The sequence below is a fragment of the Arthrobacter sp. Soil764 genome, assembly GCF_001428075.1.
Classification (GTDB): domain Bacteria; phylum Actinomycetota; class Actinomycetes; order Actinomycetales; family Micrococcaceae; genus Arthrobacter.
Genome location: NZ_LMSI01000024.1, coordinates 169253 through 267707 on the forward strand (window position 1 = coordinate 169253; position 98455 = coordinate 267707).

The 98455-nt window shown below is 64.0% G+C and carries 89 protein-coding genes (1 of these 89 only partly in view); 66 read left to right on the top strand and 23 right to left on the bottom strand.

Annotated elements, in window-relative coordinates; genetic code table 11:
• Window positions 1-1001 carry the 3' portion of a DMT family transporter gene (locus ASG86_RS18570; protein WP_056338194.1) on the top strand. The gene continues 64 nt to the left of window position 1, outside the view, so the window shows 1001 of its 1065 coding nt (coding positions 65-1065); the start codon falls outside the window, past its left edge; its stop codon occupies window positions 999-1001.
• Here the strand turns inward: ASG86_RS18570 and ASG86_RS20345 are convergent.
• Both ASG86_RS20345 and ASG86_RS18575 read right to left on the bottom strand, forming a co-directional pair.
• Window positions 912-1208: a DUF3040 domain-containing protein gene (locus tag ASG86_RS20345; RefSeq protein WP_235565229.1), complete on the bottom strand. Its 297-nt coding sequence runs from the start codon at window positions 1206-1208 to the stop codon at window positions 912-914. The two genes, ASG86_RS18570 and ASG86_RS20345, sit on opposite strands and share 90 nt — an antisense overlap.
• A 95-nt stretch (window positions 1209-1303) precedes the next feature.
• Entirely contained in the window at window positions 1304-2350 is a 1047-nt protein-coding gene (locus ASG86_RS18575) for an aldo/keto reductase (RefSeq protein WP_056337951.1), read from the bottom strand.
• A gap of 178 nt (window positions 2351-2528) precedes the next feature.
• On the opposite strand from ASG86_RS18575, the gene ASG86_RS21145 reads away from it, so the two are divergent.
• From ASG86_RS21145 to malQ, 3 genes are all read left to right on the top strand, one after another.
• Window positions 2529-2930 carry a hypothetical protein gene (locus ASG86_RS21145; protein WP_327019837.1) on the top strand — a complete coding sequence of 134 codons (402 nt, stop codon included), beginning with the start codon at window positions 2529-2531 and terminating at the stop codon, window positions 2928-2930.
• Window positions 2927-3262 (top strand): ANTAR domain-containing protein, encoded by a 336-nt coding sequence (locus ASG86_RS21150; RefSeq protein WP_327019838.1) that lies wholly within the window; start codon window positions 2927-2929, stop codon window positions 3260-3262. The genes ASG86_RS21145 and ASG86_RS21150 overlap by 4 nt, the downstream gene beginning before the upstream one ends.
• Before the next feature lie 162 nt (window positions 3263-3424).
• Window positions 3425-5647, top strand: a complete 2223-nt coding sequence (malQ, locus tag ASG86_RS18585) for a 4-alpha-glucanotransferase (protein WP_056337952.1) — start codon at window positions 3425-3427, stop codon at window positions 5645-5647.
• Between the two features lie 86 nt (window positions 5648-5733).
• Here the strand turns inward: malQ and ASG86_RS18590 are convergent, their stop codons facing one another.
• On the bottom strand, window positions 5734-8739 hold the full coding sequence (locus ASG86_RS18590) for an alpha-amylase family glycosyl hydrolase (RefSeq protein WP_442854309.1): 3006 nt from the start codon (window positions 8737-8739) through the stop codon (window positions 5734-5736).
• A gap of 352 nt (window positions 8740-9091) precedes the next feature.
• Window positions 9092-10138 carry a lactonase family protein gene (locus tag ASG86_RS18595; RefSeq protein WP_056337955.1) on the bottom strand — a complete coding sequence of 349 codons (1047 nt, stop codon included), beginning with the start codon at window positions 10136-10138 and terminating at the stop codon, window positions 9092-9094.
• Window positions 10139-10418: 280 nt separating this feature from the next.
• Here ASG86_RS18595 and ASG86_RS18600 point away from each other — a divergent pair, with 280 nt between their 5' ends.
• The 10 genes from ASG86_RS18600 to ASG86_RS18650 all read left to right on the top strand — a co-directional run bounded on the left by ASG86_RS18600 (window position 10419) and on the right by ASG86_RS18650 (window position 20371).
• Window positions 10419-11192 carry a putative protein N(5)-glutamine methyltransferase gene (locus tag ASG86_RS18600; protein ID WP_235565230.1) on the top strand — a complete coding sequence of 258 codons (774 nt, stop codon included), beginning with the start codon at window positions 10419-10421 and terminating at the stop codon, window positions 11190-11192.
• A gap of 307 nt (window positions 11193-11499) precedes the next feature.
• Window positions 11500-12695 (top strand): IS3 family transposase gene (locus tag ASG86_RS18610; RefSeq protein ID WP_156386233.1). Its coding sequence is split into 2 segments (ribosomal slippage): window positions 11500-11767 and window positions 11767-12695, totalling 1197 coding nucleotides; the frame shifts between segments, so codons are not numbered across the junction.
• A 188-nt stretch (window positions 12696-12883) separates the two neighbouring features.
• Complete coding sequence (locus tag ASG86_RS20615) at window positions 12884-13054, top strand: hypothetical protein (RefSeq protein ID WP_156386234.1); 171 nt, start codon at window positions 12884-12886, stop codon at window positions 13052-13054.
• An 800-nt stretch (window positions 13055-13854) separates the two neighbouring features.
• Complete coding sequence (locus ASG86_RS20620) at window positions 13855-14715, top strand: hypothetical protein (protein WP_156386235.1); 861 nt, start codon at window positions 13855-13857, stop codon at window positions 14713-14715.
• On the top strand, window positions 14712-15362 hold the full coding sequence (locus ASG86_RS18625; protein ID WP_200946290.1) for an RES domain-containing protein: 651 nt from the start codon (window positions 14712-14714) through the stop codon (window positions 15360-15362). The genes ASG86_RS20620 and ASG86_RS18625 overlap by 4 nt, the downstream gene beginning before the upstream one ends.
• 1042 nt (window positions 15363-16404) lie before the next feature.
• On the top strand, window positions 16405-17583 hold the full coding sequence (locus ASG86_RS18630) for an ROK family protein (RefSeq protein WP_056337966.1): 1179 nt from the start codon (window positions 16405-16407) through the stop codon (window positions 17581-17583).
• Window positions 17584-17695: 112 nt separating this feature from the next.
• Window positions 17696-18154 carry a PTS sugar transporter subunit IIA gene (locus ASG86_RS18635; protein ID WP_056337967.1) on the top strand — a complete coding sequence of 153 codons (459 nt, stop codon included), beginning with the start codon at window positions 17696-17698 and terminating at the stop codon, window positions 18152-18154.
• A 34-nt stretch (window positions 18155-18188) separates the two neighbouring features.
• Window positions 18189-18461 (top strand): PTS sugar transporter subunit IIB, encoded by a 273-nt coding sequence (locus tag ASG86_RS18640; protein ID WP_056337968.1) that lies wholly within the window; start codon window positions 18189-18191, stop codon window positions 18459-18461.
• A 76-nt stretch (window positions 18462-18537) separates the two neighbouring features.
• On the top strand, window positions 18538-20058 hold the full coding sequence (locus ASG86_RS18645; protein ID WP_056337969.1) for a PTS ascorbate transporter subunit IIC: 1521 nt from the start codon (window positions 18538-18540) through the stop codon (window positions 20056-20058).
• 31 nt (window positions 20059-20089) lie between these two features.
• Window positions 20090-20371: an HPr family phosphocarrier protein gene (locus tag ASG86_RS18650; RefSeq protein ID WP_056337970.1), complete on the top strand. Its 282-nt coding sequence runs from the start codon at window positions 20090-20092 to the stop codon at window positions 20369-20371.
• Between the two features lie 248 nt (window positions 20372-20619).
• Here ASG86_RS18650 and ASG86_RS18655 read toward each other — a convergent pair whose 3' ends face one another.
• The gene (locus ASG86_RS18655; RefSeq protein WP_056337972.1) at window positions 20620-21819 is read right to left on the bottom strand and encodes an IS110 family transposase; all 1200 of its coding nucleotides are present in this window, start codon (window positions 21817-21819) and stop codon (window positions 20620-20622) included.
• Between the two features lie 778 nt (window positions 21820-22597).
• Window positions 22598-23377 (bottom strand): GntR family transcriptional regulator, encoded by a 780-nt coding sequence (locus ASG86_RS18660; protein WP_156386236.1) that lies wholly within the window; start codon window positions 23375-23377, stop codon window positions 22598-22600.
• A 19-nt stretch (window positions 23378-23396) separates the two neighbouring features.
• Between ASG86_RS18660 and ASG86_RS18665 the strand changes: the two genes are divergently transcribed.
• From ASG86_RS18665 to ASG86_RS21070, 11 genes are all read left to right on the top strand, one after another.
• Window positions 23397-24341: an ABC transporter permease gene (locus tag ASG86_RS18665; RefSeq protein WP_235565231.1), complete on the top strand. Its 945-nt coding sequence runs from the start codon at window positions 23397-23399 to the stop codon at window positions 24339-24341.
• A gap of 43 nt (window positions 24342-24384) precedes the next feature.
• Window positions 24385-25443, top strand: coding sequence for a taurine ABC transporter substrate-binding protein (locus tag ASG86_RS18670; protein ID WP_056337977.1), 1059 nt, complete (start codon window positions 24385-24387; stop codon window positions 25441-25443).
• Window positions 25440-26210 carry an ABC transporter ATP-binding protein gene (locus tag ASG86_RS18675; RefSeq protein ID WP_056337978.1) on the top strand — a complete coding sequence of 257 codons (771 nt, stop codon included), beginning with the start codon at window positions 25440-25442 and terminating at the stop codon, window positions 26208-26210. Before ASG86_RS18670 ends, ASG86_RS18675 begins: the two co-directional genes overlap by 4 nt.
• A 207-nt stretch (window positions 26211-26417) precedes the next feature.
• On the top strand, window positions 26418-27695 hold the full coding sequence (locus ASG86_RS18680) for a DegT/DnrJ/EryC1/StrS family aminotransferase (protein ID WP_200946291.1): 1278 nt from the start codon (window positions 26418-26420) through the stop codon (window positions 27693-27695).
• Between the two features lie 3 nt (window positions 27696-27698).
• A complete protein-coding gene (gene hisD, locus ASG86_RS18685) occupies window positions 27699-29006 on the top strand; it encodes a histidinol dehydrogenase (RefSeq protein ID WP_056337980.1) in 1308 nt (435 codons plus the stop codon).
• Between the two features lie 71 nt (window positions 29007-29077).
• Window positions 29078-30076, top strand: a complete 999-nt coding sequence (locus ASG86_RS18690; protein WP_056337982.1) for a D-cysteine desulfhydrase — start codon at window positions 29078-29080, stop codon at window positions 30074-30076.
• 3 nt (window positions 30077-30079) lie between these two features.
• A complete protein-coding gene (locus ASG86_RS18695) occupies window positions 30080-30844 on the top strand; it encodes an aspartate/glutamate racemase family protein (protein ID WP_268760624.1) in 765 nt (254 codons plus the stop codon).
• Between the two features lie 190 nt (window positions 30845-31034).
• Window positions 31035-32078, top strand: coding sequence for a YeiH family protein (locus ASG86_RS18700; RefSeq protein WP_056338199.1), 1044 nt, complete (start codon window positions 31035-31037; stop codon window positions 32076-32078).
• 157 nt (window positions 32079-32235) lie between these two features.
• On the top strand, window positions 32236-33117 hold the full coding sequence (gene pdxS / locus ASG86_RS18705) for a pyridoxal 5'-phosphate synthase lyase subunit PdxS (protein WP_056337987.1): 882 nt from the start codon (window positions 32236-32238) through the stop codon (window positions 33115-33117).
• A gap of 286 nt (window positions 33118-33403) precedes the next feature.
• Window positions 33404-33889 (top strand): RidA family protein, encoded by a 486-nt coding sequence (locus ASG86_RS18710; RefSeq protein ID WP_056337990.1) that lies wholly within the window; start codon window positions 33404-33406, stop codon window positions 33887-33889.
• Window positions 33890-34079: 190 nt separating this feature from the next.
• A complete protein-coding gene (locus ASG86_RS21070) occupies window positions 34080-34334 on the top strand; it encodes a hypothetical protein (protein WP_056337993.1) in 255 nt (84 codons plus the stop codon).
• Between the two features lie 211 nt (window positions 34335-34545).
• Here ASG86_RS21070 and ASG86_RS18720 read toward each other — a convergent pair whose 3' ends face one another.
• Window positions 34546-35283, bottom strand: a complete 738-nt coding sequence (locus ASG86_RS18720; protein WP_056337996.1) for a FadR/GntR family transcriptional regulator — start codon at window positions 35281-35283, stop codon at window positions 34546-34548.
• A 144-nt stretch (window positions 35284-35427) separates the two neighbouring features.
• Between ASG86_RS18720 and ASG86_RS18725 the strand changes: the two genes are divergently transcribed.
• The 14 genes from ASG86_RS18725 to ASG86_RS18790 all read left to right on the top strand — a co-directional run bounded on the left by ASG86_RS18725 (window position 35428) and on the right by ASG86_RS18790 (window position 53460).
• Window positions 35428-35736 carry a UxaA family hydrolase gene (locus tag ASG86_RS18725; protein ID WP_056337999.1) on the top strand — a complete coding sequence of 103 codons (309 nt, stop codon included), beginning with the start codon at window positions 35428-35430 and terminating at the stop codon, window positions 35734-35736.
• Window positions 35715-36878 carry a UxaA family hydrolase gene (locus tag ASG86_RS18730; RefSeq protein ID WP_056338003.1) on the top strand — a complete coding sequence of 388 codons (1164 nt, stop codon included), beginning with the start codon at window positions 35715-35717 and terminating at the stop codon, window positions 36876-36878. The genes ASG86_RS18725 and ASG86_RS18730 overlap by 22 nt, the downstream gene beginning before the upstream one ends.
• Window positions 36879-36960: 82 nt before the next feature.
• Window positions 36961-38385 (top strand): NAD-dependent succinate-semialdehyde dehydrogenase, encoded by a 1425-nt coding sequence (locus ASG86_RS18735; protein WP_056338006.1) that lies wholly within the window; start codon window positions 36961-36963, stop codon window positions 38383-38385.
• Between the two features lie 29 nt (window positions 38386-38414).
• Complete coding sequence (locus tag ASG86_RS18740) at window positions 38415-39878, top strand: MFS transporter (protein ID WP_200946292.1); 1464 nt, start codon at window positions 38415-38417, stop codon at window positions 39876-39878.
• Window positions 39875-40750, top strand: a complete 876-nt coding sequence (locus ASG86_RS18745; protein ID WP_056338011.1) for an NAD(P)-dependent oxidoreductase — start codon at window positions 39875-39877, stop codon at window positions 40748-40750. The genes ASG86_RS18740 and ASG86_RS18745 overlap by 4 nt, the downstream gene beginning before the upstream one ends.
• Window positions 40747-41721, top strand: a complete 975-nt coding sequence (locus ASG86_RS18750) for an NAD(P)-dependent oxidoreductase (RefSeq protein ID WP_056338014.1) — start codon at window positions 40747-40749, stop codon at window positions 41719-41721. Before ASG86_RS18745 ends, ASG86_RS18750 begins: the two co-directional genes overlap by 4 nt.
• Entirely contained in the window at window positions 41718-42746 is a 1029-nt protein-coding gene (locus tag ASG86_RS18755; RefSeq protein WP_082566852.1) for an Ldh family oxidoreductase, read from the top strand. The genes ASG86_RS18750 and ASG86_RS18755 overlap by 4 nt, the downstream gene beginning before the upstream one ends.
• Before the next feature lie 33 nt (window positions 42747-42779).
• Window positions 42780-46205: a pyruvate carboxylase gene (locus ASG86_RS18760; protein WP_056338020.1), complete on the top strand. Its 3426-nt coding sequence runs from the start codon at window positions 42780-42782 to the stop codon at window positions 46203-46205.
• A complete protein-coding gene (locus ASG86_RS18765; protein WP_082566853.1) occupies window positions 46202-47290 on the top strand; it encodes a putative sulfate exporter family transporter in 1089 nt (362 codons plus the stop codon). Before ASG86_RS18760 ends, ASG86_RS18765 begins: the two co-directional genes overlap by 4 nt.
• Before the next feature lie 1132 nt (window positions 47291-48422).
• On the top strand, window positions 48423-49475 hold the full coding sequence (locus ASG86_RS18770; RefSeq protein WP_056338205.1) for a D-2-hydroxyacid dehydrogenase: 1053 nt from the start codon (window positions 48423-48425) through the stop codon (window positions 49473-49475).
• Window positions 49476-49494: 19 nt separating this feature from the next.
• The gene (locus ASG86_RS18775) at window positions 49495-50232 is read left to right on the top strand and encodes a fumarylacetoacetate hydrolase family protein (RefSeq protein WP_056338024.1); all 738 of its coding nucleotides are present in this window, start codon (window positions 49495-49497) and stop codon (window positions 50230-50232) included.
• Between the two features lie 97 nt (window positions 50233-50329).
• The gene (locus ASG86_RS18780) at window positions 50330-51127 is read left to right on the top strand and encodes an IclR family transcriptional regulator (RefSeq protein WP_056338027.1); all 798 of its coding nucleotides are present in this window, start codon (window positions 50330-50332) and stop codon (window positions 51125-51127) included.
• A 64-nt stretch (window positions 51128-51191) separates the two neighbouring features.
• Window positions 51192-52637 carry an MFS transporter gene (locus ASG86_RS18785; RefSeq protein WP_442854310.1) on the top strand — a complete coding sequence of 482 codons (1446 nt, stop codon included), beginning with the start codon at window positions 51192-51194 and terminating at the stop codon, window positions 52635-52637.
• 217 nt (window positions 52638-52854) lie between these two features.
• Window positions 52855-53460: a PAS and ANTAR domain-containing protein gene (locus ASG86_RS18790; protein WP_235565232.1), complete on the top strand. Its 606-nt coding sequence runs from the start codon at window positions 52855-52857 to the stop codon at window positions 53458-53460.
• Between the two features lie 33 nt (window positions 53461-53493).
• On the opposite strand, the gene ASG86_RS18795 is transcribed toward ASG86_RS18790, so the two are convergent.
• On the bottom strand, window positions 53494-53898 hold the full coding sequence (locus ASG86_RS18795; RefSeq protein WP_056338037.1) for a CBU_0592 family membrane protein: 405 nt from the start codon (window positions 53896-53898) through the stop codon (window positions 53494-53496).
• A gap of 257 nt (window positions 53899-54155) precedes the next feature.
• Between ASG86_RS18795 and ASG86_RS18800 the strand changes: the two genes are divergently transcribed.
• The 4 genes from ASG86_RS18800 (at window position 54156) to ASG86_RS18815 (ending at window position 58157) form a co-directional block, all read left to right on the top strand.
• The gene (locus tag ASG86_RS18800; protein WP_056338039.1) at window positions 54156-54605 is read left to right on the top strand and encodes a helix-turn-helix transcriptional regulator; all 450 of its coding nucleotides are present in this window, start codon (window positions 54156-54158) and stop codon (window positions 54603-54605) included.
• Window positions 54602-55021 carry a VOC family protein gene (locus ASG86_RS18805; protein WP_056338044.1) on the top strand — a complete coding sequence of 140 codons (420 nt, stop codon included), beginning with the start codon at window positions 54602-54604 and terminating at the stop codon, window positions 55019-55021. The genes ASG86_RS18800 and ASG86_RS18805 overlap by 4 nt, the downstream gene beginning before the upstream one ends.
• A 93-nt stretch (window positions 55022-55114) precedes the next feature.
• Window positions 55115-57511: an ATP-binding cassette domain-containing protein gene (locus tag ASG86_RS18810; protein WP_235565233.1), complete on the top strand. Its 2397-nt coding sequence runs from the start codon at window positions 55115-55117 to the stop codon at window positions 57509-57511.
• 13 nt (window positions 57512-57524) lie between these two features.
• Window positions 57525-58157, top strand: coding sequence for an MOSC domain-containing protein (locus ASG86_RS18815; RefSeq protein ID WP_235565234.1), 633 nt, complete (start codon window positions 57525-57527; stop codon window positions 58155-58157).
• Window positions 58158-58304: 147 nt separating this feature from the next.
• Here the strand turns inward: ASG86_RS18815 and ASG86_RS18820 are convergent, their stop codons facing one another.
• The 4 genes from ASG86_RS18820 to ASG86_RS18835 all read right to left on the bottom strand — a co-directional run bounded on the left by ASG86_RS18820 (window position 58305) and on the right by ASG86_RS18835 (window position 62716).
• Window positions 58305-59477 (bottom strand): MFS transporter, encoded by a 1173-nt coding sequence (locus ASG86_RS18820; RefSeq protein ID WP_056338047.1) that lies wholly within the window; start codon window positions 59475-59477, stop codon window positions 58305-58307.
• A complete protein-coding gene (locus ASG86_RS18825; protein ID WP_056338051.1) occupies window positions 59474-60139 on the bottom strand; it encodes a GntR family transcriptional regulator in 666 nt (221 codons plus the stop codon). Before ASG86_RS18825 ends, ASG86_RS18820 begins: the two co-directional genes overlap by 4 nt.
• Window positions 60140-60263: 124 nt before the next feature.
• Window positions 60264-61631 (bottom strand): MFS transporter, encoded by a 1368-nt coding sequence (locus tag ASG86_RS18830; RefSeq protein WP_056338054.1) that lies wholly within the window; start codon window positions 61629-61631, stop codon window positions 60264-60266.
• A 212-nt stretch (window positions 61632-61843) separates the two neighbouring features.
• Window positions 61844-62716 carry an NAD(P)-dependent oxidoreductase gene (locus ASG86_RS18835; RefSeq protein ID WP_056338056.1) on the bottom strand — a complete coding sequence of 291 codons (873 nt, stop codon included), beginning with the start codon at window positions 62714-62716 and terminating at the stop codon, window positions 61844-61846.
• A gap of 202 nt (window positions 62717-62918) precedes the next feature.
• On the opposite strand from ASG86_RS18835, the gene ASG86_RS18840 reads away from it, so the two are divergent.
• Window positions 62919-63968: a TerC family protein gene (locus ASG86_RS18840; RefSeq protein ID WP_056338059.1), complete on the top strand. Its 1050-nt coding sequence runs from the start codon at window positions 62919-62921 to the stop codon at window positions 63966-63968.
• Window positions 63969-64113: 145 nt separating this feature from the next.
• On the top strand, window positions 64114-64371 hold the full coding sequence (locus ASG86_RS18845; RefSeq protein WP_056338062.1) for a DUF3072 domain-containing protein: 258 nt from the start codon (window positions 64114-64116) through the stop codon (window positions 64369-64371).
• Window positions 64372-64384: 13 nt separating this feature from the next.
• On the opposite strand, the gene ASG86_RS18850 is transcribed toward ASG86_RS18845, so the two are convergent.
• The gene (locus ASG86_RS18850) at window positions 64385-64588 is read right to left on the bottom strand and encodes a hypothetical protein (RefSeq protein WP_056338064.1); all 204 of its coding nucleotides are present in this window, start codon (window positions 64586-64588) and stop codon (window positions 64385-64387) included.
• A gap of 375 nt (window positions 64589-64963) precedes the next feature.
• Here ASG86_RS18850 and ASG86_RS18855 point away from each other — a divergent pair, with 375 nt between their 5' ends.
• Complete coding sequence (locus tag ASG86_RS18855) at window positions 64964-66232, top strand: glycosyltransferase family 87 protein (protein WP_442854311.1); 1269 nt, start codon at window positions 64964-64966, stop codon at window positions 66230-66232.
• A 28-nt stretch (window positions 66233-66260) separates the two neighbouring features.
• Window positions 66261-67517: a glycosyltransferase 87 family protein gene (locus ASG86_RS18860; protein ID WP_056338070.1), complete on the top strand. Its 1257-nt coding sequence runs from the start codon at window positions 66261-66263 to the stop codon at window positions 67515-67517.
• Between the two features lie 33 nt (window positions 67518-67550).
• Here ASG86_RS18860 and mptB read toward each other — a convergent pair whose 3' ends face one another.
• Window positions 67551-69167, bottom strand: a complete 1617-nt coding sequence (gene mptB, locus ASG86_RS18865) for a polyprenol phosphomannose-dependent alpha 1,6 mannosyltransferase MptB (protein WP_156386237.1) — start codon at window positions 69165-69167, stop codon at window positions 67551-67553.
• Window positions 69168-69537: 370 nt separating this feature from the next.
• Here mptB and ASG86_RS18870 point away from each other — a divergent pair, with 370 nt between their 5' ends.
• Entirely contained in the window at window positions 69538-71037 is a 1500-nt protein-coding gene (locus ASG86_RS18870; protein WP_056338075.1) for a SulP family inorganic anion transporter, read from the top strand.
• A gap of 95 nt (window positions 71038-71132) precedes the next feature.
• Here ASG86_RS18870 and ASG86_RS18875 read toward each other — a convergent pair whose 3' ends face one another.
• From ASG86_RS18875 to ASG86_RS18895, 5 genes are all read right to left on the bottom strand, one after another.
• Window positions 71133-72254, bottom strand: a complete 1122-nt coding sequence (locus ASG86_RS18875; RefSeq protein WP_056338080.1) for an NAD(P)/FAD-dependent oxidoreductase — start codon at window positions 72252-72254, stop codon at window positions 71133-71135.
• A gap of 71 nt (window positions 72255-72325) precedes the next feature.
• The gene (locus tag ASG86_RS18880; protein WP_056338082.1) at window positions 72326-73369 is read right to left on the bottom strand and encodes a Gfo/Idh/MocA family protein; all 1044 of its coding nucleotides are present in this window, start codon (window positions 73367-73369) and stop codon (window positions 72326-72328) included.
• A complete protein-coding gene (locus ASG86_RS18885) occupies window positions 73369-74145 on the bottom strand; it encodes an amino acid ABC transporter ATP-binding protein (protein ID WP_056338084.1) in 777 nt (258 codons plus the stop codon). The genes ASG86_RS18880 and ASG86_RS18885 overlap by 1 nt, the downstream gene beginning before the upstream one ends.
• Entirely contained in the window at window positions 74142-74930 is a 789-nt protein-coding gene (locus ASG86_RS18890; protein ID WP_056338086.1) for an amino acid ABC transporter permease, read from the bottom strand. The genes ASG86_RS18885 and ASG86_RS18890 overlap by 4 nt, the downstream gene beginning before the upstream one ends.
• 140 nt (window positions 74931-75070) lie before the next feature.
• Window positions 75071-75928: an ABC transporter substrate-binding protein gene (locus tag ASG86_RS18895; protein ID WP_056338089.1), complete on the bottom strand. Its 858-nt coding sequence runs from the start codon at window positions 75926-75928 to the stop codon at window positions 75071-75073.
• A gap of 172 nt (window positions 75929-76100) precedes the next feature.
• Here ASG86_RS18895 and ASG86_RS18900 point away from each other — a divergent pair, with 172 nt between their 5' ends.
• Window positions 76101-77207 carry a LacI family DNA-binding transcriptional regulator gene (locus ASG86_RS18900; protein WP_056338092.1) on the top strand — a complete coding sequence of 369 codons (1107 nt, stop codon included), beginning with the start codon at window positions 76101-76103 and terminating at the stop codon, window positions 77205-77207.
• On the opposite strand, the gene ASG86_RS18905 is transcribed toward ASG86_RS18900, so the two are convergent.
• Entirely contained in the window at window positions 77200-78387 is a 1188-nt protein-coding gene (locus tag ASG86_RS18905) for a mandelate racemase/muconate lactonizing enzyme family protein (protein WP_056338096.1), read from the bottom strand. The genes ASG86_RS18900 and ASG86_RS18905 overlap by 8 nt on opposite strands.
• 10 nt (window positions 78388-78397) lie before the next feature.
• Window positions 78398-79441: a LacI family DNA-binding transcriptional regulator gene (locus ASG86_RS18910; protein ID WP_056338099.1), complete on the bottom strand. Its 1044-nt coding sequence runs from the start codon at window positions 79439-79441 to the stop codon at window positions 78398-78400.
• Window positions 79442-79679: 238 nt separating this feature from the next.
• Here ASG86_RS18910 and ASG86_RS18915 point away from each other — a divergent pair, with 238 nt between their 5' ends.
• From ASG86_RS18915 to ASG86_RS18945, 7 genes are read left to right on the top strand one after another with little or no spacing between them, the layout of a single operon-like run.
• Complete coding sequence (locus ASG86_RS18915) at window positions 79680-81008, top strand: extracellular solute-binding protein (protein WP_056338102.1); 1329 nt, start codon at window positions 79680-79682, stop codon at window positions 81006-81008.
• The gene (locus tag ASG86_RS18920; RefSeq protein ID WP_056338106.1) at window positions 81005-81940 is read left to right on the top strand and encodes a carbohydrate ABC transporter permease; all 936 of its coding nucleotides are present in this window, start codon (window positions 81005-81007) and stop codon (window positions 81938-81940) included. Before ASG86_RS18915 ends, ASG86_RS18920 begins: the two co-directional genes overlap by 4 nt.
• Window position 81941: 1 nt before the next feature.
• Entirely contained in the window at window positions 81942-82847 is a 906-nt protein-coding gene (locus tag ASG86_RS18925) for a carbohydrate ABC transporter permease (RefSeq protein ID WP_056338109.1), read from the top strand.
• Window positions 82848-82860: 13 nt separating this feature from the next.
• On the top strand, window positions 82861-84051 hold the full coding sequence (locus ASG86_RS18930) for a Gfo/Idh/MocA family protein (RefSeq protein ID WP_056338111.1): 1191 nt from the start codon (window positions 82861-82863) through the stop codon (window positions 84049-84051).
• Window positions 84052-84085: 34 nt separating this feature from the next.
• Window positions 84086-85090: a sugar phosphate isomerase/epimerase family protein gene (locus tag ASG86_RS18935; protein WP_056338124.1), complete on the top strand. Its 1005-nt coding sequence runs from the start codon at window positions 84086-84088 to the stop codon at window positions 85088-85090.
• Between the two features lie 51 nt (window positions 85091-85141).
• Window positions 85142-85840 (top strand): ThuA domain-containing protein, encoded by a 699-nt coding sequence (locus tag ASG86_RS18940; protein ID WP_056338125.1) that lies wholly within the window; start codon window positions 85142-85144, stop codon window positions 85838-85840.
• Window positions 85825-86940, top strand: coding sequence for a Gfo/Idh/MocA family protein (locus ASG86_RS18945; protein WP_056338129.1), 1116 nt, complete (start codon window positions 85825-85827; stop codon window positions 86938-86940). The genes ASG86_RS18940 and ASG86_RS18945 overlap by 16 nt, the downstream gene beginning before the upstream one ends.
• Before the next feature lie 33 nt (window positions 86941-86973).
• Here ASG86_RS18945 and ASG86_RS18950 read toward each other — a convergent pair whose 3' ends face one another.
• Window positions 86974-88125 (bottom strand): GGDEF domain-containing protein, encoded by a 1152-nt coding sequence (locus tag ASG86_RS18950; RefSeq protein WP_056338132.1) that lies wholly within the window; start codon window positions 88123-88125, stop codon window positions 86974-86976.
• 145 nt (window positions 88126-88270) lie between these two features.
• On the opposite strand from ASG86_RS18950, the gene ASG86_RS18955 reads away from it, so the two are divergent.
• From ASG86_RS18955 to ASG86_RS18990, 8 genes are all read left to right on the top strand, one after another.
• Window positions 88271-88507 (top strand): zinc-ribbon domain-containing protein, encoded by a 237-nt coding sequence (locus tag ASG86_RS18955; protein ID WP_056338135.1) that lies wholly within the window; start codon window positions 88271-88273, stop codon window positions 88505-88507.
• Window positions 88508-88742: 235 nt separating this feature from the next.
• Entirely contained in the window at window positions 88743-89927 is a 1185-nt protein-coding gene (gene rsgA, locus ASG86_RS18960; RefSeq protein ID WP_056338137.1) for a ribosome small subunit-dependent GTPase A, read from the top strand.
• A gap of 42 nt (window positions 89928-89969) precedes the next feature.
• The gene (locus tag ASG86_RS18965) at window positions 89970-90695 is read left to right on the top strand and encodes an alpha/beta fold hydrolase (RefSeq protein WP_056338140.1); all 726 of its coding nucleotides are present in this window, start codon (window positions 89970-89972) and stop codon (window positions 90693-90695) included.
• A gap of 47 nt (window positions 90696-90742) precedes the next feature.
• A complete protein-coding gene (locus tag ASG86_RS18970; RefSeq protein WP_056338143.1) occupies window positions 90743-91843 on the top strand; it encodes an agmatine deiminase family protein in 1101 nt (366 codons plus the stop codon).
• The gene (locus ASG86_RS18975; RefSeq protein ID WP_200946293.1) at window positions 91840-93612 is read left to right on the top strand and encodes an amidase; all 1773 of its coding nucleotides are present in this window, start codon (window positions 91840-91842) and stop codon (window positions 93610-93612) included. Before ASG86_RS18970 ends, ASG86_RS18975 begins: the two co-directional genes overlap by 4 nt.
• A 183-nt stretch (window positions 93613-93795) precedes the next feature.
• The gene (locus ASG86_RS18980) at window positions 93796-94698 is read left to right on the top strand and encodes a pentapeptide repeat-containing protein (protein WP_056338146.1); all 903 of its coding nucleotides are present in this window, start codon (window positions 93796-93798) and stop codon (window positions 94696-94698) included.
• Between the two features lie 42 nt (window positions 94699-94740).
• Window positions 94741-95991 (top strand): D-arabinono-1,4-lactone oxidase, encoded by a 1251-nt coding sequence (locus tag ASG86_RS18985; RefSeq protein WP_056338149.1) that lies wholly within the window; start codon window positions 94741-94743, stop codon window positions 95989-95991.
• A gap of 22 nt (window positions 95992-96013) precedes the next feature.
• Window positions 96014-96358 carry a hypothetical protein gene (locus ASG86_RS18990; RefSeq protein WP_056338152.1) on the top strand — a complete coding sequence of 115 codons (345 nt, stop codon included), beginning with the start codon at window positions 96014-96016 and terminating at the stop codon, window positions 96356-96358.
• 106 nt (window positions 96359-96464) lie between these two features.
• On the opposite strand, the gene ASG86_RS18995 is transcribed toward ASG86_RS18990, so the two are convergent.
• A complete protein-coding gene (locus ASG86_RS18995) occupies window positions 96465-97004 on the bottom strand; it encodes a MarR family winged helix-turn-helix transcriptional regulator (protein WP_056338156.1) in 540 nt (179 codons plus the stop codon).
• 274 nt (window positions 97005-97278) lie between these two features.
• Between ASG86_RS18995 and ASG86_RS19000 the strand changes: the two genes are divergently transcribed.
• The gene (locus ASG86_RS19000; RefSeq protein ID WP_235565235.1) at window positions 97279-98253 is read left to right on the top strand and encodes a hypothetical protein; all 975 of its coding nucleotides are present in this window, start codon (window positions 97279-97281) and stop codon (window positions 98251-98253) included.
• The coding region (locus ASG86_RS19005; RefSeq protein WP_200946294.1) for a phage holin family protein at window positions 98253-98455 on the top strand (203 nt) is incomplete at its 3' end. The genes ASG86_RS19000 and ASG86_RS19005, both read left to right, overlap by 1 nt.

Below are 98455 nucleotides of genomic sequence, written 5' to 3' on the forward strand. Positions count from 1 at the left end.
GGGGTACCACCGGAACGGCGGCCACCTTCGCGCCGGCCGTGAGCCCGCTGGCCATCGGTGCCGTGGCTATGGGACTCGGTGGGCTGCTGCAGGCGCTGTACGCCGCACGCCATATCGCAGCCCAGTGGGGCAGTCTTCGTGCGCGGTGGGGCCTGGTGTCGCTCGGCGCTGCGGCGGTGGCTGTCTACCCCCTCGCCTTCTACAGTTCCATGCACCTCTCCGGAGTGGCCGTGGGAACAGTCGTCTCCATCGGTTCGGCGCCGGTGGCCGCGGCCCTTATCGAACGCTTCGCCGACGGGAAGCTGCTGGACAGGCGATGGATTTTCGGGGCGATGCTGGGAATCGGCGGAGCCGCCCTGCTGTCACTCGCCGGACATTCACCGGGGCCCAACGCGCCGGGCCCCGGAGGGGATTCCTGGACCTCGACGGCGGGAATCCTCCTGGGGCTGCTGGCCGGAACCACGTATGCACTGTACTCCTGGGCGGCCCATCGCCTGACCGGCCAAGCTGTCACCTCCCGGGCCGCCATGGGCGCCGTCTTCGGCCTCGGCGGGATCCTCTTGATGCCGGTCCTTGCCGCGACCGGCGGCCCGCTCCTGGAGTCCTGGCGCGCCGCTGGTGTGGGTGCCTACATGGCGGCGGTGCCGATGTTTGCCGGGTATCTGCTGTTCGGCTGGGGACTGGCCCGCGTGGGGGCGAGCACGGCCACTGGCATCTCCCTGCTCGAAACCGTCGTGGCAGCCGTCCTGGCCGTACTCGTGGTGGGCGAACGGCTCCCGGCACTTGCCTGGCTCGGCGCCGCCGTCGTCCTCGCCAGCCTGTTCATCCTGACGCCGCGGAGGCAAACCCGTGCAGCAGCAGGGCGCCGGGCAGGCTCAACAGCAGCGCCGGGGCCGCCGCCATCAAGGCCGTTAACCGGTAATTTGCCGGCCTCCGCTCCGGGCCAGCACCGTGGGACCGAGCAGCAGGCAGGCGCCCAGCCCCAGCAGCAGAATCCCTAGCACTACCGCGCCCGGAGCCGGCAGCCCCGCCCCTGCAATGATGAGCACCAGGCCGACCAGTGCCGCGGCCGTCCCCGGGAACAGCCCTGTGGGGAAACGGCGCGCCGGATAGCCGGACAGCAGTTCCATGGCCAGATGGGGATCGTCCGCGATCAGCCCCAGCTCCAGCTCCTTGAGAAGGCGTCGCTCCTCATCGGACATTGGCATGGCGGGCCCCTGTTCCCTGGGCGGCGGTATCGGTATCGACCGTAGGAGCCTTCTACCGGTTAGTCAATAGTCCCGGGCGCAGGGCTGGAAGCCGCCTACCGCCGTCGCAATTCCGCGAACTCGATGGACGGCACAATGGCGCCCGCGTCCCGCTCCACGAAGTTGGCGCCCGGCGGCACCAGCTCGTCGATGGCGTCCAGCACCGTCTCGCCCAGCTGGACGTCTGCCGCACGCAGGTAGGCCTGGAGGTGTTCCTCGCTGCGCGGTCCGATGATCACGCTGCTGATGGCGGGATGGGTCAGGGCGAAGCCCACGGCCAGGTCCACCAGGGACAGCTCCAGCTTGTCCGCCAGCCGGGCCAGTGAGTCCGCGGCAAGCAGCTTCCGCTCGCTCGAGGGCCCGGAGATGTCGTAGCGGCCCGGCAGTGTGTGGACCCGGGTGGGCGGCTTGCCTGATTCGAGGACAAAGCTGCCGGACAGCCAGCCGCCGGCCAGCGGACCGTAGGCAAGCACCCCCAGGCCGTACTGCTGGGCGATGGGCAGGACATCCCGTTCGTTGCCACGGACCAGCATGGAATAGGGAACCTGGTTGCCCAGCGGCGGAATCAGGTGGTTTGTGGTGGCCAGCCATTGCGCTTCCACAAGCTGCGCCGGCGTGAACACGGAGGTGCCGTAATACAGGATCTTGCCCTGGCGGATCAGGTCGTTGAGGGTGGTGATGGTCTCCAGGACGTCGGTGTTGTAGTCCGGCCGGTGCGCCTGGTACAGGTCGATCCGGTCTGTCTGCAACCGGCGGAGGCTGCCCTCGACGGCCTGCATGATCCAGCGCCGGGAGTTTCCGGAGTGCGCCGGATTGGCGCTCATCTGGCCATGGAACTTGGTGGCCAGGAAGACGTCGTCCCGGCGGCCGCGGAGCGCCCGCCCCACCACCTGCTCGGACTCGCCCTGTGAGTAGACGTCGGCGGTGTCAATTGCCGTGATGCCGGCGTCCAGGGCTGCATGGATGATGCGGATGCTTTCATCCGCACCGGTGGGAGCGCCCTGCGGGCTTCCGTTCCCCTCGCCGAAATTCATGGTGCCAAGGGTGAGGGGACTGATGGGGGTTCCCGACCGTCCGAACACCCGCAGTTCACTCAGGCTCATCTGCGGTTTCCTCCATTCAGTTGCCGTGCCTTGGATCGTCATGAGGCTACACAGCCTGGATGGACCGCCGCAGATTTCCGCCTTAGTCCTTCTCTTTTCGTCGCACGGAGTAACCGGGACCGGCGGGAATGACGTTTTGTGGCGCGCAAACGGCCGGGCATCATGCCTATATTGGGGGATGGGCACCATCAAGAGCGACGACCAGTTCGTCCAGCTGCACGACCTCATCATCGGCAGCAGCAACGTGGCTGACTTCCTGACGGAGCTGTCCTCTGTTGCAGCCTCCACACTCAGCGATGACGCGGGCGCGCCCATCGAGTGCGGGGTGACCCTGCGGCGCCGCAAACGCAGCGTCACCATTGCCGGCAGCAGTGAACGCGCCGTCATCCTGGACAAGCTGGAGCAGGCGCTGGGGGAGGGTCCGTGCCTCGCGGCGCTGGAGGTCATGAGCCCCATGGTCCTGGCAAATGTCGAGACCGATAACCGCTGGCCCAACTACCAGAAGGTCCTGGCCGAGCATGGCTGCGGCAGCGTCCTGGGCGTCCCCTTGCCCTGGACGAACATCAGTCCGCCGCGTTGAACTTCTTCGCCGCAGAGCCGGACGTCTTTGCTCCCGAAACCGTCCACCGGGCTGAAGCGTTTGCCGATCTCGCATCCCGCGCGCTGCGGCTGGCGCTGCGGATCGCCGATACCCAGAACCTGGCGGATGACCTGAGGGCCGCAATGGCGAGCCGTACCACCATCGACGTTGCCTGCGGCGTGATCATGGCCCAGAACCGGTGCAGCCAGGATGAGGCCATGGCCCTGCTCGCCAAGGCGTCCAGCCATCGGAACCAGAAGCTGCGGGACGTTGCCGCCGGGATCCTGGGCCGGGTCAGCGACGGGGGAGTGCGCACACACTTCGATCCGTAGGCCGTGCCCTGGACCCGTCAAGACCCGCCCGCCTGCAGTCCCGGTTTCGCCTCCGCCCCGCCCTGCAATAATCTGAACCAACGGTTGTGCACGGGGGTGTCGGCGCCCGGTACAACAGCAGCACTGTAAGTTCCGGGACCATCACAGACGAGGCGGACACCCATGACGGCTTCAGGCCAACAGCATGCAGAACGGCCCACCACTACGGCAGGCCCTCCTGCCGCTGCCCCTGGGCCGGTCGATCCGCACCTGCTGCAGCGACTGGCGGACGCCCATGGGGTGGGTACGTCCTTCCAGGGCTGGGACGGGCTTCCGCACTCCGTTGCCCAGGAGACGCTGATCAAGGTGCTGGCCGCCCTCGGCGTTGAGGCAAACACCAACCGGCAGATACAGGCTGCCCTGGCGGAAGCGGAATTGGCGCCGTGGCGGCGCATGCTGCCGCCCGCCGTCGTGATTAAACAGGGCGAGCCGGCCCAGGTGCCGGTCCATGTCCGTGACGGCGCCACCGCGAGCGTTACCGTAACCCTTGAAGGGGGAACCGGGGAACGGGAGGCTGTCCAGCAGGATCTCTGGGTCCAGCCCAGGGAGGTCGACGGCGTTTCCAGGGGACGTGCCACGTTCTCCCTCCCCGAGGACTTGCCTCTGGGCTGGCACACCCTACACGCGGAGTCGGAGGGTGCCACCGCCACCGCCACCCTGGTGGTGACGCCGCCACGGCTGGCCACGGCAAAGCCCCTGGAGGAACGCCGCGGCTGGGGGCTGGCCACGCAGCTGTACTCAGTCCGGTCCAAGCGGTCATGGGGCATCGGCGACTTTGCGGACCTGGCCGATCTGGCGGCCATCAGCGGCGGGCGCGGCGCCGACTACGTGCTGGTCAACCCGCTGCACGCGGCTGAGCCCGTGCCGCCGGTCCAGCCCTCGCCCTACTCGCCGTCCACCCGCCGGTTCTTCAACCCGCTCTATATCCGGATCGAGGCCATCCCCGAACTGGCCTACCTCCGGCCGCGGAAACGCGCAGCCCTGGAAAAGCTGCACGAGGAAGTGGCAGGGCTGAACCGGGAAGGTGCCCGCCTAGACCGCGATGCCGTGTACGCGGCGAAGCTGCAGGCACTTGAAATGCTCTACCACACCCGCCGTTCACCCGCCCGGCAAGCCGCCTTCGACGAGTTCTGCCGCATCTCCGGCAGCGGACTGGAGGATTTCGCCCTATGGTCGGCCATCCGGGAGGACCTGGCGCCGGACGACCCGCTCTGGAAGGACCCGGCCTACGCCATCGGAACCCCGCAAGCGGAAGCCCTGCGGACCAAGCTGGCGGACCGGATCGGGTTCCACCGCTGGCTGCAGTGGATCTGCGACGAACAGCTGGAAAATGCGCAGCAGACTGCCCTGCGGTCCGGGATGCGGCTGGGCGTGGTGCACGACCTCGCGGTGGGCGTGGACCACAGCAGCGCCGACGCCTGGACATTGCGCGGCGTGCTGACCCCCAACACCAGCGTGGGGGCCCCGCCGGACATGTACAACCAGCAGGGGCAAGACTGGGGCCAGCCGCCGTGGCACCCCGCCCGGCTGGCCGAGGCGGGTTACGAACCGTTCCGCAACATGCTGGCCAACGTGCTCCGGCACGCCGGCGGCATCCGCGTGGACCACATTTTGGGCCTCTTCCGGCTGTGGTGGATCCCCATGGGGAACGCTCCGGGGGACGGCGCTTACGTCCGCTACGACCACGAGGCCTTGATCGGCATCCTCGCCCTTGAGGCGCACCGCGCCGGTGCCGTGGTGATCGGGGAGGACCTGGGCACCTTCGAGCCATGGGTGCGTGACTACCTTGCGGCCCGCGGGATCCTGGGCACGTCCATCCTTTGGTTTGAGTACGACGGCGATTCACCCCTTCCGCCGGAAAAGTACCGCACGCAGGCGCTCGCCAGCGTCAACACCCACGACCTCCCGCCCACCGCCGGTTACCTGGCTGGCGACCACGTGGGGCTGCGGAGCCGGCTGGGGCTGCTGGAACGGTCCGAGCAGGAGGAGCGCACGGAGCACAACGCGTCCCTGGAGAAAATGTTCGCCCTGTTGCGCGAACATGGTTACCTTTCCGAAGGGGCTGCCGGGGGTGCCGAGGGGCAGGCAACCGAAGAGCACACCATCGAGGCACTGCACCTCCTGCTGGCCCAGGCGCCGTCGGTACTGCTGGGCGTGGCCCTCGTGGATGCGGTGGGGGAGCGGCGGGTCCAGAACCAGCCCGGAACCACGGAGGCCCTCTACCCCAACTGGCAGGTGCCGTTGGGCGGCCCGGACGGCAAGCCCGTCTACCTCGATGACCTTCCCGCGAACAAGCGGTTCAACTCGCTGCTTGCGGCGGTGGAGGGAGCCCTGCACGGCGCATAAGCGGGTAGTGAAAGCAACGAGGCCCCGCCGCTTTTGTCAGCGGCGGGGCCTGTTGCTTTCGTGGTTACCTTGTTTCGGAAGGTGAACTAGCCTGCGGTGATCACATGGGTGAAATGGTCATAACGGAAGGTGACCGGGCCGCCGTCGTGCTCAAGCACGATGTTGGCCCCCGGCGTTGCCCCGCCGGCCCCGTAACTGACGTCCCACGCCTTATTGAGGGCCGCCTTGAACTCGTAGCTTCCTGCCGGCAGGTCCGGAACGGAGAGCTTCCACACGAGGTCTGCCGGGTCCAGCACCAGCTGCGCCTGGCTGCAGGCAGGCTCCCAGTCCGAGGCGCAGCCCAGTTCGCTGTCCATGCTCCCGGCAGCGGCCACGGCAGCCGGCTGCTGTGAAGCGTAGACGGCGCTGAGCAGGTGGGTGCTGTTGTCGTAGCGGAAGGTGACCCTGCCGCCGGGGTGGTCCAGCACGATGTTCTGCCCGTTCAGTTGGCCGTCGGCGCCGTAGTTTTCGTCCCAGCCGCCGTTGAGCGCCGCCTTGTATTCGTACTTGCCGGCCGGCAGGTCCACGGTCAGCCGCCAGATGCGGTCAGCCGGATCCAGTTTCATCCGAGCCTGGCTGCAGCCCGGATCCCAGTCTGCGCTGCAGCCCATTGCCTTGTTCAGGGACCCGGCCACCGTGACCGAATCGGGCTGCGGGGCCTGCCCCACCGTGACGGTCCTGATGTCGCTGGTGACGTTGAAGCCGGGGCCGGCCATCGAGGCGCGATACTGGACCTTGGTGCCATCGGCCAGTGCGGAGACGTCGTCGGTTGCGGAGTAGACGGGCGACGACGAGTCGGTGCCCACCGCGGTCCAGTCCCCGCCGCCCACACTGCGTTCGAAGGACACCACGTGGCTGGCCTTCTCCGGATCGGCGGTGGCGCTCAGCTCAACCTTGCCCTCCACGCTGCTGCCCTCCGCGGGCTTTTGCAGGGTCAGGACGGGCGCGGGGACTGCTGCTGAACGGCTCCGGCTGGTGGCGGTATGCCCGCCGTTGTCCAGGGCGGTGGCGCGGTACTCCAGCGGCGTGCCGGCGTCCAGCGCCGCCACGTCGTGGAACACCTGGTACGGCGCGGTGTCGTCCGTCCCGATGGGCTGCCACTGGCCGCCAGCCGTCTTCGCCTCAAAGGTGACCTCGTAGAACGAAGCACCGTCGACGTCGGCCGTTACGTTGATGCGTCCGTTGTCAGCCGGCGCGGCGGCCGGCTGCTGGAGGGCGACGGCGGGAGCCTCCTTGGAGTGCGGAATCCGTCCGGAGGATTCGTAGACGACGGCGGAGAGCGGCGGGACGGTCACGGTCAGTTTGGCGTCGTCCGAGGTTTTGGCCTCGTCGGCGCCCTCGCCGTAAATGCGCGTGTAGCTGCGCTTGGCGATGTAGGTGGGGACCTGCGCGGTCTGAGGCTGGGCGCTGTTGTTCAGGGCCACCACGTACTCGCGCTGGTCCCGGGCATCCGTGCGGGAGAAGGCATAGATGCCGGGTCCGTCGGAGGCGTAGCGGTGCTGGTGCGCCCCGTTCCGCAGTGCCGGGTGCTCCTTGGTGAGTGCGGCCAGTTCGCCGATCTTGGCGTAAAGGGGGTGGCCCGGGTTGAAATTGTCGGTGGCGTGGGTGGCGTCCGTGCCCAGCAGGTCGTCGTCCAGGTACTCCGGCACCTTGCTGGCGAAGAGCGTCTGGCGTGCGTCCTGGTCGCCGCCGGGGCCGGTGAAGCCCTGTTCGTCACCGTAGTAGACCACCGGGTTGCCGCGGGAGAAGTACATCAGTTCGTGGGCCAGGCCATCGCGGGCCACCTTCTCGGCGTCGCTTGCGGCCGGGTTGTCCTGGGCGATGAAGCTGCCGATGCGGCCCATGTCGTGGTTGCCCAGGAAGGTGGGCAGTTCGTAGACATTGGAGTCGGCATCGGTGTACCAGTCGTCGCCCGCGAAGAAGGACTGCAGGGCCTTGGCGTCCTGGCTCTTGGAAGCAAAGTTGCGGGCAGCGTCCTGGAAGGGGAAATCCAGCACGGCCTGCATCTTGTTGCGGGTGGTGAACTGCGACGTGAAGCTCTTGGTGGTGTCGAAGACTTCGCCGAACATGAAGAACTCGTCCTTGCCGTGCTCCTTGGCGTAGTTGAGGACGTTGGGGCCGAATTCCTGCCAGAACTCGTTGTTCACGTGCTTCATGGTGTCGATCCGGAAACCGTCCACACCGAAGTCGCCGATCCAGGACTCATAGATGTCTTCCATGCCGTGCACCACGGTGGGATTTTCGGTGAAGAGGTCATCGAGGCCAAAGAAGTCGCCGTACATGGAGTCTTCACCGGTGAAGGTGGTGTCGCCGCGGTTGTGGTACAGCGTGGGGTCATTCAGCCAGGCAGGGACCTTGAGGTTTTCTTCACCGGGAGCCAGGACCGGCTTGTATGGGAATGAGGTCCTCGCATCCAGCTTGGGGAAGGTTCCGGTGCCGGCGTAGTCACGGTCATCGAAGGTTTCGCCCGAGGCCGTTTTGTAGGGGACGGCGTCCTTTGAGACGTAGCCTTTACGGTCGCCCTCCTGGTAACCGATCACGTCAGCTGTGTGGTTGGTGATGATGTCGAAGTACACCTTCATGCCGCGGGCGTGGGCATCCTGGATCAGGGCTTTGAGCTCGTCGTTGGTGCCCAGGTGCGGATCGATCTGGGTGAAGTCGGTGACCCAGTAGCCGTGGTAGCCGGCTGATTTGTCCTCCGGCTGCACGGCCTTGTTCTTGAAGCTGGGGGTCAACCAGATGGACGTGGTGCCCAGGCCCTGGATGTAGTCGATCTTGTTGCGCAGTCCGCCCAGGTCCCCGCCGTTGTAGAAGCCCTTCTTTGCGGGGTCGAAGCCGGAGATCATCGGGTCAGGCCCCAGGCCGCCCTGGTCGTTGGCGGTGCTGCCGTTGCTGAAGCGGTCTGCCATGACGAAGTAAAAGTTCTCGTCCGTGACGGGTCCGCGGAGCGAATGGAGCGCGGAGGAGGATCCTTGGCCCTGGGTGCCGGGATTCTTTGGATCGTTAAGGCCCACCGCGGCATGGGCCGGAAGGACTACCGTCGAAACCGCCACGGCGGCTACCAGGAGGCCGGCTGCGGACCTGGCCGCGATGGCGTGGCTCAGGCTGCTTGATCGAGGGGCTGTGGGGTGCTGTGGTCCTGCGGGCTTTGGCCGCAGTTGGGCGCGTGGGGGCGCGCCTGAAGGAGTGCGGAATAACAAGGGTGAGACCTTCCTGGGAAGCAGCGCTGCTGTACAGGCTTGCCGTTGACAAGGGATGCGGCAGGAGGGTTCGAAGGACAGCATGCTGACCTGTGAACCAAGTCACAACTGTAAGCGCTTGCACTGAATTACTCCAGTGTTTGGGGGTGGTCCCCTATGAGTCCGGGCACGAGCCCTTATCAGGAAGTCCTGGCTGTATCTGCGGTCAGCCGGCGGAAACCAGGGCCGTGGGCGATGGGGTGGCCAGATCATGAAGCACCGGCCCTGGGAGTCCGGTGACGGGATCCAACTCAAACGTCGCGATGTTGTCCGACCTCTCGTGGGCCACGTGCAGCCAGCTTCCCCGGACCAGGTGGTGCCGCGGCCAGTCCCCGCCGCTGTCGCAGTCCTTGACGGGGATCAGTTCGCTGCCGCCTGCTGCCACTTCCAGGACGCTGATGATGTTGGATCCGCGGACGCCGGCGTACGCGAAGTTTCCCTGCGGGCCAAGGCAGATTTCGGCAGCGGAATCACCGTCCTGGCTTCCGCCGGCGGTGGCGGGTCCGCGGAATACCAGCTCATAGGTGCCGGCATCGGGCCGGACCACGAAGACCTCCACGGAGTACTCCGACACGATGAAGACATTGCCCGAAGGGTGCTCGACCATGTGCCTGGGACCGCTGCCGTAGGGGAGTACCACCTCATGGTCGGCCACCAGCCCGGAACCCGGCTCATAGTTCCAAATTCGAAGGGTGTCATGACCCAGGTCCGTGGTCATGACCCGGCCGTCGCGCAGCATCAGGCTGGCATGGGCACGGCTTTGCCTGGGGCTGCCGGGAGAAAGGCTCGCGTGGGGGTCAACCGACGGTGCGGCGGGGAACCGCCCGGCCAGGCCGCCGTCTTCATCCAGCTCGTAGAGCAGGACCTGCCCGTCGCCCCAGCAGGCTGCGGTGGCAAACCGGCCGTGCAGGTCCACAGCCACGTGGCAGGTGGCCTCTCCGGCCGGTTCCGGTGCTCCAAACAGTTCCAGCGGAAAGTCGCCCCGGCGGCGGTAAGCCTGGACCTTTTTGCGCTGCTCGGCTGCCGCGTACACCACCGGCAGCGTGGGATGGACGGCCAGGAACGACGGCGACTGCGCCTCCACTGCGGTGCCAAGCCATTCAAGGCTTCCGTCCTGGTGCTCCCGGGCAGCCCCGATGCCTTTGGCGCGGCCGCCGCCGTCCGGGGTGTAGGTGCCGATCCAAAGAATGTCGCTGGCTGTTCCCATGGTCATGGTCCCATCCTGCCAAGAACCGGGACCCATTCCCGTGCATAAGGCCACCTATTAGCATGGGATTTCCAGCAACGGACGAAGGAGGCGGGCCCATGACAGCGGTAACAGGTTTGGTTGTCCCCGCCCGCCGTCCGGAGAGCGTGGCTTAGCAGGCATGGGGGTGCCCGCCGGCTCAACGGAGGGCGTTGCTGTGCCACGTCCTGGATCACGGGCTGTCCGCAGCCCTTCTCCGTCTCCCGGTTCTTCCCCACCGCGGGACTTCGACGGCGTTGTCTCTGCCTTGAGATCCGCGGGCTGCGTCTTCGCGGAGGAAGAGGCTCGCCTGCTGCTCGCCGAAGCCTCAACTCCCGCTGACCTTGCCCGGAACGTCCAACGCCGCGTGGCAGGCGTCCCCCTGGAACTCATCCTGGGCTGGGCGGAATTTGCCGGCCGCCGCATTGTGGTGGAGCCGGGTGTCTTTGTCCCCCGGCGTCGGACCGAGCTGTTGGTCACCGAGGCACTGGCGCTGCTGCCGGAGCGGCACACGCCTGCACCCGCCGTTGTCGTTGACCTCTGTTGCGGGACCGGTGCCGTGGGAACAGCCATCCTTCATCAGGCTCCGTGGGTGGAACTGCATGCCGCGGACATCGAACGTGCGGCTGTTCGGTGTGCCGGGCGAAACGTTGGGCCTATGGGCGGCCAAGTGCATGCGGGGGACCTGTTCGATGCCCTGCCGCCGGGGCTGCGCGGCCAGGTCCAGCTGCTCGTGGTCAATGCGCCCTACGTGCCCACGGAAGCCATCCGCACCATGCCGCCCGAGGCGCGTCTTTACGAACCAGCGGCCTCCCTTGACGGCGGTCCTGATGGCTTGGACTTCCACCGCCGTGTTGCTGCCGGAAGCCCCGGATGGCTGGTTCCCGATGGTCATCTGCTGATTGAAACCAGCCAGCGGCAGGCAGCGGGCACATCCGCGATTCTCACCGCCGCCGGGTTCGACACACGGACGGTCCGTTCAGAGGAAGTGGACGGCACTGTTGTGGTCGGGAGCACGACGGCGGGGGACCAGCGAGCATAGGCATCCTGCGCGGTTCATCAGCCCAGGATCCCTAAATCCGATGCGGCCTCGGCCCCGCAGCACCCCCAAGTGGCGGTCCATCTTAAGCCGGTCCGGCAGCCCGCGACCTGTTCAGCACCCTTGTCTCATCTGGGGTTAACCTCTGTTGGTGGACACCTGAAGTAGCGGGATCCTTGGATTCTGCGGGAAGGTGTTCTTGTGAGCACGACACGACGTAAATTCACTCCGGAGTATCGGCNTGGGGTTAACCTCTGTTGGTGGACACCTGAAGTAGCGGGATCCTTGGATTCTGCGGGAAGGTGTTCTTGTGAGCACGACACGACGTAAATTCACTCCGGAGTATCGGCGGGAGGCCGCGCGCCTGGTCATCGATACGGGCCGGCCGGTAGCGCCGGTGGCCCGGGAGCTGGGTCTGGGTGAGCAGTTGCTGGGCCGATGGGTGGCCCAGGAACGGGCCCGGCTGGCGGCTCCCGAGGAGTTCGCGGCGGCTGAGACGGAAAAGTCTGAGCTGGAGCGTTTGCGCCGGGAGAACGCGCAGCTGCGGATGGATAACGAGTTCCTGGGAAAAGCCGCAGCCTTCTTCGCTTCCAAGCAGCAGAATCGGAATGCTTCGAGCTGATGGAGGCCGAGAAGGCTAACTACCCGGTCCAGCGGATGGCCCGGCTCTTACGGGTGTCCCGCTCCGGGTTCTACGCCTGGCGCCAACGAAGCTCTGCAGTGGCCGAACGTGCCGTGGTGCGGGCGGAACTGGATGCGAAGGTCCGGCGGGTGCACAGGGATTCGACCGGGATTTACGGGGCGCCCCGGGTGCAGGCCGCGTTGGCCAGGAACGGGACCGGTGTGGACCGGAAGACCGTGGCCGCCTCGATGCGCCGGCAGGGCCTGGAGGGGATCTCGCCGCGGCGGTTCCGGCCGGTAGCGCCGATCGGTGAGGTGCGGGTCCATTCGATCCCTGATCTGGTGGCCAGAAAGTGGGACACCGGAGCCTTGGATGCGGTCTGGATCTCGGACATCACGTACCTGCGCACCGGTGAAGGGTGGGTGTATCTGTGTGCTGTCAGGGATGCCTGCTCCCGGCGCGTGATTGGGTGGGCGATGGACTCAACCCAGACCACCGGCCTGGTGGAGCGGGCGCTGCGCATGGCCTACATCCTGCGCGGCGGCGGCCCGGACGGAGTCGTGTTCCATGCAGACCGCGGTACCCAGTACACCTCCGCCCAGCTCAACGACGTCTGCGCCGGGCTGGGCATCAGGCAGTCCGTCGGGCGGACAGGCGTGTGCTGGGACAACGCGATGCAGGAATCGTTCTGGTCAACACTGAAGACCGAGTTCTACGACCGGCGCCGGTGGGCGACCAGGCAGGACGCTATCCGGGAAACAGGACGCTGGATCGAGGAGTTCTACAACCGCACCCGACTCCACTCAGCCCTGGGCTACACCACGCCGGTGGAACACGAACAGTTCCTCACCAGCAACAAACCTCAGCCGGCACAAGCCGCCTGATCAACTGTCCACGATTTGCGGGTAACCCCAATAGACGACGTCTCAGAGGACGCGTGCATCATCTGGGTTTGGCTCGACGGCATAGGCCGCATTCTCGTAACTGAGCACGACGCGGTGACCTTCATACACCCATACAGACCTAATAAATGGGTTAGGTTATGAACCATCCGCGGCAAGCAGCACTTGCAATGTTGCAGCAGAACACGGCAAGCATCGAACAGCTCTGGCTGAGGTACTACGCCAACGGCGGTAACGCCGATCCGCTGGAGTTCGAAGCGTATATATATGGCCTTTTGCCCCACGACGACTTAGACGCCCTAATTCTCTCCTGGGCAATCGAGGACGTAGCCACCGGGTAGGGAATGCTCATCGCAGCTGAGAGGAGTTGCAGGGGTCCTAAGGCCGTAGTTGGAGCGCCCTCACCCGGCGATACTTCCATATGGCCTACATTGTGAAGTACCGGACCGGAGCCAGTACCGGCTGGTTCAGGGTGGAAGGCATGCACCTCAGCGACGCCGTGGCCAAGGCGAAAGACGCCCTACGCGGTTTGAATTGTGCCTATGCAGTGCTGCTTTTCTCCATCTGCCCAACTCAGCCCGGCGGTGACGTCTCGGTCGTCGCGACTTACACCCAAGTCGAGGGATGGAGCGTCCAAGAAGCTCGGCCGGAACGCTAGCCGGCCTCGAAGGGCACGAACTCGCTGACCCACTGGGGTCCGCGCTGCAACACAAAGCGTTGGAAAAGACCGACCATCTACCGCAGGCTTAAATAATGCGCATTCGAATAGGCGCGGTGAGTCACAACTACACCCTATCCTTACGCCAGAATCTCCTGACATGGAACGACGTGGCGCCGATGCGGAGCTTCCACCTGTTCTCCGGCGCCTTATTCAGTCACAACGGGTGACATAGCCGCCCACAGCCAACAAACGATTCATCAAGTCCAAATTCTTTGACTCTTTCGACTGATCTCGCGCTTGCCCTTCCCGAATCCCACCCTTACGACTGTCAGGGTGGGATCTAAGAGCAGCAGAGCCACTGTCTAATAAAGCGGAACTTCGCCCAACCCTGCCGCCAGCGCACGAAAACGATGTCACGGTTGTCTTGGTTGACCGCCACGCATAGTATGGTTGTCTTGGTTGACGGAAGGGGATTTGGGCATGGTTGGATCGGGAGACGCGAAGTCCATTGATGTTGCAAAGAACAAAAGCAAACCAATCCGTCAAGCCTACGGTGAACTCGTTGGAGAGATCGTTGAACTGGAACGACGTTATCCCGACCTAGTCCAAGTCCGCGCCGATGAATTGAACGATGCACTCAGCAAGACTCTTTCGGGCCTTGATCGAAAGTCGTTTGCGGGAGCCACTAGAACAGGACGACCGAAAAAAAGGTATCGCACCACTTACGGCAAACAAGCTCGTGTTTTGCTCAACATGAAAACCACAGGGAAGACTACGGCCAGTCCTGGACTTAGGCTAGGCAGCCATGTTCCTGTGCCCCCACCCCATATTGCCCAACCTGACCCTGTACGAGATGTGACAGCACGACTGGCTGCCGCGTTGCGGCGAAGCCCGAACGTAGACCTTACGAGTGTCGACCCATCGCGTCTTGTACAGTCCATGCTTCGCGTCATTCCCCGCAAGTCAGGCTCCAATGAATTGGCGGATAGGGTCGGCCCGTTCTATGACACAACGGGCCTCAAGAACTGGCTAGGCGTGTCTAGGCAAGCCTTGGAAAAGAAGCTCGGCGCTGGCAAGCTGCTCGGCTGTTTAACTTCAGACCGCGTTCGCCTATACCCCGTGTGGCAGTTCACCGAAAGCGGTTCGCTGTTGCCCGGCCTGTCGGATGTGCTGGTCGAACTCAAACATGGAACTGAGGACGGCTGGATCATCGCGGCTTGGTTGACCACCCCAGTCGAGGAACTCGGTGGTACTGCAGCTGAATGGCTAACGGCCCGACGCGACCCGGCACCCGTCATTGAGCTGGCTCATGACGACGCGGCTGCATGGGCGGCAGCATGACGCGGGCGGATTCTGCATTGCCCGAGCCGCCTGCCGACCTCACGGGGTTCCCCAGTCAGCGGATCGAGCCGGATCGAAAGCTGTGGCGTGCCGTTCAAGCGCCGAACCCTGACAGATGGGGTGCTTGGTGGTTCTCTTCCAACGGTGGACGTTTCGACCTGCCTAACCCGCTGGGCACCTGCTACCTAGCGACAGATGTCAAAGCGGCGATTCGGGAACGGCTCGGACGCGTCTTCCGTATCGGCTCGTTGTTGCCCGAGTCCCTGATGCATGCCATGGAGTTGGCCGAAGTCCAGCTGCCGCACCCCGTGGAGGTGGCGGATACGGGGCACGAGTCGGCGGCCGATTGGGGGGCGATCCGGGAGCTGGGGTCCGTCACGGGCAGCTACGCGAAGACGGTTCGTTGGGCGCAGGCATTCCAGCAAGCCAGCTTTGGCGGCGTGCTGTACGAGCCTCGTTTTAGCTCGCGTGCTGAGGCCAGCGCCGTAGGTGTATTCGATGCTGCCGGCGCCAAGCCGTGGCCAGAAGGTGCCCGGTTGTCAGGTCAGGAGGCTTTCACACTGACAGGGCTCGACAAGTTCGTGGCCGTAATTCCCTCCTCGAAAGCAGCGAAAATCATCGCCCCTCCTCCCCCGGTTCGCCGCTGAAGGCTGATCGGGGCTGGCTTGGAGCCTGGAGGAAGACTTACGTACAACATGGCGTGCGGATTGAGTCGTCCATGCGGAAGTTGCTGAATGATGGTTCGTAGCTTCCGCGCACGGACAGGACTAGTTCACGCGGTAGCAAATGGTTTGAGGCGGCTTCGGCCCCTACGAAGGCAGCCATCGTACCTGAGAGACGACTCCGATGAAGGCTTTTGTTTATCAGGATGCCGGGACCAACGGCTTCTGTTCAGCTTGACGGTATCTCCATTATCGGCATTTGATTTGGGCCAATGGGTGAGACATCGAAAGGGGATGGATAGCTGCCCGTGGAGTGTTGGTTATCAAGCGCCAGTTGGATTTCGCCCTTGAAGTCTCAGAAACACTAAGTAGGCTGATTGCTGGGCGTGGTGTCCAACAGAGCGGCACTGCGTTCCCCACCCGCGCGTTTAATTTCACATATGGCCCCGGTCGACGCCGTCTCGTAATCCGACGTGTCTTGTTTCCGGGAGCGGGATAGCTAATCATTTGCAGCGGCAACGGTTTCACCTTTGCTGGGGAGGGCTTAGGCCTTCGTTTGGGGGCGCTGCCAAAGAGCCGGCTCCTGGTCCCGGATTCTGGAACTGGAGTCAGCCCCGATCTTGGAACTTTCGACAACGCGGGACCGATCCCGAGCATCCCATAGAGGCCAGCGTCTTTGGGTGTTGAGGGCTGAATTCTGAACGCGATGGTAACTGCCGTCCGCCAGATCACCACTTCCGAACCCCACTGATAGCATCGGGCTCTGTCCGGGATCACAGTCCCCCGTTCCCCTACCTTTCCCGCCGGATGTCAAGCGAAAATTCCCAGCGGCACCTTGAGGTGGTTGCCGTCGGTCAGGCTTGCTATGCCGGTCATTTACCAGGCAAGGGCTCCGTCCCGTGGGCCAGAGTATATGCTGTGCCGCGCCGCCTTGATGAGACCTGCGACACGGTAAGCTTTTGATTATTAGTATGCATAAACCGGCGGTCTGACATCCGCGGCAGTAACCGCATCACGAGAGGTTGAGATGGCGCAGTCACTTTCGACAGGGTCAGGTGTTGTCCTGGACCTGATCAGGTCCGGGCAGGCCACCACCAGGAGCGATCTCCTGGAGCGGCTGGGGTGGTCGCGCATCACCCTCGCCCGGCGGCTTGAGGAGTTGTTGAACGCCTCCATCATCATGAGCGTGGGCCAGCTCGATTCACGTGGCGGACGCCCGCCGGAGAAGTTCGCCGTGAAGCCGGATTCAGGCGTACTGCTGGCCCTGGACATCGGCGGCTCGCACAGCATGGTGGCCATCACGGACCTGGTATCGACGATTCTCAGTGTCGACCAGGCGGACATCGGGCCGAGCCAGGGTCCGGCCGAGATCTTTGAATGGGCCGGCCAGGTCTTCGACCACATGCTGCAGCGCCTTGGCAAGACCAGGGATGACGTCCTGGCGATCGGCGTCGGCGTCCCCGGCCCGGTCGATACGGCCACGGGCCGCCTCGCATCGCCGCAGGTGGACAAGCAGTGGGACGGTGTGACTGTCCGCGACTACTTCAGCAGCCGATACGGACATGCCGTCCTCGCGGTCGACCGGGACGTGAATGTCATGACGCTGGCCGAGGCAAGGCGGGGCGGAGTGGGCTACCAGGACATTGTGGGCGTGAAAGCCGGCATTGGAATCGGGCTGGGGTTCGTCCTGGATGGCGCCGTGTACCGCGGAGCGCGCGGAGGTGCCGGAGACCTGAGCCGGCCGCGCATCGGCGGCGGCCGGCTCCAGCGGCTTGAAACCGTAGCCAGTGGAGCCGTTGTGCGTGCAGAACTGGTGGCCCGCGGCTACAAAGTCAGGACGGGAGCCGACATCGTTGAGCTCGCCGCGAGCGGGGACCACCGAACGCTCGCCCTCCTCGAAGAAACGGGCACCAGCCTTGGCCAGACACTGGCCGACATTGTGGGACTGATCAACCCCGAGGCGGTAATTATTGGCGGGAGCCTTGCCGCGGCGGGCGAACCCTTCCTCACACCCATCCGCGAAGCCATCTACGCCGGGGCACGCGAGTTCGCCACCCAGGACCTCGTTGTCGAACCTTCCCGCCTGGGGGCCGAGGCGGGCCTCACGGGGGCTTCACTGCTTGCCCAGGACGCGCTCTTCGCGCCCGACAGGATCAGCCGGCTCACCCACAGCGGGGCAACATCACTTGCGTTGGCCTCAGTATAGGCGGCACTCCCTACATCACACTTTGGTCTACTTGTAGACTTAAGCCCTCAATCCTTGCTACGGTGATCTGACTCACATCGTCGTGATGTGATCCGTTGACTGAAGGATCCCCGTGGCTTTAAACCTCGCTGAAGAACTCTCCTCCATTGCCACCAATGTCGCCGTGTCCGACTGGAGGCAGGCTGTCCGGTATGCCGGAGATGGGCTGGTGGCCGGCGGGGTCACTACAGAGGACTACACCGACCAGATGATCGCTGCCGTCGAAGAGCATGGCCCGTATATCGTCATCGCGCCCGGTGTCGCCCTCGCCCACGCCCGCCCCTCCGAATCCGTCAAAAAGGGAGGGCTGAGTTGGGTCAGCCTGGCCTCCCCTGTCGAGTTCGGGCACAAATCCAATGACCCCGTCTCCTTGGTGATAGGCCTCGCGGCCCTTGACCACACTGCCCACATCGAAGTCCTCAGGGCAGTCGCAGGGATCCTTTCGAACCCGGCCACCCGCAGTGACCTTGATGCCGCGGCGAGTCCGGAAGAAGTTCGCTCCCTCCTGGCGCGCGCCGCCTCCCCGAAATAAGCAACACCATCTCCGAACTGAAAGGCAACGAACCATGAAGATCGTCGCTGTATGTGGAATGGGCATTGGAACATCCGTGCTCCTGAAAATGAACGCCGAAAAGGTCCTCCAGGATCTTGGCGTCGACGCTGATATCGAAGCCGCTGACATAGGCGTCGCCCGCGGCGCTGCACAAACGGCGGAAATCGTTCTCACTTCCCAGGAGCTCGCACCTGAGATCGGCGATGTCCCCGCGGAGGTCATCGTCATAGAGAACTTCTTCGATCTCGATGAGATCCACAAGAAACTGTCTGCCGCTGTTCGCTAGGCAATGCCCGGTGGTTCCGCCACCCCCACCATCACAAGACAAACCAACAATTCGGCTTTAAGGGAGTGCCTACGGCATGGACTGGCTCGTAGTAGTACTGAATTTCATAGGGCAGCAGATTCTTAATGTGCCCGCGTACCTGATCGGCATTATCACCGCGGCAGGCCTGATCGCATTGCGGCGCAACTCTGGCCAGGTCATCGGAGGCGCGCTGAAGGCGGCCTTGGGTTTCTTCATCCTTGGCGTCGGCGCTACGGTGGTTACCGGATCACTTGATCCCCTTGGCAAACTTATCCTCACTGTCACGGGGGCCCAGGGAGTGATCCCGACCAACGAGGTCATCACTGCCATGGCCCAGGAACAGTTCGGCGCCCAAAGCGCGTACGTCCTGACCTTTGGCTTCCTCATCATGCTGGTACTGGCACGCTTTACTCCGTTGAAGTACGTCTTCCTGACCGGCCATCACATGGTGTTCATGGCCACGATGCTCACCGTTATTCTGTCAGTCGGACTGGGACAGGGCCTTGACTGGCTGATGGTGCTCCTCGGGGCTGTCCTGCTGGGGGTGATCATGGTGGTCATGCCGGCGTTCCTCCATCCCTGGACGAAGAAGATCACTGGCAATGACACCATCGCCATTGGCCATTTCGGCTCTCTGGGCTACATCGCGGCCGGGGCAGTTGGACAGGCCACGGGCAAGCGCAGCAAGTCAGCAGAGGACATCCAGTTTCCCCAGGGGCTGAAGTTCCTACGCGACTCGATGGTGGCCACGTCACTCTCCATGGTCCTGATCTACATGGTCTTCACCATCTGGGGCCTTATCGCCCTCCCGCCCGCTAAAGCGCTGGCACTTTTTGATGCCGCAGATGCGGGGGCCTTCATCATGGCGGGCTTCAAACAGGCGCTGATGTTCGGCGTCGGTGTGGCTGTCATCCTTTATGGTGTTCGCACAGTACTGGGCGAGCTCGTCCCGGCCTTCCAAGGCATCGCGGCCAAAGTGGTGCCGGGTGCCAAGGCAGCCCTGGACATCCCCATCGTTTTCCCCTTCGGGGCAAACGCTGTGCTCATCGGCTTCCTGAGCTCCTTCACGGGAGGCTTGATCGCCCTCGGTGTCCTCGCCATTTGGCTTAACCCGGCCTTCGGCTTGGCGCTGATCCTCCCGGGAATGGTCCCCCACTTCTTCACCGGCGGCGGCGCCGGTGTGTACGGTAACGCAACCGGCGGACGCAGGGGAGCTATGCTCGGCGGCTTCGTCAATGGCATCATCATCACCATCCTGCCCGCCATTTTGCTGCTCGTCCTGGGCAAGTTTGGACTCGCCAACAGTACCTTCGGAGACGCGGACTTCGGCTGGTTCGGTACCCTGATCGGTGTCAGCCTTAGCGGCGGCCCTGCCGTGGGCGCCGTCCTGACCATCCTTATTGCCACGGCCCTCGTGACAGCCGCGATCATTTTCCAGCGGCGGGTGGTTGATGCGGGCTGGGTTCCCGGTGCGAAGCGCGATGCGTGGCTGGCCGAAGCCAAGGAAGCCGAGACCAAGGCCAAAACCAAAGAAAGTGAAAAGGCTGTGGCCAAACAACCCAGTCCGGCCGCATAACAGACGGCCGCATAACAGACGAAGGAATCACATGCCCGAACGAACAGCAACCATCGCCAGCCGAGTGGGCCTCCACGCCCGCCCCGCCTCGATTTTTGCGGAGGAGGTCAACAAGCTGGAGTTGGACGTTACCATCGCCCCCGAAGGTACGGGCGCCGACGAAGCGCTCGACGCGGCCAGCATCCTTTCCCTGATGAGCCTCGGCGCTTCTTACGGCGACGTCGTAGTACTCCGCGCCGACGGTCCGGGCACTGATCAAGCCCTGACCCATCTGGTTGAGGTCCTGGAGACCGACCACGATCCGGAAGCCTGACAGCAGCCGGACCCTGCACCTTCGCGGGTGGCATGTGCAAGTGCATGCCACCCGCGCTGGTGCAGGTCATGCAACCCGGCCCGGGCCTACCCAGAAAGGCTCGTGAAAGTGGCTGGCGAAAGGCTGCGACGGGCCACGTCTCTGTAGCTCTTTGCTGCCCGGGAGTGCGTCAGGAGACGCGGCGCGGCTCTGGGCTAGCCTCGACTCGTCCTGATGGTCTGTAAGGGAACGTGTCCCTATGCTTTTGGTCAAGCGGCCAGGGCGGGTTTGTCCTCGTAGAAGGTGCCGTGTTTGAGCATTGAGTAGATGACGTCGCAGCGCCGGCGGGCCAGGCAGATGACGGCGGCGTTGTGCTTCTTCCCCTGTGCCCGTTTCTTTTGGTAGTAGGCCTTCGAGGCCGGGTGGTGGCAGCTGGCGATCCAGGCGGATCTGAAGAGGGCGTTCTTGAGTTGCTTGTTTCCTGATCGGGCGGGGAATTCACCGCGTATCGAGGTGCCGGAGCGCCGTGTGACAGGGGCGATGCCTGCGTAGGCGGCGAGGTGCCCGGCAGAGGTGAAGGTGCCGGCATCGCCGATGGTCAGGAGTATCGTCGCTGCGGTCTTGATGCCGACTCCTGGCATGGACATCAAGACCTGGGAAAGAGGGAAGTCATCAAGGAGTTTTTCGACTTCTTCGGCCACGATGGCGCGCTGGTGTTTGAGCTCCTTGATTTGCGCTGCGACGCGGGGAATGACCAGTTCAACGGCTTCTGTGCCTATGACTGTGACGGTTTGCTCGCCCAGCGCCGTGAAGATCGCGTCGACCAGGTTCACCGGGTCTTTCCGGCTGTGGTTCCTGGCCCACCGCAGCACGTTGCCTCGGCCTGCGGTCCGTAGTCCAGTCGGTCCGGAGTACTTGATGAACAGCTCCAGGACCAGGCCGCGGGTTAGCACGGTCCCCGGGAAGACGCGCTCCAAGGCGGGGAAAATCTGGAGCAGCAGGGACCGCAAACGGTTGATTGCCCTGGTGCATTCATGGGTCAGATCAGCGTCGAATCCGGAGAGCACTTTCAGCGCCGCAAGTACCTCGCTGTCCCGGTCGACGGCCCGTAGCGTGTGCGGCATGGTACGGGCCGTCTCGGCGATGATGAACGCGTCCCGGGCGTCCGTTTTGGACTTTCCCGGGTACAGGTCAGCGGCTTTGCGCATCGCCAGGCCCGGCAGGTAGGCAACGGTGCACCCGCAGTCCCGCGCCACCGCTATTGGCAGCGCGCCGATTGTGTTGGGCTGGTCCACGATGACCAGCACCCTGCCGTGCTGCTGCAGCCCAGTGAACAGCTCGCGCAGTCGCGCCTCGTCCTGCGGCAACGGCTTGTCGAAGACCCGTTCGCCGACCCCATTCAACGCCGTGGCGTGATGCTCAGACTTACCGACATCAAGCCCGCAGTAGACCTCGTACCCTTCGTCCATCCGGCGCTCCTTTGCACCAACTCCTGGCCGCAGTCACGACACCCGATGCTGGCACCCACGTTACAAAGAGACCTCGCCCCTCGGAAGGAGCCGGCCGTGTCCCTATCAGCAGTCAACGCGTGTCTCCGAACCTGGCGACAACACCCCCCGGATCATCAGCGACAGGGCAAGAAAGTCATACCAGGTCCAGCGACCAAATCCCCGGCCCTCGGGGACGGAATAAATGTAACGGGGCTGGTTCGGGCGGCCGGGTTGGTGGCCCGACCCCGTTTCGGATCGGCCCGGGACGAGGTCCAGCGGCCTGGCATGAGCAGCACTCCACGCGGCCCGGCATGTTCCGCGATCCGGTGGCCCGGATCGCGGCGGACCGGCGTGCGACCTGACATGGTCATTGACTCCCCAGGGCGTTCACTCTCGTCAGCCTGCCGGCGGTTGCGATCCGCAGGGCGACCTCCATCTTGATGGCCTCCCCGGTGGTGTGCCAGGAGCCGGTGGGCCAGAGCCGGGACCGACATGTCGAAACGCCGCAGTCCGACGCTGACCCATACGACCACCCTGGCAGTAAGTTCTGCCCCGGCCGGCGGGTGTGCCTCGGTGAAGGTGGTTCTCCGGCAGCCTGGAACCAGGCACCGTCAAACTCGCTTGGCTCACAGCAGCCGAACCGGTCTGCCGCACCGGGGAATCTCATGGGCGTCCACGGCAACGGCGAGGACCCCCGGAGGGGTGTACTAACATCTGCGCCACCTGAGGGTGCAGTACCGGAGAATGGCGTAACCGCCTAGGAGTTACGGACCATGAATTGAGACAGGGCCTTCCCTGCGGTGCGGATATGGAAGCGAACTGCTTTTTCAGCAGCGCGCGGATCGCCGGCTCGAAGGGCTTCAACGATCTCTTCATGCTCGAGGAGTGATGCTTCCGGGCGCCCGGGTACGCGGGCGGAGATGTTATTCCCAATGCGCATTTGACCGAAGAGATTATCAGCCACACCTACCAACCGCTTATTTCCGGACGCAAGCCACATCAGCTGATGGAATCTGATGTCCAGCTCCAGGTAACCGGATACATCCCCGGCGGCAACGACGGCCCGCTGTTGCTCCAGGAGTTGCTCCATTTCATTGGCAAGTTCAAGACGTGAAGGGGATTGCGCCGCCCTGCGGCTGGCTATCACTTCGAGTGCTTCCCGAAGTTCATAGATCTCCATCAGGTCATCAAGGCTCAGTAAGGGAACAAAGAATCCGCGGTGGTCGCGGGATTCGAGTAGACCTTGGCGCTCAAGGGCGGCGAGAGCGGTTCGAATCGGGGTGGCCGAGAGGCCCAGACGCTCGACGAGCGGCCGCACCGTCACCCGATCGCCCGGAAGCAGGTCTCCTGAAAGAATTAACTTGCGGATCTCCGTGTGGGCCACACGGACAAGCCCGTCGCCGCGGACAGCGTCCACATTCATGCTGGCAAGGTCCGCATCCAACGTCTTATTCACAAAATTCAAGCTATCACTCTTGACCCCCGGGTTGAAGCGTGTCAGGCTTTTTTTAATCAAAAATCTAAAATTTTGAGTCAAAATCCGAGTAGGAGTGGCTATGAATGACCGTTCGAGTGATGCGGTGTCGAGTACGACGGCCTCTGTGATGCCCAACGATCAAGTAGTTGCGGCACTGGCCGAAGGACCGGCCCTTTCCACGCCGACAGAGCTTCCCAGTTCTTCGAAACGGATCGGCGCTTTTTTCGGCCGATCATGGGTCATCCGGAGTATCACCTTGTTGGCGGGCTTGTTCCTGTGGTGGCTGGTGACTTCGCTGCAACTTGTTCGTCCGCTGTTCCTTCCGTCCCCGGGTGCAGTATGGAATGCCTTTGTCGAAGCCAACACGGACCATAGGATTGCGCCTGGCATCGACCGCATGGTGCGAGGGGCACAGAACTACTATCTGTGGGAACACCTGATTGCCAGTCTGCAAAGAATTGGCATTGGCGTCGGCGCAGCCATCGTGTTCGGCATCGCGCTTGGCCTGTTGATGTCAACGGTCCGGCCAATCAGCATCGTCATCGAGCCATACCTCAACTACCTGCGCGCTCTTCCGCCCCTTGGCTACATCGGTATTTTGATCGTGTGGTTTGGCATCGGCGATACATCAAAGAACTGGCTGCTGTTCCTGGCTGCATTTCCTCCGATCGCAGTGGCCACCATCAGTGGGGTGCGTGGAATTAAAGAGGATCAAATTAACGCCGCGTTATCCCTCGGAGCGTCCCGTTGGCAGGCTGTCTTTCACGTAATCGTCCCGTCCGCCCTGCCAGAGGTGCTGACGGGGATCCGCATCGCGGTCGCTTTTGCCTGGACCACGGTCGTTGCCGCTGAACTCAGCAACGGGATCCCCGGTATTGGCGGACTGGCTTATCTCTCCGGTACTGAACTCCAAACTCCTTTGACAATTGCATGCATCATCGTCATCGGGCTGACAGCAGTAGCACTGGACGGCGCCCTCAAAGTCACCGAGCGTCTCCTGGTTCCGTGGCGCGGCCACGTATGACCTTTCCATTCCAACCATCAACAACTAACTTGAGGAGCCGTTCATGAGAACCGTTAGGTCGAAGAAGATCCTGATTTCCAGTGCTGTGCTCATAGTCGCGCTGACCGGCTGTGTGCAGTCGGGCCGCACTACAGCCCCCGCCGCAGAAAACACCAAGTGCCCCTGGGACGCAGACAACTCGGTGAAGGGAACGGTGCGAATCGCCTATCAGAAGGTGCCAAATGGTGATCCAATCGTGAAGGACCAGGGCATTCTGGAGGCATGCATGCCCAACGCCACGATCAATTGGTCGGTCTTCACCTCCGGCGCTGACGTGCTTCAAGCCTATGGAGCAAACAGCATTGACGTTGGGTACATCGGCTCGTCTCCGGTGACGATGGCGCTCTCCGAGCCGCTGAAGATGCCTATCTCGGTCGTATGGATGTTCGACGTCATTGGGAGTGCCGAATCGTTGGTGGTGCGCGATGCCGGTATCAAGTCCGTGGGCGAGCTGAAAGGTAAAACGATAGCCGTGCCATTCAGTTCCACCTCACACTTCGCGTTGCTGCAGGCCCTCAAGCAGGCCGGCCTTGACTCCCGGACCGACGTCAAGCTGGTCAATCTCTCGCCGGCGCAGATGACAGGGGCGTGGCAAGGCGGCCAGATTGATGCTGCCTGGGTGTGGAGTCCTGTCCTGGACGAACTGGGCGCGACTGGCCATGTGATCTCCGATAACGGGAAGGTTGCCACAACCGGCACGGCGACCTACGACCTGGGCACAGCTCGTACTGCCTTCATAAAAGAGAATCCGGCGTTCATGGCGCAGTGGACGAAGGCCCAGGACTACGCCGTCAAGATGATCAAGGAAGATCCCGACAAGGCCGCGCAAAGCATTGCCGTTGAATTGGGCATCAGCCCCAAGGATGCGGTAAACCAATTCGCCGGGTTCAGGTATCTGCGGGCAACCGACCAGGTCGCCGATGATGCGATGGGCAAGAAGCTGGGCAAGGACCTCGCAGCCACTGCGGACTTCCTCCTCACCCAGGGCTCCATCCAGGCCGTGAGTGCCCCACAGGTCTACACCGACGCGGTGGACGCCAGCTTGGCGAAGGCCACGCGATGAGCCGCCACGCTGTCGAAGTAAGAGGGCTGACACACTCCTTCACCGGCAAGGGCGGCCAACGGGTGAAGGCCGTTGATCGCCTCGACCTGACGATAAAGCCCGGGGAGTTCCTCTGTCTGGCCGGACCCTCAGGGTGTGGCAAGACCACCTTTTTGCGCCTCCTGGCTGGCTTCATGCAGCCGACCAGCGGCTCGATCACCATGAACGGCAAGCGCGTGGACCGGCCAGGCGCTGATCGGGGCATGGTCTTCCAACAGCCCACTTTGTACCCATGGCTTGACGTTCAGCGCAACGTGGAACTAGGGCCAAAATTGCGCAAGATCGACCCGGCAAAGCGTCGGGCCGACGCTGAGCGCTACATCGAAATGGTCGGGCTCAGTGATGTCACAGGCCTGCGCCCCTATGAACTGTCCGGCGGCATGCAACAGCGTTGTCAGATTGCGCGCGTGCTTACCAATGATCCCGACATTGTTCTGATGGACGAGCCTTTCGGCGCATTGGACGCACTGACCCGAGAGCGCCTACAGAATGAGCTCATTGATATATGGCGCCGCACTGGCAAGACCATCGTCTTCATAACGCACAGTGTCGAGGAAGCGGTCTTTCTGGGAACCCGGGTCATGGTCATGAGCCCGCGTCCCGGGCGTGTAGTGCTCGACAAATCGTCCGTGTTCTCACCGCCGGGCGAGTACATCGATGCCGAGAAGATACGTACCTTGCCGGAATACCACGCGCTGTGCCAGGAAGTTCACGAAGCCATCCATTAGCCGGGACGCGAAATCGGCCAGGGGCGCGAACCTGTGCGGGAAAGGGTGCTCTGAGCGGGAAAAACTTTGGTTTCCGGGACCACTGCCCTCTCCGGCGAAAGAGCACCCATTCAATTGCGGGACCTGCGCTGGCTGGACAACTCGCCACCTCGTTCATCACGGCCAGGATGCCGGAAAACCCATTAGACCGGAAAGGCGCTCACCCCCGTGCAACACTCTGAAGTCGCTCCCAAGTTCGATCTGGATCTGACCCAACCCGAACCGATGCCGCAGCAAAGCATCGACCGCGCCACCGAGCTCATGCACACCGGCCGGTTGTTCCGCTACGGCGAAACCGCCCCGGGAGAGCTCAATGATGCTGCACAGCTGGAACGGCGCTTCGCCGAGATGCTGGGTCGACAATTCGCCGCCGGGGTGAACTCGTGCGGCGCCGCCCTGTTCCTGGCCCTGAGGTCATCGGGAGTCCGACCAGGGGACAAAGTCCTGGTCAACGGCTACACGCTGGCTCCCGTCCCGGGCGCCATCGAGCACGCCGGCGCCGTGCCCGTCCTTGTCGAGGTGACCGAAAACTGCACCATAGACCTTCAGGACCTCGTGCGGAAAGCCATTGACTCGGGGGCGCGCACGCTGTTGCTCTCCCACATGCGCGGCCACATCTCCGACATGGACGAGGTCGTGGGGATCTGCGCCAAGCACGAAATCACGCTGATCGAGGACTGCGCGCACACCCTGGGCGCCTCCTGGAACGGGAAACTCACGGGCACCTTCGGAGCAGCGGCCTGTTTTAGCCTCCAGACGTTCAAGCACATCAACTCCGGAGAAGGCGGAATCCTCGTCACCGACAACGAAGACCTCGCTGCCCGGGCGATACTCCACTCGGGCAGTTACATGCTTTACGGTCAGCACGCTGCCCGTCCGCCTGAATCCTCGTTCGAAAAACTGCGAGGCCGGATCCCGAATTACAGCCTCCGATTGAGTGCCTTGGCCGCGGCGTTGGCGCTGCCGCAACTGGATCTGCTCCCGGGCCGGGCGGAACGCATGAACGCCTCCTACCGGTGCCTGGAGCAACTGTTGCGGTCCGTTGCCGGTGTCCATGTCATCGAGCGGCCGGCCAAGGAACAATTCATCGGAAGCTCCCTGCAGTTCCGGCTGCCCGGCCTCAGCGGCGCGCAGATCGCGGACTTCGTCGCTATCTGCCAAGTACACGGGCTGGGGCTGAAATGGTTCGGTGCAACCCGGATGGAGGGCTTCACGAGCAGGCCTTCACAGTGGGAGTACGTTGCCAACGCCAAGACCCTCCCGCAAACCGAAAAACTGCTCGCCACACTCTGCGACATGCGGATCCCGCCGTCGATGGAAGAACAGCATTGCCGGCAGGCAGCACAAATCATCACCCATGCGCTGCGCCACACAATGGGGACCGGCGACCGAGGCCATGCAGTGCCCGGAGCCAACAAATCGACCGTAACTAAAGATCAGGAGTGAGCCATGCCCATCGAGTACCTTAAGCGCGGACAGCCCGCGATGTTGCCAGACCTTTCCAATACCACGCGCACGGTGCAGGAAATGCTGGGCCGGATGGAAGCCGAGGGTGAGGCGGCCACCCGGGACTACTCCCGGAAGCTGGATTCATGGAATCCGGAAAGTTTCATCGTCGGCCCCCATGAAATCGCTGCGGCGGAAAAGGTCCTGCCCGAGACGGTAAAGGATGATATCCGGTTCGCGCAGAAGCAGGTTCGTGAATTCGCGCAGCGTCAGCGCCAATGCTTGCTGGAGTTTGAATTTGAGTCCCACCCTGGCTTGATCGTGGGACAACGTCAGATCCCCGTATCGGCAGCAGGCTGCTATGTCCCGGGCGGGCGCTTCGCGCACCTGGCCTCTGCGGCGATGAGCATTGCTACGGCCAAAGCAGCCGGGGTGGGCCACGTTACTGCATGCTCACCGCCACGGGATAAAAACGGAATCCATCCTGCGACGCTGTTCGGCATGTCACTTGCCGGTGCGGATACCATCCTGAGTCTGGGCGGTGTCCAGGCCATAGGGGCAATGACTTTTGGTCACTTCACCGGTAAACCGGTGAATTTTCTGGCGGGCCCCGGGAACCGGTTTGTTGCAGAAGCCAAACGGCTGCTGTTCGGCCGGGTTGGCATCGACGTCGTGGCCGGCCCCACGGAATCCCTCATCATCGCGGACGACTCAGCCGATCCATGGCTCGTGGCAGTGGACCTGATCAGTCAGGCAGAGCACGGGGCCGAATCGCAGACGATCCTTATTACTTCGTCCCGCCAGGTTGGGCAGGCTGTCCTGGACCTCATCCCTCGCGCCATCGCCCAACTCCCGGCGGATTCCATCGCTTCCACAGCGTGGGAGAACCTTGGCGAGGTGGCCGTTACCGACACGCGCGAAGAAGCCGCGGCCCTTGCCGATCAATACGCCAACGAACACGTCCAAGTCCAGGCTGCCGACCTGGAGTGGTGGCTCAAGACGCTGCAGAATTACGGTTCGCTCTTCCTTGGCGAGGAAACCACCGTCACCTATGGCGATAAGACCTCCGGCCCCAACCACATCCTCCCCACCCGCGGAGGCGCCACCTACACCGGAGGCCTCTGGGTCGGGAAGTTCATTAAAACGGTCACCTACCAGCGTATGACGCGCCCGGCCAACGACCGCATCGCCCGTGTGGCAGCCCGGATATCCCGAGTCGAAGGCATGGAAGGCCATGCCCTCGCCGGAGATGCCCGGCTGGAAAAGTACTTTCCCGGCCAGCCCCTCAACACCAGCGTGCCTGCCCTCTAGCAGAAAACCCGCTCCCCTACCCGGCCGATACCACGTCGGGACCGTGAACTGATCGAGAAAGAAGACACACCATGAATCTTGCCAAGATTGCCCGCCGCCGCTACACCGTCGGGAACACCCCGCTTGAGTTCCTTCCGAACCTCACGAAGCACCTGGGCGGACCACGCATCCATATCAAACGCGATGATCTGCTCGGCCTCAGCTCCGGTGGCAACAAGACCCGTAAACTCGAGTTCCTGATGGCTGATGCCCTGGCCAAGGGCGCCGACACCATCATCACCACGGGGGCCGTGCAGTCCAACCATTGCCGGCTGACTCTCTCGGCTGCGGTTAAGGAAGGGCTCAAATGCCGGCTGCTTATTGAGGAACGGGTCGAGGGGTCTTACAGCGAAACCGCAAGCGGCAACAACCTGCTGTTCCGCCTCCTGGGCGCCGAATCCATCACCCCCGTCCCCGGCGGGACGGACCTGATGGCCGTCATGCAGCAGATGGCGCAGGAGGTCGTTGCTGAAGGAGGAACGCCGTACGTCGTCCCAGGCGGCGGCTCCAACGCACTCGGCGCGCTGGGCTATGTTGCCTGTGCCGAAGAGATTCTCAGCCAGAGCTTCGAAGCTGGACTCGACATCGACCACGTGGTCTGCGCAAGTGGATCCGGCGGAACGCACGCTGGATTGGTGGCAGGTTTCCATGGTAACCAAAGCGGCATTCCGATTACCGGGATCAGTGTGCGGGCGGATAAAGGTCCCCAGGAAGCCAAAATTCTCGATCTCGCCCGCCATACCTCACAGCTGGCCGGTGCAGAACTGGAGATCCCGGCAGACCGGGTGGTCGTCCGCGACGACTTTGTCGGTCCAGGTTACTCGTTGCCGACGCGGGAAATGACAGATGCGATTCAGTTGTTCGCGCGCACCGAAGGCATCCTCCTTGACCCCGTCTACACAGGAAAGACCGCGGCAGGCCTGGTGGGCCTGATTCAGGAGGGCGCCTTCGCCAAGGACAGCGATGTGCTGTTCGTCCACACAGGCGGCTCACCTGCCCTGTACGCCTACCCGAACGAAACACTGGGATAATCCGTGCAAGCCGTTTCTGAACCGTCCCGGCTGGTAGGAATTCTGGGAGGCATGGGTCCCTCGGCCACGGCGGACTTCTACACCAAACTGATCGCGCATACCCCCGCCTCCGTGGATCAGGAACACCTGCGTGTAGTGATCTGGGCCGACCCGACGGTCCCCAATCGTCAGGAAGCAATCCTCGCTGACGGCCCGGATCCCTCACCCTGGCTCGAAACCGGAATAGGTCAGCTTCTGCGGTGCGGAGCCGAAATCATTGTGGTCCCCTGCAATACGGTCCACAAGTACCTCCCGCCGCTCATGGACGGCAAAACCGTTGAGTTCATCAGCATCATCGAGACAACCATCGATTCAGTCCACCGGCACGCGTTGAGCGGTCCGGTTGGCTTGTTAGCAACTGATGGCGCACTGGCAGCAGGAATCTACCAGGACGCTTTGGCCGAGGCCGGATTCGACGTCGCGCTGCCCTCCCCGGAAGAGCAGGCCCTGCTCATGGAGGTCGTTCATCAAGTCAAGGCTGGACTGTCCGGGCCGACCCTGTTGCGGGATATGTACTCCGTTCTCGCTTCGCTGGAACAGCAGGGGGCCCGGACGGCCGTTGTGGGCTGCACGGAACTCTCAACCCTGCTGTCAGCCGAAAGCGGCGCCTATCCGGTGAAGCTGATTGATCCGGCGGTGGAGCTAGCCATTGCAACCGTCAGCAGGGCCGTCAAGCACACATCAGCTGGCCCCGGCCTTGTGGATTCACAACACCCGACTACCGACTGATGCGCGACAGCATCTCGCGCACACCACTAGGAGACTCTATGTACCCGGAGGCGCGCCTCCCCTGCCGGCATGGGCACGAGACCACATACCGTTTCCACTGGACGCAAAAGCAGCGCCAAAATCGCCCACCCCACTCAAACTTGCGATGCAGGGGGGACCGGGCATGGTGATAGGTAAAGCAGTCACTGACATGCCGCTCCACGGGAAATCGGGCCGGAAGTGGGTCCAGCTCCTGCCAGGTCTTGTTGCCTGTGCAATTGCAGTCCTGACTTCGCTGGGAATTCATATGCTGATACCAGCACTACCCGCCATGACCGTCGCAGTGGCCCTCGGAATCCTGTCGGCAAATCTTCCGAAGGTCAGGACATACATCCGGGGCCCACTGCGTCCCGGGCTGAACTTCGCCGCCAAAAGGCTCATGCGCGCCGGAATTGTGGTCTTGGGTCTGAAGCTGAGCGTCATCGACATCCTGGGCTTGGGATGGGCAACGTTCGGGATCATTTCTGCTGTTGTCATCTTGGCCTTCGCCGGGACCTACCTGCTTGCGAAGCTCTTTAGGCTCCCGGGCGAGACCCCGCTCTTGCTCGCCGCCGGATTTTCAATCTGCGGCGCCTCCGCGATCGGCGCCATGGCAGCTGCCCGACGCGCCCGACACACCGACACGCTAATGCCCGTAGCGCTCGTAACGCTTTGCGGAACGCTAGCTATCGCTGTTCTGCCCCTGCTAATGGGCCCCTTGGCGCTGGACCCGGTTCAGTTCGGCCAGTGGGCGGGCGCTTCAGTGCACGACGTTGGACAAGTCGTCGCTACGGCGCAAATCGCAGGCTCGGCCGCACTCGCGGCAGCGCTTGTGCTGAAACTGACACGTGTCCTGCTGCTCGCCCCCATCGTCTTCGTTGCTGGCATTGGAACTCGCCGCATGGCCCGAAAACAGACGCAAGATCCGGACAACGAAGTGGAGTTGGGACCGCTACCCCCACTGGTTCCCCTCTTCATTATCGGCTTCCTGGCCATGACCGGCCTCCGCTCCCTTGGCATACTCACCCCTGGGATGCTGCAAATAGGGACAACCGTCCAGGACGTACTGCTGGGATCGGCTCTCTTCGGGTTGGGATCGGCCGTAAGCATCCGGGAATTATTGTCCTCCGGATTGCGCGGGAGCCTCGTAGCCCTGCTCTCATGGATACTCATCGCCGCTTTGGGTTACTGGGCCGTGCTGTTGATCTCGCTATAGCACCCTGCACCACGACGACGACATTTTCTTCCGTTGATCAATCACTGATTACAGAACATTTCTTTCTGAAGGTCAGCGAACACCAACACGGAATCAAACACGGACCGTAAGCAAACTCGATTACACGCCCTGATACACAGCATAAAGAAGGATTATTGTGTCCACGCTCGATACAGCCAATGCATCCCACCCGGCCATTCCCACCGTCACGGGCAGCAGCCGCGTGAAGCGTGGCATGGCCGAGATGCTCAAGGGCGGCGTCATCATGGACGTCGTCAACGTCGAGCAGGCCCGCATCGCCGAAGATGCCGGTGCCGTGGCAGTCATGGCCCGCATGTCCGATCCCGACATGATCGACCAGATCATTGACGCCGTGTCCATCCCGGTCATGGCCAAGGCCCGCATCGGCCACTTCGTCGAGGCCCAGATCCTGCAGTCCCTCGGCGTGGACTACATCGACGAGTCCGAGGTCCTGACCCCCGCCGACTACATCAACCACATCGACAAGTGGAACTTCAAGGTTCCCTTCGTCTGCGGTGCCACCAACCTCGGTGAGGCCCTGCGCCGCATTAACGAAGGCGCGGCCATGATCCGGTCCAAGGGCGAGGCCGGCACCGGCGACGTCTCGAATGCCACCGGACACATGCGCAAGATCCGCTCCGAGATCGCCAAGCTCTCCTCCCTGCCTGAGGATGAGCTGTACGTCGCGGCCAAGGAACTGCAGGCTCCGTATGAACTGGTCAAGGAAGTTGCCGCCGCCGGCAAGCTCCCCGTGGTCCTGTTCACCGCCGGCGGTATCGCGACCCCCGCTGACGCGGCCATGATGATGCAGCTCGGTGCCGACGGCGTGTTCGTCGGTTCCGGTATCTTCAAGTCCGGCAACCCCGCCCAGCGCGCCGCCGCCGTCGTCAAGGCAACCACCTTCTTCGACGACCCCGACGTCATCGCCAAGGCCTCCCGGGGCCTGGGTGAAGCCATGGTGGGCATCAACGTCGAGGAGATCTCCCAGCCGCACCGCCTCGCCCAACGCGGATGGTAAACCCGGCAACCAGGCCGGAAGGGAAGAAAATTGCTCTCCGCCGTCAACTGGCCGGACACGACGCTCATCGAGAACGAGCAAGGCCCCTTCGCAATTCATGGGAAGCGATAACCAGCGCTCTGCTGGACTCAAAGGTGCTTCAGGCCGGGGCACCGACCAAAGAAGCCAGCGCCCCACCCACGGCCTGCGGTTGGCGAGTAGCTCGCGTGCAGAAAGCCCGGGATATAGCTGATCCCGCAACGGCCGGCTCCCAAAACTCCAAAAACCAAAACTAGGAAAGGGCACAATGACTGACCAAGCCACCACGCAGTTCCACCACAACATCATCAAAGCACGCCTGAACAAACTCGGATTGAAGCTCCCCGAAGCCCCGCACAACGCTGCAACATACATCCCCGCAATTCGGTCAGGCAACATCGTCTACACTTCCGGGCAACTGCCGCTCAAGGATGGTGCCATGGCATCAACGGGCAAGGTAGGTTCCCACGTCACCACTGAAGAAGCTACCGAAATGGCTCGGATCTGCGTTCTCAACGCACTGGCTGCGGCCGGCGGAGTGGGAGACCTGGACCGCGCCAGAATCCTGAAAGTTACCGGCTTCGTAGCTTCTTCTCCAGGCTTCAATGCCCAGCCTGCCGTCATCAACGGCGCAAGCGAGCTACTACTGAAACTGTTCGGCGCCAACGGGGAGCACGCACGCTCGGCCGTAGGAGTAGCCGAGCTCCCGTTGGACGCACCCGTCGAGGTAGAGATCCTTCTCGAACTCACCTAGCGGTTCGACAGGGAGCATCCTGGCTGACCGGCGGACAACGCTGCCGAAAAATTGGAATTATCTAGACGGCAGGAGTGGCACGGGGCCCCAGGGGTGGCTGGACGTCGCAGATAGTGACGCTACGTGAACCTGCGTGTCCCCCCGTTTCTGTTTCATTGAACGGGTGGATGTAACTCCCTAGGGTGAAGCAATGACCAGTTCGAAGCAGGGGATAACCCACAGGGCGGCAGACGAAAGTGCTGTTCCGCAGCAGAAGTTTGCCATCGAGACCGCTCTGGCCATTGGGCTGGTCCTGCTGATCACTTTGGGCGCCATCGTGGCATCCGCTGTTTCCGGCAACACTGAGGCGATTAAATCGGCGCATTCCATCGAGCTGATGCTGGGCTCTCTCGACAAGGTCAGTTTCCCCGGTCCACCTATGCCGGTCCCGGGGAGATTTTCCTAGCAGCGTTCGTGGGCAGCATTGCGGTCAGCGCCGAGACGCTTTTCCCATGGTTCAGCAGCCACTGAGGGCTTCTAAAACCGTGGTCATTGAGACCGCCTACACCGGGGAGCAGAGCAGCGTAAAGGCGATGGAATTAGAGGGAAGTTCGTTGTCGAAATCACGGCGTGCTTAGGATCATAAAAACAGATCTTCCCGTATTTATGCCCCATTGCTAAGAGGCTTGGACCGACGGATCGTCCTGTTTGCGGCGTTCCAGGGCCGCTCTGCGGGCTCCTTCGATATGGATGCGTGCGGCGCGGCGGGCCGCCACCGGGTCGCCAGCCAAGATGGCGTCAAGAATCCGTTTGTGGTCACGCCGGGACTTCTCAAGTCGGCCGGGGACACGCAGCGTGGTTTCCATCCCCTCGATGAGTATCTCCTGAAGCACCCCTTGAGTGCTCACCAGGAACCGGTTGCCCGCGGCCTCGACGATGCGCAGATGGAAGGCAGCGTCAAGTTCTTCGAGACGCTTCCAGTCCGCGCTCTCCTGAAGGCTTGCTTCGGTTATTGCTTCATATGCTTTGACGACCGCATCAAGTTTGTCGGCGTCGCCGTTCTGGGCAGCCCATGCCGCAGCGGGCAGTTCCAGAACTTCACGCATGTCGTACAGTTCCTCTAAGTCCAGATCATCCGCTTGAAGTGCCGAACGCAGGTTGGCAGTGACAGCGGGATCAGCGACGAAGACTCCGCTACCGTGCCTAATGTTGACCCGTCCCTGCGCCTTTAGGGCTCGAAGCGCCTCTCTCAGGGCCGGGCGCCCAACTCCGAGCATGGAGGCAAGTTCGCGCTCCGGGGGTAGCCGGTCGCCGGGACGCAGTTCATCGCTTCGAATGACCTCCAGTATGCGTTGGGCGATCAGGTCCGAAACGTTGCCTTGGCGGATAGGCCCCCAGGTCGGATTCATTGCCATGACATCTTCTTTCGTTAAGAGTGGTAAGACCAGATTACCTCTATGTTTCAAATTCCTTATGCAATTGGGCTTGTGCCGCACAACACACTGTGGCAGACTCGACGGCGGAGAGGTAAGACCTCTTGCCAAAAAGGAGAGGAAAAAATGACAAGCACATCGTCGGGCCCGGATTTCCTGGCTCATTATGATGGCGACGTCGTCGCCGTTGCTGTGCGGGACTTGGTCCCGGGCACAGTTGAGGGTGGCTACCTGCGCGGCCCCGAATCCATCACGCTGGAGCTGCTCCACGAAGTCCCCTTGGGGCACAAGCTTGCCCTGACTGATCTCGAAGCTGGGCAGGACGTGGTTGAGTACGGACTCCGAATTGGAGTGACGACCGAAAAAATCACGAAGGGTTCATACGTACACATTCACAACTTGAGGAGCGCACGGTGGCAGAACAGCGTGGCCTGACCGGATACCGTCGGGAAGACGGTTCAGTCGGAATCAGAAACTACACGGTCATCCTTCCGGTTGACGACATTTCCAACGCCGCAGCGGAAGCCGTTGCCAAAGTGATCCCCGGTACGTTGGCGCTACCGCATGCATACGGCCGTCTGCAGTTCGGACCGGATTTGGACCTGACGTTGCGCACCCTGATCGGGACGGGTTCCAACGCAAATGTCGCGTCCGTTGTCGTGATCGGAATTGAACCGACGTGGACTGATCTCGTCGTCCAAGGTATCGCTAAGACCGGGAAAAAGGTCCAGGGGTTCTCCATCGAACGTAACGGTGATCTTAAGACCATCGAAAAGGCCGCGCGGGCTGCTGCGTCATTCCTCCAGGACGACTCCGAGATGGTCCGCGAACCCGTAGAGCGCAGGGAGATCGTCCTTTCGATCAAGTGTGGCGAATCCGACACCACGAGCGGTCTGGGCTCATGCCCCACTACCTCGGAGGCAGTTGACCGCTGGGTGGACGCGGGGGGCACGGTGCTCTTCGGGGAAACGACGGAACTCACCGGAGGAGAGCACCTCATCGCCGAGCGTTGCGTCAACGAGGAGGTACGCGCCAAATTCCAGAAGATCTATGACAACTACATCGAGATAGTGGAACGGACTGGTGCCAACCTGCTCGGTTCCCAGCCCACTCAGGGCAACATCCGGGGCGGATTGTCGACGATTGAGGAGAAGGCGATGGGTAATATCGCCAAGACCGGCACCAGGCCCATTGTCGGGGCCCTGGAATCCGCGGAGATGCCGGATTCCGGTCCTGGACTGTACTTCATGGATACCTCCTCGGCCGCAGCCGAATGCATCACGTTGATGGCGGCGGCCGGCGCGGTCGTGCACCTGTTCCCCACGGGGCAGGGCAATGTCATTGGCAATCCGATCGAGCCGGTCATCAAGCTGACAGCGAACCCCGTGACGGCGGAGACGATGAGCGAGCACGTGGACTTGGATTGTTCCGGTCTGCTTCGCCGCGACTATGACCTCGCCACCGCCGGAGACAAGCTCATGGATGTCATTGACAAGACCATTAACGGCCGCCTGGCCAGTGCCGAGGTCCTGGGCCACCGCGAATTCGTGATGACCAAGCTGTACCCGAGCGCCTAGCTCGCTTCTGTCGGGGAGGTCCAGGGCCCTCCCCGACAGAAACCTGAAGCCCGTACTTCAGAATCAAGGGAGATTCTTAGACATGTTGAACGAACCCACCATCCTTATCAATGGTGAATGGCAAGACGGTGACTCGCACAAGGAAGTTCACAACCCGGTGGATGGTTCAGTCGTGGGCAAGGTGGCGTATGGCGGTGCCGACCTCGCGGTGGCGGCCGCCGACGCTGCGGCCACTGCGTTTCCCGCTTGGGCAGACACTCCGGCCAGGAAGCGGGCTGACCTTCTTCTTTCCGCAGCCTCCCTCATCGCAGAGCGGTCAGCAGAAATTGGGACCTTGCTTGCGCGAGAGGCCGGCAAACGCAAACCAGAGGCGATCGGCGAAATTGCTTTCTCCGCAGAATATTTTCGATGGTTCGCAGAAGAAATTCGGCGTCCCGCCGGTTCCGTTCATCCTCATGAAGCATCAAATCGCCGCCACCTGACGATTCGCCGCCCGGCTGGGGTAGTGGCCAGCCTGACACCATGGAACTTCCCCTGTTCCATTCAGGCGCGCAAGCTTGCACCCGCCCTGGCAGCAGGAACAACTGTTGTTGCCCGCGTTTCAGAGCAGGCTCCCTTGGCTGTCACCGAGATGATCCGGTGTCTAACCGACGCCGGGCTCCCCGCCGGAACCATCAACCTGGTTCACGGCCCCGCGCACGAAGTGACCAACGCACTACTGGGCCACCCGGCACTGCGCGTCGTCTCATTCACAGGATCCACAAATGTAGGGCAAGACATCATGACCCAAGCAAGCAAGCGGGTCGTTCGACCACTTCTCGAGTTGGGCGGAAATGCAGCATTTATCGTGTTCGAGGACGCCGACATCGATGCAGCAGTTGAAGGGGCGCTGCTTGCCAAGTTCCGGAACACCGGACAGTCCTGCATCGGCGCCAACCGCTTCTTCGTGCACAGTTCGGTTTTCAAAACCTTTACCGAACGCTTTGCCGCAGCAGTCAACGACTTCACCATAGGCGATGGACTGGCAATCAACACCCCCACTCTTGCCGCGTGCATTGACGACAGGCGAGTTCAGTCGGTGAACAAGATGATCGATGAGGCCCTTGGCGCAGGGGCCAAGAAGATCACCCGGGATTTCGAACTCCCCGGCGGCGCCTTCTGCGCGCCGACATTGCTTGTGGACGTCCCGGATAACGTTGCTCTGGCAACAGACGAAGTGTTCGGTCCCGCCGCTGGCATCTTCTCCTTTGATGATGAGGATGAAGCCCTGGCTAGGGCAAACGCGACTGAGCTGGGTCTTGCTGGTTACTTTTACACCCGTGACCAGTCCCGCATCTGGCGCGTCGCAGAACAACTGGACGTTGGAATTACCGGGATCAACAACGCCCTTCCTTCGGTGTCCTTTGCACCCATGGGTGGAACAAAACAGTCAGGCCTCGGCCGCGAAGGCGGCGCAGCAGGACTTGAAGAGTTCGAAGAAACCCGCTACCTCTCCATCGGCATCTAAACCATTCAAAGACGATTGGAAATAGTTTCGTGGCTACTGAAACACTAATTATCAGAAGCGCCCGCGACGTAGTGAACGCGGTGAACTCTGGCGCTGTCAAAGGCGGCAAAGAGAAAGCGATTGTCTTCATCGCACTCGGCGGCATCTTCATCGACGCATACGACTTTACGTCCGTTGCATTTGGTCTCAAAGACATCGCCAAGGAATTCCAGCTCGATGCTTGGACCGAAGGAATCGTGGCGGCTTCCATCATGATCGGGGCCTTGATAGGCGCTATCTTCGGCGGATACCTGGTGGACAAAATCGGGCGCTACAAGATGTTCATGGCGGACATGGCCCTCTTTGTAGGCACTGCTATCGCCTGCGCCTTCGCCTGGAACGCCGAATCGCTGACAGTCTTCCGGTTCGCCATGGGCCTCGGTATCGGTCTTGACTTCCCGGTCGCGCTGGCATTTATCGCCGAATACACCGCCCGAAAGGGCAAGGGCGGCAACGTCACGCTCTGGCAGCCCATGTGGTACGCAGCCACCGCATCCAGCTTTGCCATTCTCCTACCGCTGTACTTCCTGATCCCGCAAAGCGCACACGGCGAACTCTGGCGCTGGGCCGTAGGCTTTGGCGCCGTCCCCGCCCTCGTTGTCTTGCTGGTCCGAAAAAAGTATATGGAGGAATCGGCATCATGGCTGGCCAACCAAGGCGACCTTGAAGGCGCTGTGCGGGTCCTTAAAAAGTCTTACAACGCCAACGTGCTCCTGGCCCCGGCGGCAGAACTCCAAATAGAGGACACCCGCCACCGGTCTGCGCTGGCCGGCTTCTCGAAACTGTTCAGCCGGAAGTACCGCCTCAGGACGATTCAGGCAGGAATCGTCGGAGCTTGCCAGTCCATGCAGTACTACGCGGTCGGTTTCTACCTTCCATTCATCATCGTCACCTTCATGTCCCTGGACCGGCTGAGTTCAATCACCGTGCCCTTGATCTTCAACATGATCTTCGGTGTGTCGGGCGGTTTTGCCGGGGTATTCCTGATCAGGAAACTTGGCTCGAGAATGCTCGCCCTCTCAGGGTTCGCGGTATGCCTCGTCGCGCTCGTCATCCTCGGGCTGGTGGGGAAACCGACCGGAACTGAACTTGCCATCCTGATGGGCGCACTGCTTGGACTCTTTGTGTTCTTCCACAGCTACGGTCCCGGCGCCCAAGGGATGACCATGGCGACGCTCAGCTATCCGACCACGCTTCGGGGCACAGGGGCCGGCTTCGGCCAGGCTGTACTCCGCATTGGATCGACCATTTCGCTTCTCTTCTTCCCGACACTTTCCAAGATGTTCGGACCGCAGGTTTTCCTGATCGTCGCTTTGGCACCGGCAATTGGTCTTCTTACCCTCCTGCTTATCAGGTGGGACCCCACAAAGAACGACGTTGATGCCGAAGACTTCGAGGCGGTCCCTGCCCCTGTCAGCACCCATTCATCCAAGAAGGAACGGATTCAGCCATGAAAATCGCATGCATTGGAGTAGGCAACATGGGCGGCGCAGTCGCCCGCCGCCTGGCAACAAGCAAAGACTTCAACGTCACTGTTTTCGATCTGTCAGCAGATGCAATACAGAAATGTGTAGCAGTTGGGGCCGCGCCGGCTGATTCAGTAGCAACAGCTGTAGATGGCGCAGAGGTTATCCTCACAAGCCTGCCGACCACCAAGCTCGTCATCGACACGGTGACATCCCTGCTGCCACTGATCACTGAAGAAGCCGTCATCGTCGACATCTCGACCATCGACCCCATGACTGCTGTGGAAGCGCTTGATCTTAGTTCGGCTGCGGACAGGCGATTCATTGCCTGCCCCCTGGGGAAGACCCCCGGGCACGCGGAGAACGGTGAAATCCCGCTGTTCGTAGGCGGAGACCAGGACGTCATTGCCACCTTGCAGCCCTTGTTTGATCGGATGGGAGAGAAGACCTACAACTTCGGCACGGTTGAGGCAGCCACAACCTTCAAACTCGTCTCGAATTTCATCGGGATGACGAACGTGGCAGTGTTGGCCGAAGGCCTCTCCATCGCTTTGAAAGCCGGCATCACCGCCGAAGCATTCACCGAAGCGCTTGCCGAGACCGGAGCCAAATCCTTCCAAAGCGACGTACGTCTTTCCTGGATGATCAACGAAGACTGGGCGCCCCGATTCGGGATTAACCTGGCAGCCAAAGATGTGCGGCTGGCCGTCGAATCAGCGACCACCTGGGGAATCCCGGTTCCCGTTGGCAGCGCTGCACTGGCCCAGCTGCAGGAGGCCTCCGGGCTTGGTTACGGCAACGAAGATGTCGTCGCCCTGGTGAAGCTCGTCGCTGCTAACGATGCGGCGGTAGCGAGTTGAGCACTGTTGTAGTCACTGAAGACGTTACAGGTCCCGCCTATGACCAACTCGGCCGGGAATGGACCCTGCAACGGGATGTCAACGCTTGGGATAACCCCGGTTCATGGCCGGCTCTGCTCCAAAATGCGGAAGCAGTCATCGTTCGCAATCGCACCCAGGTAAACGAACAGTTCTTCGCCGCGGCACCGAACTTGAAGGTCGTCGCCCGAGCCGGAGTAGGCCTGGATAACATCGACCTGGAAGCCGCCAACCGGGCGGGGGTAGTAATAGTAGCTCCGCTGGGAGCAAACGCGGTGAGCGTTGCTGAACACACCCTCACGCTGGCCCTCGCCCTTGCTAAGAACCTGGTGACTTCGGATACCGAAACCAAGGGCGGGAGCTGGAACAGGGTACCGACACAGGAACTCGGCGGAAAGACCTGGGGCCTGCTGTCCGCCGGCGCGACAGCACGGGCAACAGCTCGGGTGGCCAAAGCTTTTGGCATGACCGTCCTGGCATATGACCCCTACGTTGATCCGAACCACCCCGAATTGCAGGACCTCGGAATTCAACTCGCGTCTCTGGAGGAGGTGCTTGCGGCGTCGAACGTTCTAAGCGTTCACCTTCCGCACACTGATGCCACCCACCATCTGCTCAACAGCACCAGGCTAAGCTCGCTCCCTCCCGGCGCCCTCGTAATCAGCGTAGGTCGCGGCGAAGTAATTGATGAACAAGCCCTTCTGGGCCTGCTGGAGTCCGGGCATCTTGGCGGCGCGGGACTGGACGTGAGGGAACAGGAACCGCCCCGGCCGGGAGCTCTCGAGTCCCACAGCCGGGTTCTCTTAACTCCGCATGTTGCCGGGATCTCGGTCCAGGCCCAGGCCCGAATCGCCGACGTCCTGTGCCAGCAGGTCCGGCTGGTGCTTCGCGGTGATACAGCAACCTCAGCAGTGGGCGAACACGTCAAAGCGAAAAGGCCGGTCCGGCAGTGAAGGTATCCTATGGCGACGTTGTCCAACTTGCCACCCGCCTGCTTCAAGGAACGGGGCTTGGTGAAGCCGAGGCTGCATCGACGGCAAGAGTGCTGGCGTTGGCTGAAGCATGGGACTTGGGCTCCCATGGGTTACTGAGACTTCCCGTGTATCTGGACAGGCTCCAGGCACACGGCTACAACGCCGACGCCGCATTGCGGCCTGTGACTGACCTCGGAGCCCTCCTGGTGTTGGATGGAGAAGCCGGCATGGGCCATTGGCAGATGAGTTCTGCAGTCCAAATGGCCCTTCCCCGTGCCACGGAGTTTGGTCTTTGCGCGGTAGCTGTGGGAAATTCAAGTCATTGCGGCGCTTTAGGGGTTTACGCCGCTGACGCTGCAGAGGCAGGAATGGTGTCTCTGGTTTTCTCCTCAGGGCCCCCGGTTTTGCCAGCCTGGGGGGGCACAAAGGCCTTGCTTTCCACGTCGCCCATAGCTGCGGGTTTCCCCTTGTCACCACGTCCGGCCGTGATCGACTTGGCTCTTAGTACAGTGGCGCGGGGGAAAATAGCCGCTTACGCCGCCCGCGGAGAGGAGCTCCCGGAGGGGTGGGCCCTGGACTCGGATGGCCAACCAACAACCGATGCGAAAGCTGCGCTGTCAGGGCTGCTTTCTCCCTTGGGTGGGGCGAAGGGATTCGCACTTGCTTACATGGTCGAATCCCTGACTGCCGCGATGGTAGGGCCTTCCCTGTCCAAGGACATGCCCGACTTCTTTGACAGGAACAGTCTTGGCCAGCACCAAGGCATCGCGCATCTCCTCCTGATGTTCGACCCTACCCGCGCGGATGTCGGTGCCGACCCCGCGGGAGCCACCCGGCGAATCGCCGAGCTTTCCAAGGCCGCAAAGGACGGTGGCGGCCGCACCCCAGGAACCAGACGAATGGCCCCCAGCGAGGTCCAGCCCAATTTCGCGGTCGAGATGGATGAAAGCCTATGGACGAAGCTGCAAAACCGCCCGGAATTGAATGCGCTGTCCCTGAAATAGCGCCACGGCAACGAAGATTACAGAAGGAAAAGCATGTTTTCGAAAGTACTGGTTGCCAATCGCGGTGAAATTGCAATACGTGCCTTCCGCGCCGCATTCGAACTGGGTGCGCGGACGGTAGCGGTATTTCCTCACGAGGACCGAAAGTCCAGCCACCGAATGAAGGCCGATGAGGCGTACGAAATCGGTGAACAGGGGCACCCCGTGAAGGCTTACCTCTCCGTCGAAGCGATCATTGGTGCGGCAAAGAAGTCCGGGGCAGACGCAATCTACCCGGGCTATGGATTTCTAGCTGAAAATCCACGACTCGCGGCTGCTTGCAAAGCCAACGGCATCACGTTTGTCGGTCCTGCGACCTCTGTCTTGGAATTGACAGGTAACAAGTCCAGCTCGGTCGCCGCCGCCCGGGCGGCAGGCATCCCTGTCCTTTCCTCATCTTCCCCATCCGATACCGTGGATGAGCTGCTGAATCAGGCTCAGAAGATGCAATTTCCGCTGTTCGTCAAGGCGGTTGCAGGTGGGGGCGGCCGCGGAATGCGCCGCGTCAAGGACGGGTCTGAGCTGCAGGAAGCCATAATTTCAGCTTCTCGAGAAGCTGATGCGGCCTTTGGGGATCCGACCGTGTTTTTGGAACAAGCCGTTATAGGTGCACGCCATATAGAAGTGCAAATACTTGCAGATAATTTCGGTGGAGTAATCCACTTGTATGAGCGGGACTGCAGCCTGCAACGGCGGCATCAAAAGGTCATCGAGCTTGCCCCTGCTCCCAATCTTGACCAAGGCCTGCGGGAGCGCATCTGCAATGACGCCGTTACCTTCGCCAAGCACATAGGATACTCCGGCGCGGGCACCGTGGAGTTTCTGGTGGACCACCGCGGCAAACACGTTTTTATCGAGATGAATCCCCGCATCCAGGTCGAGCACACAGTGACGGAGGAAATCACCGACATTGATATTGTTCAAGCGCAACTGCGCCTGGCAGGGGGCGAGTCACTTCCGGACCTCGGCCTGACCCAGGATGCCGTTAGGATCCGCGGTGCCGCCATTCAATGTCGCATTACCACGGAAGACCCCGCAAACGGCTTTAGGCCGGACAGTGGTCGGATCAGCACCTATCGAGCACCCGGTGGGGCGGGAGTACGCCTCGACGGCGGTGCCGCCTTAGGTGCCGAGATCGAAGCTCACTTTGACTCCCTGCTGGTCAAACTCACCTGCCGCGGTAAAGACTTCCCTACTGCCATCGCCCGGGCCCGAAGAGCAGTAGCGGAATTCCGCATTCGAGGGTTGGCTACCAACATACCTTTCCTCCGGGCTGTTCTGGACGACCCGCAGTTCCAAGCCGGAACCGTCACCACTTCGTTCATAGAAGAACATCCAGAGTTGCTGGCGAAACATGTCTCTGCTGACCGTGGCACCCGCGTTCTGACTTATCTTGCAGATGTAACGGTCAACAAACCCCATGGTGAATACGGCGGAGGCCTGGGACCGGAACACAAATTGCCGGCGATGGATCTGACTTCCCCGCCGCCCGCCGGCTCACGGCAGAAACTCCTAGGTCTTGGACCTGAGAGGTTTGCAGCGTCCTTACGCGAGCAAAAGGCACTGGGCCTTACCGACACAACATTCCGTGATGGGCATCAGTCCCTGTTGGCAACCCGGGTCCGCACAAAGGATCTACTGACCGTAGCCGGGCACGTGGCACGAATAACCCCGGAGCTGCTCTCCATCGAAGCCTGGGGAGGTGCTACCTATGATGTCTCTCTACGATTCCTGCACGAAGACCCGTGGGACCGGCTTGCCGCTATGCGCGAAGCGATCCCGAACATATGCCTGCAGATGCTTCTGCGCGGGCGCAACACGGTTGGTTACACGCCCTATCCCGACAAGGTAGCTCACGCTTTTGTGCAAGAGGCGGCAGCCACCGGAGTCGACATTTTCCGTATATTCGATGCTCTAAACGGGGTCGACCAGATGCGGACGGCAATTGATGCCGTCCGCAGCACCGGTACATCGCTGGCGGAAGTGGCCCTCTGTTATACCGGAAACCTCATTGACCCTGGCGAGAAGCTCTACACACTGGATTACTACCTCAATCTGGCTGAGGAGATCGTTAATGCTGGCGCCCACGCGCTGGCTATCAAGGACATGGCCGGTCTTCTGCGACCGGCAGCAGCGAAGAAGCTCGTCAGCGCGCTGCGGGCTAACTTCGACCTCCCCGTTCACGTTCATACCCATGACACCCCCGGCGGGCAGCTGGCTACATACCTGGCATGCTGGGAGGCAGGCGCTGACGCCGTAGACGGTGCAGCTGCTCCGTTGGCGGGCACGACGAGCCAGCCTGCACTGTCAGCCATCGTAGCCGCGACTGCCGACACTGAGCGGGACACCGGAATGAACCTCCAGGCAGTGTGCGATCTGGAGCCCTACTGGGAGGCTGTCCGGACACTCTATGCGCCGTTTGAATCTGGACTGTCCGCTCCAACTGGCCGCGTTTACCGTCATGAGATCCCGGGAGGCCAGCTGTCGAACCTCCGTCAGCAAGCGATCGCGCTCGGTATGCGTGATCGTTTTGAAGACATCGAAACCAAGTACGCCGAGGCAGACGCAATGCTGGGCCGGCCAGTCAAGGTCACCCCAAGCTCGAAAGTCGTGGGCGACCTGGCGCTTGCTCTGGTGGGAGCTGGTGTGTCGGCAGATGAATTTGCGGAGGCCCCCGGCAAATACGACATACCAGATTCCGTTGTGGGCTTCCTCAACGGTGAACTGGGCGACCCTCCCGGAGGATGGCCTGAGCCTCTGAGGACGAAGGCGCTCATTGGGCGAACCAATGAGACGAAAACCGGCGTAGTTTCCGACGAAGAAAACCGCCTGTTGTCCATGGTCGGTGATCGCCGGCGATCTACCTTGAACCGGCTGCTCTTTCCCGGACCTGCGGCTGAATTCGAAAGCCATCGCGAACAATATGGGGACACATCGTCCATAAGCACCGCTGAATTTCTTTATGGGCTGCGTCAGGGCCAGGAATGCAGCGTGGAACTGGACCGCGGAGTAAGTCTTCTCATCGGGCTCGAAGCCATTTCAGAACCGGATGAGCGGGGAGTCCGGACGGTAGTTTGCCAGATTAACGGACAGCTGCGCCCCGTCGAAGTCTTTGACAAGACCCTGGGCATCAAGGCCGCAGTCGCCGAAAAGGCGGACCCTCTAAACAGCAACCATGTCTCTGCGCCATTTACCGGCGTGGTGACGCTCAAAGTTGCCGAGGGTCAGGAGGTGACGAGGGGGGACATCGTAGCGACTATCGAAGCCATGAAAATGGAAGCATCGATTACGGCACCCACCTCGGGAACTGTGTCGCGCGTGGCGGTAGGTCCCGTTACCCGGGTAGAAGGATCTGACCTGCTGATCGTCTTAGCCGAGGAGCCGGTTTCGCAGCCTATCCAAACGGAACGACCAGTATGAGATCCCCGACCGCTCCCGCGACGGGAACTGGGGCAGAGTATCAGCCGCGTTCCCCGCTATCCTTTATCAGGAAGCAACTCCCGTTGTTGCCGGGTCTGGCGGCCTGTGCAGCCGCGGTCAGCCTTTCGTTGCTTCTCCACAGCATCTTTCCTTTCATCCCCGCGATGACTTCCGCCGTAGCACTGGGAATCCTTGCGGGAAACCTTCCCTTCATTCACCGGCCGATTGAGGGCCCGATGAAACCCGGATTGACCTTTGCTGGAAAACGCCTCATGCGGGCAGGCATCGTCGTTCTGGGCCTGAAGCTCAGTGTTATCGACATCATGCAACTGGGGTGGGTGACCTTCGGCATTATTGCCTTGGTGGTGCTCCTTACCTTCGTTGGAACCTATTTTTTGGGAAAGCTGTTCCGTCTTCCTGGCGATACCCCGTTGCTCATAGCTACCGGCTTCTCGATCTGTGGAGCGTCGGCAATCGGAGCGATGGCCGCGGCACGAGGTACGAAGCATGAGGACACCGTGCTACCGGTGGCACTTGTAACACTTTGTGGCACACTCGCCATCGGTGTCCTTCCACTCCTTATGCTCCCCCTGAACCTGGACGCTGTGACTTTCGGCCAATGGGTTGGCATATCTGTACATGATGTAGGACAGGTAGTAGCCGCTGCGCAGGTGGCAGGCGGCGGAGCACTCGCTGTCGCACTCGTGTTCAAACTGACCAGAGTCGTGCTGCTGGCACCCATAGTCTCCCTCGCAGCCCTAGTCTCAAGGCGCCGGTTTCAAATTCCCGACGCCGAAAGTCCTGGGGAGAAGCAGAAGATGCCGCCAGTCATTCCATTATTCGTTGTCGGATTTCTGGCGATGATTCTGATCAGGTCTCTGGGCTGGGTTTCCCCAGACATGCTGCAGGCAGCGGGACTGGTCCAGGACATCTTCCTCGGCTCGGCACTGTTCGGCCTCGGCGCCTCGGTCAAGTTGGGACAATTGCTTACGTCCGGGTTGAGAGGCGCCTCAATGGCATTGTGCGCCTGGTTCCTGATAGCCGCTTTGGGTTATGGTGCTGTGCGATTCCTCGGGGCCATGTAGCGTCGGCTCCTGACTTCAGCCCAAGATCCGCCGTGAGGAAATCCAGCGTGCAGCAGCCGTGATGTCTGGACCATTCAGTAAAGGAATCCGCGAAAGATTTTTCAGATCCCCCGGTTAGCCCATCATTGAATTGATCGGTGAGCCGCGGTGCAAATCAAAGGGAGAACAGATGACATTGGGTAGCTTTGTAACGTGGGCGTGGCCAGAGGACGCGAAGGGGCGCGTATGGACGAGGGGATTGCTGCTCTCTGCGGGCTGGATGCCCGGGAAGTCCGAACATCACGTGCCCCTCCAGACGGCGCGGCGGGCGGATTTTCGACAAGTCGTTGCCGCCGGACGAGGCCCGGACTGCCTTGGTATCGGCGCATGAGCGAAGCGAAACAAAGTCCTCCCCGGCTCTGTCGGGCCTGTAGCACAGAATCGATGTTTGGCCCCCTGCATCTGTACCCCGAAACCGGAATGGGAAAGGGTGAGGTATCTGTCGCGACTATGGGGTCGACGCGAGGATTTGGGAGGGTGCGGAGGGTGTCGCTTTCGGTGTGGACCTGCCGGCATTGTGGGCTGCTTGAACTCGTCGCTGCGGACCCCGAATCGCTCTTCCAGTACTGGTCGGCCGAACAGAGATAGGCATAGCGGGCACCGACCAGTTCATCACGGCCGGTGCCCGTGTCGCGATAAGCTACGCCATGATGAGGAAGCTTTCCCGCCTGCAGGTACATATCGGCGGGTGGGGCCACAAGGCGAGATATCTGACGCATCCTTAGAACGCTGTTTACCGCTTGAATAACGTCCGCAGAGATCGAACAATCGACACAAACATCACCCCGCTCAAGTTTCGGGCGGTCGACTCGGGCTCTCAGGACCCTTCAAGTAGTTACCAGGGCTGATTTGAAGTACACCCCAACCTGACGTCAGGTATTGGTATGGACTACGTGAAATTGGAGTCCGAAACCGATTTTCCTGACGCCCTAATCCGACGTTCAAAGACCCCAACCTGACACCTACCCCCTGGACGGTCGTGCCGAGAGCCGCTTATTCCGGAGGTCAAATACCGTGTGCTCTACCAGAGACAGGGAACAACAACTTCAAAAGAATGTTCAGCATACGGTACGCAATCCATTATGATGAACGCATGACTTCCCGTAAGACCGTGGCCATCGCCGTCCCACTCGAGGCCGAGCTTGTGGACCAGATCCGCGCCGTTGATCCATCGGTCACCGTCCTTTACGAGCCCGACGTCCTGCCGCCGGAACGCTACCCGGCAGACCATGCCGGTGATCCCGCCTTTAAGCGCACCGAGGAGCAGGAGGAACGCTACTGGGCCATGCTCAACAGCGCCGAGGTGCTCTACGGATTTCCCAACGAAAGCCCTGCCGGGCTTGCCCGCATCGCCCGCGACAACCCCGGACTCCAATGGGTCCATGCCATGGCGGCGGGAGCAGGCGGAGCGGTCAAGACGTCCGGCCTCAGCCAGGACGTCCTGCAGAAATTCAAGATCACCACCTCCGCCGGAGTGCACGCCCTGCCCTTGGCCGAATTCGCCGCGCTGGGGATCCTCAACGGCTTTAAACGGACATCCGAACTTGCCCAGGACCAGGCGGCGAAAGTCTGGCCCACCCTCCGGGTCCCCACCCGGCTGGTCAACGGGTCCAACCTGGCAATCAGCGGGCTGGGCGAAATCGGCCTGGAAACAGCCAGGATCGCCCGCGCCCTGGGCATGAAGGTCAGCGGCAGCAAACGCACCGTGGAACCCATCGAGGGAATTGACCAGGTTGTGGACAACGCCGGCCTCCCCGCCCTCCTGGCCACGGCAGACGCCGTCGTCAACACCCTTCCGGGCACGGAGTACACGGAGAGGCTGTTCAACCGCGAACTGTTCGCCGCCATGAAACCCGGCACAACGTTCGTCAATGTTGGCCGCGGCACTGTGGTGGACGAGGACGCCCTGCTGGAGGCACTGGACAACGGCCAGGTGGGCTATGCGTGCCTGGATGTCTTCGCCGTGGAGCCGCTGCCGCAGGACAGCCCGCTGTGGAACCATCCCCGGGTCATGGTTTCACCCCATACCTCGGCGCTCAGCGCAGCCGAGAACCGCCTCATCACCGAACGCTTCTGCCGCAACCTGCGCATCTTCCTCGACGGCGGGGATCTCCCCCACCTCGTGGACACGGTGCACTTCTACTAGGCCGCGGCAGGGAGAACCAATGCGCATTGCCAGGATCCAAACAGCAGCAGGTCCGCAGCATGCAGTGGAACGCGACGGGACGTGGGACCACATCATGGACCCGTTTGAAAGCGCACTCCGCTACACGGGCGGCACCACGGCACACAGTGAGGCCAACTTCCTCGCCCCGGTGACTCCCGCCGTCGTCCTCGGCATCGGCCACAACCGGACCCTGAATGACCATCAGCTGCCAATCCAGGCCTGGCACAAGTCCGTTCACACCATCGCCAACCCCGGGGACACGGTAACGGCCGCCCGCAACCGCGGCACCGTCAACGTCGAAGGGGAGCTCGCCGTCGTGATTGGCAGGACAGCCACCAACCTGACTGCAGCGAATGCCCTGGACCACGTCCTGGGCTATACCTGCGTCAACGACGTCACCAACGTTGACCAAAACGCCGTGGATGAAAGGAACTTCCAAGGCAAGGCCGGCGTCAACTACACCCCACTGGGACCGTGGATCGAAACCGAACTCCCGGACCCTGAGCGTACGGGCATCGACGTGTACGTGAACGGAACAGCCAGGGCCAACTCCGGCACCTTCAACCTGCCATCCAGCGTGGCCGAATGCCTCGTCTACGTCACGTCCTGGCTCACCCTTGAGCCGGGGGACGTGGTGATGACCGGCGCGCCCGGAACCGCGGTACCCGTGACGCCCGGTGACCGGGTGGACGTTGTGGTGGAGGGAATCGGAACCCTGAGCAACGCCGTGGCCTGAGCCGGCCAGCATCCGGGGGCGTCGCGACGCCTTAAGATGGATAACGTTCAGTTGACTGAACACCAGCGAAGCCTCGCCCGGCAACCTAAGGAGAATCATGGCCGATTCCCCCATTCCCGTTTCATCCGATAAGTCGGGAACCTCCTCTCCGGCGCCCGCAGTCACGCGCGCCGCAGCCGTCCTGGATGCTCTGGCCGCCTCGGCAACCGGCCGGCTGACACTGAGCGACCTGTCGCGCGAAGTGGGAATTCCCAAGTCATCCACCTCCAACCTCCTGCTGGCCCTGGAGGAGGCGCGCCTGGTCAACAGGCAGGGCGCGGAGTTCACGCTTGGCCGCAAGCTGGTGGAACTGGGTGCCGCCTACCTGGGCCGCATGGACGAAGTCCAGGAGTTCTACCGTTACTGCGAACAAGCCTCCGTCCTTTCCCGCGAGACGGTCCGGATCGCCATGCTGGACGGAACCAACGTCATTTACCTGGCCCGCTACGAGGGCCACCCCGCGGTCCGGCTCACCTCCAACATCGGGGACAAGATGCCCGTATCCCTCTGCGCAGTGGGCAAGGCGCTGATCGCCCGACTCAACGTGCACGACATTGAGGAGATGTTCCCCGATGACGCAGAGCTGCCAGTCCTCACGCCCAAGTCCCTGCGGACGGGCGGGGAGCTGAAGGCCCAGTTGCGGGAAATCCGCGAGCAGGGCTTTGCCTTCGAGGATGAAGAATCCACCACCGGCGTGGTCTGCCTGGCCGTTGCCGTCCCCACGCGGGGCGCGCACGGTCCCAGCCTGGGCCTTTCCGTAACGGCGCTCAAGGCCACCTACACACCGGAACAGGGTTCCCAGATAGTCAAGGAACTGCAGGAACTGGCGCACTCGCTGGGCAACCCGATGGGCTAGGTACCTGGAGGAGCGGGCATGCCCGGTCGTAAGAAACCAAAAAGACTATTGCCGGTTGTTCAAGATGCTGTATTGTGTTCAGCATAGTGATCGACACGATGGGTGTTGTCGCTATCCCACCAGGCCAACGGGGGCCTGGAGTGCGTTAGAGGGAGTTTTTGTGACAACTCGTACTAAATCACCGCAGGCCACCGCGGACGGCGCCGTCGTCGATCCGGACCAGCTGCGAAGGGCAACTCTTGCCAGTTCCGTGGGCTCCGCCCTGGAGTACTACGACTTTTACATCTACGGCCTTGCCTCGGCCCTGATCTTCGGCCCGCTCTTCTTCGCACCGCTCGGTGAGAGCGGGGCAGTCATCGCCTCCTTCGCCACCTACGGCGTCGGCTTCGCCGCCCGGCCCTTCTGCGGCGTGGTGTTCGGCTACATCGGCGACCGCTTCGGCCGGAAGATGGTGCTGATCCTGACCATCGGCCTCATGGGCCTGTCCAGCTGCGCCATCGGCCTCCTGCCCACCTTCGAACAGGCGGGAATGCTGGGGGCTGTGCTCCTGGTGAGCCTGCGCATCCTGCAGGGCCTGGGCGCCGGCGCCGAACAGGCAGGCGCCACGACCCTCATCTCGGAGGTGGCTCCGCGCCGCCGTCGTGGTTTCTTCGCCTCCCTGCCGTTTGTTGGTATCCAGCTGGGCACCCTGCTGGGTGCCGGGACCTTTGCCCTGATGGCGCTGGCGGACAAGGCAGTCCTGCAGGCCTGGCTCTGGCGCGTACCGTTCCTGGCAAGCGTCGTCCTGATCGCGATTGCCGTCTTCATCAGGCTCCGGCTCAAAGAGACCCCGGTGTTCCAGGAACTCGAGAAGCACAAGGCCGTGGTCAAGAATCCCGTGGGCCAGATCTGGAAGCACTCCAAGAAGAACGTGCTGATAGGCATTGGCCTGCGGATGGGGGAAAACGGCAACTCCTCCATCTACTCCGCGCTCCTGGTGTCCTTCATCAGCATGCCGGCAGGTGTCTTCGCCGGCGACAAGTTCATCGGCCCCACGGGCCTGTTGATTGCCGCAGGCTTCGCGGCGGTCATGGTTGTTACCTTCGGCGCCCTGTCCGACCGTTTCGGCAGGGTTCCCGTCTACCGCTACGGCGCACTCTTCCAGGCCGTTATCGCCTTGCCGGCCTTCTACCTGGTCACGCTGGGCAACGTCACCCTGGTGTGGATCGTCATGGTGTTGGGCATCGCCCTTGGCGTCCAGGCCATGCTTGGCCCGCAGTGCGCCCTGCTGCCGGAGCTCTTTGGCTCCCAGCACCGCTTCACCGGAGTGGCCCTCAGCCGCGAACTGTCCGCCGTACTCGCCGGAGGATTCGCACCCATGATCGGCGTTGCCCTCCTGGCCGCAACCAACCACTCCTGGCTGGTCCCGGCAATCTACTCGCTGGCCCTGGCAGCAATCTCGTTCATCACCACCTTCTTCACCCCGGAAACGAATGGCCGCGACCTGGTGCTCGTGGAGGACGCCGGCTAAACAACCGCACCACCGCGCCTTCGCCGGAAGGATCCCGCACCCAAGGGTGCGGGATCTGTGGCGTCCGGCACCAGCCCGGCCGAAGGGACCAGGCGGCCCCTGCAAAGTACGGACCCTGCGGTATTCTGGTCCTTTGAATCCGGTCCAGGGGGCGGCCAGGACACAGACACGTCGAACGGCCCCTTCAGTGATTCCCAGCAGCCAGCTTCCAGGACTTGTGCCAGGCCATATCCCGCACGAGGACTTCCTCGACTGTCCCACCGGACTCGTCGAGTACTACTTCTCAGACGGCATCTTCCGCTGGTCTGACAGCCTGTACCGGATGTACGGGTATGAGCGCGGCGAGGTTGTCCCCTCCATGGACATGGCCATGGCCCACATCGAGCCGGAAGACCGGCCCAGGGTCCAGGCCTATTGGGAACGCGTCTCCTCGGCAGGCGGGCCATCGTCCATCTATGTGTCCATCCGGGACCGCAAGGACCGCCAGCACAAACTGCTGTATTCTGCGGACTACATCATGGAAGGGGACACTGCAGTTGGCGTCTGGGGTGTGGTGGTGGACCTGACGCAGTCAATCCATACGGACCGCCACCAACTCGCCACCGAGGCAGTCTTGGCGTCCGCCCGCAACCGGGCAGTCATCGAACAGGCAAAGGGCATCCTGATGGGGCGCACCGGGGTCACCGCGGAGCAGGCCTTTGAGCTCATCAGTCAGTCGAGCCAGGATACGAACCGCAAGGTGTACGCCATCGCCCAGGAAATCGTGGAACGGGCCATCGCGCAGGGCGGTGACCCGAAGGACCAGGACCACCGCCTGCTGTAGCGGCCGCACCCAGGAATGGACCGCCGTCGAACCCTACAACGCGAGGCGCGGCCGGTCCGCCACAACAGGCGCGGAAGCAACAGCAGGCCTGGAAGCTACAACCGGTGTGGAACCGGTCAGGGCCTCCACAACAGCCATTTGGCCAGTGGTGTCAGGGACCCCGGGGTACTGAACCTGCGCCGGCTCAACGGGAGCAACGGGGCTTTCGGAGCGCATGCGGACCAGCGCCACTGCGGAGATCAGGAACCACGCCACGTTGGTGACCACTGAGGGCCACGCCCCGTGCAAAGTGCCGTTGATGATGAAGGCCACGGAGCCGAACAGGTTCGCCGTCTGGAAACCCTTGCCGGCTTTCAGCCAGCCCATGGAAACGGCGAGGTATGCACTCAGTATCGCCGCCGCGCCTGCCCAGCCGGCAATTTCCCACAGCAGTTCCATGGCGTCCTTCCAAAGTGGTCCCTGCGCAGTATCCGGGCAGGGCTGAAGATAGTGAATCAGGGTTTGGTTTGCGCCGGATGCCGTCCTGGAAGGACCGGCACCATCCAGCTCTGCGTTGCCTCGAGCCCTGTTAGGGCGAGGACCTCATTCGCTGGCGGCGGCATAATCATACCCCGCACCGAAGCGCTCATTTGACGCGCTATTCCCCGCTGCCGGAAGGGTGGACAAGACTCCTGCCGCGTAGCACGATCAGAACTGTGACCATCACCCCCGCTGCCGATCCCTACCTCCGCGAACTCACCCAGCTGAGGCGCGTCAAGGACCGGATGGACCGGGAATATGCGCAGCCCCTCGACGTCGAATCCCTCGCCCGGGATGTCCACATGTCCGCGGGCCATTTCAGCCGGCGCTTCAAGCTGGCCTACGGTGAGTCCCCCTACAGCTACCTCATGACCCGCCGCATCGAACGGGCCATGGCGCTGCTGCGCATCGGTGACCTCAGCGTCACTGACGTGTGCTTCGCGGTCGGCTGTTCCTCCTTGGGGACCTTCAGCACCCGCTTCAGTGAGCTGGTGGGCATGCCGCCCAGCGTCTACAAACAGGAAGCACAAAGCGCGACGGCGGGGATCCCCGCCTGCGTGGCCAAGCAGGTCACCAGACCGGTCAGGAATCGAGAAGCGCCGGCCCCCGAGCCGTTACTAGCATGACTGCCATGGACATCAACATTTCCTCAACCTTCCTTCCCGCTACCGACCCCGACGCTTCGCTGGCCTTCTACCGCGACGCCCTGGGCTTCGAAATCCGCAATGACGTGGGCCGCGGCACCATGCGCTGGATCACCGTTGGCCCCGCCGGCCAAAAGGACGTCTCCATCGTCCTTTGTCCGCCGGCCGTGGATCCCGGAATCACTGACGATGAACGCCGCACCATCGCCGAGATGATGGCCAAGGGCACGTACGCCACCATCGTGCTTTCCTCTCCCGACGTGGATGCTGCGTTCGCCAAAGTGGAGGCGAGCGGGGCTGACGTGGTCCAGGAACCCATCGACCAGCCGTATGGAATCCGCGACTGCGCCTTCCGCGATCCGGCCGGAAACACCGTCCGGATCAACCAGCAGCAGTAGGCATATAACCAGCCACGTATATAACGGACGACGCCGACGGGAGGCTGCCAGCGCAGCCTACCCTGGGCGCCGCTCCAGGAAGAGGGGGACACCTTGAGCACGGACATCACCACGGACGCGGACACAGAGAACACCGGAACCCACATCGCCGACACCCACGACCTCATCCGCGTCCAGGGCGCGCGGGAAAACAACCTCAAGGACATCAGCCTTGAACTGCCCAAGCGCCGGCTCACCGCGTTCACGGGCGTGTCCGGCTCGGGCAAGAGCTCCCTGGTGTTCGCCACCATCGCCGCCGAGTCGCAGCGGATGATTAACGAGACCTACAGTGCGTTCGTGCAGGGCTTCATGCCCAACCTGGCCCGCCCCGATGTGGACCGGCTGGAAGGGCTGACCACCGCGATCATCGTTGACCAGGAACGGATGGGCGCCAACCCGCGCTCCACCGTGGGCACCGCAACCGACGCCAACGCCATGCTGCGGATCCTGTTCAGCCGCCTGGGCAAACCCTACGTGGGTCCGCCCACCGCCTTCTCCTTCAACGTGCCCACCCGCAAGGCCAGCGGCATCATGAGCACCGAAAAGGGCGGCCGGGTGGAAAAGAACGTGGTCCGCCAGGTCACCTACCTCGGCGGCATGTGCCCCCGCTGCGAGGGCATGGGCAACATCAGCGACATTGACCGGACCGCCCTCTATGACGACTCGAAGTCCCTGAACGAGGGCGCCCTGACCGTCCCCGGCTACTCGATGGACGGCTGGTACGGGCGCCTGTTCGAAGGCATGGGCCTGCCCATGGACAAGCCCATCGCCACATTCACCAAGAAGCAGCTGGACACGATGCTGTACGCCGAACCCACCAAGATCAAGGTGGAGGGCGTCAACCTCACGTTCGAGGGCATCATCCCCAAAATCCAGAAGTCCATGCTCTCCAAGGATGTGGAGGCCATGCAGCCGCACGTGAAGCGGTTCGTGGAACGGGCGGTCACCTTCGCCACCTGCCCGGACTGCGGCGGAACCCGGCTCACGCCCGAGGTGCTCAACGCGCGGATCAACGGCAAGAACATCGCGGACCTCTGCACCATGCAGATCAGCGACCTGGCCCAATGGATCCGCGGCCTGGACGAACCCTCCGTCCGCCCGCTGCTCGTGGGCCTCAAGGACCTCCTCGATTCCTTCACCGAGATCGGCCTGGGCTACCTCTCGCTGGACCGCCCGGCCGGCACCCTCTCCGGCGGCGAGGCGCAGCGGACCAAGATGATCCGCCACCTGGGTTCCTCCCTGACCGATGTCACCTACGTCTTCGATGAGCCCAGCATCGGACTCCACCCGCACGACATCGAACGGATGAACACCCTCCTGCTGCAGCTGCGGGACAAAGGCAACACCGTCCTGGTGGTGGAGCACAAGCCGGAGATGATCGCCATCGCCGATCACGTCGTCGACCTCGGCCCCAAGGCCGGCACCGGCGGCGGCGAGATCGTCTACGAGGGCGACGTCGACGGGCTGCGTTCCAGCGGCACCATCACCGGGCGGCACTTGGACGACCGCGCCCGGCTGAAGGATTCATTCCGGCAGCGGAGGGGTGCACTGGAGGTCCGCGGCGCCTCGACGAACAACCTCCGCAACGTGGACGTCGATGTGCCGCTGGGCATGCTGTGCGTGGTGACGGGCGTGGCCGGGTCCGGCAAAAGCTCGCTGATCCACGGCTCGCTGGCCAGGCGCGAGGGCGTGGTGGTGATCGACCAGGGCGCCATCAAGGGGTCCCGGCGCAGCAACCCGGCCACCTACACGGGCCTGCTGGAGCCCATCCGCAAGGCCTTCGCCAAGGCCAACGGGGTGAAGCCGGCACTCTTCAGCTCCAACTCCGAGGGCGCCTGCCCCACCTGCAACGGCGCGGGCGTGATCTTCACCGAACTCGGTGTGATGGCCACGGTTGAATCCACCTGCGAGGACTGCGAGGGCCGCCGCTTCCAGCCCGCCGTCCTGGATTACACCCTGGGCGGGCAGAACATTGCCGACGTGCTGGCCATGTCTGTGGACGCTGCGCTGGCGTATTTTGCCGAGGGCGAGGCCAGGACCCCGGCCGCCCACAAGGTCCTGGAACGCCTTGCCGACGTCGGCCTGGGCTACATCACGCTCGGCCAGCCGCTGACCACCCTGTCCGGCGGCGAGCGCCAGCGGCTCAAGCTCGCCACGCAGATGGCGGAGAGCGGCGACGTCTACATCCTGGATGAGCCAACCGTGGGCCTGCACCTGGCCGACGTCCAACAACTCCTGGGACTGCTGGACCGGCTGGTGGATTCCGGCAAGTCCGTGATCGTGATCGAGCACCACCAGGCGGTGATGGCGCACGCGGACTGGATCATCGACATCGGACCCGGAGCAGGGCACGACGGCGGCAGCATCGTTTTCGAGGGCACGCCGGCTGAGCTGGTGGCCGGCCGGGCGACGCTCACCGGGCAGCACCTGGCGGCGTACGTCGGGGCCTGAATCCGTGCTTACGATGGACGAGCCTGGGCCCACGGCCGCAGGGTTCCCTGGCCGAGCTTGCGAGGTTAGGGAGCGGCTGGGGACCTACCGTTACGACGTCGAGATCCTGCACCTGCTGGTGTCCCCCGCGCACGCCTATTTCGGCCGCGCCCGGGAGGGCGCCGCCGACGTTCCCACCACTGACGCGGACACGGCCGAGGTGGTGGCCGGCAAGGGCATCGCGGGCGACCGGTTCTTCGGCAAGGCCGCCCACATGGACGCTGCGGTGACCCTGTTCGCCGTCGAGTCCCTGGAAGCCATCGCCGCGGAACTGGACGCCGGGCCGTTCGACCCCCTGCTGACCCGGCGGAACGTGGTGCTCCGCGGCGCCCACCTGGCACCGCTGCTGGGGCAGGACTTCGTGCTGGAATCCGGCGCCTCCTCGGTTTCCCTTCACGGCGGCCGGCACGCCCAGCCCTGTGCGTGGATGAATGAGATGCTGGCCCCCGGAGCACACCCGGCCATGCGCGGGCGGGGCGGCATCCGCTGCCGTGCCCTCTCCAACGGATTGCTGCACCGTGGCCCGGCCGTGCTGGTCAGTCCGGTGCCGCTGGAGCCGGCCCGGGCCGGCGAGCCGAGCCTGCTGCGGCCTTCCCGGCTTCCCTAGCCGCCCCTGCTCCTTGGTAAGGCGTCCGACGGCGTCACGCACGGCACGCTTTCGGCCCACCATTGGCGGGGAAACCCCGGAAACCCGGGGTCCCGCCGTCGTCCGTTCCCCGAAAGCATGCCCGGCGTGACGCGGGCCTGGGAGCAACTAGTCCAACTGCACGCCCCGGAGCAGCAGGAGCGTCCCGCCCACCACCACCGCCGAGGCCAGGAACACCCCGCCCGAGCCCAGCCCTGCCGCCACGCTGCCAATGGCACTCGGCAGGACCACCTGCCCCACCCGGTTCCCGGCGAGCCTCAAAGCCAAGGCTCTGCCTCGCTGCCCCGCCGGGGCCTGCGCCGAGAGCCAGGACATGGTCAGGGGCTGGCCAATGCCGAGCCCCAGCCCGAGCACCGCCATGACGGCAAACAGCAGCCACACGGGCATCGGGATGGCCACAACGGCCAACGCCAACGTGGACAGGGCCAGGCTCACCACCAGCAGCCGCATCCGGCCGATCCTCCGGGACACCCGGCCCAGCAGCAGCCGGGAAACCATGGAGAACACGGCCCGCACAGTCAGCATGGCACCCACCGTTGCCGCCGTGAGTCCCCGGTCGGCGCCCAGCGCGGGCAGGTACACCATGGTCAGGTCCACCACGGCAAGGACGGTGGCGCTGGTGGCCAGCGCGCGAGCCACGCCGGGAGCCTTCAGCAGCGAGACGGCGCCGCCCTTGCTGCCCGCGGACACCCCCTTTTTCCTCCGGACGCTGACGTGCGCCGGGAGGACGAAGGTTGTCACGAAGAGCACCAGGCCCATGAGCACCGAGAGCAGGAAGATCGCCTGGGTGTCGGGCCGGACCGAGGCGCCCCCTACCAGGGAAATTGCCAGTGGCCCGAGGGCCTGGCCCAGGGATGCGGCGAACGTCAGGTATCCGAATGCGGAGTCCATCCGCGATGAGGCAGCATTGTTGGCCACCACCGCCTGCTGCCCCACCACGCAGGCCAGCTGCCCGGCACCCAGCAGCGCGGTCCCGGCCACCAGGGCCACGATCGATGTGCCCCACAGCAGCAGGAAGGCAGAGCAGGAGAGGACGACGGCGGACCCGATGGCCATCAGCCGCCGCTCACCCAGGCGGTCCACCAGGCTGCCCGTGGGGACGGCGAGCAGCAGGGGAAAGACCGCGTAGCTGGCCGCCAGCAGGCCGAGGGCGAAGTCCGGAACCTCCAGCTCCAGCGCGCGGTAGGTGGCTGCTGGCCGGACCAGGAAGGTGACGGCCTGGATCAGCGCCGAATGGACCAGCAGGGCCATGGACGAGCGCCGCCCCAGCTCACCGATCATGAGCCGGCGGCACTGTTGCCGGACATGGCCCGGACCGCGGCGTCGCGGGCGCCCATGACGTGGTCGAACGCGATCTTTGCTGCCTTGTCCGGGTCGCCCCCGGCCAGGGCCGCCACCAGGATCCGGTGCTGGGCCAGGGCCTGGTCCCGGCGCTCCTGGGTGCTGTTGGTGAAGTGCCGGTAGCGTTCCATCTGGCTGGAGATCTGGCCGTGGAAGCGGCGGGCCCAGGAGTTCCCCGCGATCATGGCGATCCTTGCGTGCAGTGCCATGCCCTGCTGCATGGCGTCATCGGCGAACTTCACCATGGCCGCGTTGCGTTCCAGAATGCCTTGGAGGTCTTCGATGTCGGCCGGCGTCGCCTTCAGGCAGGCATTGCGGGCCATGAGGGACTCCATGGCCGCGCGGACCTCGTACAGTTCGGAAATGGCGGCCTCGTCCAGCGCCGGCACCAGCACTCCGCCGGTGGGCTGCTGTTCCAGCAGGCTCTCCGAGATGAGCCGCCTGATGGCCTCCCGGAGCGGGGTGCGGCTCACCTGCAGGGCCGACGCCATGGCCGGCTCGTAGAGGCGTTCCCCCGGCTTCAGCTCCAAGCTCAGGATCCGCCGCTTCAGTTCGGCGTAGACATAGTGGGCACCGGTGTTCCGGGCGGGTGTTTCGGGCATGATGGACCTCCACCCGCCATCATACTTGTATACATCTATACAATTGCGAGGAGGCGGACATAAGGAAGGAGGGGGCAGCATGCGCTGCCCCCTCCTTCACCCGCAGTTGTGCGCGTCGCCTGGGCTACGCCCCGGCCTTCGCCGGCTTCTGCACCTCAAGGTCATCGAGCGACTTGCCCTTGGTGTCCGGTGACATCAGGGTGGCCACCGCGGAGACCAGGCAGATGCCCAGCGTGGTCAGTCCGATGGTGAGCGGGACGTTGGTGGAGCCCGGAGGCGCTATGGCGGTAAAGATGCTGGGGAAGAACGACGCAATCATGAGTCCGATGTTCTGCGAGACGGCGAAACCGGTCACGCGGATCCGCATGGGGAACTGCTCCTGGAAGAACGTGGCGAAGGTGGCATTCCACATCTGGAAGAAGATGCCCTGCACGATCACGACGCACACGAAGACCAGCGGCAGGCTCCCCTGTTCGATGGCCCACAGGTATCCGGTCACCAGCAGACCGCCGATCACACCGCCGGCCGCCATGAGCATCCGCCGGCCAATCCTGTCGGACAGTGCGCCGAACAGCGGAATCGTGGCGACGGCTGCGATGTTGGCCACGAGGGTCACCCACAGGAACTCGCTACTGGAGAAGCCGTTGCCATAGCCCTTCTGGGTGGCGTAGGAGACGCCAAAAATGAGAGTGGCCATGCCGATGACATTGGTGAAGGTCATCGCGATGCAGCGGACCAGGGCTCCCGGCCGGGTGCGCAGGAGTTCAACGAGCGGGAATCGCTTGCTTTCCGGCTTGCCTGACTGCGCTGCGTAGGCGGGCGGTTCCTGTACCCGGCGGCGGATGAAGTAGCCGGCCAGGATCACGACGGCGGAGAGCAGGAACGGGATACGCCAGCCCCAGGTGCCGAACTGGTCAGCCGGGAGGATGGCGGCGAGCGGGAGCAGGACGGCGGTGGCGAGGATCGAGCCTACCTGGGTGCCCTGGAGGCTGAAGCTGGCAAAGAATCCGCGCTTGGCGTCGGGCGAGTGCTCCACGATCATGGCGCTGGCACCGCCGAGCTCGCCGGCCACGGCAAAGCCCTGGATCAGGCGGAGGAGTACCAGGAGGGCGGGCGCCAGGAGGCCCACCTGCCCGTAGGTGGGCAGGAGTCCCACCGCGAAGGTGGCAAAGCCCATGAGCAGCATCGCGAAGACGAGAACCTTCTTGCGTCCATGCCGGTCGCCGTACGCTCCAAGGACCACGGCGCCTACCGGACGGGAAATATACCCCACCGCGTATGTTGCCAGCGAGGCGATAATTCCGACGGTGGGGTTCTCCGACGGGAAGAAAATCGTGGGGAAGATCAGGGTTGCCGCCAGGGAGTACAGCGCGAAATCGTAGTACTCCAGCGCGCTTCCGATCCAGCCGCTCATCGCCGCTTTCCTCGGGTCCCGCGGACCCGTTCCAGCTCCTTGGCTGCTGAGGGGAACGAGGGTTGGGGTGGTGCTCATGTACTTATGTCCTTCGTCTTCATTGGCAAGGAACCGGAACCGCTGTTCGCGCTGTTCATTGGTGGTGTCTGCGCCCGGAAACGACCTGTTCGTAATGGCTTTATCAGGCCGGGGCGGCAGCTCTTGAATCGATTCATCAAATATAGAAGGTGGCGCGGATTACGTCAATGGCAAGCGCTATCCCGGAGTGTGGCCAGCCTTGTACGGGCCCTCTAGTAGCTGGCGAAATAGGCGGCTGCCATGTCCTCTTTGGTGCGCCCCTGGCCGGCCACCCGGTCAAGCCGGGCGGCATACGCAGCAGCGCCGTCAAGCTTCAGGCCCTGCTCTACAGCGGCGTCGACGATGAGGTGGGCATCCTTCCGCGCGGTGTCCACGGCAAACGAGGCGGGCTCCAGCGCGTCATTGAGGATCAGGTCCATCTTGGTACGCAGGTAAGGCAGGTCCAGCGGACCGCCGTCGAGCACGCCAAGGAACTGCTGGGGATCAACGCCCAGCGCCTGGGCAAGGGCAACCACTTCACCTGCGGCGTTGGAGGCTGCGATGACCCAGCTGTTGACCACCAGCTTGAGTCGGGCGGCCGAACCGGCGGAGGGGTCATCGCCCGTCCAGATGGTCCGGGCGCCCACAGCATCGAGGACCGGGGCCACGCGTTGCCGCACTGGCTCGGGACCGGCGGCAAGGACCAGGAGCTGGCCGGCCTCGGCAGGGGCCCGCGTTCCGGAAACAGGGGCCTCCACCAGGTCCAGGCCAAGCTCCGCAGCCAGGGCGGCCAACGAGGGGACGTCCCGCACCCCGACCGTGGTGGACTGGATCCAGACCATGCCGGGCCGCACAGCCGGCGCTGCACTTCGAATCACCTGTTCCACGGACGCGGCGTCATAGAGCATGGTCAGGACAACGTCTGCCGCCTCAACAGCTTCGGCAGGGGTGGCGGCACGGCGGGCACCTTCGCCAACCAGCGGTTCCGTCTTGGCCGGGTCCCGGTTCCACACTGCAACTTCATGGCCTGCCCGCAGGATGTTCCGTGCCATGGCCGCCCCCATGATCCCCGTCCCGAGCACAGCCACTTTGAGCTTCGCATCCATCGAATCAGCCTTCCGGTCCAGATTTGGTTCTTCCTTACCTACCCAACGTTCCAATGATTCTGTACATTATTCATACGGAGGGGAGTATCCCCTACTTCAGTCCATCGTCAGTACGGAGGCCCCTGCGCCTTCCGGTGGACGGGCCAGGCGTTGGCCGGGAGAGACCTCCAGTTGGTAGTTACTGACTGGAAGCAGGTACCCCATGAACGTGCCCCTTTGGATGTGGTTCGCCGTCATCGGATTCATCCTCCTCATGCTCGCCATCGACCTCGTGGCTCACCGCCGCGCCCACGTCATCAGGGTCCGCGAGGCCGCCGCCTGGTCCGCGGTCTGGGTGCTGTTCGGCGTCGCCTTCGGCGGACTGGTCTGGTTTCTATACGGCGCGGAATTCGGCCAGCAATACTTCGCCGGATACCTCATCGAGAAGTCACTTGCCGTGGACAACGTCTTTGTCTGGGCGATCATCTTCACGTTCTTCGCCGTCCCCCGGGAGTACCAGCACCGCGTGCTCTTCTTCGGCGTCCTGGGTGCACTGGTGTTCCGCGGCCTGTTCATCGCGGCGGGCTCGGCCATCATTGCCAGCGCGGGCTGGGTCCTCTACCTGTTCGCGGCGTTCCTGCTCTTCACCGGCTACCGGATGCTCAGGCAGCGTGATGAGCACATCGACCCCGGGAAGTCGCGGGCGTTGAAGCTGTTCCGCCGGCACGTGCCCATGACGGACGCCTTCCATGGCCAGCGCTTCCTGATCCGGAAGGGCGGCGTACTGCTTGCCACCCCCCTGCTGGCGGTCCTGGTGCTGGTTGAAGTCACGGACATCATCTTCGCGGTCGACTCCATCCCGGCCATCTTCGCCGTCACTGACGAGGTCTTCCTGGTGTTCACCGCCAACGCGTTCGCCATCCTGGGCCTGCGGGCCATGTACTTCCTGCTGGCGGACCTCATCCACCGCTTCGTGTACCTGAAGGCGGGCCTGGCGCTGGTGCTGATCTGGGTGGGCATCAAGATGGCGCTCAAGATCGACGTCTACTACATCCCCACGCCGGTCTCCCTCGCCGTCATTACTGCCATCCTGGCCATTTCCATTGGCGCAAGCCTCATCGCCACCCGGCGCACGGGCCCGCAGCAACCGCCCGTCCCGGCAGAACCGCCGTTCCGGAATGCCACACCGGAAGAACTCGACGCCCTGGAGCCGCTGTGGCGCAAGACGGGCAGCAAGGAGGAACTGCCGCCCGCGGAGAAGTCGCTGCAGTAGCGGGGGCAGTAAGAGTGCCGGGCAGGCATCCGCGCCAGCAGTTTCCGCGCGGGTGCCTGCCCAAAAGCCGCTGCCATGAAGATGTGCACTTCTGAAGAAGGTCAGCTCCCGCGGAATGTCAGCGCCCCGTCCTAGACTCGTAACCATGAGCGACAGCAACCAGGAAACGATTGGCAGCCCGGAACCCGAGCCCAATGCAGGCCTCAACAGGGACCCGGAAGACTGGGTTACCGGGGATGAACCCATGACAGCGGCGCAGCGCAGCTACCTCGATACGCTGGCACGCGAGGCCGGGGAAGAACTTCCCGCGGATCTGAGCAAGGCAGAGGCGTCAAACCACATTGACCGGCTGCAGCAGCACAGCAACCGGGTTTCCGGAGACGCGGACAGTTCCGGCAACTAAGCCGGAGAGGGCCCTACCAGGCCTGCTGTTCCCGGGTGAGGCCAAAGGGAACCGCATCGCTGAGGGCCACGGTGAACTTGTCCACACCGTGCCGGGTAACGAGAATGCCGTGGCTTTTGCCGTCCAGTGCGTGGGCTTTGGCGGCAGCGACGGCGGCGTCGAGCTCGCGGTCCATGCTCTGGCGGTCGGACACGGTGAGGGTCAGCGGGAAGTTCATGAGTGGGGCCTGTGTCTTTCGAGGGGTGGGTGGGCATACGCCCAGCGCTCCCCCTGGCTGCATAGGCGGTGGGCACTTTCGCGCCCAGTTCATGATGCCCGAGTAATGGATCACCAGCAACTTGAAAAATCAAGTAATAAGTCGCCGCAGGTCAAGAGTGTGACGACTCGGGCCGGGCCCAGCAATTACGGGCGCCAAAGGGCCGTGAATTAGAGTTGGACAGGAGTGGAAGCTGTTTCCGGACGGCTCCGATGCCCCTGAACCAGCCATGCGGCAAAACCAGCCACCAGCACGACACCGTGTGCCACAACCTGACAAGGATCCGCCATTTCCACCGACGCTTTCTTCGGCAATCTGACCAGGATCCGTAACGTCATCCTTCCCGCCCCGGCGCGGAACCGGTTGAACACCGGGCCCGGCCTCCTGGGCGGCTTCATTGTGGTGCACCTTGTCTTCCTGGTCTTCGCTGCATCCCTCTCCCTTCGCGGCGAAGCATTCAGCGACACCTTCATCTACCGTGACTGGGCCATGGCGGCATTCAACGACGCCAACCTCAGCGGCGGTCCCAGTCCGTGGGTGTACCCCATCCTGGCGCTCATCCCCATGGGCATCGCAGGCCTGGCCGGACCCGGACCGTTCTTCTTCATCTGGGTCCTCATGACCACGCTCCTCAACGGCTGGGCGCTGCTTAAACTGACAGAGCGCGGCCGCAACACCAGCGCCATCCCGGCCGGCTGGTGGTGGCTGGCGTTCACCTTCCTGATGGGCTGGCTGGGCTTCGCCCGCGTGGACGGCCTCACCGCCCCGCTGGTCCTCGTGGCCCTCGCCTACGGCGTCAAGCGACCCTTCGTCGCCTCGGTCCTGCTGGCCATCGGCACCTGGGTGAAGGTCTGGCCCGCCGCCATCATGCTGGCCCTCTTCGCCGTCGTGAAGAACCGCCTGCTGGTGGTGCTGGCAGGAATTGCGACGACGGCGGGCGTGGTTGCGCTGGCAGCCGCCCTGGGCAGCGTCCCCAAGCTCCTGAACTTCCTCACGCAGCAGGGCGACCGCGGCATGCAGCTCGAGGCCACCTTCACCACGCCCTGGCTCTGGCTCTCCGTCCTGAACGTGGGCGGCTCGCGCATGTACATGAACACGGACATCAACTCCATGCAGGTGGACGGCCCGGGCACCGCCACCATGTCCGTGCTGATGCAGCCCCTCCTGGTCCTGGCTGCCCTTCTGGTGGCCGGGCTGACGTTCTGGGCGCTTCACAACGGAAAGCAGCACAAGGTGGCCGGCGGCGTGGACCGCACCGAACTGCTGCTGGCCGGTGCCCTCGCCCTGGCCGCCGCCTTCGTGGTCTTCAACAAGGTGGGATCGCCCCAGTTCATGGTCTGGCTTGGCCCCGCCGTCGCCGTGGGCCTGGCGCACAGCTGGCGCGAATGGCGGGTGCCGGCGGCAATGCTGATCGCCATTGCGGTGGCAACCTACTTCATCTACCCCCTCTTCTACGATGCCCTGAGCCACAACAATCCCTGGATGGCGCTGGTGCTGACCATCCGCAACGTCCTGCTGGTGGTCCTGTTCCTGTGGAGCGTCCGGCGCCTCTACTCACTGGGCAAGAAGACCGCCGCTCCCGCCCCCGCGCTCAAGGAGACCTAAGATTTCCACGAGGTTCTTTGACCGCCTGGTGACCGTCCGCACCAGGCTGCTCCCGGCAAAAGTGGTGGATTGGTTCGCCCGACCGTCCAGCGTCTGGTGGGGCTTCGCCGTCGTCCATGTCTACTTCCTGGGCTGGATGGCATCCTTTTTCCTGAACGGCGATACCTTCAGCGACACCGAGCAGTACCGGCAGTGGGCCACGGCCGGCTACAACCCGTCGGACCTGGCCGGCAAGATCAGCCCCTGGGTTTACCCGGTGCTGGCGCAGATCCCCATCTTCCTGGCCAACGTCGCCGGGCCCAGCCTCTACCTGCTGGTCTGGTTCCTGATCATCACGGCACTGAACGCCGTCGGCCTGGTCTACCTCACCCGCGGCCCGCGGAAGGTGACGGGCATTGCCCCCGCCTGGTGGTGGCTGTTCTTCACGCTGTTCATGGGCTACCTGAGCTTCGCCCGGGTGGAGGGCATCACCGCGCCCATCGTGCTGATCGCCCTGCTGTACGCGGCCGAACGGCCCGTGGTGGCGGGCGTCCTGCTCAGCATCGCCACCTGGATCAAGGTGTGGCCCGCAGCCGTCCTGGTGCCCATCGTCATCGCCAGCCACAAGCGGACCCAGGTGGTGCTCGCCGGCGCCGCCGTCACCGCACTGGTGGGCCTGGGCACCTGGCTCACCGGCGGCCTGCCGCACATCATGGACTTCCTGCTGAACCAGGGCGAACGCGGCATGCAGCTGGAGGCCACCTTCTCCACACCCTGGGTCTGGCTGAGCGTCCTCCACATCGCCGGATCAAGGATGGCGGACAATACGGCCATCAACTCCACAGAGGTCTACGGCCCAGGGGCCGCAACGGCAGCTTTCCTGATGCAGCCACTGCTGGTCCTCGCGGCCATCACGGCAGCCATCCTGCTGGTGCGTGCCATGCGGCGCGGTGCCGAGCGGGAGGAGCTGTTCCTCGAGGGCTCGCTCATGATGGTCACCGCCTTCATTGTGTTCAACAAGGTGGGTTCGCCGCAGTTCATCATCTGGCTGGCGCCGGTGATCATTGCCGGCCTGACCCACGACTGGGAGCGCTGGAAAGTCCCCGCTGCCCTGCTGATGGGGATCGCCATGACCACCTTCGTGATCTATCCGCTGTTCTACACCCCGCTGATCCACGCCCACCCGGTCATGGCCGCCATCCTGACAACCCGGAACGTGCTCCTGGTGGTCCTGCTGTGGTGGTCGGTGAAGCGCACCGCGGAGTTGGGCCGGAAGGCTTCAGCCCGGGTGCCGGCCGGAGCCTAGCCGGGCCGCGGGCTGTTTACGGCTTTCGGACCGTCAGCGGTTTTCGGACGGGTCGGCGGCGGTGCCTGCGGCAGCCCGCCGCGCTGCCCTGCGCTCCACCACCCAACGCCAGGCCTGCCGGGCAAGGTCCAGCGGCCTGCCCTCGATGAGCAGCTTGCGCGTATGGACGTCCAGCACCAGCAGGTAGAACGTGAACGCCAGTGCCGTGAAGAACGCCAGGGACGAGGCGTCGATGGGCAGTTCCACGAAGGACCAGACCGACAGCTGGTCCTGGGCCCCGAACACCACAAAGAACGTCACGGCCACGTACAGTGAGCGGATCTGCCAGTCGTCCCGGATTCCGGTGACGGCCAGGAACGGCAGGAACCACAGGATGTACCAGGGCTGGATGATGGGTGAGAGCATCACGACGGCGGTGAACGCCAGGGCCATCCGGCGCACCGCCCGCGAGTAGTCGCCGCGGAACATCAGCAGCAGGACCAGTGCGATCGCCGCCCACTTCATGCCGGTCCGCAGCCAGGTGGCCAGCGTTCCGCCGGGCAGCCCCAGGGCGTTGGCGAGCATTTCCACCTGCTGGCCCAGGAAGCCCGACGGCGAGTAGCCGGTATAGCCGGGGGTGGGGTCCATGATGGCCCAGGTCCAGCCGATGCCGAGGTTGTAGGGGATGCCGCTGATGGCCAGGACGCCGAAGCTGATGCCCGCGGTGGCGCCCCACATCAGGAATTTGCGCGGCCAGGAGGCGCCGGGGCCGGCCCACATGACTCCGATGAAGGGCAGCAGCAGCACCGTGATGGGCTTGATGCCGATCGAGACGGTGACCAGGAGGACACCCAGGAGGTAGCGGCGGGTGGCGGCCAGGTAGACACCTGCGACGGCGAGCCCCACCATCAGGGCGTCGTTATGGGCGCTGGCGATGAAGCTGATGAGGAACAGCGGGTTGGCCACGGAGATCCAGAGCGCCCGCGCTCCGTTGATCCCGTGCAGTTCGGCGAGCTTGGGCACGTAGATGACGCAGAGCAGCACGCCGACGCCGGCCAGGAGCCGGAACAGCAGGACGGACGCGTCCGGCTGGGCTCCGGTCAGTCCCACCACCGCGCGTGCCAGCCAGAGGAAGTACGGGCCGTAGGGGGTGCGGTTTTCCGCCCACGCGGGATCGGCGCCCAGGGAGAACCAGTTGTTGAGGGTGGAAATGCCCACCTCATAGGGGTTCTGGCCCTCCTGGACCAGCCGGCCCTGGCCGGTGTAGGCGTAGACGTCGCGGGAGAAGACCGGGACGCAGAACAGCAGCGGCAGGGACCAGGCGGATATGGCCACCACCACGGACCGCAGTGACGATTTTCCCCAGTCCCCCAGCCGCTGGCCCAGCCGGAGCCAGGAGCGCATCAGGAGCATGGCGCCGGCCGTCAGCAGCACGGTGGACACGGCCACCCCCCACCCTTCGGTACGGAGTGCAATCACCACGGGCTGGCGGATCATGGGCGAGCCATTGGCGATCCAGCCCGTCCCGATGGAGCCGACGAACATCATGAGGGCGCCGATGAAACCCTCGATGGTTGCCAGGTAGGCATGGCCCTTGGCGGGCACGGAAATCCCGGCCGGTGTGCCCGGCCGGCTCTCCGACATCCTGAGGTGTGACCCGCCTGCCGTCATGATTGTGGTCCCCTACCTTGTTACGGCACTGCTCGCCCCAGCTTCAAAAAGGCCGCCCTGCAACCCGGCCATTTTATCAGCCGTGCTTACTGCCGCCCCGGGCCGGGGCCGGCCGGAACGCCACAGTTTGGCAACGGCACGGAACACATCCAGCTTCCGGCGCCCACCCGCCGCGCCATGCCCCCGCTGCCACCCCCGGCGCGGCCGGACGGTTTGACGGTAATGTTGCCTATGCAGCCGAACGTCACCGGCACCTTCCCTTTCCACCCCAGTGTTTTCCATGGCCGGGCTGGACCCGTGCGCATCGTGGCGCGCAGAAACGTTGCCCACCCTGCTCTCACAGGAGAGCCAAGTCCCCTGGAGTCGCTTCTTGGCCGTCGCCCACCCCACCCGCCCTCTTCGGAAACCGATCACCGTCCTCACCGCGCTGCGCTCTCCGCGGCAGCTGTCCCGCGAGGTCCTGGCCGGCATGGTCACCACCCTCGCCCTGGTCCCGGAAGTCATTTCGTTCTCGATCGTGGCCGGGGTGGATCCCATGGTGAGCCTTGTCGCCTCCATCGTGCTGGCACTGGCGATGTCCACACTCGGTGGCCGGCCCGGCGTCGTCACTGCCGCAGCCGGTTCCGTCGCCCTGGTGATCGCCCCGCTGGTCCATGAGCACGGCGTCCAGTACGTCCTGCCGGCCGTACTCCTTGCCGGCGTCATCCAGGTGGTCTTTGGCCTGGCCGGCCTTGCCAGGCTGATGCGCTTCATCCCCCGGTCGGTGATGATCGGGTTCGTTAACGCCCTGGGCGTGCTGATCTTCATGGCGCAGGTGCCCCATGTCCTCAACGTGCCATGGCTGGCCTACGTCCTGTTCGCCCTGACGTTCGCCATCATCTTCATCCTTCCCCGCTTCACCAAGGCGGTCCCGTCGCCGCTGGTGGCCATCGTCGTCGTCACGGCGATCGTCATCATCGCCGGCCTCTCCGTTCCCGACGTCCTGGACGAAGGTCCCCTCACCGGCAAGCTGCCCGGACTCACCCCGTTCCTTGTCCCGGTGAACCTGGAGACCTTCCAGCTGGTGCTGCCCACCGCGCTGAGCGTCGCGTTCGTGGGCCTCATGGAAAGCCTCCTGACGGCGAAACTCGTGGACGACATCACGGACACCCCCTCGCACAAGGGGCGTGAGTCCTGGGGCCTGGGGGTCTCGAACATCCTGGCCGGTTTCTACGGCGGCATTGCCGGTTGCGCCATGATCGGCCAGACGGTCCTCAACGTGAAGACCGGCCAAGCCCGCACCCGCATCTCCACGGTCGTGGCCGGGCTGTTCCTGCTGGCCCTGGTGACCGGCCTCAGCTCGGCCATGGGGCAGATCCCCATGGTGGCACTGGCCGCGGTCATGATGGTGGTGGCTGTCACCACGGTGGACTGGCACAGCGTCAAACCGTCCACCCTGAAGCGGATGCCCATCCCGGAGACCCTAGTCATGGTGGTCACGGTGGCCGTCGTGGTCCTGACGGGGAACCTCGCCTACGGCGTCCTGGTGGGCGTTGTCCTGGCGATGGTGCTGTTCGCCCGCCGGGTGGCCCACGTCATCACTGTGGAGCGGACCCCGGCCGGGGACGGCCGGAGCGTCCGCTACGACGTGGTGGGGCCGCTGTTCTTCGGCAGCAGCAACGACCTCGTTGAGCAGTTCGCCTATGCCGACGATCCCGCCCGGGTGACCATCGACCTCAGCCGTGCCCAGATCTGGGACGCCTCGACGGTGGCCGCCCTCGACTCCATCGAAACGAAGTACGCCGACCACGGGGCCGCCGTGACCATCCAAGGCCTTGATGAACGCAGCACCGGCTTCCACCGCCGGCTCACCGGGCATTTGGGGGCCTGAGCGGCCGCTTCCCAGCCCGGACCAGGCCTGGACGCGGCCGCTTCCCGGCCCGGACGCGAAAACAGGCGGAGCCACACGGCCCCGCCTGTTGTGCTTTAGGAGAAGCGGCCGGGCCGGAAGGTGGCCAGCATGGGGTGCTTCCGGCCGGTCAGGATCTCGCCGGCGAGAAGTTCTCCGGCAATGAGTCCCAGGGTGGCGCCGGAGTGCGTGAAGGCAACGTAGCACCCTGGCACCTGGCCCAGTTCGCCCAGCACCGGTTCGCCGTCACCGGGAATCGGCTTGTAGCCCATCTTCCAGGAGGCGGGCTTGAGTTCCGGGTTGCCGGCCACCAGTTTGGACGCCTCGTCAGCGAGTTCCTGCACCACCTCGTCCGGGATGCTGAACGATCCGTCCGCGTGTTCGGTGATCTGTTCTTCGTACCAGTCGTGGTCCAGGGCGAACGTGCCGCCCGGGTTGGGCCGCACGGCGGCGCGCGGGGTATTCATCACCGCGGCCACGTCGTGCTGCACCTGCTTGGTCACCACCAGCATGGAGACAGGCGAGCCGTTGGGGATGTTCACCCCCAGGGGTTCGACGACGGCGGGCGACGCCGCGCCGCACGCCACCAGGACGGCGTCGGCCGGGTACGTCCCGCCCGACGCGGTCTCCACACCCGAGGTCCGGCCGTCCTCCACCATGACGGACGCCTTTCCGGCGTTGAGGACCAGTTCGCCGCCCCTGGCGTGGAATTCCTCCATGAGGAAGTCGATCAGGTCCGGCAGGCTGACCCAGCCTTCGCCCGGATTGAAGATGGCGTTCTCCGGCACGGCGCCCGCATCGATTCCCGGGGTAACGGACGAAATTTCGCTTGGAGCAACCAGCTTGGAGTCATAGCCGATGGACTTTTCGTAGGCGTGCCGGGCCTCGGTGGCCTCATGCTGCCCCGCGGCGTTCCACATCAGGCCGCCGCCGAACTGGAGCCATTCCCGGCCGGGGTCCGCGGCGAAAAGGGTGCGGTAGCGGTCCACGCCGGCCACGCGCAGCTGGTGGTAGGGGGTGGACCGTTCGCCGGCCGAGTTGAGCCAGGACAGTGAGCGGCCGCTGGCTTCACTGGCGAGGCCGCGCTCGGTCAGCAGGATCACGGAGGCTCCTTCGCGGAGCAGGTGGACTGCGGTGGAGACGCCGAGGATCCCGCCGCCGATGACGGCGACGCGCTTGGTGGCTGATGCAGGGGACATGAGGGTCACTTTCTATGGAATACATGGGATGGACGCGGACGGCGCGTCCATGGAAAAGAATCGGAGGGGCGTCAGGCCAGGGCGTGGATGCCTTCGATGACCTTCAGCACCTCAAGGGGTTCGGCGGGATCGACGGGCAGCGGCCCGTTCCCGCGCAGGGCGGCGGCCAGCTGGACGTAGAACTCCGGGTACGCGCCGCGTTCGGCGGGTACCGGAGTGGTTGCCCCGTCCGCCCCCAGGAGCCCCCAACGCTCCTGGGGGTCCACGCCATAGGCGGGGTACGACGGCGGCATCCCGGCAGCGAGCGCGGCTTCCTGTCCGTCCAGGCCCCACTTGGTGTAGCCGGCCCGGTTGCCCAGGACGTGGAAGCGGGGTCCGGCCTGAGCGGCCATGCCGTTCATCCAGAGGCGCGTGCGGACGCCGGAGGCGTGCAGCAACGACACGAAGGCTTCGGTGTCGGCCGCATCCGGATGCGGCCCGCGGTTGGCCGTCTCGCCGTAGCTGGTGTCCACGGGGCCGAACAGCTGGATGGCCTGGTCGATCAGGTGTGCGCCGAGGTCGTGCAGGATGCCGCCGCCCTCAGCCAGGGACACGGTGTCCCGCCAGTTGCCAAAGCCTTCGGGCCGCCACCATTCGAACCGCGACTCGAAACTGGTGACCTCGCCAACGCCTCCGGACGCCAGCACCTTCTGCAGGGTGAGGAAGTCGGCATCCCACCGGCGGTTCTGGAACACCGTCAGCTGCACCCCGCCGTCGGACGCCCTGCTGATCAGCTCCTCGCCCAGGGCGGACGTGGGCACGAAAGGCTTGTCCACCACCAGGTTCAGGCCGTGGGCTATGGCCGTTGCGGCCAGCCCATAGTGCGTGTGCGGCGGAGTGCCCAGGATGACCAGGTCCAGGTCCGCAGCCAGGGCGAACAGTTCCTCCGGAGTGCCGACAATCCGTGCCTGCGGATAGAGGCGTGCCGCCTCCGCCGCACGCTCCGCCTGCGCCGTGACGATGACGTCCAGCGAGAAGTCCGGGTTGGCAGCCAGCAGGGGTGCGTGGAAGACCTTGCCGGAAATTCCAAAGCCGACGACGGCGGTACGGATGGGTGCCGTTGCAACCGTACCCATCAGAGGACCTCGGAGAGGAAGCGCTGGAGGCGTTCGCTGCGGGGGTTGTCGAAGAGCTGGGCGGGGGTTCCGGCTTCCACTACCTCGCCTTCGTCCATGAAGACCACCTGGTCGGCAACTTTGCGGGCGAAGCCCATCTCGTGAGTGACCACGAGCATGGTCATGCCACGGCGGCCCAGTCCGGCCATGAGGTTAAGGACGCCTTTGACCAGTTCGGGGTCCAGGGCGCTGGTGGCCTCATCGAAGAGCATCACTTCGGGTTCCATGGCCAGGGCACGTGCGATGGCGACGCGCTGCTGCTGGCCGCCGGAGAGGTCGCGGGGGCGGTGGTCTGCGCGTTCGGCAAGCCCGACCTCGGCGAGCCGTTGGCGGGCCCGTTCCATGGCCTGGGCCTTGGGCATGCCCTTGACGCTCCAGAGGGCAAGGGCCACGTTTTCCTCGGCGGTGTGGTCCGGGAAGAGGTTGAAGTGCTGGAACACCATGCCGATGCGGGTGCGCAGGGTGTCCGGGTTGGCGCCCAGCGTGCTCTCGCCGGCGAGCAGCACATTCCCGCTCTTGGGTTCGTGGAGCCGGTTGACGCCGCGGAGCAGCGTGGACTTGCCGGATCCGGAGGGGCCGATGATGCAGGTGGTGGTACCCGGGGCCACGGTGAGGCTGACGTTGCGCAGCACTTCGATGTCCCCGTAGGCCATGGTGAGGTTGCGCAGTTCCAGGCTGGAACCGTGGAATGCCTGTGCCTCAGGGGTGACGGTGTTCAGGGTGGTGGGGGTGTTCATGTGTTGCTCCCGGCTGTGAGCGGCGAGGCCGCATCGAGTTCCTTGACTTCCTTCAGGCCGCTGGTGGGCGGTGCGGCGCGGCGGCGGCCGGTGCGGAACTTGTTGTCGAAGTAATTCACCAGGTGCGTCAGGGGGACGGTGATCACCAGGTAGAGGAGGCCGGCGGCCACCAGGGGCGAAAGGTTGCCGGACAGCACCGCGGCGTCCTGGCCCACGCGGAAGAGTTCGCGTTCGGTGACCAGCAGGCCCAGGAAGTAGACCAGGGAGGAGTCCTTGACGATGGCGATGAACTGGTTCACCAGGGCCGGGAGGACCCGGCGGACGCCCTGGGGCACCACCACCAGGGCCATGGACTTGGCGTAGCTCATGCCCAGGGCACGGCAGGCCTCGCCTTGGCCCTTGTCCACGCTGAGGATTCCGGCGCGGAAGATCTCGCCGATATAGGCGCTGGCGATCAGGCTCAGCGCGATGATGCCCAGCGGGTAGGGCGAGGGGCCGAAGATGGATTGACTGAGCCGGGCGAAACCCTGGCCGATCAGCAGGATGGTGAGGATGGCGGGCAGGCCCCGGAACAGGTCGGTGTAGATCCTGGCGGGAACCCGCAGCCACTTGGATGGTGAGATGCCCATGACGGCCACCACCATGCCCAGCACCGTTCCAAGGACGGTGGCGGCAATGGAGATGATCAGCGTGTTCAGCAGGCCGACCGCCAGGAGTTGGGGCAGGACCTCGGCCATAGCGCCGAAGTCGAAGAAGGTACGGATGATGGTGTTGAGCCAGTCCATGGTTGCTCTCAGAGGTAGATGATGGGGGGTGCCGGGCGGGCCGCGTACGGCGGCCCGCCCGGTCAGGTGGCCAAAGGGCTTGCTGGCCAGGCGCTTACGTGCCTGCGCCTGGTTGCCCGGTGCCTATGTGGCCCTGGCGCCTATTTGGCCGGTGTGGGCGACGCGGTCTGTTCAGCCTTGGGCAGGTACTTCTCGGGCATCGGCGAGCCCGGGAACCACTTCTGGTAGAGCTTCTTCCAGGTGCCGTCCTCCATGGCTGCGGCCAGGCCCTTGTTCAGGGCTTCCTTGAAGGCGGTCTTGCCCTTGGCTACCGCGAACCCTGCCGGAGCATCGAAGGAGGGGATGTCCGCGGCGCTGACCAGCCCGTGCTGCTCCTCATAGGCCTTGGCGGCCTCGTAATCCAGGAAGTGCGCGTCAACGGTTCCGCTGTTCACCGCTGCGATGGCGGTGTTGTTGTCAGGGAAGCGGACCAGGCTGGCCGAGGTGAAGTTCTTCACCGCATAGGCTTCCTGCAGCGTTCCCTGGACCACGCCCAGGCGTTTGCCGGCCAGCCCGTCCGCGCCGGTGATGCCGGAGGTTTTGGTGGTGATGACGGTCAGGTAGCCGGCCAGGTAACCGTCGGAGAAGTCCACGGTTTCCTTCCGCTTGTCCGTGATGCCGATCGCTGCCACACCGGCGTCGAACTGCCCGTTGGCAACCGCGGCAAGGAGGCCCGAGAAGTCCTGTCCGGTGAAGACCACATTGTCCACACCGGCCCGGTGGGCCACGTCCTTGAAGAGTTCCACGTCGAAGCCGGTGAAGTTTCCGGAGGCGTCGGCGAACGTGTAGGGCTTGGAGTCGCCCAGGCTTGCCACCCGGATGGTGCCGGGCTGGATCAGTCCGTAGGGGTTGTTTTCGGTGGTGGAGGCGGCGGAGGTGGAGCTGCAGCCGGAGAGCGCCAGGACGGCGGCCAGGGCTGCCGCGGCAATGCCGGCCGGGCGGAGAGTCTTTTTCTTCACAGCGTTGTCCAATCGTTGGGAGGGAGGCGGTGCTGTCAGGGCCGCCGAAGAAAGTCGCCGATGCTCTTGTTGAGTCCGGTCTCACACCCTAGGATTGAGACCGGACTCACATCGATGGATAGAAATGTAGCGGAAGTCACAGGGCCCGTCAACAGGTCCCCGAAAGGTGAAGATGAACGGTGATGGAGCACGACGCCGGGACGTAACAGTTGCCGACGTCGCCAAGGCTGCGCAGGTTTCCAAGGCCCAGGCCGCCCGGGCGCTGGGCAATTATGGCGCCGTCAGCGAGGACGTCCGCGAGCGCGTCCTCGCTGCCGCGGAGGCACTCTCCTACCGGCCCAACGAGCTGGCCCGCAGCATGAATACGGGGAAATCCCACACCATTGGGGTGGTGGTGGGTGACATCGAAAACCCGCATTTCGGCCTTGCCACGCGCGGCATCACGGACACGGCCAAGAAAGCCGGCTACAACGTCATCCTGGTCAACACCGATGAGGACCGGGCGGCGGAAGTGGATGCGGTGCGGGTCCTGCTGGACAAGCGGGTGGACGGCCTCATCGTCGCCCCCGCCTCATCCGTGGACACCGAACACCTGCAGGAGGTGCACCGCTCCGGCCGCCCGCTGGTCTTCATCGACCGCACCGCAGGGGACCTCCAGGTGGACACCATGGCCGTGGACATGGCCCGAATTTCCCGGGAGGCCACCCAGTATCTGCTCGAGGCCGGGCACCGGCGCATCGCCTTCATTTCCACGCTGCGGACCGACGCCCACTACAGCACCGGCATCACCCTGGAGTCCTCCCAGATCGCGGACCGCATTGAGGGGATGCGGCAGGCTTTCCTGGAGGCGGGGCTTTCCTTTCCGGAGGACCTGGTGAAGTTGAATGCCGGCGACGCCGATTCGATCCGCAGCATCACGCGTGAGGTGCTCCGCGGGCCGGACCAGGCCACAGCAGTAGTGGCATCGGACGGCCTGATTGCCCTCAGCGTGGTGGAAGCAATCCAGGAATTGGGCCTGTCCATTCCGGCTGACGTTTCATTCCTGATGTACGACGACTTCGCATGGACCCGGCTCACCACGCCGCCCCTGACGGTCATCGCCCAGCCGGTCTACAACATGGGCGTTGCAGCAGCCAAGGCGCTGATCCGGCAGATGGAGGGGCTGCCGCCTGCCGCTCCCGCCCAGTTCACGGCCACCCTGGTGCGCCGCGGTTCCGTGGGGCCGCGCCGGATCGAAGAGGATCCGCAGCAGGAAGAGCTGGCGGCCACGCTCAGCTGATGTTTGCCCCTTCCAGGTTGAAGTAGGACCGGGCGTCCGGGGGCCGGATATCGGCCACCACGTCGCTGAAGATCCGCATGGGATGCAGCGTGAAAGGGTGCTCGGCGATCGCGTCAAAGTCGAGCTCGATGCCCAGCCCGACTCCTTCGGGGATCATAATGTCGCCCTCCTCGGTCAATTCAAGGCGCTCGTTCGAAATCTCACTGCGCCACGGCACATCCGTGGCCATGATTTCCAGGTACCGGAAATTCGGCAGCGCCGCCCCAAGCTGCAGCGTTGCCGCAGTACTGAGTGGCCCGCTCGGATTGTGGGGTGCGAACGGCACATACTGGGCTGCGGCGAGCGTGGAAATGAAGGACAGTTCCAGCAGTCCGCCCGCATGGGTTACGTCCGGCTGGATATAGTCCACTGCCTTACGGGCGAGGGCTGGAACGAAGGTGTTCCGTCCCATCCAGCGTTCGCCGGCCGCAATAGCAACCGGGGACTTGCTGCGCACCTCGATGAGTGCATCGATTCCGTCCGGCGGGCAGGGCTCCTCAAAGAACACCGGCTGGAACTGCTCGATTTCCCGGGCAACCCGGATGGCTGTGGGGACATCGAACCTGCCGTGCCCTTCTATGAAGAGCTCAACGTCATCGCCCACTGCCTCCCGCACCGCGGCAACGGGCTCAAGCATGCGCCGAAGGTCCCGCGGTTCAAGAGTGAGGTCCGCAGCCTCGAACGGGTCCCACTTCAGTCCGCGGAAACCTTGGGCAACCGTTTGTACGGCTGCCTCGGCAAATTCTTCAGGCGTCCGGGCTCCGGAGAACCAGCCGTTGGCGTAGGCCCGAACCCTGTCACGGACCTGTCCACCCAGCATCCGGTGGACCGGGACTCCAAGGGCGCGGGCCGAAACATCCCACATGGCCATTTCAAGGGCGCTGAGTGCCGTCATGGACACCGGACCGCCACGCCAATAGGCGTCCCGGTTCACCTCATAGATGGTCTGCGTGATCCTGGTGGGGTCCTTGCCCCTGACAGCATCGGCGAGGACGGCCACCGCGCCGCGGACTGCGTGTTCCTGCCCTTCGAGGGTGGCCTCGGCCACACCGGTGAGGCCTTCATCGGTCGTCATCCGGACGAAGATGAGGTTGGTCCGGTAGAAGTCCACCACCACGGTATCGAGGTTGGTTATTTTCATGTGACGTCTTTCAGGCAGCCGGAGGAGCGGTGGATTCACGGACGATGACCTGCGTGGCCAGTTCCACCCGGTGGGAATCCAGGACCTCGCCGCGCACCTGGCGCAGCAGCGACCCGAGGGCCGCCCGGCCCATCTCCTCGAGCGGCTGGGCCACAGAACTCAGCGATGGCACGGATTGCTCGCCCTGGTTGGTGCCGTCGAAACCGATGAGGCTGATGTCTTCCGGAACCCTGATCCCATGGTGCCGCGCTTCGCTCAGGACACCCAGGGCAATCGCGTCGCTGCCGGCAAAGATGGCCGTGGGAAGGGAGTCGAGCTTCAGCAGCTCCCTAAACCCACTGACCCCGCTCTCGGTCCGGAACCGGCCGCCGGACACAATGTAGCTGGGGTCCACCGTGATGCCCTGTGCCATGAGGGCGGCCATGTAGCCGTGCAGCCGCGCCTGGTTGCATTCCGCGCCCTCTATGCCGCCGATGTAAGCGATACGGCGGTGTCCCAGTTCCAACAGGTGTTCGGTGGCCGCTTTTCCGCCGGCCCAGTTGGTGGCGCCAACGCTGACAACATCCGCTGAGGGCGGATTCAGTGGGTCAATGACGACGACGGGAATCTGGCGGCGCCTGAACGCATGCAATTGCGCCTCACTGAAGGCCGAGGTCACCACGATCATCCCAGCCCGGCCCTCTTCCAGCATTCGCTGCGCCCGGCGCTCCGGCGTGTGGCGGCCAGGGGTGGATTGACCGGTAACGCTGACCAGGATTTCGACGTCGGCGCCGGCAGCGGACTGCAGGATGCCGTTCAGGACCTGAATGGTGTAGGCGGAGTCGAGCACGTCGATCACCACTTCAACCACGGTCCCGCTTTCCGCAGCGGCCCGTCGCTGCAGTGGGGACTGATACCCCGCCTGTTCCAGTACGGCAAGAATCCTGGCCCTCGTTTCGGGGGCAACGTCGTCACGGCCGTTCACCACTTTGGACACCGTGGGCGCCGAAACCCCTGCCTGCTTGGCCACGGTAGCGAGCGTGGGCTTGGTCCGCTCCGACAATCTGGTCGTCATGGGTTCGCAATCTTTCGAAGATGGGGAAACGTTTTCATTGTGCAGAAGGGGGGATTCTCGGGTCAAGGCTTATCTGGAATCCGGATCGTGACGGAGAAATATCCTCTACGATCCCTTGACCGCGCGGCTTTTTCCGGCTTTAGTTTACAGCGTGACTTATATCACCGGGTCGAAATATTTCGAATGACTGTCGAAGATGACACCCGGAATCCGACTGCAAAATCACAATGGAGAAGCAATGAAGCAACCCCAGACCTCCCGGCGCTCTTTCCTCGCCCTCGCTGCCCTTACTCCCTTTGCCGTTGCCGCAACCAGCGCCTGCGGGACGTCCGGTCCCGGCGCCTCCAGCGGCGGCGGGGGAGCCAGCATGTGGTACCTGTCGGGCGAGCCGAACCAGACCACGATGCAGAAGGCCGCGGACGCGTTCAGCTCGGCGAACCCGAATGACAAAATCACTGTCACCTATTTCCAGAACGACGCATACAAGACCAAGATCAAGACTGCGATCGGCGCGGGCCAGGCGCCCACCATCATCTACGGCTGGGGCGGCGGTGGCCTGAAGACCTACGCCGAGGCCAACCAGGTAGAGGACCTGACCAGCTGGTTTGACCAGAACCCGGACCTGAAGAAGAAGTTCTTCCCGTCCGTCTTCGGTGCAGCCACTGTCAACGGCAAGATCTATGCCCTGCCCAACCAGTACGTCGCCCCGATCGTCCTTTTCTACAACAAGGAACTCTTCGCAAAGGCCGGCGTTCAGCCACCCAAGACCTGGGACGACATTATGTCCTTGGTCAAGACCTTCAATGGCATGGGCGTGGCCCCCTTCTCCCTTGGCGGGCAGTCGCGCTGGACCTCCATGATGTGGCTCGAATACCTGCTCGACCGGATTGGCGGCCCCGACGTTTTCAAGGCCATCTTCGAAGGAAAGCCGAATGCCTGGATGGACCCTGCCGTGATCGAGACCGGCACCAAAATCCAGGAACTCGTCTCCGCGGATGGCTTCATCAAGGGTTTCTCCTCCATCACGGCGGACTCCAACGCAGACCAGGCACTTCTGTTCACGGGCAAGGCCGCCATGATGCTGCATGGTTCCTGGACCTACGGTGGCATGAAGAAGAACGGCCAGAACTTCGTCCAGGACGGAAAGCTGGGCTTCGTCAACTTCCCCACTGTCGCAGGCGGCAAGGGCGATCCCAAGAACGGCGTTGGCAACCCTGCCTCGTACATGTCGATTTCCTCCAAGGCCACTGACAAGGAAAAGGAGTCCGCCAAGAAGTTCTTCAAGGACGGGATCCTGACCGACACCGTCATTGATGCCTACATCAATTCCGGCTCGGTTCCCATTGTCAACGGCATCGAGGACAAGCTGAACGGCTCCCCGGACAAGGACTTCCTCAACTTCGTCTACGGCATGGCCAAGAACGCGCCGAGCTTCCAGCAGTCCTGGGACCAGGCGCTGAGCCCCACCGCAGCCGAGGCCCTGCTGAACAACATCGACCAGCTGTTCCTGAAGTCGATCACCCCGCAGCAGTTCGCCGAGAACATGAACGCCACCCTGGGCAAATGAGTAACGCTATCTCCACCGCCCCAGGGGCCGCCGTCGGCATCAAGGATTCCAGGGAAACCGAAAAGCGCAAGGCCGCCCTGGCATGGCTGACACTGCCGGCACTGTTCTTCTTCCTGGTGTTCGCCGTCATCCCGCTGGCGGGTGTGCTCATCCTGAGCTTCGCCAGCTGGGACGGCATCGGTGCCATCGGGGCGGCGGGCATGGACAACTGGTTCTCTGTGTTTGCGGATCCGGGACTGTACAACGCGCTGGGCCTGACGTTCCTGATCATGATCGTCTCCTGGCTGGTCCAGACCCCCATCAGCCTCCTGCTGGGGGTGTTCACGGCCGGAAGCCAGCGCTACCGGGCCGCCCTGGCTGTGCTGTACTTCCTGCCCCTGCTGCTCTCATCCGCTGCTGTCGCCATCGCCTTCAAGGCCCTGCTGGATCCCAACTTCGGCCTGGCAACCGGACTGGGGTTGCCGTTCCTGGCGCAGGACTGGCTGGGAGTGCCGCACCTGGCGCTCGGCCTGGTCATCTTCGTCATCGCCTGGCAATTCGTCCCGTTCCACACCCTCATCTACCAGGGCGGCGTGCGGCAGATTCCGAAGTCGCTCTACGAGGCGGCCCAGATCGACGGGGCCGGGACCATCAAGCAGTTCTTCCACATCACCCTGCCCCAGTTGAAGTACACCATCATCACCTCGTCCACGCTGATGGTGGTGGGGTCGCTGACCTACTTCGACCTGATCTTCGTCCTCACCGGCGGCGGCCCCGGAAACTCCACCCGGATCCTGGCGCTGGACATGTACCTGCGGGGCTTCCGGGCCAACCTCATGGGCCCGGCCAGCGTCATCGCCGTCATTCTCGTCATCATCGGCCTCGGTCTTGCCTTGTTCCTCCAGCGTCTTGGCGGCAAGGACAAGCAGGGCAGCCAATTGGAAGGTTTGTAGGGTGAGCACCGTATTGAAAAGCAATACGCAGGAGGCCCGGAGTGGAACCATGGGCGGCTCCATGGTTCCCAAGCGGGGCCTCGGCCAACGGCTGAGCCGGCTCAACATCCCGGGAGGACTGGGCGGCTGGATCTGGCTGGCCATCATCATCCTGCCGGTCTACTACGTGGTGATCACCAGCCTTAAGACGCAGGCGGGGTACTTCGGCCAGAATCCCCTGGCCCTCCCCACCTCTCCGACCCTGGAGAATTACCAGCTGGTCCTTGAGGCCGACTTCGCCACGTACTTCATGAACAGCGCCATCGTCACGCTCGGTTCCGTGATACCCACCGTGCTGATTTCATTCATGGCCTCGTTCGCGATCGTCCGCGGCAGCGGGCGGTTCCTGAAGCTGGTCAACGGCATGTTCCTCATGGGGCTTGCCATCCCGCTGCAGGCCACGATCATCCCGATCTACCTGATGATCATCCGGCTCAACCTGTACGACAGCCTGCTGGCTCTGATGCTGCCGTCCATAGCCTTTGCCATCCCGCTGACCGTGCTGATCCTGTCCAACTTCATCCGCGACGTCCCGAACGAGCTGTTCGAGTCAATGCGGCTGGACGGCTGCAGCGAATGGCAGACCATGTGGCGGCTCGCCCTGCCCCTCACCCGCCCTGCCATCGTGACCGTGGCCATCTACAACGGCCTGCATGTCTGGAACGGGTTCCTGCTGCCGCTGGTCCTCACCCAAAGCCCGGGCCTGCGGGTCCTGCCCCTGGGCCTGTGGAGCTTCCAGGGCGAGTACAGCGTCAATATCCCGGCCGTCCTCGCCTCGGTGGTGCTCAGCACGCTGCCCATCCTGGTGCTTTACGTCATCGGCCGCCGCCAGCTGCTGGCAGGCCTGACCGCCGGCTTCAGCAAGTAGAAAGGATCTCTCCATGACCACTGCCAAGCCCCTGCGGGTCGGCATGGTGGGCTACGCCTTCATGGGTGCAGCCCACTCCCACGCCTGGCGCACCGCACCGCGGTTCTTCGACCTGCCGCTGCAGCCACAGCTCACCGCGGTGGCCGGCAGGAATGCCGACGGCGTCCGTGCCGCGGCAGACAAGCTCGGCTGGGACTCGGTTGAGACCGACTGGCGGCGCCTGATCGAGCGTGACGACATCGACCTCGTCGACATCTGCACCCCCGGCAACACACACGCCGAGATTGCCATCGCCGCCCTTGAAGCGGGCAAGCATGTGTTGTGCGAAAAGCCGCTGGCCAACTCCGTGGAGGAGGCCGAACGGATGACGCTCGCTGCGGAAACCGCCGCAAAGAACGGCGTCTTCTCCATGTGCGGCTTCAGCTACCGCCGCACCCCTGCACTGGCCCTGGCCAAGCGGTTCGTGGAACAGGGCAGGCTCGGCGAGATCCGCCACATCCGCGCCCAGTACCTGCAGGACTGGCTCTCCGATGCCAATGCCCCCATGACCTGGCGGCTGGACAAGAGCAAGTCCGGCTCCGGCTCCCTGGGTGACATCGGAGCCCACAGCATCGACGCCGCGCAGTGGGTCACCGGCCTGAATATCAGCGGGGTGTCGGCAATGCTGGAAACCTTCGTCCGGGAACGCCCGCTGGCCGGCGACCTGGTGGGCCTTGGCGGCCACGGCGACCTCAGCAGCGACGCTCCGCGCGGGGCGGTCACCGTTGATGACGCCGCCATCTTCAGCGCAAAGTTCGACGGCGGTGCCTCCGCGGGTGCCATCGGCGTCTTTGAGGCGACGCGCTACGCCCTGGGCAGGAAGAACGCCATGCGGCTGGAGGTCAACGGCACAAAGGGCTCCTTGGCCTTTGACTTCGAGGACATGAACGTCCTGTCCTTCTATGACGCTGCCGAATCTCCCGACGCCGGCTTCCGCCGGATCTTCGTCACCGAACCCGAGCACCCCTATGTGGGGAACTGGTGGCCCACCGGCCACGGCCTGGGGTACGAGCATGGCTTCACCCACCAGGTGGTGGACCTCGTCACGGCCATCGGAGAAGGCCGCCAGCCCGAACCGTCCTTCGCCGACGCCCTGCAGGTACAGCGGGTCCTCGCCGCGGTGGAGTCCAGCGCCGCCAACGCCAGCCAATGGCAAAAAGTCTGAGCGGCACCGAACTTCAAGCAACCAAGGAATACACATGACACGACCAATCACGCTGTTCACCGGGCAGTGGGCCGACCTCCCCTTTGAGGAAGTGGCGCGGCTTGCCGGCGAGTGGGGCTTCGACGGACTGGAGATCGCCTGTTGGGGCGACCACCTGGACCCGCGCCGGGCTGCGGAGGACGACAACTACCTCCAGGGCCGGCTGGACATCCTCGAGAAGAACAACCTCAAGGTCTTCGCCATCGCCAACCACCTCACCGGCCAGGCCGTCTGCGACGACCCCATCGACGAACGCCACCAGGGCATCCTGTCAGCGGAAGTCTGGGGCAACGGCGAACCTGAAGGAGTACGCCGCCGGGCGGCGGAAGCCATGAAGGACACCGCCCGCGCGGCCGCGCGGCTCGGCGTCAAGACCGTGACGGGGTTCACCGGTTCCTCCATCTGGAAGGCCGTCGCCATGTTCCCGCCAGCCTCCCAGGCAATGATCGACGCCGGCTACCAGGACTTCGCGGACCGGTGGAACCCCATCCTGGACGTCTTCGACGAAGAGGGTGTCCGGTTCGCACTCGAGGTCCACCCCTCCGAAATCGCCTACGACTACTGGACGGCGAAGCGGACGCTTGAGGCCATCGGCCACAGGGAGAACTTCGGCCTGAACTTCGACCCCTCCCACTTCATCTGGCAGGACCTGGATCCGGTGATGTTCCTGCAGGACTTCGCGGACAAGATCTTCCACGTGCACGTCAAGGAATCCGTCCGCCAACTGGATGGCCGCAACGGCCGCCTGGGCTCGCACCTCGCCTGGGCGGATCCACGGAGGGGCTGGGACTTCGTCACGGCAGGACACGGGGACGTGCAGTGGAACCGGATCTTCCGGACCCTGAACGCCATCGGCTACGACGGCCCCACCAGCATCGAATGGGAGGATGCGGGAATGGACCGCCTCATCGGCGCCCCCCAGGCGCTGGCCATGGTCCAGGAACTGGCCCGGATCGCCCCGCCGGCAGCCGCCTTCGACGCCGCCTTCGCCAGCCACTGACCCCTGCTCGTTCCGGCCGGCAGAGCCGGCTGCCAAACAAAGGAAACTTCAATGACCGAACGCAAGAATGCCCTGGTGGTCCGGGGCGGCTGGGACGGCCACCAGCCCTACGAGGCCACCGAGCTCTTCATCCCCTACCTGAAGGACAACGGCTATGACGTCCGGGTGGAAGAAAGCCCCAAGGTCTACGCCGACGCTGCCTACATGGCCGGCGTGGACCTGATCATGCAGTGCATGACCATGTCCACCATTGAAAAGGACGAGTTCGCCGGACTGCGGGCAGCCGTGGAGAACGGCACCGGCCTGGCGGGGTGGCACGGTGGAATCGCCGATTCCTACCGGAACACCTCCGACTACCTGCACCTGATCGGCGGACAGTTCGCATGCCACCCCGGCAAGCACCCGGACGAGTGCGTCGGCGAGCAGTCGGACAACTATGTGCCATACACGGTCAACATGCTGCCCGCAGCCGCCGAACACCCCATCACCCAGGGCATCAAGGACTTCGACCTGGTGACCGAACAGTACTGGGTCCTCTCCGACGACTACATCGACGTCCTGGCCACCACCACCCAGAAGGTCCGCGAATGGGACCCGTGGAACCGTGAAGTGACCTCCCCCGCCATCTGGACCCGGCAGTGGGGCAAGGGCCGGATCTTCGTGACCACCCCCGGCCACCGCGTGGAAATCCTGCAGGACCAAAACGTACGCACCATCATTGAAAGGGGCCTGCTGTGGGCAAGCCGTTGAAAGTCGGAATCATTGGCTGCGGAGCCATCATCGCGCAGTACCTCACCAATTTCCGGCGGCTGGACCAGGTCCAGCTGGTAGCCGTGGCGGACCTGGATCCGGCACGTGCCCAGGCGGTGGCGGATGACTACGAGGGCGTCCGCGCCCTGTCGGTGGATGAACTGCTGGCTGCTAACGACGTGGACTTGGTCCTGAACCTGACCATCCCCGCCGCGCACGCGGACGTGGCGCTGAAGGCGATTGCGGCGGGCAAGAGCGTGTACGGCGAAAAGCCGCTGGCCGCCACAACTGCGGAGGCACGCCAAGTGCTGGACGCAGCACGCCAGGCAGGCGTCGTCGTCGGCTGTGCCCCCGACACCGTGCTGGGCACCGGCATCCAGACGGCCCGCAAAGCCATCGACGATGGCCTCATCGGTGCCCCCATCTCGGCGTCGGCCACCATGGTGACTCCGGGCCACGAGCGCTGGCACCCAAACCCTGACTTTTACTACCAGCCCGGCGGCGGGCCCCTTTTGGACATGGGCCCCTACTATGTCACCGCCCTGGTGACGCTGCTGGGCCCCGTTGTCTCGGTGCTGGGCGCAGCCAGCCATACCCGCAACGAGCGGACTATCGGATCCGGGCCGAGGCAGGGTGAAAAGGTGCCCGTCACCATCGACTCCCACGTCACTGGCATCCTGGTCCACGCCTCCGGGGCGCTCTCCACCCTTTTCATGAGCTTCGACGCCGTGAAGTCCAAGTCGCCCAACATCGAGATCCACGGCGAGCGCGGATCCCTGGTGGTACCGGATCCCAACCACTTTGACGGCGACGTCCAGCTGTTCTCCCTGGGCGCGGAGGACTGGGAAACCCTTCCCGCTTCGGCAGGGTACGTCGATTCCGGCCGGGGATTCGGCATCGCGGACCTGGCCGCCACTCCCCAGGGCAAGGAACCCCGCGCGGGCGGTGCCCTGGCCTACCATGTCCTGGAGGTCATGGAATCTGTCCTGAAGGCCGCGAACAGCGGCATGACGGTGAGCATCCAGAGCACTGTTGAGCGGCCGGAAAGCGTGGCGCTGACCGTCCTGGCCGAGCAGGCAGACGCCCTTCAGGCCAAATAACCATCCGGAACCGCGCGGTCCGTCGCAGGGGAGCTAATGCACTCCATCGCTGCGGGCGGCGCGGTTCCTGCCCAGGGACTTCGCCCTGTACAGCGCTGAATCCGCCGCGGCGATGAGCTCATCAACATCGGAGGTCCCGCCGTCGTAGGTGGAAATGCCGTAGCTCGCGGTGGGCATCTGCATGCCCTCCGGCGCGTCAGCCCCGGCCATGCGGCTGCTGATTTCCTCGGCAATCGTCTCGGCCCGTTCGGCACTTGCCCCCGGCACCAGGATGACAAATTCCTCCCCGCCGTACCTCCCGGTGAGGTCTGTGGATCGGACGGTGGCAGCGCAGGCGTCAGCGAAAGCCTGCAATGCCAGGTCTCCGGCGGCATGGCCGTAGGTGTCGTTGACGGTCTTGAAGTGGTCAAGATCTGCCAGGATCAGGGCTCCTGACCCGCCGGTAATGGTACGGTCGGCCAGCTGCTCGGCGGCCAGTTCCAGGAAGGCCTTGCGGTTCAGGAGCCCCGTGAGGTCGTCCCGGCTGGCCACCACGCGCAGGGCGCGGGTCTGTTGTTCGGTGCTCAGCGCCGCCATGCTGAAGGAGACCACCACCAGCAGCACCATGGTCACCAGGGTGGTGACGGCGGATCCAAACACGGTGACAAAGACTGGACCGTCGGGGCCTTCCGCCAGGAATGCCAGCCAGCGGAAGAAGTAGAAAATGCTGAGCCCTCCGGCAGCCATCGCCAGGGGGATGCGGACGCGTGAATAACCCGGTTCGAGGCGCCATAGTTCACGTGAGGCCAACCCGATGGTCAGGCTCATGGCGGCAAGGAACACGGGGCCGCCGGACCAGGTATTGGTGGCGGGATGGTCCAGCAGGGAGGCCACCAGCGTGACCAGCGGAATGCCGGTGAAGGCCCACTTGGGCGGCCGCACGGTCCGCAGGGAGCGGGCCCCGGCCCACACGGCGACGCCGCCGTGCACCAGCAGGGCGTTCCCCACCGGGTTAGCCCACACCTGGTGGGCTGTGCCGTCCAGCAGGTAGCAGCCTGCCCCGGAGAGGAAGAACAGCAGGGCGCCGCACCACCAAGCGCTGTAAGGCGAGCGCGTCAACCGGTAGGCGGCAAAGTAGAAGAGGACCACCAGGACAAGGGCCATGAGGCCAAAAGCGATGCGGAGGGTCGCCGCATCCAGAACCATCTGCCAGTAGCCCCCCAAAGCCCCGATGTTGCCTCACGCAAGTATTGCATCCACCAACATGGTGCAGAAGACCCCTTACCCCCGCCGGGACTCCTCAAACCCACCTAGGCTGGCAGGTAAACCACGGGACCACGAAAGGCATGACATGCTCCTTCTCTTCGGTTTCAAGGCCGTCCACAAGGCCCTCCCAGGGCGGGCGGCAACCTGCAGTAACTGCGGCGCCTTCATCCACCATCTCCTGGAAGAGCAGGCCACCAAGTTCACCCTGTTCTTCATTCCGGTACTCACGGTGTCGCGGAAATTCCGCATCACCTGCACCAACTGCGGCTACGTTTCGTCCATTACTGGACGACAGAAACGGGCGCTGGAACTCCGCCGGTAGCCCTCTGGACCCCGGCATCGGGGGCCGCTAGAGTGGGACGCGTTCCCGCCCTGCCGCTTCCCGGCAGGAGGACGGAACCCGCACGAGGGAATGGAGGTGGTTTTGATGACTGCTGTTGCCGCGCGCCGTGAGCGCCCCGCATCCACTACATCAACCATCCCGCCCGGCTGCATTCGCGTTTCCTGACGCTACGCGTCCAACCGCCAGTGCACCGGGGATATCCAAGGAAACCACAGTGCATACTTCTTCAGGCAACCCCCTGGACACCACCAACGAACACACTGACAGCACCACAATCATTCATCCCTTGCCGAGCGGAGGCCCGTCCGCTTACGGCTACACGCCCGCCGTGGCCCACTATTTCGATCAGCACCCCTGCCCGGGGGCAACTGCACCCGGGCGGGTGGTGCGCGTGGACCGCACCCTGCTGCTCATTGCCGTCGACGACGCGCTCCTGCACCTGCCATACCCCCTGTCCGGCGGGCAGGCCGTCACCGGTGACTGGGTCTGGATCGGCCCAAACCGGGCGGGCGACCGGCAAATCCTGGCCGTCCTTCCCCGCCGCTCCGAGCTCAGCCGAAAACGGGCATTCGAGGACTCCTCCGCCGCCCAGGTCCTGGCCGCGAACATGGACACGGTGGGGGTGGTGGTCCCCGTGGACCGGCCCCTCACTCACAACCGGCTGGAACGCACCCTCGTCGCCGCATGGGATTCCGGCGCCACTCCCCTGGTGATCATCACCAAGGCAGACCTGGCGGAGGTGGCGGACGACGTCGTCGGGAAAGTCATCCTGCAGGCGGCAGGTGTGGAGGTGGTCACCACGTCGGCCGAAAACGGGGACGGGATCGACGAACTGATGGGGCAGATTCCGACCGGCGGGACCATCGTGCTCCTGGGGCCGTCCGGTGCCGGGAAATCCACGTTGATCAATGCCTTGGTGGGCCGCCAGGTCCAGGAAACCGGGGAGGTGCGGTCCGGAGATTTCAAGGGCAAGCACACCACCACTGCCAGGGAGCTGGTGCCGCTGTCCAACGGGACGGTGCTGATGGATACGCCCGGCGTGCGCGGGTTTGGGCTGTTCGACGCCGGCGAAGGGCTGGACGGGATGTTCGGCGACGTCGAGGAACTGGCCGCCGGTTGCCGGTTCGCTGACTGTGCGCACGGTACTGAGCCCGGCTGCGCGGTCCGCGAAGCGATCCACAGCGGCGCCCTGGCAGAACGCCGCTGGCATTCGTATGTGAAGATGCAGCGGGAACTGGCGGCACTGGCACGCCGATCCGACGTCGCCGCCCAGCGCGCCTACCACCGGGAGTGGCAGCAGAAAGTGGTTGCGGCGGGCAAATCACAACGCTGGGCAGAGCGCGAGGCCTCCGAGCGCGGGAGCCGGGCGGGAGGCAAGGACCGGAAGCGGAAGCGATAGGACAGCCCCGTCCGTGTCGGGGGCGGGGAGTAGGGTTCGGTCATGGACATCATCCTGGTACCCGGTTTCTGGTTGGACGCCTCGTCGTGGGATGGGGTGACACCTGCCCTGGAAGCAGCAGGGCACCGGCCCCACCCCCTCACCCTTCCCGGCAAGGAATCGTCGGAGGTCAGCCGTGCGGGTATCAGCCTGCAGGACCACATCGATGCAGTGGTGCGGGTTCTGGATGGCTTGCCGGCCAAGGCCATCCTGGTGGGCCATTCCGGCGGCGGTGCCATCATTCACGGGGTGGTGGACGCGCGGCCGGAGAAGGTGGAACGCGCCATCTACGTGGACAGCGGACCGCTGGGGGAAGGCGGCGTCATCAACGATGAGCTGCCGGCGGAGGGGGACGATGTGCCGCTGCCGCCTTGGGAGAGTTTTGACGATGCCGACCTGGTGGATCTCACCGACGGGCTCCGTCAGGCCTTCCGGGCCCGGGCCGTTCCCGAGCCCCGCGGCGTGGCCTGCGGCAGGCAGCACCTGCGTGACGAGCGGCGCTACCACGTGCCCGCCACCGTGATCGCCTGCGAATTCCCGTCCGCCATGCTTCGGGAGTGGATCGCGGCCGGCAGTCCGTTCGTTGCGGAACTGGCAAAGGTGCGGGAGGTGGAATTCGTCGACCTGCCAACAGGGCACTGGCCGCAGTTCACTAAACCGGACCAACTGGCGCATGCCATCCTGGCGGCGGTGGACCGGACGGCCACGGGCACGGCGGGCACGGCTTAAAACGAAACACTCTTGCGCGCGCTCAGCGCCGAACCCATAATAAATGAATGGCATTCATTTATTCGACAGTCAGGGACAGCGCCGCCCTTGATCACGTTTCCACAGGCACCGCTGCCCGCATGCCCGCAGAGTGGGAGGCCCACCAGCGCACCTGGATGGCGTTCCCGCCACCCAATGACACGTTCAGCCCCGTCGGGAGCCCCACCCTTGACCGCGCACGTGCAGCCTGGACCAGGGTGGCACAGACCATCGCCCGGTACGAGCCCGTCACCGTGGTGGCTGACCCAAGGGACGCCACGGCCGCGAGGGAATGGCTGGGCGGCGGCATCGACGTCATGGAGCTCCCGCTCGATGACGCGTGGCTGAGGGACAGCGGCCCCACGTTCGTGCACCAGCCGGACGGCTCACTGGCTGCCGTTGACTGGATCTTCAATGGCTGGGGCGCGCAGGAGTGGGCGGCCTGGGCCAAGGACCAGCACGTCGCCCGGACAGTGGCCGCGGGCGCCGGAGTGCCCGTCCGGCCAAGCGCCCTGGTCAATGAAGGCGGCGGGTTCCATGTGGACGGCGAAGGCACCGTCCTGTTGACCGAGACAGTCCAGCTGGATCCCGGCCGCAACCCCGGCGCCACCAAGGAGTCGGTGGAAGCGGAAGTCCACGGCGCCCTGGGCACCACCAAAGCCGTCTGGCTTCCGCGCGGACTGACCAGGGACTACGACGAGTTCGGCACACGGGGCCACGTGGACATCGTGGCAGCCTTCGCCGGCACCGGCACCATCCTGCTGCACCGCCAGGACGATCCCGCACACCCCGACCACGCCGTGTACCTGCAGCTGAAAGCCGTCCTCGCCGGCGAACTGGACGCCCAGGGCCGGCCGCTGCGCATCATCGACGTTCCGGCCCCCACAGTCCTTCGTGACGAGGAAGGCTGGGTGGACTGGTCCTATATCAACCACTACGTGGGCAACGATGTGGTGGTGCTCTGCGGCTTCGACGATCCCAACGACGCCATTGCGGCCGGGATCCTGGAACGTGCCTATCCCGGCAGGACGGTGGAGCTGGTGGATGCCCGGGACATCTTCGCCTTCGGTGGCGGCATCCACTGCATCACCCAGCAGCAGCCGGCCGCCAAGGACGGGGGCGCACTGTGAAGCTGGCCGAAACGCAGGCTCCGCTGCCGCTCAACGAAACGTTCAACGTTGTGGAGGCCGGCATCGCGCAGCTGCGCGCCGCCCTGGACTCCGGCCAGATGACCAGCGAGGAACTGGTCCGGCTCTATCTCGAACGCATCGAGAAGTATGACTCCTCGGGCATACGCCTGAACGCGCTGGTGGTGATGAACCCGGACGCCATCACCGAGGCACAGGCGTCAGACCGGCGCCGCGCCGCCGGCTTCACGCTCAGCCCCCTCGACGGCATCCCCTACACGGCTAAAGACAGCTACCAGGTGCAGGGTCTCACGGTCGCCGCCGGCTCACCGGCCTTCAAGGACCTGGTGGCCCAGCGCGACGCCTTCACCATCGAACGGCTGCGGGCCGGCGGCGCGGTCCTGATCGGACTCACCAACATGCCGCCCATGGCCAATGGAGGTATGCAGCGTGGAGTATATGGGCGGGCGGAAAGCCCCTACAACGAGCACTACCTCACCGCGGCCTTCGCGTCCGGGTCGTCCAACGGCTCAGGTACCGCAACTGCCGCCAGTTTCGCCGCTTTCGGACTCGCAGAGGAAACCTGGTCCTCGGGGCGGGCACCCGCGTCCAACAATGCGCTCTGCGCCTACACCCCCTCCCGCGGCGTCATTTCCGTCCGCGGCAACTGGCCACTTGTCCCCACCATGGACGTGGTGGTTCCGCACACCCGCACCATGGCCGACCTGCTGGAGGTCCTGGACGTAGTGGTGGCGGACGATAGCGAGACCCGCGGGGACTTCTGGCGCGTCCAGCCCTGGATCCCGGTACCCAAGGCATCCGCTGTCCGCCCGTCGTCGTACATGGACCTCGCGGTGCGGGACGTTTCCGCGGCCGCAGGCGTGCTGGCGGGTAAGTGCTTCGGTATCCCCCGGATGTACATCAACGCGGACCCGGACGCCGGGACCTCGGAGGCACCCGGCATCGGCGGCCCCACAGGCCAGCGGATCGAAACACGCCCGTCCATCCTGGAGCTCTGGAAAGCGGCGCGCCGTGACCTGGAAGCCGCAGGCGCGGACGTGGTGGAGGTGGATTTCCCGGTGGTGTCCAATTATGAAGGCGACCGGCCCGGTGCGCCGACCATTGCCACGCGCGGACTGGTGTCACCGGAATACCTGCGGCGGGAGATCGTGGACCTGTCTGCCTGGGCGTGGAATGACTTCCTTGATGCCAACGGCGACCCTGGCCTGAACCGCCTTGCCGACGTCGACGGTTCCGCCATCTTCCCAGCCCCCGAAGGTGCGCTGCCGGACCGGTACGACGGGTTCGACGACGACATCGCGGACTACCCCGCCTGGATCCGCGACAACGGGGTTCCCGTCCTGGCCAATATTCCGCACCTGCCCGAAGGCTTGGCAGGACTCGAAGAGACCCGCGGGGTGGACCTGGAGGAGTGGATGGACCGGCTGGGCCTGGATGCAGTGGTGTTCCCGGCAGCCGCCGACGTGGCGCCTGCGGACGCGGACGTCAATGAAGGCTCTGCGGACATCGCCTGGCGCAACGGGGTCTGGGTTGCCAACGGAAACCTGGTTCCGCGCCACCTCGGCATCCCCACGGTCACGGTTCCGATGGGCATCGCTTCCGACCTCGGGATGCCGGTGGGCCTCACCATTGCCGGCAGGGCCTACAGCGACACCCAACTGCTCCGGTTGGCGGCGGCCTTTGAGGCCACGGGGGCCCGTCGCGTTCCGCCCCCGCGCACCACGCCGGCACGGGATACCAAAAACAACTGACCGATCCCCGCAGCAGCGGATACTCTGGACGCAGTGATTCTCATACATTGCCTTTGATGTCCAGCAGTCCGCAGTTCCCGTCATCCCAAGCAGGAACGGTGATTCCGCGTGTCCCGGAGGGGAACCCAGCCATGGGTTCCCCTCCGTCCCGCACCCCTATCGGAACCACCCCCGGGAGCCATCTTGAAACCCACCACCCCTCCTTCCGCCGTCCCCTCCTCCGGCCAAGCCGCCCTTCGGCCTGACTGTTCGCAATGCTTTGCATTGTGCTGCACGGCCTTCGGGTTCACCCGCTCGGCCGACTTCGCCATCGACAAACCGCCGGCCACGCCATGCCCCAACCTGGCAGCGGACTTTTCCTGCACCATCCATGACCGGCTCCGGCCCCGCGGTTTTGTGGGCTGCACGGTCTTTGACTGCTTCGGTGCCGGCCAGGCCGTCAGCCAGCGCCTGTTCCGGGGCATCAGCTGGCGGGAAGAGCCGGAATCCGCGCCGGACATGTTCGCGGCCTTCAAGGTCCTGCGCCAGTTGCACGAAATGCTCTGGCTCCTGGGGCAGGCCGAGGCGAAGGCCTATGGCCCGGATACCGCCGGGGATGTGCGCAACCTGCAGGCCATGGTCCGGGACGTTGCAGAGGGTCCCCTCGACGACGTCCTGGCAGCCGACGTCGGATCCCTGCACGTCCAGGTAGGCGACGCACTGCGCGAGGTCAGCGACGAGGTCCGCGCGGGCTACTTCAGTGGCAACCCGCACCTGGACCACCTGAGGCCCGGTGCCGATCTCGCCGGGGCGGACCTGCGCGGTATGCCGCTGTGCGGCGCCAACCTTCGTGGCGCGTGCCTGATCGCCGCGGATTTCCGGGGCGCGGACCTGACGGCGACGGACCTGCTGGGCGCCGACCTGCGGGATGCGAGGTTCGACGACGCCGACCTCTCCGGCGCCCTCTTCCTCACCCAGGCACAAATCACCGCGGCACGCGGCAGCGCTTCCACCCGGCTCCCCGCCGGTCTTGAGCGGCCCGGCCACTGGCTGGGCGGTGCAACCCCGCCCGCACCGTGGAAGCTTCTTGACACGGGCAATTGTTAGCGCTGACAGTTGGAGGAAACCGACGCCAAGCGAAAGCCACCGATGAAGAACTGGGCAGGAAACCTCGAATACTCCTCCGCGGATGTCCGGCGGCCGGAATCCATCGCGGAACTGACGGACATCGTGGCGGCCGCGCCCCGGGTCAAGGCCCTGGGTTCCCGGCACTCCTTCAACCGGGTGGGTGATACCGACGGCGTGCACATCCTCCTCGATGCCCTGCCGCAGCAGGTGGAACTGGACTCAGCCAAGGGCACCGTCCGCGTCAGTGGCGGGGTGAGCTACGGGGCATTGTGCCGGACGTTGGAGGAGTCCGGGGTTGCCATCCATAACCTGGCCTCGCTGCCGCACATCTCGGTGGCCGGTGCGGTGCAGACCGGCACGCACGGCTCAGGGGTAGACAACCCTTCACTTGCCGGCGCCGTAGAGTCCATCAACCTGGTCCGGGCCTCCGGAGAGCAGGTCACGCTCACCCAGGCGGACGGGGACGAGTTCCTCGCCAGCGTGGTGGGCATCGGCGCCCTGGGCATCGTCACCGGACTGGAACTGGCCGTGCGCCCCAGCTTCAGGATGCGCCAGCGCGTCCTGGAGGATCTCCCCTGGGACAACGCCCTGGCCGATTTCAGCACCATCGTATCCAGCGCCTACAGCGTGAGCCTGTTTACTGACTACGCCGGCGACAGGATCAACCAAGTCTGGCTCAAGGCACTCGATGAAGAGCAGCCGCTCGCCAACCTGTTCGGCGCCACCGCCGCCCTCAACCCCCGGCACCCGCTGCCGGACATGTCCGCCGAGAACTGCACAGTACAGCTGGATGAGCCCGGGCCATGGCTGGACCGGCTGCCGCACTTCCGGCACGAATTCACGCCCAGCAACGGGGACGAACTGCAAAGCGAGTTCATCCTTCCCCTGGAGCACGCCCCCGCCGCCCTCCAGGCAGTCCGCGGGCTTGCCGGACAACTGGCACCACTGCTCTTCGTCTCGGAAATCCGCACCGGCGCCGCCGACGAGTTCTGGCTCAGCCCCTTCCACCGGCAGCAGAGCGTGGCCCTGCACTTCACCTGGAAACCGCTGCAACCGGAAGTGGAAGCCTTCCTCCCGGTCCTGGAAGAGGCCCTCCGGCCCTTCGGGGCCCGCCCGCACTGGGGCAAGCTCTTCACCCCGGACAGCCATGACTGGGAGAAGCTGTACCCGCGCTTCGCCGACTTCCGTTCCTTTGCCGCCCGTCATGATCCGGACGGCAAATTCCGGAACGCACTCCTGGACAGCATCCTGGGCGTCCCGGCCCGCCGGTAGGCACCGCCAGTACGCTGGAGGCATGACCTTCCGCGCCGCCGTCGTTACCGCCGCTTCCCTGTCCGCCGCCCTGTTGATGCTGACCGGGTGCGGCGCCGTGGGGGAAGCCGCCGGCACTGCGGCCAGCGACGCCGCCTCCAAGGTTGCCTCGGCCGCCGCCCAGGAGGTCAACCGGCAGATCTGCGCCGTGGTACAGGACGGCCTGGTCAGCGTGGAGGACCGCCAGGCGCTGGCGGGCCTCGTCTCGGCGGCACGGACAGCAGGGGTTCCGGCGGAAATTACGACGCCGTTGGGCCAGATTGCGGAGGCCGGAGACCAGGTGCCAACAGAGTCCGTCCGTGCCCTCAAGGATGCCTGCCAGGGCTGAGAGCAGGAAGACAAGGGTTAAGTAAAAGCAGTGGCCGGTCCGAAAGGTCCGGCCACTGCCTTTCCTGCTGATGATTCCGGCCGGACTCTCAGTTCCGGCAAGGAGTTCAGTTCTGGCGGGGCTGGTCCCAGCTCCGTGCGCCGCCTGCCCGCCCGGCCTGCGGCCGGTGGCCGTGCCCCGCCCGGTGTTCGGGCGGGGCAAACGGGACAACACCGGTATCACGGCCCGGCGGTACTGCGCGGACAAACTTCGTCAGCTCCTCGCGGAGTACATTCCACGCAATGTCCGGGTCATCCGGGTAAGCGTTGACCTCGGCCTTCCGTGCGGCTTCGACGGCGGCTTCGCCAGCATCGGTGAGCTCCACCTTCAGCTGCCTTCGGTCCGAAGCCTGGCGCACCCTGGTGATGAGTCCGGTGGCTTCAAGCCTGGTGAGAACCCTGCCCAGCGTCTGGCTTTGGACCCTGATCGCGTCGGCGAGCTGTTCCTGGTTCAGTGGGCCCCCCATCAGGCCTTCCAGTGCAATAACAGCGGCACGGGTGAGGCCAAGGGGGGCCAGTGCATCGTCCTGGCGCCGCTGGATCAGCCGCGCCGCCAACGTGATAAGGCGGTAGCTGCTCCGGGCGTCCGGATCGAGATTGCTGGTCATCGGCCGCGGCCTTCCTATAGGTGGCGAAGTGCTGGTCACCCTGCGTCGCTACACCCCTACAATAAGCATGCTTAGCAACCTGTTCGCAAGTAGGCTTACTATCCACCTCGCCCCGGGGCCCGCGTCAGGCGCCCCGAACTTCAAACAGCAGGACATTGCCCCTTGCAATCGAAATGAGAAGTGTGCTTAGTATCTAGTTAGTAACCTTGCTTACTAAGTTGCCAGCACTGCTGGTTCTTGTTCGCCAGCTAACCCTTTCTGAAAGAGAGTGATGATGACAGAGAACCAATGGCCCCAGACTCCGCGCACCACAACCGACCCGGCCGTCGTCGATCCATACGGCGCAACCGAGGCAGTACCCGGCCAGACCTCCTACACGGGAACCTCAGCCGACACCTCCAAGACGCAGGCTGCGAAGGAGGAGGCTTCCAACGTTGCCGGTGAAGCCGCATCGGCCGCCCAGGGAGTAGCCCAGACGGCCAAGGGCGAGGCCGCGAACGTGGCCCACGAGGCCAAGGCCAACGCCCAGGACCTGCTCCACCAGGCGAAGTCGGGCCTGACCAGCCAGGCCGGCACGCAGCAGCAGAAGGCCGCCGAGGGCATCCGCAACATCTCCAGCCAACTGCACAGCATGGCCAGCGCACCGGACCAGCAGGGCATGGCCAGCGACCTGATCCGGCAAGCAGCCGATCGCACGTCCTCCATGGCGTCCTGGTTGGAGAACCGGGAGCCCGGTGACCTCCTGAACGAGGTCCAGCGGTTTGCCCGCAACCGGCCCGGCATGGCGTCCTGGTTGGAGAACCGGGAGCCCGGTGACCTCCTGAACGAGGTCCAGCGGTTTGCCCGCAACCGGCCCGGAACGTTCCTGCTCCTCGCCGCCGGCGCCGGCGTCCTGGCCGGACGCCTCACCCGCGGCCTGACCGCAGGCGCCCCCGACTCGCAGGGGCAGGTCCAGGCTTCAGGCCAACAGGGTTTGGGCCAGCACCGCGCAGTGCAGTCACCGCCCGTAGCGCCCCTGCACCCGGAGACCGTGTACGCAGCCGGAACCGATGACCTCTTCGCTGAGCCGTCGGTAGCCAGCGGCGCTCCGGTATCCACCAGCACCCTGCCCTCGGGTACCGCCGAGGAGACCCCGCTTCGGTTCGATGACGACCCCTACCGGGCCGAAAACGGCGTCTACAACGACGACGAGCCGTTCGGCAGCGAAGGCACCTCCGGCACCGGCCGCCGCGGCACGGGTGGTCTGTGATGAGTAGCCAGATTCCGGAGATGCCGCCGAGTGAGGCGCATATGAAAGCGGACAACGCGTCGCTGGGTGAGTTGCTGGGGGATGTGACCCGGGACCTGTCCACCCTGATGCGCCAGGAAGTGGAGCTGGCCAAGGCCGAAGCGAAGCAGTCCGCCACCCGTGCAGGGAAAGGCGCCGGCATGCTCGCCGGCGCCGGCGTGGG

What these genes read in the sequence shown, in the direction of transcription:
- ASG86_RS20345 (WP_235565229.1), bottom strand. Translation starts at nt 1,208, where the DNA reads ATGCCAATGTCCGATGAGGAGCGACGCCTTCTCAAGGAGCTGGAGCTG.
- ASG86_RS18575 (WP_056337951.1), bottom strand. Translation starts at nt 2,350, where the DNA reads ATGAGCCTGAGTGAACTGCGGGTGTTCGGACGGTCGGGAACCCCCATC.
- ASG86_RS21145 (WP_327019837.1), top strand. Translation starts at nt 2,529, where the DNA reads ATGGGCACCATCAAGAGCGACGACCAGTTCGTCCAGCTGCACGACCTC.
- malQ (WP_056337952.1), top strand. Translation starts at nt 3,425, where the DNA reads ATGACGGCTTCAGGCCAACAGCATGCAGAACGGCCCACCACTACGGCA.
- ASG86_RS18595 (WP_056337955.1), bottom strand. Translation starts at nt 10,138, where the DNA reads ATGACCATGGGAACAGCCAGCGACATTCTTTGGATCGGCACCTACACC.
- ASG86_RS20615 (WP_156386234.1), top strand. Translation starts at nt 12,884, where the DNA reads ATGTTGCAGCAGAACACGGCAAGCATCGAACAGCTCTGGCTGAGGTAC.
- ASG86_RS20620 (WP_156386235.1), top strand. Translation starts at nt 13,855, where the DNA reads ATGGTTGGATCGGGAGACGCGAAGTCCATTGATGTTGCAAAGAACAAA.
- ASG86_RS18625 (WP_200946290.1), top strand. Translation starts at nt 14,712, where the DNA reads ATGACGCGGGCGGATTCTGCATTGCCCGAGCCGCCTGCCGACCTCACG.
- ASG86_RS18630 (WP_056337966.1), top strand. Translation starts at nt 16,405, where the DNA reads ATGGCGCAGTCACTTTCGACAGGGTCAGGTGTTGTCCTGGACCTGATC.
- ASG86_RS18640 (WP_056337968.1), top strand. Translation starts at nt 18,189, where the DNA reads ATGAAGATCGTCGCTGTATGTGGAATGGGCATTGGAACATCCGTGCTC.
- ASG86_RS18645 (WP_056337969.1), top strand. Translation starts at nt 18,538, where the DNA reads ATGGACTGGCTCGTAGTAGTACTGAATTTCATAGGGCAGCAGATTCTT.
- ASG86_RS18650 (WP_056337970.1), top strand. Translation starts at nt 20,090, where the DNA reads ATGCCCGAACGAACAGCAACCATCGCCAGCCGAGTGGGCCTCCACGCC.
- ASG86_RS18655 (WP_056337972.1), bottom strand. Translation starts at nt 21,819, where the DNA reads ATGGACGAAGGGTACGAGGTCTACTGCGGGCTTGATGTCGGTAAGTCT.
- ASG86_RS18665 (WP_235565231.1), top strand. Translation starts at nt 23,397, where the DNA reads ATGAATGACCGTTCGAGTGATGCGGTGTCGAGTACGACGGCCTCTGTG.
- ASG86_RS18670 (WP_056337977.1), top strand. Translation starts at nt 24,385, where the DNA reads ATGAGAACCGTTAGGTCGAAGAAGATCCTGATTTCCAGTGCTGTGCTC.
- ASG86_RS18675 (WP_056337978.1), top strand. Translation starts at nt 25,440, where the DNA reads ATGAGCCGCCACGCTGTCGAAGTAAGAGGGCTGACACACTCCTTCACC.
- hisD (WP_056337980.1), top strand. Translation starts at nt 27,699, where the DNA reads ATGCCCATCGAGTACCTTAAGCGCGGACAGCCCGCGATGTTGCCAGAC.
- ASG86_RS18690 (WP_056337982.1), top strand. Translation starts at nt 29,078, where the DNA reads ATGAATCTTGCCAAGATTGCCCGCCGCCGCTACACCGTCGGGAACACC.
- ASG86_RS18700 (WP_056338199.1), top strand. Translation starts at nt 31,035, where the DNA reads ATGCCGCTCCACGGGAAATCGGGCCGGAAGTGGGTCCAGCTCCTGCCA.
- ASG86_RS18710 (WP_056337990.1), top strand. Translation starts at nt 33,404, where the DNA reads ATGACTGACCAAGCCACCACGCAGTTCCACCACAACATCATCAAAGCA.
- ASG86_RS21070 (WP_056337993.1), top strand. Translation starts at nt 34,080, where the DNA reads ATGACCAGTTCGAAGCAGGGGATAACCCACAGGGCGGCAGACGAAAGT.
- ASG86_RS18720 (WP_056337996.1), bottom strand. Translation starts at nt 35,283, where the DNA reads ATGGCAATGAATCCGACCTGGGGGCCTATCCGCCAAGGCAACGTTTCG.
- ASG86_RS18725 (WP_056337999.1), top strand. Translation starts at nt 35,428, where the DNA reads ATGACAAGCACATCGTCGGGCCCGGATTTCCTGGCTCATTATGATGGC.
- ASG86_RS18735 (WP_056338006.1), top strand. Translation starts at nt 36,961, where the DNA reads ATGTTGAACGAACCCACCATCCTTATCAATGGTGAATGGCAAGACGGT.
- ASG86_RS18745 (WP_056338011.1), top strand. Translation starts at nt 39,875, where the DNA reads ATGAAAATCGCATGCATTGGAGTAGGCAACATGGGCGGCGCAGTCGCC.
- ASG86_RS18760 (WP_056338020.1), top strand. Translation starts at nt 42,780, where the DNA reads ATGTTTTCGAAAGTACTGGTTGCCAATCGCGGTGAAATTGCAATACGT.
- ASG86_RS18765 (WP_082566853.1), top strand. Translation starts at nt 46,202, where the DNA reads ATGAGATCCCCGACCGCTCCCGCGACGGGAACTGGGGCAGAGTATCAG.
- ASG86_RS18770 (WP_056338205.1), top strand. Translation starts at nt 48,423, where the DNA reads ATGACTTCCCGTAAGACCGTGGCCATCGCCGTCCCACTCGAGGCCGAG.
- ASG86_RS18775 (WP_056338024.1), top strand. Translation starts at nt 49,495, where the DNA reads ATGCGCATTGCCAGGATCCAAACAGCAGCAGGTCCGCAGCATGCAGTG.
- ASG86_RS18780 (WP_056338027.1), top strand. Translation starts at nt 50,330, where the DNA reads ATGGCCGATTCCCCCATTCCCGTTTCATCCGATAAGTCGGGAACCTCC.
- ASG86_RS18785 (WP_442854310.1), top strand. Translation starts at nt 51,192, where the DNA reads ATGCTGTATTGTGTTCAGCATAGTGATCGACACGATGGGTGTTGTCGC.
- ASG86_RS18795 (WP_056338037.1), bottom strand. Translation starts at nt 53,898, where the DNA reads ATGGAACTGCTGTGGGAAATTGCCGGCTGGGCAGGCGCGGCGGCGATA.
- ASG86_RS18805 (WP_056338044.1), top strand. Translation starts at nt 54,602, where the DNA reads ATGACTGCCATGGACATCAACATTTCCTCAACCTTCCTTCCCGCTACC.
- ASG86_RS18815 (WP_235565234.1), top strand. Translation starts at nt 57,525, where the DNA reads ATGGACGAGCCTGGGCCCACGGCCGCAGGGTTCCCTGGCCGAGCTTGC.
- ASG86_RS18820 (WP_056338047.1), bottom strand. Translation starts at nt 59,477, where the DNA reads ATGATCGGTGAGCTGGGGCGGCGCTCGTCCATGGCCCTGCTGGTCCAT.
- ASG86_RS18825 (WP_056338051.1), bottom strand. Translation starts at nt 60,139, where the DNA reads ATGCCCGAAACACCCGCCCGGAACACCGGTGCCCACTATGTCTACGCC.
- ASG86_RS18830 (WP_056338054.1), bottom strand. Translation starts at nt 61,631, where the DNA reads ATGAGCACCACCCCAACCCTCGTTCCCCTCAGCAGCCAAGGAGCTGGA.
- ASG86_RS18835 (WP_056338056.1), bottom strand. Translation starts at nt 62,716, where the DNA reads ATGGATGCGAAGCTCAAAGTGGCTGTGCTCGGGACGGGGATCATGGGG.
- ASG86_RS18840 (WP_056338059.1), top strand. Translation starts at nt 62,919, where the DNA reads ATGAACGTGCCCCTTTGGATGTGGTTCGCCGTCATCGGATTCATCCTC.
- ASG86_RS18845 (WP_056338062.1), top strand. Translation starts at nt 64,114, where the DNA reads ATGAGCGACAGCAACCAGGAAACGATTGGCAGCCCGGAACCCGAGCCC.
- ASG86_RS18850 (WP_056338064.1), bottom strand. Translation starts at nt 64,588, where the DNA reads ATGAACTTCCCGCTGACCCTCACCGTGTCCGACCGCCAGAGCATGGAC.
- mptB (WP_156386237.1), bottom strand. Translation starts at nt 69,167, where the DNA reads ATGACGGCAGGCGGGTCACACCTCAGGATGTCGGAGAGCCGGCCGGGC.
- ASG86_RS18875 (WP_056338080.1), bottom strand. Translation starts at nt 72,254, where the DNA reads ATGTCCCCTGCATCAGCCACCAAGCGCGTCGCCGTCATCGGCGGCGGG.
- ASG86_RS18880 (WP_056338082.1), bottom strand. Translation starts at nt 73,369, where the DNA reads ATGGGTACGGTTGCAACGGCACCCATCCGTACCGCCGTCGTCGGCTTT.
- ASG86_RS18885 (WP_056338084.1), bottom strand. Translation starts at nt 74,145, where the DNA reads ATGAACACCCCCACCACCCTGAACACCGTCACCCCTGAGGCACAGGCA.
- ASG86_RS18890 (WP_056338086.1), bottom strand. Translation starts at nt 74,930, where the DNA reads ATGGACTGGCTCAACACCATCATCCGTACCTTCTTCGACTTCGGCGCT.
- ASG86_RS18900 (WP_056338092.1), top strand. Translation starts at nt 76,101, where the DNA reads ATGAACGGTGATGGAGCACGACGCCGGGACGTAACAGTTGCCGACGTC.
- ASG86_RS18905 (WP_056338096.1), bottom strand. Translation starts at nt 78,387, where the DNA reads ATGAAAATAACCAACCTCGATACCGTGGTGGTGGACTTCTACCGGACC.
- ASG86_RS18910 (WP_056338099.1), bottom strand. Translation starts at nt 79,441, where the DNA reads ATGACGACCAGATTGTCGGAGCGGACCAAGCCCACGCTCGCTACCGTG.
- ASG86_RS18915 (WP_056338102.1), top strand. Translation starts at nt 79,680, where the DNA reads ATGAAGCAACCCCAGACCTCCCGGCGCTCTTTCCTCGCCCTCGCTGCC.
- ASG86_RS18920 (WP_056338106.1), top strand. Translation starts at nt 81,005, where the DNA reads ATGAGTAACGCTATCTCCACCGCCCCAGGGGCCGCCGTCGGCATCAAG.
- ASG86_RS18930 (WP_056338111.1), top strand. Translation starts at nt 82,861, where the DNA reads ATGACCACTGCCAAGCCCCTGCGGGTCGGCATGGTGGGCTACGCCTTC.
- ASG86_RS18935 (WP_056338124.1), top strand. Translation starts at nt 84,086, where the DNA reads ATGACACGACCAATCACGCTGTTCACCGGGCAGTGGGCCGACCTCCCC.
- ASG86_RS18940 (WP_056338125.1), top strand. Translation starts at nt 85,142, where the DNA reads ATGACCGAACGCAAGAATGCCCTGGTGGTCCGGGGCGGCTGGGACGGC.
- ASG86_RS18950 (WP_056338132.1), bottom strand. Translation starts at nt 88,125, where the DNA reads ATGGTTCTGGATGCGGCGACCCTCCGCATCGCTTTTGGCCTCATGGCC.
- ASG86_RS18955 (WP_056338135.1), top strand. Translation starts at nt 88,271, where the DNA reads ATGCTCCTTCTCTTCGGTTTCAAGGCCGTCCACAAGGCCCTCCCAGGG.
- ASG86_RS18965 (WP_056338140.1), top strand. Translation starts at nt 89,970, where the DNA reads ATGGACATCATCCTGGTACCCGGTTTCTGGTTGGACGCCTCGTCGTGG.
- ASG86_RS18970 (WP_056338143.1), top strand. Translation starts at nt 90,743, where the DNA reads ATGGCATTCATTTATTCGACAGTCAGGGACAGCGCCGCCCTTGATCAC.
- ASG86_RS18985 (WP_056338149.1), top strand. Translation starts at nt 94,741, where the DNA reads ATGAAGAACTGGGCAGGAAACCTCGAATACTCCTCCGCGGATGTCCGG.
- ASG86_RS18990 (WP_056338152.1), top strand. Translation starts at nt 96,014, where the DNA reads ATGACCTTCCGCGCCGCCGTCGTTACCGCCGCTTCCCTGTCCGCCGCC.
- ASG86_RS18995 (WP_056338156.1), bottom strand. Translation starts at nt 97,004, where the DNA reads ATGACCAGCAATCTCGATCCGGACGCCCGGAGCAGCTACCGCCTTATC.
- ASG86_RS19000 (WP_235565235.1), top strand. Translation starts at nt 97,279, where the DNA reads ATGACAGAGAACCAATGGCCCCAGACTCCGCGCACCACAACCGACCCG.